The 81,400-nt window shown below is 69.5% G+C and carries 61 protein-coding genes and 6 pseudogenes; 31 read left to right on the forward strand and 36 right to left on the reverse strand.

The genetic code is table 11. The annotated features are described in order from the left end of the window. Positions 1-71: 71 nt before the first annotated feature. Together ACFV20_RS30345 and ACFV20_RS30350 are read right to left on the reverse strand one after the other, a co-directional pair. A complete protein-coding gene (locus ACFV20_RS30345; protein ID WP_385662490.1) occupies positions 72-512 on the reverse strand; it encodes an ATP-binding protein in 441 nt (146 codons plus the stop codon). A gap of 130 nt (positions 513-642) precedes the next feature. Continuing rightward, positions 643-1,134, reverse strand: a complete 492-nt coding sequence (locus ACFV20_RS30350; RefSeq protein ID WP_385662334.1) for a DUF2975 domain-containing protein — start codon at positions 1,132-1,134, stop codon at positions 643-645. Positions 1,135-1,244: 110 nt separating this feature from the next. Between ACFV20_RS30350 and ACFV20_RS30355 the strand changes: the two are divergent. Further along, positions 1,245-1,955 (forward strand): annotated as a pseudogene (locus ACFV20_RS30355) (IS5 family transposase). A gap of 511 nt (positions 1,956-2,466) precedes the next feature. Here ACFV20_RS30355 and ACFV20_RS30360 read toward each other — a convergent pair. Together ACFV20_RS30360 and ACFV20_RS30365 are read right to left on the reverse strand one after the other, a co-directional pair. Continuing rightward, positions 2,467-3,027 carry a transposase gene (locus ACFV20_RS30360; RefSeq protein WP_385662336.1) on the reverse strand — a complete coding sequence of 187 codons (561 nt, stop codon included), beginning with the start codon at positions 3,025-3,027 and terminating at the stop codon, positions 2,467-2,469. 37 nt (positions 3,028-3,064) lie between these two features. After that, the gene (locus ACFV20_RS30365) at positions 3,065-4,876 is read right to left on the reverse strand and encodes a S8 family serine peptidase (protein WP_385662339.1); all 1,812 of its coding nucleotides are present in this window, start codon (positions 4,874-4,876) and stop codon (positions 3,065-3,067) included. A 634-nt stretch (positions 4,877-5,510) separates the two neighbouring features. Here ACFV20_RS30365 and ACFV20_RS30370 point away from each other — a divergent pair. After that, a complete protein-coding gene (locus ACFV20_RS30370) occupies positions 5,511-6,938 on the forward strand; it encodes a serine/threonine-protein kinase (RefSeq protein WP_385662342.1) in 1,428 nt (475 codons plus the stop codon). A 225-nt stretch (positions 6,939-7,163) separates the two neighbouring features. Here the strand turns inward: ACFV20_RS30370 and ACFV20_RS30375 are convergent, their stop codons facing one another. Next, positions 7,164-7,832 carry a response regulator gene (locus ACFV20_RS30375; RefSeq protein ID WP_385662345.1) on the reverse strand — a complete coding sequence of 223 codons (669 nt, stop codon included), beginning with the start codon at positions 7,830-7,832 and terminating at the stop codon, positions 7,164-7,166. Next, entirely contained in the window at positions 7,829-9,754 is a 1,926-nt protein-coding gene (locus ACFV20_RS30380) for a sensor histidine kinase (protein ID WP_385662349.1), read from the reverse strand. Before ACFV20_RS30380 ends, ACFV20_RS30375 begins: the two co-directional genes overlap by 4 nt. A 218-nt stretch (positions 9,755-9,972) precedes the next feature. Here ACFV20_RS30380 and ACFV20_RS30385 point away from each other — a divergent pair, with 218 nt between their 5' ends. After that, positions 9,973-10,671, forward strand: coding sequence for a hypothetical protein (locus ACFV20_RS30385; RefSeq protein WP_385662352.1), 699 nt, complete (start codon positions 9,973-9,975; stop codon positions 10,669-10,671). 81 nt (positions 10,672-10,752) lie between these two features. On the opposite strand, the pseudogene ACFV20_RS30390 reads toward ACFV20_RS30385, so the two are convergent. Beyond that, a pseudogene (locus tag ACFV20_RS30390) lies at positions 10,753-11,939 on the reverse strand (spermidine/putrescine ABC transporter substrate-binding protein). Between the two features lie 405 nt (positions 11,940-12,344). Here ACFV20_RS30390 and ACFV20_RS30395 point away from each other — a divergent pair. Continuing rightward, a complete protein-coding gene (locus ACFV20_RS30395) occupies positions 12,345-14,621 on the forward strand; it encodes a catalase (RefSeq protein ID WP_385662354.1) in 2,277 nt (758 codons plus the stop codon). 188 nt (positions 14,622-14,809) lie between these two features. Here the strand turns inward: ACFV20_RS30395 and ACFV20_RS30400 are convergent, their stop codons facing one another. The 3 genes from ACFV20_RS30400 to ACFV20_RS30410 all read right to left on the reverse strand — a co-directional run bounded on the left by ACFV20_RS30400 (position 14,810) and on the right by ACFV20_RS30410 (position 17,315). Further along, positions 14,810-15,250: a hypothetical protein gene (locus ACFV20_RS30400; RefSeq protein ID WP_385662356.1), complete on the reverse strand. Its 441-nt coding sequence runs from the start codon at positions 15,248-15,250 to the stop codon at positions 14,810-14,812. Positions 15,251-15,459: 209 nt separating this feature from the next. Beyond that, positions 15,460-16,029: a DUF6328 family protein gene (locus ACFV20_RS30405; protein ID WP_385662359.1), complete on the reverse strand. Its 570-nt coding sequence runs from the start codon at positions 16,027-16,029 to the stop codon at positions 15,460-15,462. Positions 16,030-16,220: 191 nt separating this feature from the next. Further along, positions 16,221-17,315, reverse strand: a complete 1,095-nt coding sequence (locus ACFV20_RS30410; RefSeq protein WP_385662362.1) for a DUF2332 domain-containing protein — start codon at positions 17,313-17,315, stop codon at positions 16,221-16,223. 176 nt (positions 17,316-17,491) lie between these two features. Between ACFV20_RS30410 and ACFV20_RS30415 the strand changes: the two genes are divergently transcribed. After that, entirely contained in the window at positions 17,492-17,815 is a 324-nt protein-coding gene (locus tag ACFV20_RS30415) for a hypothetical protein (protein WP_385662365.1), read from the forward strand. Positions 17,816-17,822: 7 nt separating this feature from the next. Here the strand turns inward: ACFV20_RS30415 and ACFV20_RS30420 are convergent, their stop codons facing one another. Genes ACFV20_RS30420 through ACFV20_RS30430 form a run of 3 tightly spaced genes read right to left on the reverse strand, consistent with a single transcriptional unit; the run spans position 17,823 to position 23,058 of the window. Beyond that, entirely contained in the window at positions 17,823-21,173 is a 3,351-nt protein-coding gene (locus tag ACFV20_RS30420) for a CHAT domain-containing protein (protein ID WP_385662367.1), read from the reverse strand. Next, positions 21,170-22,699 (reverse strand): CATRA conflict system CASPASE/TPR repeat-associated protein, encoded by a 1,530-nt coding sequence (locus tag ACFV20_RS30425; RefSeq protein WP_385662370.1) that lies wholly within the window; start codon positions 22,697-22,699, stop codon positions 21,170-21,172. The genes ACFV20_RS30420 and ACFV20_RS30425 overlap by 4 nt, the downstream gene beginning before the upstream one ends. Beyond that, on the reverse strand, positions 22,699-23,058 hold the full coding sequence (locus tag ACFV20_RS30430) for a CATRA system-associated protein (RefSeq protein WP_385662373.1): 360 nt from the start codon (positions 23,056-23,058) through the stop codon (positions 22,699-22,701). Before ACFV20_RS30430 ends, ACFV20_RS30425 begins: the two co-directional genes overlap by 1 nt. Before the next feature lie 558 nt (positions 23,059-23,616). On the opposite strand from ACFV20_RS30430, the gene ACFV20_RS30435 reads away from it, so the two are divergent. The 3 genes from ACFV20_RS30435 to ACFV20_RS30445 all read left to right on the forward strand — a co-directional run bounded on the left by ACFV20_RS30435 (position 23,617) and on the right by ACFV20_RS30445 (position 26,986). Further along, entirely contained in the window at positions 23,617-24,816 is a 1,200-nt protein-coding gene (locus tag ACFV20_RS30435; RefSeq protein WP_385662376.1) for a S8 family serine peptidase, read from the forward strand. Positions 24,817-25,332: 516 nt separating this feature from the next. Then, complete coding sequence (locus ACFV20_RS30440) at positions 25,333-25,845, forward strand: hypothetical protein (RefSeq protein WP_385662379.1); 513 nt, start codon at positions 25,333-25,335, stop codon at positions 25,843-25,845. 67 nt (positions 25,846-25,912) lie between these two features. Further along, complete coding sequence (locus tag ACFV20_RS30445; protein ID WP_385662381.1) at positions 25,913-26,986, forward strand: protein kinase family protein; 1,074 nt, start codon at positions 25,913-25,915, stop codon at positions 26,984-26,986. A 188-nt stretch (positions 26,987-27,174) separates the two neighbouring features. Here the strand turns inward: ACFV20_RS30445 and ACFV20_RS30450 are convergent, their stop codons facing one another. Continuing rightward, positions 27,175-30,474: a family 78 glycoside hydrolase catalytic domain gene (locus ACFV20_RS30450; RefSeq protein ID WP_385662384.1), complete on the reverse strand. Its 3,300-nt coding sequence runs from the start codon at positions 30,472-30,474 to the stop codon at positions 27,175-27,177. Positions 30,475-30,724: 250 nt separating this feature from the next. On the opposite strand from ACFV20_RS30450, the gene ACFV20_RS30455 reads away from it, so the two are divergent. The 3 genes from ACFV20_RS30455 (at position 30,725) to ACFV20_RS30465 (ending at position 34,141) form a co-directional block, all read left to right on the forward strand. After that, positions 30,725-31,750, forward strand: a complete 1,026-nt coding sequence (locus tag ACFV20_RS30455; protein ID WP_385662387.1) for an RNA polymerase subunit sigma-70 — start codon at positions 30,725-30,727, stop codon at positions 31,748-31,750. A 128-nt stretch (positions 31,751-31,878) separates the two neighbouring features. Further along, entirely contained in the window at positions 31,879-33,189 is a 1,311-nt protein-coding gene (locus tag ACFV20_RS30460; RefSeq protein WP_385662389.1) for a phytase, read from the forward strand. Between the two features lie 145 nt (positions 33,190-33,334). Then, the gene (locus tag ACFV20_RS30465; protein WP_385662392.1) at positions 33,335-34,141 is read left to right on the forward strand and encodes a hypothetical protein; all 807 of its coding nucleotides are present in this window, start codon (positions 33,335-33,337) and stop codon (positions 34,139-34,141) included. A 136-nt stretch (positions 34,142-34,277) separates the two neighbouring features. Here ACFV20_RS30465 and ACFV20_RS30470 read toward each other — a convergent pair whose 3' ends face one another. Next, positions 34,278-35,156: an alpha/beta fold hydrolase gene (locus tag ACFV20_RS30470; RefSeq protein WP_385662395.1), complete on the reverse strand. Its 879-nt coding sequence runs from the start codon at positions 35,154-35,156 to the stop codon at positions 34,278-34,280. A gap of 4 nt (positions 35,157-35,160) precedes the next feature. Further along, the gene (locus ACFV20_RS30475) at positions 35,161-35,778 is read right to left on the reverse strand and encodes a dihydrofolate reductase family protein (RefSeq protein ID WP_385662397.1); all 618 of its coding nucleotides are present in this window, start codon (positions 35,776-35,778) and stop codon (positions 35,161-35,163) included. A gap of 88 nt (positions 35,779-35,866) precedes the next feature. Between ACFV20_RS30475 and ACFV20_RS30480 the strand changes: the two genes are divergently transcribed. Beyond that, complete coding sequence (locus tag ACFV20_RS30480) at positions 35,867-36,451, forward strand: DinB family protein (protein ID WP_385662493.1); 585 nt, start codon at positions 35,867-35,869, stop codon at positions 36,449-36,451. 190 nt (positions 36,452-36,641) lie between these two features. Continuing rightward, positions 36,642-37,163 (forward strand): hypothetical protein, encoded by a 522-nt coding sequence (locus tag ACFV20_RS30485; protein WP_385662400.1) that lies wholly within the window; start codon positions 36,642-36,644, stop codon positions 37,161-37,163. A gap of 86 nt (positions 37,164-37,249) precedes the next feature. Here ACFV20_RS30485 and ACFV20_RS30490 read toward each other — a convergent pair whose 3' ends face one another. The 3 genes from ACFV20_RS30490 to ACFV20_RS30500 form a co-directional block, all read right to left on the reverse strand. Next, entirely contained in the window at positions 37,250-38,728 is a 1,479-nt protein-coding gene (locus ACFV20_RS30490) for an ATP-binding protein (RefSeq protein ID WP_385662403.1), read from the reverse strand. After that, entirely contained in the window at positions 38,725-39,501 is a 777-nt protein-coding gene (locus ACFV20_RS30495) for a response regulator transcription factor (RefSeq protein ID WP_385662496.1), read from the reverse strand. The genes ACFV20_RS30490 and ACFV20_RS30495 overlap by 4 nt, the downstream gene beginning before the upstream one ends. Before the next feature lie 178 nt (positions 39,502-39,679). Next, entirely contained in the window at positions 39,680-40,093 is a 414-nt protein-coding gene (locus ACFV20_RS30500) for a PepSY domain-containing protein (protein ID WP_385662405.1), read from the reverse strand. A gap of 262 nt (positions 40,094-40,355) precedes the next feature. On the opposite strand from ACFV20_RS30500, the gene ACFV20_RS30505 reads away from it, so the two are divergent. After that, a complete protein-coding gene (locus ACFV20_RS30505) occupies positions 40,356-41,189 on the forward strand; it encodes an SAM-dependent methyltransferase (RefSeq protein ID WP_385662407.1) in 834 nt (277 codons plus the stop codon). Between the two features lie 265 nt (positions 41,190-41,454). Here ACFV20_RS30505 and ACFV20_RS30510 read toward each other — a convergent pair whose 3' ends face one another. Together ACFV20_RS30510 and ACFV20_RS30515 are read right to left on the reverse strand one after the other, a co-directional pair. Next, positions 41,455-42,573 (reverse strand): fatty acid desaturase family protein, encoded by a 1,119-nt coding sequence (locus ACFV20_RS30510; RefSeq protein WP_385662410.1) that lies wholly within the window; start codon positions 42,571-42,573, stop codon positions 41,455-41,457. Between the two features lie 7 nt (positions 42,574-42,580). Beyond that, positions 42,581-43,591, reverse strand: coding sequence for a ferredoxin reductase (locus ACFV20_RS30515; RefSeq protein ID WP_385662499.1), 1,011 nt, complete (start codon positions 43,589-43,591; stop codon positions 42,581-42,583). Positions 43,592-43,723: 132 nt separating this feature from the next. Here ACFV20_RS30515 and ACFV20_RS30520 point away from each other — a divergent pair, with 132 nt between their 5' ends. Continuing rightward, positions 43,724-44,863 carry a helix-turn-helix domain-containing protein gene (locus tag ACFV20_RS30520; protein ID WP_385662413.1) on the forward strand — a complete coding sequence of 380 codons (1,140 nt, stop codon included), beginning with the start codon at positions 43,724-43,726 and terminating at the stop codon, positions 44,861-44,863. A gap of 196 nt (positions 44,864-45,059) precedes the next feature. On the opposite strand, the gene ACFV20_RS30525 is transcribed toward ACFV20_RS30520, so the two are convergent. After that, positions 45,060-45,671 (reverse strand): dihydrofolate reductase family protein, encoded by a 612-nt coding sequence (locus tag ACFV20_RS30525; RefSeq protein WP_385662416.1) that lies wholly within the window; start codon positions 45,669-45,671, stop codon positions 45,060-45,062. 298 nt (positions 45,672-45,969) lie between these two features. On the opposite strand from ACFV20_RS30525, the gene ACFV20_RS30530 reads away from it, so the two are divergent. Both ACFV20_RS30530 and ACFV20_RS30535 read left to right on the forward strand, forming a co-directional pair. Next, positions 45,970-46,356, forward strand: a complete 387-nt coding sequence (locus ACFV20_RS30530; protein ID WP_385662419.1) for a gas vesicle structural protein GvpA — start codon at positions 45,970-45,972, stop codon at positions 46,354-46,356. A gap of 292 nt (positions 46,357-46,648) precedes the next feature. Continuing rightward, a complete protein-coding gene (locus ACFV20_RS30535; RefSeq protein WP_385662502.1) occupies positions 46,649-47,257 on the forward strand; it encodes an SUKH-4 family immunity protein in 609 nt (202 codons plus the stop codon). Positions 47,258-47,417: 160 nt separating this feature from the next. Here ACFV20_RS30535 and ACFV20_RS30540 read toward each other — a convergent pair whose 3' ends face one another. Next, positions 47,418-47,765 (reverse strand): hypothetical protein, encoded by a 348-nt coding sequence (locus ACFV20_RS30540; protein WP_385662421.1) that lies wholly within the window; start codon positions 47,763-47,765, stop codon positions 47,418-47,420. A gap of 377 nt (positions 47,766-48,142) precedes the next feature. On the opposite strand from ACFV20_RS30540, the gene ACFV20_RS30545 reads away from it, so the two are divergent. The 4 genes from ACFV20_RS30545 (at position 48,143) to ACFV20_RS30560 (ending at position 55,664) form a co-directional block, all read left to right on the forward strand. Next, entirely contained in the window at positions 48,143-52,414 is a 4,272-nt protein-coding gene (locus ACFV20_RS30545; protein ID WP_385662424.1) for a trypsin-like peptidase domain-containing protein, read from the forward strand. Between the two features lie 210 nt (positions 52,415-52,624). Then, complete coding sequence (locus ACFV20_RS30550; RefSeq protein WP_385662427.1) at positions 52,625-53,410, forward strand: alpha/beta fold hydrolase; 786 nt, start codon at positions 52,625-52,627, stop codon at positions 53,408-53,410. Positions 53,411-53,904: 494 nt separating this feature from the next. After that, the gene (locus tag ACFV20_RS30555; protein ID WP_385662430.1) at positions 53,905-55,284 is read left to right on the forward strand and encodes a pre-toxin TG domain-containing protein; all 1,380 of its coding nucleotides are present in this window, start codon (positions 53,905-53,907) and stop codon (positions 55,282-55,284) included. Next, entirely contained in the window at positions 55,281-55,664 is a 384-nt protein-coding gene (locus ACFV20_RS30560) for a hypothetical protein (protein WP_385662433.1), read from the forward strand. Before ACFV20_RS30555 ends, ACFV20_RS30560 begins: the two co-directional genes overlap by 4 nt. A 280-nt stretch (positions 55,665-55,944) precedes the next feature. Here the strand turns inward: ACFV20_RS30560 and ACFV20_RS30565 are convergent, their stop codons facing one another. The 6 genes from ACFV20_RS30565 to ACFV20_RS30590 all read right to left on the reverse strand — a co-directional run bounded on the left by ACFV20_RS30565 (position 55,945) and on the right by ACFV20_RS30590 (position 62,711). Further along, positions 55,945-57,279, reverse strand: coding sequence for a glycoside hydrolase family 68 protein (locus ACFV20_RS30565; protein WP_385662436.1), 1,335 nt, complete (start codon positions 57,277-57,279; stop codon positions 55,945-55,947). A gap of 185 nt (positions 57,280-57,464) precedes the next feature. Beyond that, positions 57,465-58,478 (reverse strand): LacI family DNA-binding transcriptional regulator, encoded by a 1,014-nt coding sequence (locus tag ACFV20_RS30570; protein WP_385662439.1) that lies wholly within the window; start codon positions 58,476-58,478, stop codon positions 57,465-57,467. A gap of 121 nt (positions 58,479-58,599) precedes the next feature. After that, positions 58,600-59,628, reverse strand: a complete 1,029-nt coding sequence (locus ACFV20_RS30575; protein WP_385662442.1) for a LacI family DNA-binding transcriptional regulator — start codon at positions 59,626-59,628, stop codon at positions 58,600-58,602. A gap of 76 nt (positions 59,629-59,704) precedes the next feature. Next, positions 59,705-60,541, reverse strand: coding sequence for an ATP-binding cassette domain-containing protein (locus ACFV20_RS30580; protein WP_385662445.1), 837 nt, complete (start codon positions 60,539-60,541; stop codon positions 59,705-59,707). Next, positions 60,538-61,551, reverse strand: a complete 1,014-nt coding sequence (locus tag ACFV20_RS30585; protein ID WP_385662448.1) for an ABC transporter permease — start codon at positions 61,549-61,551, stop codon at positions 60,538-60,540. Before ACFV20_RS30585 ends, ACFV20_RS30580 begins: the two co-directional genes overlap by 4 nt. A gap of 143 nt (positions 61,552-61,694) precedes the next feature. Then, on the reverse strand, positions 61,695-62,711 hold the full coding sequence (locus ACFV20_RS30590) for a sugar ABC transporter substrate-binding protein (RefSeq protein WP_385662451.1): 1,017 nt from the start codon (positions 62,709-62,711) through the stop codon (positions 61,695-61,697). 249 nt (positions 62,712-62,960) lie between these two features. Here ACFV20_RS30590 and ACFV20_RS30595 point away from each other — a divergent pair, with 249 nt between their 5' ends. From ACFV20_RS30595 to ACFV20_RS30605, 3 genes are all read left to right on the forward strand, one after another. Then, complete coding sequence (locus tag ACFV20_RS30595; RefSeq protein WP_385662454.1) at positions 62,961-63,947, forward strand: carbohydrate kinase; 987 nt, start codon at positions 62,961-62,963, stop codon at positions 63,945-63,947. A 25-nt stretch (positions 63,948-63,972) separates the two neighbouring features. After that, positions 63,973-64,275: a putative quinol monooxygenase gene (locus ACFV20_RS30600; protein WP_385662457.1), complete on the forward strand. Its 303-nt coding sequence runs from the start codon at positions 63,973-63,975 to the stop codon at positions 64,273-64,275. A gap of 99 nt (positions 64,276-64,374) precedes the next feature. Next, positions 64,375-66,546: a hypothetical protein gene (locus ACFV20_RS30605; protein WP_385662460.1), complete on the forward strand. Its 2,172-nt coding sequence runs from the start codon at positions 64,375-64,377 to the stop codon at positions 66,544-66,546. A gap of 145 nt (positions 66,547-66,691) precedes the next feature. On the opposite strand, the gene ACFV20_RS30610 is transcribed toward ACFV20_RS30605, so the two are convergent. After that, positions 66,692-69,235, reverse strand: coding sequence for a GH32 C-terminal domain-containing protein (locus tag ACFV20_RS30610; RefSeq protein ID WP_385662463.1), 2,544 nt, complete (start codon positions 69,233-69,235; stop codon positions 66,692-66,694). 658 nt (positions 69,236-69,893) lie between these two features. Here ACFV20_RS30610 and ACFV20_RS30615 point away from each other — a divergent pair. The 3 genes and pseudogenes from ACFV20_RS30615 (at position 69,894) to ACFV20_RS30625 (ending at position 73,050) form a co-directional block, all read left to right on the forward strand. Next, positions 69,894-70,474 (forward strand): annotated as a pseudogene (locus ACFV20_RS30615) (hypothetical protein). A gap of 609 nt (positions 70,475-71,083) precedes the next feature. After that, on the forward strand, positions 71,084-71,995 hold the full coding sequence (locus ACFV20_RS30620; RefSeq protein ID WP_385662465.1) for a hypothetical protein: 912 nt from the start codon (positions 71,084-71,086) through the stop codon (positions 71,993-71,995). A 398-nt stretch (positions 71,996-72,393) separates the two neighbouring features. Next, positions 72,394-73,050 (forward strand): SMI1/KNR4 family protein, encoded by a 657-nt coding sequence (locus ACFV20_RS30625; protein WP_385662468.1) that lies wholly within the window; start codon positions 72,394-72,396, stop codon positions 73,048-73,050. 488 nt (positions 73,051-73,538) lie between these two features. Here the strand turns inward: ACFV20_RS30625 and ACFV20_RS30630 are convergent, their stop codons facing one another. Together ACFV20_RS30630 and ACFV20_RS30635 are read right to left on the reverse strand one after the other, a co-directional pair. Continuing rightward, positions 73,539-74,585 (reverse strand): hypothetical protein, encoded by a 1,047-nt coding sequence (locus tag ACFV20_RS30630; RefSeq protein WP_385662470.1) that lies wholly within the window; start codon positions 74,583-74,585, stop codon positions 73,539-73,541. A 48-nt stretch (positions 74,586-74,633) separates the two neighbouring features. Further along, a pseudogene (locus ACFV20_RS30635) lies at positions 74,634-75,024 on the reverse strand (transposase); the annotation flags it as partial. A gap of 148 nt (positions 75,025-75,172) precedes the next feature. Here ACFV20_RS30635 and ACFV20_RS30640 point away from each other — a divergent pair. Both ACFV20_RS30640 and ACFV20_RS30645 read left to right on the forward strand, forming a co-directional pair. After that, positions 75,173-75,555 (forward strand): annotated as a pseudogene (locus ACFV20_RS30640) (transposase); the annotation flags it as partial. Positions 75,556-75,845: 290 nt separating this feature from the next. Further along, the gene (locus tag ACFV20_RS30645) at positions 75,846-76,484 is read left to right on the forward strand and encodes an HAD family hydrolase (protein WP_385662472.1); all 639 of its coding nucleotides are present in this window, start codon (positions 75,846-75,848) and stop codon (positions 76,482-76,484) included. A 51-nt stretch (positions 76,485-76,535) separates the two neighbouring features. Here the strand turns inward: ACFV20_RS30645 and ACFV20_RS30650 are convergent. After that, a pseudogene (locus tag ACFV20_RS30650) lies at positions 76,536-76,709 on the reverse strand (ATP-binding protein); the annotation flags it as partial. A 77-nt stretch (positions 76,710-76,786) separates the two neighbouring features. On the opposite strand from ACFV20_RS30650, the gene ACFV20_RS30655 reads away from it, so the two are divergent. Then, positions 76,787-77,239: a hypothetical protein gene (locus ACFV20_RS30655; protein ID WP_385662475.1), complete on the forward strand. Its 453-nt coding sequence runs from the start codon at positions 76,787-76,789 to the stop codon at positions 77,237-77,239. A 69-nt stretch (positions 77,240-77,308) separates the two neighbouring features. Further along, on the forward strand, positions 77,309-77,620 hold the full coding sequence (locus tag ACFV20_RS30660) for a hypothetical protein (protein WP_385662478.1): 312 nt from the start codon (positions 77,309-77,311) through the stop codon (positions 77,618-77,620). Between the two features lie 79 nt (positions 77,621-77,699). Here the strand turns inward: ACFV20_RS30660 and ACFV20_RS30665 are convergent, their stop codons facing one another. The 3 genes from ACFV20_RS30665 to ACFV20_RS30675 form a co-directional block, all read right to left on the reverse strand. Next, positions 77,700-78,686 carry a Dyp-type peroxidase gene (locus ACFV20_RS30665; RefSeq protein WP_385662481.1) on the reverse strand — a complete coding sequence of 329 codons (987 nt, stop codon included), beginning with the start codon at positions 78,684-78,686 and terminating at the stop codon, positions 77,700-77,702. A gap of 157 nt (positions 78,687-78,843) precedes the next feature. After that, positions 78,844-79,401: a hypothetical protein gene (locus ACFV20_RS30670; RefSeq protein ID WP_385662484.1), complete on the reverse strand. Its 558-nt coding sequence runs from the start codon at positions 79,399-79,401 to the stop codon at positions 78,844-78,846. Further along, a partial coding sequence (locus ACFV20_RS30675) for a polymorphic toxin type 43 domain-containing protein (RefSeq protein ID WP_385662487.1) occupies positions 79,398-81,400 on the reverse strand: 2,003 nt, incomplete at its 5' end. The genes ACFV20_RS30675 and ACFV20_RS30670, both read right to left, overlap by 4 nt.

Consider the following 81,400-nt stretch of genomic DNA (forward strand, 5'->3'; position numbering starts at 1 on the left):
CCCCGCGGCGGCGCCGGGCGGGCGGGGGCGCCGGGCCCGGTGGGTCGGGCCCGGACTGTTTCGCGGCGGTCCTAGAGCATCTGGCGGCCGGCCGCCGACCCGCCGGGGTCGTCGGCGAGCATGACGTCGGCGGTCACGCGCTTCCCGACTGGCTCACGGTGGATGGCGAAGCCGACGCAGACCGCGGCCACGATCTCGAGGCCGTGCTGCCCGATCCGCCCCGGATCGGGCGCGAGGATCGTCGGCAGCTCGGTGCCGCTGTCCCACACGCTGATCCGCACGGCCCCGCCCACCAGCTCCAGGGTCAGCAGGCAGGGCCCGGGAGCGTACTTGCGGGCGTTGGTGACCAGCTCGCTGACGACGAGCTGCGCCATGCCCATGGCCCGGCCGGACACCGGCAGTCCGTGCTCGGACTGCACCCGGGTGAGGAACGTCCGGGCCAGATCCCGGGCTTCGGCGATCCCGGTGTCGTCGTCGAACGCCGCCGAGGCGGGGGCGACGCCGGTGGGCACCGGATGGCGGTCGTTGCCTTCCACTTCCGGGCCCGTGAGGTCCGCCGGGTTCTTCGAGTATTCGTACGACACGGAGCACGCTTACCCGCGAAGTCTCAGGTCATGCCAAGGGGTCCGACGGTGATCGACATCAGATCACCTCGTCCAGCTCGGCCTGCATCTGCGAGGCCTCGACATCGCGTGCGACGGCCTGGGCGAGCAGCATGCGCAGGACGAGCACGATGAGCGCGACCCCCAGGACGGCCAGGCCGATCCCGCCCATGATGAGGGTGACGCCCGGGTCGGCGCGCTGGCCCGGCGCGTTGAGGATCGTGACCCCGAACCAGACCAGCGCCGCCAGCACGATGGCGCCGATCACGACGTCCACGTACCGGAAGGCGGCGCGGGAGAACACCGTCCTGCGCCGCACCATCGTCACCAGGCGCCATACGCAGACCAGTGCGGCCTGGGCCGAGGCCAGGCCCAGGATCGTGATCACGCGCAGTGAGGTCAGCGGGAGTGACCCGTCCTCGGGATCGTTCCCGCTGACCAGCGCCCACACCATCGACGCCTGTACGAGCACGGTGCCGACGAGCAGCACCACGAGCACGGCGCGCAACGCGCACAGTGTCAGCTTCCCCATGTCTCATCCCTCAATCGACTTACGATGGGAAACTATCGAATGTCGATAGATGGCGCAAGGTGTGTGAGGTGAGGGCGACGGCTGCTGCTAGGCCGTTTCGTTCAGATCATCTGATCGCTGGTCTGGTTGTGCCGTTGACTCACGCGCAGTGGGCGCGGATCGAGCCGTTACTTCCGGACCGGACGCCGAAGCGGGGTGGGCGGTGGCGGGATCACCGTGAGGTGATCGACGCGATCGCCCACAAGTTCCAGACCGGGACGCAGTGGATGCACCTCCCGGAGAAGTACGGCAACTGCCGGGGCCCGCGAAAAGGGGCCCCGGCAGGGGAGCCGGCCGACCACGCCATCGGTCGGTCCCGCGGAGGGCTGACCACCAAGATCCACCTCGCGGCCGACGGCCGCTACCGCCCCCTGGCCTTCGTCCTGACCGGCGGACAGGCCAACGACGCGCCTGCCTTCACCGAGGTCATGGCACGCCTGCGCGTCCCTCGCCGCCGGGGCAGGCCCCGCACCCGGCCGGACGGGGTCCTGGCGGACAAGGCCTACTCGTCCCGCGTGATCCGCGGGCACCTGCGCGGCCGTGGCATCCGGGCGGTCATCCCGATCAGGGCGGACCAGAACATCCACCGGCTGAGGCGCGGCAGCCGGGGCGGGCGCCCACCTGCCTTCGACCGCGAGGCTTACCAGCAGCGCAACACCGTCGAGCGGTGCATCAACCGCCTCAAGCAGTAGCGCGGTATCGCCACCCGCTACGAGAAGACCGCCGCCATCTACCTGGCCGGCCTCCACGTCGCAGCTATCTTCCTCCGGTCAGCCCGCTGATCCGAATGAAACGGCCTAGTGGCCTGCCAGGCCCAAGGGCTTGGGGTTCGTAGGCAATGTCCATGGCGATGGGGTGGTCCGGCTTAAGCCGAGGTTCTCGGACGATAGGGGCGTCCTGAGGTGACGCAGCCCGATAAGGGCGTGGTTTCTTGATCTCGAAATGAAGAAGAAGCACCATCGAGATATGAGCCTCGTTCACCTGGTCCTGACCAAGCACTGGACTCGCGGTTGCTACTACGCAGAGGAGGTCCATGGCACATCAGAAACGGAAGAGCGTGACCGTTTCCTGTTCAACCGGCAAACGGGCATCTCATATAGGAACGTGCCGTGGTCTGGCCCTCGCCAAATGGACCCCTACGACCGATCTTGGCACGAGGTCGGGGACTGTCCCTGGGGCACCACCGTCTACAAAGGCGAGGGAAGTCCGCAGCCGACAACACCACATCTTGTTCTGAACGACATGATTGGAACTCGCCACTGCTACGCAACAAAGAGGAACAAGGACGGAAGCCTACACTGCTTCGCCGACAGCAAGGACTACAAGAATGCTCCCGAAGACACTTCTTCGGATCCACGAGTCGGATCCCGGCACGATCTGAAAGATTGCCCTTGGCCAGAGGATGAGGTAAGGGGGATGAATCTCTTCTACCGCATGTTCGTGACAAAAGGATGAGCTTATCTCGCGGAATTCCCGGACTGGCCATCGGCGGTCATCCTCGCGTCTCTTTGCGACCAGTAGGGCGACCCGTTGGTGAGGGAGCCTGCTAGCACGGACGAGGGTGGAGTCCACCGAGACCACCCAGTTCAGGTCGGCCTCCTCGTCGGCCTGGGCCGTCAGCGCCGAGAACACGCGCTCCCACGTGCCGTCCGCCGCCCACATCCGCAGCCGGTTGAAGACACCGCGCCCCTTGCCGTACTTCTCCGGGAGGTGCATCCACTGCGTCCCGGTCTGGAACTGGTAGGCGATCGCGTCGATCACCTCACGGTGATCCCGCCACCGCCCACCCCGCTTCGGCGTCCGGTCCGGAAGTAACGGCTCGATCCGCGCCCACTGCGCGTCAGTCAACGGCACAACCAGACCAGCGATCAGATGATCTGAACGAAACGGCCTAGAAGGTGAGGTTCCAGGCGTCGATCCGCCCGGTGTCCTGCGTCGCGATGTCGCGGACGCGGAGCTTCCACGTCCCGGACGCGGTCTCGGACGAGGCGTCGACCGTGTACGTCTTCACCACGTCGTCCGCACTGTCGCCGTCGGCGAAGTCCTCCAGGGGGTAGACCGATCCGTCGGGCGCGACGAGCGACAGCACCAGGTCGCCGCGGTAGGTGTGCTTGACGTCCACGCCGACCTTCAGTGCGGCCGGGGCGTTGCCCGTCACGCCGGTCACGGAGATCGGCGACTCCACCGTGGCGTTGTCGGAGACGGTGACGTCGGCGGTGTTCTCGAAGTACCGCCCGGGCTGCGGCGGGGTGCCGCCGATCGCCTTCAGCGCGTCGACCTGGCCCTCCCCGAAGAAGGCGTTCTTCGCGGTGGTGCCGGTGCAGCGGCTGTCGGACGGGCAGGCGATGTCCGTGGCCTGCGTGCCCAGCCGCGCGCGGAGTTCAGCGGGGGTGGCGGCCGGATCCGCGCTCTTCAGCAGCGCTGCGACGCCCGCCACGTGCGGCGAAGCCATCGACGTGCCGTTCACGTTCCCGTACTTGCCGCCGGGCAGCGTGGAGTAGACGCCGTAGGCTCCGTCGCCGCCCGGGGCCGCCACGTCGATGACGTCCCGGCCGAAGTTGGAGTACGACGCCTTGATGTTCCCGTTGCCCATCGCCGCGACGGTCACGACGCCGGGCAGCTCCGTCGGGATGTCGACGCAGGCGTTGGTGATCGTGCGGTTGACCGGGGTGGAGTCGTTCGGGCTGGAGTTGTCGGTGCGCTTGTTCGCCAGGTCGTAGTCGGAGTTGCCGGCTGCCGCGACCTGGAGGGAGCCCTTGCCCTCCGCGTACTCCTGCGCCCGGCGCACACCCTCGATGATGGCCGCCTGGTCGGGGTCGTCGGGGCAGTTGAACATCCACGGGTCGGTGTAATAGCTGTTGTTGGTGACGTCGAAGCCGTGATCACCGGCCCACATGAACCCGCAGACGGTGTTCTCGGCGAAGAACATGCTGGTGCTCGGTTCGGCGATGCGCACGGAGGCGATCTTCACCCCCGGCGCGACACCGACCACTCCCTTGCCGTTCTTCGCGGCGGCGATGGTGCCCGCCACATGCGTGCCGTGGCTGCCGACGTCACGCCAGGCACCGGCCCGGGTGTCGGCCTTGCCGTAGGCGCAGGAGACGGAGTCTGCGGCGTCGAAGTTGGGGGCGATGTCCTGGTGCCGGTCGTCCACGCCGGTGTCGAGCACACCCACGGTGACGGACGCCGAACCGGTGCTGACGGCCCAGGCCTTGTCGGCGTTGATCCTGGTCATGTCCCACCGCGCGGTCTCGGTGAGGGTCGTGGACGACTGCGAAGGCGCGGTCGGCAGGGTGGGGGAGTAGGCGTCCGCGGGGACGTCCGAGGTACGGGTGGCCCCCACCTTCTGCACGCCCGTGACGGAGCGCATCGCGGTGGCGAAGCCGGCCGACGAGGAGTGAGCGACCACCACGCCGATCGCGTCGTAGTACGCGAACACCGAACCGCCGTTGGCAGCCACGGCGCTGCGTACGGCGGTGGTGTCTCCGGGGGCGGTGACGACGAGGTAGGAGCGGGTGCCGGCCGCCCATCCGGCGGCGCTCCCGGCGAGGGGTACGGAACGAGCCGCGGCCGGTCCCGGCGGAAGGCCGGTGTCCGTGTCGGCCGCACCGGCGGGGCCGGCGAGCGCGAGAGCCGCTCCGGCGGCGGCGAGGGACAGCAGCGAGCGTCTGAGACGGTGCTGGGCTATGCGGGGGGTTGTCACAGCGTCCTCCGAAGGTCCGGGGGCAGTGGGTGGCGCCGACCGGACCGTGGGCTGAAATGGGTCGACGCAAGATTTCAGATGAGTGCATGACAAGGGAAGGGTCTGTGGGGCATTGATCGCCGCGAGCGCACAAGTAGGTGACCCGCCTCCGGATTCGCCCGTCATGGCCGGAGGGGTGGGGGTGTGGTGCGGATCACCACGCGTGCCAGCGAGGAGGGGAACAACCGCGATTGGTTGTCCGTTGATTGGTTGTCCGTTGAACGACACGTGGGTGCGGATGGGACAGTGTCCCCGGGCCTCACCATCCGCCCACAGGGACGATCGTTCGGCTGAAGCCCTGTGGAGCCTTTCGCCGAGAGGCGACCGCCATCCGCACCCACCTCAAGACCGCCCCGACCGTGATCCCCCCGTCCGGTCGGGGCTTTCCCTTCCCGGACGAACCGCCCCGCGGCCTCGGCGACCCCCACCGCACCACGGCAACGGACGTCCGGCGCTGGTCCCGGTGATCACACGGGCATGGCGCTCCATTCGCACCGCTGCCTGTGCAAGCGGCGGCTGAGCGGGTACCTGCGTTCGGCGGCCCGTCGACGACGGGCGTCCGAGCGGTGCGAGCGTGTGCGGAGTGGGGAGATCGATGGGATTGCGCGAGGTGCGGGGAATCCGGGCCCTTCGGGGCTGCGCCCGGATTCTGGCGGGCCGCTACCGTCTGGATGCGCTGATCGGTTCCGGTGGTGCGGCCGACGTGTACCGCGGATTCGACCTGCGGCTGCGACGGCCGGTCGCCGTGAAGCTCTTCCGCGCCGGCACCGGCTTCGACACCGAAGAGGCGTTCCGCAGTGAGGCCGTGATCCTGGCCCGACTCCAACACCCGGGACTGGTCACCGCCTTCGACGCCGGACGCCACGACGGCGAGGCCTTCCTGGTCATGCAGCTGATCGACGGTCGCACCCTGAAAGCCCGCATCGCGGAAGGCCCCTTGTCGTGCGAGGAAGCCGCCGCACTCGGCGCGGCACTGGCGCAGGCGCTGGCCCACGCCCATGAGGAAGGCATCGTCCATCGGGACGTCAAACCGTCCAACATCATCCTGGACTCCGCCGACCACCCCCACTTGACGGACTTCGGCATCTCCCGGCTTCTGGACGCGACCACCCACACCTCCACGGACGCCCTGACCGGCACGGCCGCCTACCTGTCACCGGAACAGGTGCTGGGGAGGCCGGTCGGCACGCCCGCCGACATCTACGCCCTCGGCCTGGTCCTCCTCGAAACCCTCACCGGCCGGCTCGAGTACGACGGCGGCCCCCTGGAGGCAGCCCTGGCGCGCCTGCACCGCCCGCCCACCCTCCCGGACTCCCTGCCCGACACCTTGGCCACGCTCCTACGGGACATGACCAGCCTGGAGGAACAGGTCCGCCCCACGGCACACGCCTGCGCCCAGGCCCTGACGCGCCTGGCCGCAACGAGCCCGGCAAGCTCCACCGACGCCGACGTCAGGCCCGCGCTCAGCGTCGTCCCCCGCACAGCCGTCACGCCCCGCACCGACCACACGCACCGGGCTGCGCCGCCCGCCGGGAAAGAGCCCGGCCGTCCGGTCGCCGCGCCAGGACACCGTGAGGGGATACGGCGATCCGCCTCCTCACGTGTCCGGGTCCGAACGCGCGGAGCAGCGGCCGCACTGGCCGCGGTTCTGGCCTCCGGCCTGGTGGTCACCGACGGTTTCTCCCCCAAGGACGCGAAGGACGAGGCGGCCCCCTCCGCCCCGGATGCGGCCGCACCCTCCACGGCCGCAAACTCCGCCGACCACGAGAACACCACGGTGTTGCGCCCCTCGCGCAGCGGTTCCGTCTCCGACGAGCCGTCGAGTGCTTCCGGCCCCACCAAGGCGGTTCATCCCCCTTCCGACGGTTCGAAGGACGGCAACAAGCCCGCTACGGACGGCCCTTCCGAGCGGACCGCAGCCCAGGCAGCCGCGAAAGCCAAGACCCGGCCCCACAAGCAGCCGGCAGGCCACGCACGCAAGAAGCAGAAGGGAAAGACAGCGGCACTTCCCAAGAGGCGCTGACCACACCCCCACCTACCCGTTGCGAGTTCGCCGACCGGATCCAGGCATTGCTGGACGGGATGGTTCGTACTCGCTGCTCCGCGCCTGACCGGCTCATGAGCGGATACCGCCTAGGGCCGACCGCGGCCACGAACCCTCGGCCACCCCCGGCGCCCTACCCTCGCCTGTTGACGCTTTACTCGTGCTGAAAAGGGCCCGAGCCTCCGGCAACCGCCTCACCTGCCTTCACGAGGTGGGCCGAGGATCCCCCAGCCCCGCATCCCGGGCCAACGCAGCCGCCTCCGTGCGGGACCTGGCGTGGAGTTTCGCCAGGACGTCGCTGACCCGGTTGCGGATCGTCTTCTCGGAGAGCTGCAGGCGGCGGGCGATGGACGCGTTGTCCAGGCCGCGGGAGATCAGGTCGAGCGTCTCGCGTTCGCGGTCGGTGAGGTGAGGAAAGGGCACGACCGACCTCGCGGCGGGCGACGCGGCGAAGTGGGACAGGACGCGCTGGGCGATCCGGGGCCCGAAGACCGCTTCACCGCGGGCGACACCGAGTACGGCCCGGTGGACGTCGGTGCCGTCTGCTTCCTTGAGCAGGTAACCCCGAGCACCGACGCGCAGGGCCGCGAAGACCGAGTCGTCGTCCTCGTCCATGGTCAGGATGAGGACGGCGATGTCCGGGTGGGCCGTCGTGATGCGGGCGGTCGCCTCCAGACCGCTGACCCGTGGCATCCGCAGATCCATGAGGACCACCGCAGGCCGCAACCGCCCGGCGGCAGCGATGGCTTCCGCCCCGTCGCACGCTTCACCGACAACCGCGACATCGGCGAGATCCGCCAGGACGGTGGCCATCCCGGCCCGGAAGACCGGATGGTCGTCGACGACGAGGACGGCGACAGGGACGCCGCTCACCGTTGCTCACCCACCGGGAGACCCGCCCGCACCACAGTGCCGCCGCCGGGCGCGGCCGTCACCTCCAGCCGGCCCCCGATCTCGGCCGCGCGTTCCCGCATGCTGCGCAACCCGACACCCGCCCGGTGCCGAGGCGGAATGCCGCGTCCGTTGTCGCGGATCGACAAGATCAAAACGGTGTCCTCCATACGGGCGGTCAGTTCGAGACGACTGGCCGCGCTGTGCCGGACGGCATTGGCGACGGCTTCCCCGGCGATGGCATACGCCGCGACCTCGACAGCGGCCGGCAGACTGTCGCAGGCGCCGTCGACGCGGCAGCTGCACACCGGGGTGTCGTACCCGGCGAGCAGCTCCCGCAGCGCACCGGTGAGCCCCAGCTGGTCGAGGACTGCGGGCCGGAGCCCGTGGACCACGGTGCGCAGATCGGCGACGGTGGCACGCAGCCTGTCCCGAAGCGTCCTGACGTACCCGGCGAGTTCGGGGTCGTCGATGCGCCGGGCGAGGGTGTCGAGCTGATGGGCGGTGCCGGCCAAGGAGGGGCCGAGCCCGTCGTGCAGGTCGGCGCGCAGCCGTCGGCGTTCCTCCTCGCGCACCGCCAGGATGCGTGCCCGGCTGCGAGCGATGTCCTCGACGAGAGCGGCGGCGTAGGCGAGAGTTCCCGCGCGGTCCGCGACCTCTTCCACCGCGGCCTGCTCCTTCGCCCTCCACGGTTCGTCGACGCTGCGCCGCCCCACACGCAGCACGCCGAGTTCACGGCCAAGGGCCCGGCAGGGGAAGACCCGCCAGCCCGCGCCCGCGGCCGGCCTGCCGGAGGCCGCCGCCACGGCCGGGCTGTCGAAGGCGACGTAGGGCAGACGGAGTGCGTGCCGCAGCGCGTCGACGAGGTGCTGCAGGGCTTCCGCCGGTTCCCCCGCCGGAGCGACACGGCGTCCCACCTGTACGACCACGGCGTACGGATCGTGACGATGCCCGAACAGCGTCCGGTCCACGGCTGCCTGCACGACGCCGCGCCCGTTGGCCGCGAGCAGCGCGGTGAAAGCCATCAGACACGTCCCCGCCAGTGACCCGGGAGCGATCAGGCCCGCGCCGGCGACGACCGCCGCGTAGACCCCCAGGACGAATGCGCTGAGGACGATGAAGACGACGGCGCGGCCGAGGACGACCTCCACGTTGAACAACCTGTGCCGCAGCACGGCGACCGCGACGCTCGCGGGCGGGCCGAGCAATCCCACCAGCATGACGAGATCACCGATCAGAGCCGGCTGCTCGGCGTCGTCCAGGAGGAAGGAGAGGAAAGAGACCGCCATCAACAGGCCGCCCAGCAAAAGCCATTGCAGACGAGCCCGTTCCACACCGCCGGCAGCACGCGTACGCAGGACGAGGAACACGGCAGCTGCGCAGGAACCGCCGATCATGGTGGTCGCGGCGCACACGAACATCACCGTGTGCAGCCACTCCCAGCCGGTGACTCCCAGAGGATTCCGGACATCCGGCACAGGGTCGGTGCCGCTGGGCCGCAGCATCGCGGCCAGTGTGCCGAGAGAGGCGACCGCGACGACGGCCCAGGCGCACACCCGGCGGGGCACTGTCTGCACGCGGCCGTACGGGAAGAGCAGGGGTACCAGGGGCGTGGCGAACCAGTAGCCGACGAAGCCCCAGCAGCCGATCCAGGCCCCCGCCTCCCACCCGGGCAGGGGATGCGCCGCGACGAGACGGCTGTAGCCGGCGTAGTAGGCCAGCAGATGGTAGGGCCCGATCATCGCGGGCAGCAGCATGAGCCAGCACACGGGATTGCGTGGGCGACTCCCGGCGATGACGGCGCCGACCAGCGGCCACACCGTGCCGAGCACGAGGTCGGACCAGTACAGGGGCGTCACGTCGATGCGTTCCGCCAACCAGTGGTGCACCGGCACCGTCGCCACGCAGCCTGCCGTGCCCAGACAAGCGATGCCGTACGCGGTGCCACGTAATGCCCGATCCCCCCGACTCACCCCCACATGTTCCCGTAAAGCGGACCTTTCCGGATGCGATCCCGGGAAAACCGTCCCGGTCGGGCAGGACCCGGGTCCCTGGGCGGCGGGACACGTCAGCCACGACATTCGGATCGGAAACGGACGGCAGCCACAGGGAGTTGATGCACATGGCGACCATGGACCCGGCGCGTCAGGGGGAGACGGGGCGAGAGGACCGCGATGGAAAGGCACGGGCGATGTGGCCCTTGTGCGGGGTCGCGGCAGGCGTGTCCGGGGGAGTCGCCACACTCCTGGCGGATGTCCGCACCGGCACGGACGGGCGGGAACCGGTCGATGCGTCGATACTGGCGGATCTGAACCGTTCCGTGGCCCATCTCGGCCTGATCGCGGGCTTTCTGACCGTGGTCCTGCTGCTCGTGCTCGCGGCGGCGTGGCGGCGCCAGGTCGAACCGCGGGTCCCCGGGAGCACCGCCGCCTACCTGGTCAGCGGGGCTCTGACGGCCTCCGCTGCGGGACTGACGTACGGCTACGGGTGGAAGGGTGCGCTGGCCATCTATCTGCCGGGCGGTATGAACGAGCAGTCCTTCCGCGAGGACGGACTCTTCGTCTACTTCATGCTCAACGACTTCGGCGGGTTCATCGGCTGGCTCGGTGTCGTGGTCGCGGCGGGGGCAGTGGCCTGGATGGCGCTGCGTGAGCGCACGATCTCTCGCTGGATCGGCTGGTTCAGCATCCTGCCCGTGCTGGCGGTCACCCTGTTCGCGGGTCTTACCGGCCTTCCGGGCTTCCAGGGCGTCGTCGGCCCGGCCTGGATGTTCGTCGCGTTCCTCGGACTTGCGTGGGGGCGCAGCACGATCGTCCGCTGAGGAGGCAGTCGCAGCGCGTGACCGGAGTCCTGGTTCGGCCGCGCACTGCGACACCCTCGTCATCCGTTCAGGCTGCGGCCCTCACAACCCCGCGATCCGATTCCACCGCCTGCCGAACTCCACTCGCTCCTCCGAGCCGATGTCCCGTGCGATGGCGAGCCGGCCGCGCATCTTCCTGTCGGGGAAGATCAACGGGTTCTCGGCGAGGGCGGCGCTCTCCTCGTCCCCCGCGGAGGCCAGGACGTCCTGGGCGGCGGGGACCGGACAGACGTAGTTGACCCAGGCGGCCAGCTCGGCGGCGACTTCGGGATCGTAGTAGTAGTCGACGAGCCGCTCCGCATTCGCCTTGTGACGGGCGAGGTCGGGAATCATCAGCGACTCCGCCCACAGCTCGGCGCCCTCCTCCGGGACGAGAACTCGATGTCCGGGTCGTCGGCCTGGAGCTGGATCACGTCCCCCGAGTACGCCTGGCAGGCCAGGACGTCACCACTGGACAGATCCTTGATGTAGTCGTTGCCCGTGAAGCGCCGGATCTGCCCCCTCCGCACCTGCTTCTCGACCTGGTCGCAGACGGTGTGGAAGTCGTCGGCCGCCCACCGGGTGATGTCGACGCCGTTGCCCTGCATCAGCAGTGCGAACGCCTCGTCCAGACCGGACAGCAGCGTGACCCGGCCCTTCAGGTCGCTCGCCCACAAGTCCGACACCTGCCGGATCTCCCGTCCGACCCGGCGCCGGTTGTACGCGATGCCGGTGATGCCGGACTGCCACGGCACCGTGCGTCTGCGGCCCGGGTCGAACGCGGGCGACCGCAACTGCGGATCGAGGTACCGGGTGACGTTCGGCTGCCGGGCCCGGTCCATCTCCTGCACCCAGCCGAGCCGCACGAACCGCGCGCACATCCAGTCGCTGACGACGATCAGATCGCGGCCGGTGGACTGATGGTTCATCAGAGCCGGGCTGATCTTGCCGAAGAACTCGTCGTTGTCGTTGATCTCCTCCACGTACTCGACCGAGATCCCCGTGCGCTCCTCGAAGGCGTCCAGGGTGGGCCGCCGCGAAGGCCGCTCGTCATCGGTGTCGATGTACAGCGGCCAGTTCGCCCACCTCAGCCACCGGTCGGTGGAGGACAGATCCGGGGCGGCTCGGTCGCCCGGACGTACATACGCGGCCGGTACACCGCACCCGGCGAGTCCGCCGAGCACTGCGCCGGAGCCCAGCGCCCGCAGCAGCGTACGGCGGGAGAGCGGAGGGATCGTCTTCAAGGGCATGGAGGCAGCATGCCGAGTCAGCCACGCCCGGACAATTGACACCGCGTCGAGAGGCCGGGCACGACCACCGGACACCTTGTCGATCACATGACCACCGGCCACCTTGTCCATCACACGACCGCCGGACACCTTGTCCATCACATGACCACCGGCCACCTTGTCGATCGACGGACTCGCCCCCGTCCGGCCACCCGCGCCGGTCCCACCCCACACGCCATCGCCTTCACCCCCCTGCCAGCGACCGGAGGCGCAGGGCTCCGCGTCGTGAGAGCTTGGCAGCAGCCGTGCCCGGCAACATGACCAAGGATTCGTCCGGCACAGCCGGGTACCCGGCGCCGCAACTCGGGACATCCGATCCCCGTGGCCGTGCCGGCCATGGCCGGCTGAAGCAGAGGAACGATAGCGATGAGCCAGCCCAACCCCATCAAGCGGGCGGCGGACAAGGTCACCGAAGCCATCCAGGGCGCGGGCGAGGGACCGGAGGAGGGGATTCCCGGCAAACCGGGCCCTCAGTCCCCGAGCGTCGCGGAACCGACGGAGCCGCGCGAGCCCCTGCCGCCGAAACCGGACCAGAGCGGGCCCGACACCATGTCGCCCACCGGGCAGGCGACCGGCGCGGCCCAGGCACGGGTAGCCCAGTCGGGCGCCTACCTCACGGACGCCCAGGGCACCCGGCTGTACGACACCGACCACTCGCTGAAGGCGGGCCCGCGCGGGCCGGTGCTGTTGCAGGACCACCACCTGCGCGAGAAGGTCATGCACTTCGACCACGAGCGCATCCCGGAGCGGGTCGTGCACGCCCGGGGCGCGGCGGCGCACGGCGTCTTCAAGAGCTACGGCACCGCGACCGCCGTATCGAAGGCGGCGTTCCTGGCCCCGGGCGCGGAGACGCCGGTGTTCGTACGCTTCTCCACGGTTCTGGGATCCCGTGGCTCCGCCGACACGGTGCGGGACACGCGCGGGTTCGCGACCAAGTTCTACACCGAGGAGGGCGTCTTCGACCTCGTCGGCAACAACATCCCGGTCTTCTTCATCCAGGACGCGATCAAGTTCCCGGACGTCATCCACGCCGGCAAGCCGCACCCGGACCGGGAGATCCCGCAGGCCCAGAGCGCGCACGACACCTTCTGGGACTTCGTCACCCTGCATACCGAGGCCACCCACCACACCCTGTGGAACATGTCCGACCGGGGCATCCCGCGTTCGTACCGCATGATGGAGGGCTTCGGCGTCCACACGTTCCGTCTGGTGGCCGCCGACGGAACCACGACGCTGGTCAAGTTCCACTGGAAGCCCAAGCTCGGCGTGCACTCACTGGTGTGGGAGGAAGCGCAGATCGCGGGCGGTGTCGACCCCGACTTCCACCGCCGCGACCTGGCCGACGCCATCGAGGCGGGCGCGTACCCGGAGTGGGAGCTGGGCATCCAGACCTTCCCCGACACCCCGGACCAGACCTTCGAGGGCATCGACCTGCTCGACGCGACCAACCTCGTTCCCGAGGAGCTGGCCCCCGTGCAGCCGATCGGGCTGCTGACCCTGAACCGCAACCCGTCGAACTACTTCGCCGAAACGGAGCAGGTGGCCTTCCACGTCGGTCACCTCGTGCCCGGCATCGACATCACCGACGACCCGCTGCTCGCCGGACGGCTGTTCTCCTACCTGGACACCCAGCTCACACGCCTGGCCGGTCCGAACTTCGCGCAGATCCCCATCAACCGGCCGCACTCGCCGGTCAACGACATGCTGCGGGACGGCTACCACCAGGACGCCGTGCACCGGGGCGTCGCACCGTACCGGCCCAACTCCCTCGACGGCGGCTGCCCGTTCCTCGCCGGGGCGGACACCGGTGCGTACATCGAGACCCCGGTACGGGTGCCGGAGGCGACGAAGGTCCGGGAAGCCCCCGAGTCGTTCTCCGACCACTTCAGCCAGCCGCGCCGGTTCTGGCTCAGCATGAGCCCGGTGGAGCGCGAGCACATCATCGGTGCCTACACCTTCGAGTTGGGCAAGTGCTACGAGCAGGCCGTCAAGGAGCGCGCGCTGCAGGTGCTGGCCAACATCGACGCCGAGTTGTGCGCCGGTGTGGCCGAGGGCATCGGCCTGCCCGCGCCCGCGCCGACCGTCCCGCCGACCGAGGTCGAACCGAGCCCCGCGTTGTCGCAGGTCGGTCAGTCCTGGCCCACCGACGGCCGCCTCATCGGCATCGTCACCGGCCCTGGCGGGGACCTGGACGGTGTGCGCGCGGTGCGTGAGGCGGTCCTCGGCGCGGGCATGGTGCCGCTGGTCATCGCGCCCAACGGCGGCAAGCTCGGTACCGGGGACGACGCCGTGACCGTTCAGCGGACGTTCGCGACGGCGCGGTCCATCGAGTTCGACGCGCTGCTGCTGGCCGGCACACCCTCGGCGGGCGGCGACGCCTACGGTTCCCGCGACGCCAAGGCCCTGCCCACCGGCCCGCGCGGTGCCGTCGATCCGCGGGTGAGCCTGCTGCTGTCGGAGGCGTTCCGTCACGGCAAGGCGATCGGCGCCTGGTCGGGCGGCGACACCGCTCTGGAGGCCCTCGGCATCCCGGCGGACGCCCCGGGCGTGGTGGTCGGCCGGGAGGGCACCGCCGTGCTGGAGCAGATGCAGGAGCTGATGGCCGAACACCGCGTGTGGGATCGGTTCACGACGACCGTCTGACAGTCCGCCGACGGCGCCGTACGGATCGACGGCACGATGACACGTCGCGGAGGGTGCCTCACCTCGGCGACCCCGTTCGGCGGCTGAACGGCTCTCCGGGACGGCACCCGCAAGCCTCCCCCGTCAACCGGCGCACCGGCCCACGCGGTTCGCCGGTTGACGGGGCTCGCGGGGTGCAGGTCGTCCGGTCAGGTGCAGTTGCCGTTGTCCGAGTTGTAGTAGATGTCGATCGAGCCGCTCCAGGTCAGGCACTGGCCGTCGTCGGGGACGTCCTTGTAGACCGGGCCCGCGTAACTGCCGTACGTGCCGGAGTCCTTGGCCTCGCCGCTGCTGTAGGGCCAGGTGTCCAGGGTGACCTCCATGAAGACGCGGAGGCCCGGGGCGGTGCGCACGGTGACCGCGCAGACCTTGCCGGCGGCGCTGTTGTAGGTCACGAACGTGGTCGCCGGCACGGCGGACTGCGAGGAGCGGATCGGTGTGGCCCTGATGACGTCGTATCCGGCGCCACAGGCGCCGTTGTAGTGGGTGGGCGTGGCGGCCGAGGCGGGTGCGGTCGCGGCGAGTGTTCCGCCCAGGGCGAGGACGGTGAGAGCGGCGGCGGTGACTGCCTTGCGGCGGGTCGACTTCATGATGTTCCCCCGGTTGTGGTCTGCGTCAGCGTGGGAACGGCGATCGTCGCCGTCCACGCAGGATGAGACCCGGGCCGCCCACCGATGGTTGTGGGACGCTCCGTCACTGTTCTGTCACCGGTGTCACCGGTGTCACGGAGGAGAGGGGAGGCTGTCCGTCGCCCGTCAGCGGACGGCCCTCCACGAAGCTCGGCTGATGGCTGACCGGATCACGCCTCGCGGGCGCGGGAGCGCCGGTCGGCACGGCGGCGAAGGTAGAGCGGCAGCGCGTACCAGCACAGGCCGAACCACAGCATCACCCCGGCGACCAGCATCTCGGCGAGCACGCCGGGAACCACGAAGCGGAGGATCAGCAGGAGCGTGCAGCCGATGGTCAGGGCGAGGAGGACCATGCCGCACATCATCAGGCGGCCGGCGATCTCCACCACGTCGTCCTTCATGCGCTGACCGGACAGGAAACGGTGGATGGAGACCGGTGCTATGAGCGATCCGGTGGCCGCCGCACCGAGGACCACGGTGGCGACGTAGATGCCGCGGTCCAAGGCTTCCAGCTCCCTGAAAAGCGGCGTGAAGGCGACACTGAGCAGAAAGCCGAAAAGAATCTGCACACCGGTCTGGGTGACTCGTGTCTCCTGCAGTATCTCGTTCCACCGTCTGTTGACCCGCTCATGCGGTGTCTCGGCCGCTTCCTTCTCCGGCTTCGCATGCGGACTGTCGTGCCGGTGGCAGCACGTGCTGTTCTCACCTTCGGGCTCAACGGATCGCTCGGTCACGGCCATGTCATCCTCCCCATTCCAGAGACACCGTTTGCCCCGCCGGGGAGGGATCCATGCGGGTGGAGAGGGGAAGAGGCGCTCGTCGGCCTCGTGCCGGCAGGCGGCGCATGGAGGACGTGCTCAAGAGCTGAGCGGCTTCATGCCGAACCGGTGTCGGCAGAGCGGGCCTACCACCCAAGTCGGGAACGAGCCCGTCACTCCACCAGCCACGACAGCAGCCGCCCCCGCGACCAGCAGCGTCCGACGGCCTCCACATGCCGCGCCGACCGGTCGAACACGGCGACGCCGATGATGCTGTGGCCGGAAGCGGGGCGATCACCAAGTGTCGGGATCGTCGGCGCAACCCCGACCCCCTCTGCCGACACCCACGCCACCGGCCGGTCGGCCGCCACTTCCCCGAGGCGCTCGACCAAGCGACGACGGCCCTCGGCAGGGAAGTGGGACAGGGCCCACGTCGTCGTGATGACGGGCAAGGCGTCGGCGGGGACACGGGCGACGGCGTCGGCCAGAACCTCGACGGGGGTGCCACGCAGCAGCAGAGGAGGAGCCTCCGCCGCCAACGCCAGCTCCGCGTCGAGGTGCGCTGCCCGCGCCGGCTGATCCGGCCACACACAGGCACGCAGCCACCGGCGGTCGGCCGCGTCGGTGACGTCCACCGGGTCGGCGTCGACGCTGATCCGGGCCGCGACCCGGGGCATCACGCGCGACGGAACAGTCCGGTGTCCCACAATCGAGGCCTTCATCTGCACGGGAGACGACGGGTCGCCCACCGATCGCCCGTCGCTGTAGGCGATGCCGACCCGGTCGACATGGAGATTGAGCCCAGCAGAACGACCGACATCGATCAAGCCGACCGCACCCGCCCCCACCCGGTGTGCGGCCTCGGCGACGGCCGGATACAGCACGGTGTGGCGTCCGCTCTCGTCAGGTCGCATCCTGCGCCGTACGACGATGGCCACGACATCGTCGGTCATGCGCAGCAGCGTGTCGATCGCCGCGTCGGCGGCAGCGTCACGATCCGCGGCGGCATAGGCTCCGGCAAGCGTGGGGGCACGACCGGCCAGAGCGAGGTCGTGCAACGCGGCGAGGACCATCGCGGGGTGCCGCTTCCGCGCCGGCACCGCCCCGAGGGCACGCAGCACCTCACCGGACTCACTCAGAGCGACAGCGACACGCTCGTACAGAGGCGACGCCCCGGCCGCGTCGACCTGCCCGAAGCGCCGGTACACCTGGGCGAGCCTGCGGCCCCCGTCCGCGGATGCAGCACTTCCTGCAGTCGGCTTCGGCATCCGCACGATCCTACTGAGAACGCACCGGCTGCGCCCACATGACGATGCCATCGCGCTGTCGCACCCTGGCCCGTCAGCCCCGAGCAACCGTCCGGCCGAGCCCTCCGCTCAGCTCAGGCTCGAGACGAGCGCGAGGCTGCCGCACCGAGGGGACCCGGGTGGGCAGAATCGTCCGCGTGAATGCACACGAGCCACCGGAGACAACCCCCGTTGGGCACTACGTCGTCATCGGCGGAAGGAGGTGGCGGGCAACCGACCCGTCCATCCCCGAGGAGATCGCCGCGCGTCTCCGGCATCACCTCATGTCGGCTCGTCGGGCGGTGCGCTCAGCGACGGCCGCGGGTGACGCAACCGCCGAAAAGGCAGCGCGTGCACGTGTGCAGCAGGCGAAGGTCGCGCTGGGCGAACGCGGCACCCCCTGGTGGGACCAGCCCGAGGACGAGCGCCGACGACGCTGGGAACAGGGGCTTGCGCGTCTCGATGCCGACGCACAGAGCTGAGGCGGTGTCAGGGACCGACGTGCACGTACGGCGCCCAGAGCACGGGGGCGTCCGGCCGTGCGCTACGAAGCAGGACAAGCGCCTCGTGTGCGGCGGTCGCGGGTGAGCCTCCCGAGGTCAGGACCTCGTAGACCCGGTCCGTCGCCTGGGGTGCGCGAGTGTCGCTCACCGGCCAGAGCGTAGCGATCACATGACGGAACCCGGCGGTCTGCAGGGCGCCGGCGACATGGGCCGCCTCGTCGGCGAGGTCAGGGTCTCCGAGGGCGGTCTCACAGGCCGAAAGGACCGCCAACTCGGCACTCTCGCAGCGCAGTCCGGCGATATCGGCGGTGGTCAACGGGGCGCTGTCCGGCTCCTCGGCGTCCCAGCAGTAGAGCGCGGACCCGCCCTTGCTCGGCGGACGCTGCTCGGCGTGACCCGCGAAGTGGAACCACGAGCAGGCGGAGAGCTGGGCGAGTATCCCTCGGCGGGTCGCCCGGGGGCCGGCGAGGGACACCGCCGGAGTCACATGCCGTGTCAGCCGGGACACTTCTTCTTCGGCGTGCGGCAGCGGCCTCTCCCCGCCTGCGAGATGGGGCACGGAGGCGAGCAGCAGGCGGGGCAACTGTCCCGTAGCCGGCCTGGCGCGGGCGGCGAGCAGGGCACGGATCGTGGGGGTGTACGAGGAGACACAGTGGTCGGCTACACAGGTCCCGTCCGGCAGCAGTGCCGCGTGCAGCGGGAGGAAGGAGAGCTGTCCGGTGAGACACCACCAGATCCGGACCCCAGGGACGCCGCCCTGTGAACCCCACGAACCCTGGGAACCCCGCGAACCCTGGGAACCCCGCGGCCCGGCCTGGCCGTCCCGCCCACTCCGCCTGTTCCCTCCGTCCCCTGCGTCCCCTCCGTCCCCTCCGTCCCCTCCGCCCTGCCCGTCCGGGAACCGCGGCTCCACCCTTCGCAGCCGCTCCACAACGGGCCAGGCAACCTGGCGTCCCAGCCACCTCAGGACGTCGAGAAACACGGGATGCGCCTCGGGTGGATCGTCCTCGAGCATGTCCTGGGCCCGCCCCAGCAGCCTCGCCTGCCGGTTCACGGCCGCGCGGGTCACGCCGGGGAGCTCAACGACTTCCAGGTCGCCCTCGGAGGTGATGATCAGCGCGTCCCCCCGAGCCTCCGCGATGTTCACGACGATCACCGGCCCTTGTCCGCCGGCGGCCGCGAGTTGCTCCCAGGAGGGAGGACGGAGGAAGTCGGCGAACCCTTCGATCTGCCGGATCTCGTCCACCAACGCGTCCCACCGCCGGTTCAGCCGCTGCCGGTCGTCCGCGTCGAGAGCCGCCGCGGCAGCACCCCCAAGAGCGGCCAGGTAGCTACCCGCAGGACCGGACCCCGTCCGGCCCGGCCCGCCACCGGGGACGCCGCCGCCGCTATCCAAGTGCTCCCGCACCGAGCTGAGTTCGAGCATCTTCGCGCGGACCTTCTCACGAAGCGGCGCCGGGACATCACGGACGAGCAGCGCCGGATCCGCCCGCTCGTCGTGCGACTGCCGCATCAGCACGCCCCGGCCTTCCTCCAGCAGTTCGACCGCGAGGTACTTCTCGCCGAGGTCGAGGGCCGTCGCCGCGGCCTCGCGGGCCAGTTGGAACACGGACGTCGCGAGCACATGCGCTCGGTCGTCCCGTTGCAGGCCGTGCCAGGCGGCGATCGGCAGCAGCTCCAACGCCGTGCGGTAGCCGGACAGCGCCCTTCGCGCGTCGCCCAGCAGCGCGTGGCAGCGCGCGTAACCGTACGCTGAGGGAAGCCGGTGCCCCGCGGGCAGGAGCGTGCTGGTCATCGCCCGCTCGTACAGAGGCGCGGCCTGTTTCAGGAACTTGAGGTCCTTGGTTGCCTCCCACCGGGTGAACCATGTCACGGCACGCGCTGCCAGGTACGTGCCCAGGTCGGGACTGTTCTCAGGCAGGTGTGCAAGGGCGCGACGGTAGGCCCGGTCGCTGCGCGACAGCTCACGCTGGTCCTTCGTGGCCTCGTACCTCAGCCGGTGGAGTTCTCCGGCCAGGCCGTGCCTCCGGGCCCGCAGTGCCGTCCTGTCGGGCCGGCCGGGCCGGACGGAGCGCAGGGCCTCGAACGCCTGGTCGAGGTAGTCGGGCCGTTCGGTGAGCCGGGCCAGCGTGGCGAGTGTGGCGGCCAGCAGGAACCTCGACTCCATGGCCTCCGCTGCTCGTCCGGGTTCGACGGCGTCGATCGCGGCGCGCAGTGTGTCGGCGGCCTCCGTGCCGTAGCGCTCCTCCTCGGTGCGTACGTACAGGTCGTTGAGCGAGACCGCGAGGCTTCCCAGCGCGGCCTCGTACATGGTCGGCTGGTGGTCCCTGGCCAGGGCGACGGCCTTGCGCTCCAGTTCGACCGAGCGCCGCAGGTCCGCCAGGGCGTCGGTGGCGGAGTACCGGCTGTGCAGTGCCCGGGCCACGGCAGTGAGCAGGGCGATCGCCTGGAAGGGCTCTGTGTCCTCCGTGAGCCCGCCGACCCCGGTGCGCACGGCCTCGTCGAGGTACTTCAGGTCGGCCGTGCGGTCCGCGAGGTCACCGAGGAAGTCGACGAGGGTGGCGAGGTAGGCGATGCGGTGGGGTTCACCTGGCGGCGGGCTCAGCGCCGCCTCCCGCAGGCAGCGTTCCGCCTCCTCGACAAGGGCGGGCCGCGCGGACCAGTCCTCGATCAGGCGCAGCGCCTGGGCCAGGGCGACCCGGTACAGCGTGTGCCGGGGGCGTACGGGCGGGCTGGTCGCGGCGACCGCGAGACGCAGCAGGGCCACTGCGCCGTGCACGAGATCCACGGGGCTGCCCTGGTTCGATGGTTCTGCGGTGCCGGCAGCTTCCGGGGGCTGCGGACTTCCGGGCGGATCGGTGGGGTCAGGGGACGTCCGGGCGACGCCCAGCGCGGCGTTCGCGTCGGCCAGGAGGCCCAAGGCGTGGCCGGCCCAGGCCTCGGGACCGCCTTCGACGAGCCCGGTGGGTGAACGCCCACCGCCCTCCAGGAGGGGCAGACCGGCCAGGACCTCCTCGGGCACGGCACCGGGATGGTCGTCCGCGAGGAGCAGGAAGTAGGCGACGGCCGTGCCCTGTTCGGCGAGCGCGTCCTCCCGTCCGAGGTACTCTCCGCGGAACCAGTGAACGCAGGCGACCAGGTGCGCGGACGGCAGGTCGAGCGCCCAGCCCGGCTCCTCGGGGAGGGAACGCACGAGGCCCGCGGCGACCTCCGCGGCGAAGGTGAGCGTGTCGTCGGCCAGCAGAGGCGCGTCGGGCCGCGGCTGCTGCGTGTAGTCGTCGAGACGCTCCCGCAGCACACGCCGCGCGGCCTCGCGGGAATCCGCCTCGTCGATCATCCACGCCTCCCCCGATACGCGGCGACAGCCCTCTGCGCCGCCGTCGCGAGCACCGCCGCACCGGCCGCCGACCAGACCGGAGCCGGCTGGTGATACAGCGTCAGGTGCACGAGCCCGGCGACCAGCCAGCCGAACGCCGCGCAGGCCGCCGACAGGCCGACCCGGTCCACGGCCCGGCCGAGCCCGTCCGGTGTCTCCGCGGCACCCCAGCGCAGGGCGGTACCCGGCAGGGCCAGGGCGAGCCCCGCCAGCAGCAGGATCAGCGGGGGCTGGAGCGATCCCGGCAGCGGGAGCTCGTATTCCAGCCCTTGGATCGCGGCCAGCGCCATCAACAGGCTGCCGAGGAACGACGTCTGCAACTGCGTGAGTTGTTCGCGCCGCCGTTGCAGCCGTTCCCGCACCAGGTCACCGGTGATCCTGGCGGTCTCGTCGGCTCGTTGGTGTGTCACTTCCAGATAGGCGGCGGTGTCGTCCAGGTGCTCGGACAGCGCCGTCGCGGTCCGGCGGTCGTGGGCGAGGAATCCAACCGGCTGCCCGTCGATCGAGCCCGCCAGGGCGGCGGTCATGTTCGACTCCGCGATCTGCACGGTACGCCGCATGGCCCTGACCCGCCCCAGCGAGGCGATCAGACCGGCCGAGTGCCCCTGCAGCCGGGCCAGTTCGACGGAGGCGTCGAGCAGCCTCGCCGTGGCCACGCGGCCCGTGACCACCTGCGGATACAACTCCGTGAGCCTCTCGACCTGGGCGTCCACGGCCACCTGTGCGCGCTGCGAGGCCTCCTGAGACCGTGCGTGCACCCCGGCCTCATAGCGCAGCTTGCCCGCGTGCAGCAGATAGCGCGTCAACGGCACCAGCGCCGACGTGCCGTCGACCCATGACCAGCAGTCGAACGCCACTTCCCGGCTCTCGGGTGCCAGGGCGAGCAACCGGCGGTCGCCGCCGGCTTCGGTCGCCCCGCCCGGGAGTACCTCGCACAGCGCGAAACCGGCTGTCGTCCGCACCCAGCTCTCGGGCGGGAGCGGCTGGACGGCAGCGCCCGCCGTCATGCCCAGGTCCTGTCGCAACTCCAGCAGTGCGTCCGTCAGCGAGGCGTCCGGCAGGGGAGAGGCGGGATGCAACACACGGTGCACGCGTACGGTGCCGAGCAGGCCCGGCACCGAGGGAGCCGCCGGCGGCGCGGGCACGGCGTCGTCCCACAGGCGCTCCAACTCGGCCCAAGACCACCCGGGGCCCGGGTCCAGGACCACGGCGACGCCGGTGACGTCGTGCACCGAGTACAGCAGTGCCTGGAACTGACCGGACCGTCCGGGGTCTTCGACCGCCGCTCTCAGCCGCAGGGTGCCGGCCCAGGCCGGTTCAGCGGGGAAGTCCGTTCCGATGCCCGGCAGCGCGGGGACGCCCATGCCCAGCCGGGTGACACAACCGTCCCACACGGCCCGCAGGAAGCTGCCGGCCTGCTGCGGGCGGGCGCGGGAGCAGAACTCCGTGGCCGCGAACACGTGGATCACCAGCGAGGCGCGGGCCATCAGAGAGGGGCGCCCTGGCCGGGATCGGGTTGCGGAGGGGACACGTCAGGATCGGACGGTGGCGGGGAGGTGGATGCCGCTCGCTCATCGTGGATCAACCGGTTGACCCGTTCCTCCAGGACCGGCGGCGGCCCCGTCGACTCGGGCTCGGCCGCGCGCCGTGCCCTCCAGTGCGAGCAGTGGTCCTCCAGATTCCGGGCCGCACCCAGGACGGCGTCGGCGTCCGAGTCCCGCATCGCCTCCTCCAGCCGGGTCACGACCGCCTCGACGCGTCCCCACCGCGTGGCGGGAAGCCGCGCGTCACGCAGCAGGGCCAGGGCGGTGGACGCTTCCCGCAGAGCCACGTCGAGTCCGGTCATACAGGCATCTTTCCCCACCCGCTCCGGGTGAATGCCGGTGCTACCCGTGAGCGATCACCGGCGACACCGCGCCCCCCGGTGGTCGGCCGGGTGGGACGCAACGAGCGAGCGACCAAGGCCATTTCGGGGACGCGTTGTTGAGACAGGTAAGAGATGCCACCGGGAACCTCGCGCGGAAGTGTCCGACGGGGGTGACTAATCGGTCTGGTTCATGCCGCGGGGCGAGTTCGGCAGCAAATTTCGGATTCTACGAACTGCGGGCCCGAAATCGCTTGCTGTGGAACTGGCCCTGTCTACCCAGATTGTCCGAAGCCACCGCCCCTCCAGGCGCATGGTCACACATCCTCGACACAACGTCCGTATGCGCGCATGGCATGTGATGAGTGAAGGCGCCGGGGAGGGTGGCTGATTCGTACGCTGCTGACCTGCTGAGACAGCTCGGATTGGCGTGAAGCTCTTGATCTGCGCACATCAATGAGTCAGGTTCGAGGCGGGCCGAACGCAGTTTCGGTCCGAACCCCCCACACCCCCCACGAAAGTGACGAGGAGAACCCTCAGATGTCAGCTCGCGCATTCACACGCAGAATGCAGGTCCTCACCGCCACGGCCGTCGTCGCGACCCTGACGACCTTCGGGACGGCGCACGCACAGATCGCTCCCGAACCCGCCCCCGCGGAAGGCACCGTGTACGGACTCGGCGCCAAGGGAGCCGTACCGGGCACCTTCATCGTCACGCTGGACGGCAAGGTGAACAAGAGCGCGCTCGCCAAGGAGTACGGCGGCAAGCTCCAGCGCACGTACAGCGCCGCCCTCGACGGCTTCTCCGCCGGCGGCCTGTCGTCGGCCGAGGCCAAGCGTCTCGCGGCCGACCCGTCGGTCGCCAAGGTGGTGCAGGTCAAGAAGTTCAGCATCAACGCCACGCAGGACAACCCGCCCTCCTGGGGCCTCGACCGCCTGGACCAGGCCGACACCGCCGGCGACAGCAAGTACACCTACCCTGACGGCGCGGGTGAGGGCGTGACCGCCTACGTCGTCGACACCGGCGTACGCACCTCGCACAAGGACTTCGGCGGACGAGCCACATCCGGCTTCGACGCCGTCGACAACGACAACGACGCCACGGACGGCAACGGCCATGGCACCCACGTCGCGGGCACCATCGCGGGCACGGCCCACGGGGTCGCCAAGAAGGCGAAGATCGTCGCCGTGCGCGTGCTCGACGACAACGGCTCCGGCACCACCGAGCAGGTCGTCGCAGGCATCGACTGGGTCACCAAGAACCACAAGGGCCCGTCCGTCGCGAACATGAGCCTGGGAGGCGGCGCCGACGAGGCCCTCGACGAAGCCGTGCGCAAGGCCGTCGCGTCCGGCGTCACCTTCGCCGTGGCCGCGGGCAACGAATCCGCGGATGCCGGGCAGGGCTCCCCGTCCCGCGTCAAGGAAGCGATCACCGTCGCGTCCTCGACCAAGGACGACAAGCAGTCCGACTTCTCCAACTTCGGCGCGGTCGTTGACGTGTACGCCCCCGGCTCCGACATCACCTCCGCGTGGAACGACAGCGATGAAGGCACCAAGACCATCTCGGGCACGTCCATGGCCACGCCGCACGTGGTCGGCGCCGCGGCCGTCTACCTGGCGGGCCACAAGGACGCCACACCGGAACAGGTCGCCAAGGCCCTCACCGACGGCGCATCCGCCGACAAGATCACCAACCCGTCGCAGGGCACCGCGAACAAGCTGCTGAAGATAGTCGAGTAGTTGTCCTCGACCGGTGCTCGCCGTGCTGTCCTCAGACGGCACGGCGGGCGCCGGTGCCGTCGTGCGCGGCAGAAGGGGAGCCCCAGGAGCAAGCGGGGCGTGTCGCCCCGCCGGAACCCAGGCGGTCAGAAAACGCCGAATCCGAACCATAGGTCGCAACGGGCCGCCCCGGTAAGGGAGTCCCGCCATTCTCACAGCATGGCCCCGAACGAAGGTGAAGCGAGTCCGTCGGAGTCCCACGGAGATGCGAGATCCACTGCGGGTACGCCCGCCGCTACCGTCCAGGCTGCCGGGACAGGCGATGGCAGCAGCGCACCCCAGCACGTGACTCCGCCGGAGCCACCGGGGACAGAACCCGTCGCAGCACGGGATTCGGCCCCACAGCGGGACTCCGCACCATCTGGGGACACGGACCCGGACACGGACCCGGACCCGGACCCGGATGCCGTCGAGGGCTCCGGTACCGGCCCGACTCGCCTCACGGCGCTGGATCTCGGACGATTCACGGTCGGCGCCGTGACGGTGGTGGCGGCACTGGCCGGGCTGATCCTCGGCATTCGGGCCGAACTGTACGCAGGCAGGGAGGATCAGCGAGCGGCCGCAGAGGCCGCCCGGACCAAGGAGGACCGGGAGAAGGCGTACGCGAACCTCGTCGACTTCTACCGGATGGGCTCGGAGGTGATCGTCGTGAACGGAAGCTCCCGTGTCATGGCGATGCGGCTCACGCTCCCGAGGAACAAGGTGACATGGGACTTGGACCTCCTGCAGCCCTGCAAGCAGATCGCCGTCCCCAACAAGGCGCTCCTCGACTCCATGACCGTGGCCGAGCCGTCGGTGCGTCTGGTGGAGGGGGATCTGGCCCGGCTGAGGCTGGAATTCATGGACCCGATGCGCAAGGCCTGGATCCGTAACAGCGGCGGGCCCCTGGCGCGCATGGACGCGTGGTCCCCGTCCGGGCGGCCCAACCTGGTGAGTTCGGAGGCCTGGAACATCTCGGCGCAGGACGCACCCCAGTGCGACGGATCCTGACCCGCCCACGTACCAGTCGGCCGTAGAGTCGTCAGCGGTGAGTTGGGATACCAGGCTGGAGCCCCCGATGAATGCGACCGTGTCCGGGCATGCCGCGCGAGTGTCCGCTCACGCGGCCGTGGGCGCACGGTTGTCCACGTGGAGCGACCGCCGGCTTGAGGATGCGGTATCCGCGGCCCCCGGTCTCGGCTCCGGTATCGGGGGCAGGGCGGCGGAGTTGGAAGTCGAGGGGACACGGGTGTTCATCAAGCGTGTCCCGCTGACGGACATCGAGCTGCAGTCACAGCACGTGCGCTCGACCGCGAACATCTTCGATCTGCCCCTCTTCTACCAGTACGGGGTGGGTTCGGCGGGTTTCGGTGCCTGGCGTGAGCTGGCCGCGCACATGATGACGACAGAGTGGGCACTGAAGAACGAGTACGCGGGTTTCCCGCTGCTGTACCACTGGCGGGTCTTGCCTGACAGCCCCCCGGCCGGCTTCATCGACGGCCTCGGTGGCATCGAGGGGGCCGTGGCACATTGGGAGGGCTCGACGGCGGTGCGCCATCGGCTGGAGGCCGTGGGAAAGTCCTCCTTCAGCCTGGTGCTCTTCCTGGAGCACGTGCCGCACACGCTCGCCCAGTGGCTCGCCGACACCCGTGAGGCGACCCAGGCACAGCCGGGAAACGAGGCCCTTTATCGGTGGGTCGAAAATGCGCTACTGCGGGGAACGGAGTTCATGAGCGCGCGCGGACTCGTTCATTTCGACACGCACTTCGCGAACCTGCTCACCGATGGACGGCAGGTCTATTTCGCGGACTTCGGGCTCGCGATGAGCCGCCAGTTCGAACTCTCGGCGCGGGAGCGCGCATTCCTCGCTGCTCACCTCGTGTACGACCGCTCCTACGCACCGAACCACCTGCTTCGCCACCACCTGCCCGACGGCATGCGGGGCGGCATCGAACACGGAGCCTTTCTGCGTGCGTGGGTCGACGGCCACCGACCCGTCGACATCCCGTGCGACATCGCCGCGATCATCGACCGTCACGCTCCGCACGCCGTCATCCTGGACGACTTTCTTCACCGCCTGCGCACGCAGAGCAAGCGCACTCCCTTCCCCGCGGCCGAGATCAAGCGGGCTCTCGCCGGCGTATCGACGTGAGCAGAGTGAGAGCCCGGTGGGACATCACTCCATGGTTTCTCCCCGGTCCGCCTGCGCCCGGGCCTCTCCCCGTTCGCCGCGGTCCAGAGCAGTGACTCGGTGAGGCGTCGGTCCACGGTGCCCTCGAAGAGCAAGGCCGTGAACCAACCAACTGGCCAGGAACCCGCCTTCCGGCGCGAAGACGAGCACTACGACGATCCGCTCCGGTGGGATCCGGGCCTGGCGACGAAGTCGTACGTCCCCGAGCCGACCTGGAACACGGCGGCCCCGTCCTCCATGCGCAGGAAGCGGACCCCCGTCGCGCGGTCCGCCGGCCGGCCGCCTTCGGTCACCGATCGGCGGGTACCGGCCGGCACATGAACCTCAGCGACGGTGTTGACCGGCACCGTCACCTTCAGGCGGAAGGTGTCGTCACGGTGAGTCCAGCGGGATGACAACAGGCCGTGGACGGTGTGGAGGCTTCCGGATCCGTTGGTCAGGTTGCCGCCGGGCACGGGAGCGATCCGCGAGCGCTTGTAGCCGGGTTCGATCGCGGAGAGGCCGCCGATGTTCTGGAACATCCAGTCACCTACGGCGCCGTACGCGTAGTGGTTGAAGGAGTTCATGTCGACGGGGCCGAATTCCCCGTCGGGCGTGATCGAGTTCCAGCGTTCCCACATGGTGGTGCCGCCCTTTTCGATCTCGTAGCCCCAGGACGGGTAGTCCTTGTGCAGGAGCATCCGGTAGGCCAGGTCATCGCGTCCGATCCGGCTCAGCGCGGGCAGCAGCAGTGGTGTGCCGATGAAGCCGGTGCGCAGGTGGTAGTCGGTCAGGGCCAGCTTGGACACGAACTTCTCGCCGACCTTGCCGACGAGTGCCGGGTCCGGGACGAGATCCATGCCCAGGGCCATGGCGTATCCGGTCTGGGAGTTGCCCTTCACGGTTCCGTCGGACGAGACATACGCCTGAGTGAAGGCTTGGCGGATGTCGGCGGAGAGCTCGCGGTAGTCGGACGCCGCCGAGTCGTCGCCCAGGGCGTCGGCGGTCTCCGCCATCATGCGGGCGTTCTCGGCGAAGTAGGCGGTGCCCAGGATGCCCTGTTCGGTGGGGTCGTCCAGATGCAGCCAGTCACCGGTGAAGAACGTGGTGCGGCCGGGCTCCAGGAGATCCGCTCCGGCGCTCTCGCGCACGAACTGGAAGAACTTGCGCATGGCCGGGTAGTTGTCGCGCAGGATGCGGGTGTCGCCGTAGGAGCGCCACACGTGGTACGGGACGGTGATCATGACGTCGGACCAGCCGACGCCGCTCTCGGCGAACTGGCCCCGGGGCGTCGGCACCACCGCCGGCAGATCACCGTCGGGATACTGGGAGTTGCGGACGTCCGCCATCCAGTGGGACAGGAACGCGCGGGTGTCGACGAGGTAGTTGGCGGTCGGGGCGAACAGGCTGATGTCACCCGTCCAGCCCAGGCGTTCGTCGCGGGCCGGGGTGTCGGTGGGGATGGACAGGAAGTTGCCGCGCTGACTCCAGGAGATGTTGCTGACCAACTGGTCGAGCATGCCGTCCGAGGTCTTCAGCGTGCCGGTGGACGGCAGGTCGGAACCCCAGACGACGCCTCGCACGTCATCGAGCGCGGGAGGCGAGTCCACTCCGGTGATCTCGATGTAGCGGAACCCGTGCTGGGTGAAGGCAGGTTGGTAGGTGACCGCTCCGGAGTCGGCGAAGACATAGCGGTCGGTGACCTTGGCGCTGCGGAAGTTGTCGGTGTAGAGGGTGCCGTCCTTGTTGAGGACCTCGGCGTATCGGATCTTCGCGGTCCGGCCGGGGGAGCCGGTGAGGGTCAGCCGGGACACGCCGACCATGTTCTGGCCGAGGTCGTACACGTAGGTCCCGGAGCTGGGCTCGGTCATGTGCCGGGCCCTGAGAACCTGGGTCTCGCGCACCGGCTCGTCGCTCTGCGGGACGAGCAGCGCGGTGGGTGAGTCCACCGGCACGGCCGCTTCCCAGCCGGCGTCGTCGAATCCGGCGCGGCTCCAGTCCGTCGGCTCCAGACGGGCGTCGTACGTCTCACCGTCCTGCAAGTCGGCCTTCGCATAAGGCCCTTCGGCCGCCTTCCAGGAACCGTCCGTGGCGATCCACTGCACCGAGCCGTCGGTGTAGGCGATGCGGATCTTCGCCACGAGCGCCGGAGCATCGCCGTACTGGCGGCTCCAGCCGATCCCCACCTTGCCTGCCCACCAGCCGTTCGCCAGGGACGCGCCGATCGCGTTGCCGCCGCTGTCGAGCAATCCCGTGACGTCGTAGGTCTGGGACTGGATGCGCTGGTGGTAGTCGGTCCACCCCGGGGCCAGTACCTGGTCGCCGACCGCTTTGCCGTTGATCTCCAGCGCGTAGACGCCGAGCGCGGAGGCGTAGACCCGTGCGGAGGCCACCTTCTTGCCGGGCTCGGTGGCGAAACCCTTGCGGAGCAGTGGCAGCGGCCGCACATCAGGGCCGTACAGGGCGTCCGTGGTGCCGGAGACCGAGAGGGCCGAGTCGGCTGTGTCCCCGCCGGAGAAGGGGTTCCGGCCGGAGGCGAAGTCGGTGTCGAGCAGCGTGCTGACGTCGGCCCCGGTCGCGACGACGTCGTAGACGGTTCCCCGCTCGCCGCAGCAGGCGTGGGTCCGGAAACCGATGTAGCCCCTCGTGAACGTGGAATCGGTGTAGGTGCTGACGAGCTTGCCGTCGAGTGTCGTCCGGATCGTGGCACCCGCCATGTCGTAGCGCACGGTGTGCCGCTCGCCGAGGAGGGATGCGTTGGTGAAGCCGTGGGGTGCGAGGTCCACCTCCTTGACCACGCTGTAGGTGCCCTTGACCTGCTTGTGCAGCCTCAGCGTCGGGCTCGCGCCGGTGGCGTTGAGCTGGAACATGTATCCGTTGGCCGTATCGGGAGCGCGCAGGAACATGCCGAAGGCGGCGCTTTCGAGCTTGAACCGGACGGTCGCGGCGTAGTCGGACCACCGGTCCAGTTCACTCGGAGCGTCGGCACGCGCGATCCACTGAGCGCCGTCCCAGTCGCCGGCGTCCAGGAGACCGGTCTCGAAGTACGAGTCCGTGCTCCAGCGGCTCACGATGCCCTTGTCGTCCCAGACGCGGACACGCCAGTGGTAGCGCGTCGCCGATTCGAGGTCCGGGCCGCCGTACTCGACGGCCACCTGCCGGCCGGACCTCACCTTGCCGGACGACCACACGTCGGCGGCCCCGGGTCTGCGCCCTACCTGGATCTCGTAGGCCTGTTGTGTCGTCGCCCGCCGGGCTGACACCGACTGCCAGCCGAAGACCGGGGTTTCACCGCCGATGCCGACGGGGTTCGTCCGGCTGTTGGTGCTCAGGGCCCGTACGACGAGAGGCACAGCCGTGGCGGACGACGCCGGTGACAGGGGAGTGGGCAGTACGGCCACGCCACCGAGTACCGCGAGCACGACGAGGCCCGTGAGGAGGCCGGGCAGGGCTGGTCGCCTGAGGAGCATGACTTCTCCGGTCTGCTGAATCGTTTCAATCGAGCAGGTCGCGGGGACAGTAGCCGTGTGGCGTGGAACACGTCAATACGTGCGGCGGCCTGGTCTGCCGTTGCTGTCGCGGCGATCGAGGGGGAGCCGGCAGCCCCCACCCATGATGAGGAAACGGCGCTCTGCCGCGCCGACCAGTCCGGGTGATGAGTTTTTCCGGCCGCAGGCGTCACACCTATGACGGCACGCGACGCGGCGGAAGGATGACGAGATGAGTACGGACACGCGGCTGGAGGAACCGGGTGTGAACGGTCTGGGCGAGGTCGACGAGCAGGCGTTCTCGAAGCTGGCGGAGCGGCACCGGCGAGAGCTCCACGTGCACTGCTACCGGATGCTCGGGTCGTTCGAGGACGCCGAGGACACCGTGCAGGAGACGTTCCTGCGCGCCTGGCGACGGCGGGAGACCTTCGAGGGGCGGTCGACGTTCCGGGCCTGGCTCTACCGGATCGCCACCAACGCCTGCCTGGATCTGCTCGCCAGGGCCCGCCCCGAACCTGCCACCGGCGGCGAGGTGCTGTGGCTGCAGCCCTATCCGGACCGGCTGCTCGACGAGCTGCCCGCGGACGACGCGGACGAGCCCGAGACCGTCGCCGTCGCGCGAGAGACGATCGAGCTGGCGTACGTCGTAGCGGTCCAGCACCTCGCGCCGCGCCCGCGTGCCGTGCTGATCCTGCGGGACGTGCTCGGCTGGCCGGCGAAAGACGTGGCGGAGTGCCTGGGCGACTCCGTCAACTCCGTGAACAGCGCACTGCAGCGAGCCCGCGCCGGCATGCGGGAGCACCTGCCGGCCGAGCGGCAGGACTGGAGCGGCGGCGATCAGGACACCGGGACGCGCGAGCTGGTGCGGCGCTACACCGAGGCCAGCGTGGCCACGGACATCGGCCGGATCACCGCACTGCTGCGCGAGGACGTCCGCTGCTCGATGCCGCCCACTCCGGGCCTGTACATCGGCCGCGACGCGGTGGTGAACGACTGGGTCACGAGCGGCTTCGAAGGCATGAAGGGCCTGCGCGCCGTCCTCACCTCCGTGAACCGGCAGCCCGCCCTCGCCTTCTACCTCTGGCGGGAGCAGGAGGGCGCGTACCTGCCGCTGACGATCGACGTCCTGCGCGTCACCGGCGGGCTGATCACGGAGATCATCACGTTCCACGAGGACCGGTTCGAGGGGCTGGGACTCCCGGAGCGCCTGCCGGCGAACGGCACGGAGCAGCCCCGAGGGGCACGTCAAGGAAGGTGACGCGTCCTTCGCACCAACCTGCGGTGTCCACGTGTACAGATCGCGTCCTCCTTCGCGCAAGGTTGGCTCCGCATCATTGGCATGTCCTCAACATCGCCGAGATGTCACCCTGGGAAGTGCCTGTGAGAATGCGACGCACCCCGATCCCGACCGCCGCCGTCACCCTGGCCACCGCCCTGCTCGCCCTCCTGACCCCTGCCCGGGCGGGGGCCGATGCCGAGAGCATGCCGACGGTCACGCCGGTCGCTGAGACCCCCGCCCTCCACGACGACGCGGCGGGCGGCAACTCCGACGCGGACGATCCGGCGATCTGGCGCAACACGGCCGACCCGAGCCGCAGCCTCGTGATCGCGACGGCCAAGGAGGGCGGTCTGCGTGTGTACGACCTGGGCGCCCGCTTGGTGCAGTCACTGCCCGCACCGCGCCCGCCCGCGGACGATGACGCCCCGGGCCGGTACAACAACGTCGATCTCGTCACCGGTGTGCGCACCTCCACCGGACGGGCCGACATCGCCGTGGTCAGTGACCGGGGCAACGACCGGCTGCGGATCTACCGCATCGACCCGTCGAAGCCCGGCGGCCCGCTGACCGACGTCACCGACCCCGCCGTCGCCCCGGTCTTCTCCGCCGACCAGGCCGAGATCAACGAGCAACGCACCGCCTACGGCCTCGCCACCTGGCAGGACAGGTCCACCGGGCGCTCCTACGCCCTGGTCAGCCGGCGGGAGCGGACCCGTCTCGCCCTGATCGAGCTGAAGCCGACGGCGAGCGGCACGGTCACGTACCAGCGCGTCCGCACCCTCGACCTGCCCGCGTCCTTCCGTCTCCCGAACGGCACCGCCTGGTCCCCCTGCGCGGAGCCCGGCGAACTCCCGCAGGTCGAGGGCATGGTGGTGGATCCGGCCACCGGTACGCTCTACGCCGGTCAGGAGGATGTCGGCATCTGGCGGATGCGCGCCGACCTCACCACCAGGCCGGTCCTGGTGGACAAGGTCCGCGAGTACGGCGTCCCGGGCGTCTACGACGAGGCGACCGAGGAGTGCACGGCAGGCACCGACCCCGGCTACGGAGGCGCGCGGCTGTCCGCGGACGTCGAAGGCCTGACGCTGCTTCAGGAAAAGGACGGCGACGGCTACCTCTTCGCCTCCAGCCAGGGCGACGACACCTTCGCCCTGTACGACCGTGAGGTGAGCGAGGACAACGAGTACGAGGGCGGATTCCGCGTCGGCGCGGCCTCGGCGAGCCTCGACGGGGCGCAGGAGTGCGACGGCGCCGCCGTACTGAACGCCCCGCTCGGCAGCCGCTTCCCGAACGGTCTGCTGGTCGTGCAGGACGGTCACGAGACCCCTGACGTCCCCGACGGCGAGGGCGGCACACGCACCGCGACCGGCTTCAAGTTCGTCGACCTGGGCGACGTGGTGAAGGCTGTCGACCTGTAGCCGGTGAGGCCCCGGACCGGCCGCCACCGACCGGGGCCTCAGACGCCTCACTTCCTTTCGTACTTGTGTGCGTGACTCCGTAAGATCTGGGTGCGAGGCGGTGCCGCAGTGGCCGAGTGCTCGCCCAAGAACCTCGGAGACTCCCATGCACCGTCCTCTCGTCCTCGCCGCTGCCGCTGTGCTGCTGTGCGCCGGCTGCTCCACCGCCGACGCCGGAAACCGTGACAAGGCCGCGGGCGCGTCACCGTCTGCGTCGTCCGCCGATGCCCGCTCTGCCGTGCGAGCAGCCGTGGCGGCTCTCCGCGAGGGCAGCGCCGAGTTCCGCCAGGAGGTCGAACTGAAGGGTGAGGGCCAGGTGTACAGCCTCACCGTCGCCGGAGGCTTCGACTTCGCCGGCGACAAAGGGCACTTGGCGGTCGACTTCCCCGGCGGCGCCATCGAGCACAGCGACCAGGTCTTCGCGGACGGCAAGATCTACATCAGCGGCGCAGAGGACATCGGCAAGGATGCCTGGGGAGTCATGCCCCGCGACAAGGCGGAGGCCCACTACCTGCTGCGCGCCCCGCTCAACGACCCCGAGCACGTCGTGGAGCAGATCGCCGCGATGCGCGAGATCACGCGGGCGAGCGAGGAGAACGTCCAGGGCGTGCGGGCCGTGCGCTACCGCGGCATCCTCGACCACCGCACCGTGACCCTGCGCATGGCCCACGACGTGCGCACGCGGATGAATCAGGTCCGCGACGCCCTGGGCAGTGACCTCCCGGTCTTCGCCGACGTGTGGGTCGACGGCCGCGGACGGCTGGTGCAGCTTCGCATGAGCGTGAACCTGTCCGGTGCGCAGTCGACGCTGACCATGACCCTCTCGGACATCGGCGAGCCGGTCCGGGTGACGGTTCCACGCGCCGCGGACACGGTCCCCGTCGCCGAGGTCGGCGGCATCCTCAACGGCTGAGCCGGAGCCATGTACATCCCACTGTTTCCGGTCGTCACCGAGTCCTCGTCCCGGTGTCCTGCTGTGCACGTGACCACCGGTTGTGCACGTGACCACCGGGAAGAAGTCCCGCTGCGGTGCGTAGGCGTCGCACGTGTCAGGCGTCGGTCCCCGCCGCAGCGGCCACCTCTCCCTGTCCGAGCGTGAGCATCGCCTCGCTGACCACCTCGGCCGCAGCATCGGGGATCGCAGTTGCGGCCTCCTCGAGGACGAGCAGTCGTGCCCCGGGGATCTCGCGTGCGATCGCCTCGCCGTTGCCGACAGGGAAGAACCGGTTGCGACGGCCGTGGACGACGAGCGTGGGGACGGCGATCTCGGGCAGGCGCTCACGCCAGCGCGGTGCGCAGTCGAGCCTGGAGAACACCATGCCCATCTGGTTGGCCATCTGGACGGGGGATGCCGTGCTGGGCGTGCGGTCCCACATGCGCGCGGCGACCGCGCGCGCGGCGACGGGATCGTCAGCGAGGATCTCCGCGCCGACGGCGGCGAATTCCGCAACCGCCTCGCGGTCGGCCCAGTCGGGCATGGGACGCGCGAACAGCCGGCTCATCGTCGCCCGGTCATGGTCGGGGAGGTCGTCGTCCGGCGGGCCGGGGGCGACCGGCCGGGTGCCGACGAGGGTGAGCGCCGAGAACGCACCCGGGTGGTCGAGCGCGGCCACCTGGGCGACCATCCCGCCGACCCCGATGCCCGCGAGGTGCGCGGGTCCGTCGCCGAGTGCGTCGGCGAGGGCCGCGGCGTCCGCGGCGAGGTCGCGCAGTGTGTAGGCGGGCGCCTCCGGGTCCGTCGTCGTCGACGCTCCGCTGTCACGCAGGTCGTAGCGCACCACACGCCGCCCGCCGGCCGCGAGGCGCTCGCACAGTGCGTCGGGCCAGGAGAGCATGGTCGTGCTGCCCGCGAGCAGGACCAGTGGCGCGCCGTCGTCACCGAACGACTCGATGCCCAGAACGATTCCGTTGACCTCGACTGTGGTCATCGGCTCACCGGCAGACGTCGTAGGTGAGGTGCGTGGCGGTCGACGTCACGACCACGTCGCGCTGCACCAGCGTGCGTGGCGTGCCACCGGTGAACAAGGGGGTCCCGGCGCCCAGCACGACGGGCGCGAGGTGCAGCGACAGCACGTCGACCAGTCCGGCCCCCAGAGCCGAGCCGACCGTGGCGCCGCCGCCCATGAGGATCACGTCCAGGTCCTTGCCGCCGGCCGACGACGCCGCCAGGGCCCGCTCGCGCGCGGCGGCCACGGCGTCGGCCAGTCCGGTGGTGACGAACGTCCAGTCGAGGTCGGTCAGCCGCACCGACTGCGGCGGCGTGCTGGTCACCACGACGAATGCGGGCTTGCCGACCTCACCGGCGCCGTAGCCGGACGTGTCGTCCCAGCCTTGCGGCCCGTCGACCACGTCGAAGAGGCGACGGCCGAGGACGACGGCCCCCGAGCGGTCGGTCGCCTTACGCAGGATCCGCCGGTCGTCGGGGTCGTCGGAGAACGCCCAGGTGTGCAGGGCCTCGCCGCCCCTGCCCAAACCGTTGTCCGGGCCGGGATCGGGGCCGGTGACGAAGCCGTCCAGAGAGACCGAGATGTCAGCGATGATTCGAGTCATGCCAGGGTGGACCGGTCCCGCGGCCGGAACTCATCGATGGCTGCCCCGCGCGAGCGGGAGCATCCCGCCCGTGGCAGGCTCCTACCCCATGATCGACGAATGCGCGAAAGAGCACCTGCACGGGAGACTGCGGCGGGACCGCGAGGCGCTGCTGTGGAAGCTCGACGGCTTGTCCGCATACGACGCCCGCCGACCGTTGACAGTGACCGGCACCAACCTCCTCGGCCTGGTCAAGCACGTGGCGACGGTCGAGGCGAGGTACTTCGGCGAGGTCTTCTCCCGCCCCTCCCCGGAACCGCTGCCCCGGTGGCAGGACTACGACGGCAGCGACCTGTGGGCCACCGAGGACGAGACCCGCGAAGAGATCATCGCCTTCTACCGGCGCACGTCGGAACACTCGGACGCGACGATCAACGAGCTTCCCCTCGATGCCCCCGGCCACGTGCCGTGGTGGCCGGAGCCGCGTCCCAACACGAACCTGTTCGCCATCATGCTCCATGTCCTCGGCGAGTCCGTCCGGCATGCCGGGCACGCCGACATCCTGCGCGAGGGCCTCGACGGCCGGACCGGGGTGCGCGCCGAACACGAGCGGCAGATCGACGAGGAAGCCCGGGCGGCCCACTGGGCGAGGATCGAGCAGGCCGCCAGGTCGGCCGCAGCCTCCGGCTCCTGAGGAACGGGCCGGGCAGGAGTTGTACACGCTGACCGGCGGCTGTCCCTCCCGGCCTGCCGCCCGTCACGAAGCGGTTCTGGACGCTCCCCGACCGGGCCGCATCCGATCGACCGCGGCGCAGACCATCAGCCGGTGGGTTCGCTGGTCGGGGTGGGGCATGTACCGGGCTGAGCGCGGGCAGTGCTGAACCATGGCAATGGATGGTGGCGTTGCGGCCGGCGTGCAGGTGTGCTCTCTCAAGGTCGATACACCCCAACTGATCTCGCCGGGGACCACCTACAAGATCGTCCGGTTCCCGTTCGGCACGGCGGAGTCGACGGACCAATTCGAGATGCACCAGGCCGTCCAGCCGGACGGCCATGTGGTGAGTGACTGGTCGACAGACGACCGTAGCGGCCTGATCTGGCCGTCCAAGGCCGGATGGGGTCAGCTGCACGCGATGATCCAATGGGAGTCGGCCAGCGGTACGGCCGGCTACACCGAACTGCGTGACCAGTACGTGCGTGACCCGCTGGGCCTCACCCCTCAGCCCAACGACACCACGGCGACCGAGCACCGCACGCCGACGCCCGGCGGCCAGTACTACGTCAAGAACCATGGCATCTTCGTCGCCCCGGGCACCCCCCTTGCGCTCCGTGTGACGCACAACGACGCCAATCCGCGTCTGCTGACCCTCGCCGAGTTCAAACTCGTCATCCATGATGTCGCTTAGGACCAGACCGGCAGAGGGCGAGCCACGTATCGGTCAGCCAGTGAGCTGACCGGCCATGCCGGTGGACGCGGCCGGGGCCTGGCCCGTCAGCGGTGTGCGTGTTCCGGGGTGCCGTTGGGCTTGGGCGGGGAGGACGGGTGAGGGCCCCGGGGTTGTGCAGGGAGGCCGGCGGGGGCTCGGGTGGGGGGAGTGGCGGCATGCGTCCGGCGAAGCAGGACGGTGGCGTCGAGGCCTCCGCTCGGGGCGGCCTCGAGGGTGATGCGGCCGCCACTGGCGCGGGTGAGCTGTTCGACGATGGGCAGGCCGAGGCCGGTGCCGTCATGGTGGGAGTCGGAGGCGCGCCAGAACCGGTCGAAGGCGCGTCGGCGTTCGGTCTCGCTCATGCCGGGGCCTTGGTCGGTGACATGCAGCTCGACGCCCTGCGGTGCGGGGCGGGTGGCAAGGGTGATGGTGGTGTCGGGCGGGGAGACGCGCAGAGCGTTGGCGAGCAGGTTGTCGATGATCTGTTCCAGGGCGCCGGGGACGGCCCGGACGAGTCCGGCCGGGCGCCCGGCCGTGGTGATGCGGACGCGGTGTTCGGCGGCGAACGGTGCCCAGGTGGCGGCCCGGTCGGCGATGACGGCGTCGAGGTCGGCGGGTTCAGGGGTGGTCGCGCTGGCCTCGAGGCGGGCCAGAGAAAGCAGTCCCTGGATCATGCGGGCAAGGCGTTCGGTTTCGCCGATGGCTTCGTCCAGGCTGGGGTGGACGGCCGGGTCGAGGTGGGGTTCGAAGTTCTCCAGCCGGATCCGCAACGCGGTCAGGGGGGTTTTCAGCTGGTGGGAGGCTTCGGCGGCGAAGGCGCGCTGAGAGGCGAGGAGATGCTGCAGGCGGGTGGCGGTGTGGGTGAAGGACGTGGCCAGGCGGCGCAGTTCGGGCGGGCCGACGTCAGTAGCGGGTGGACTGGCGAGGGTGCCGTCGGCGAGCTGGGTGGTGGCGTGTTCCAACGCGTGGACGGGGCGGATGATCCAGCGGGCAAGAGCGAGGGCGATCAGTGCGGCGGCTGCCAGCACGCCCAGGCCGGTCAGGGCCAGGGTGAGCCAGATGTCGCGGACCCGGCCGTCCAGGACGTCGGTGGGGTAACCGAGCCGCAGCGCACCGCGAATGGTCTCGCCGGAGGAGCCGGGGACCGTGACGTAGCGGGTCTGGACGCCGCTGTCCGCGTCGGGTGCGGTGCCGACGGTGGTCCGATTGCGCAGGGCGGTGGCGATGTCCGGCTGCGCGGACAGATCGGTACCGGCGGGGATGGTGGCGGCGGAGTCGGTCAGGACAGCGCCGGTGCTGTCCACGACGATGACCCGCGCTCCGGTCCGCTCCGCGTATTCGCCGGCCAGCTCGGGCAGTTCGTCGGTGTCGTTCTCCTCGATGCGTTCCTCGGCGAGTTCTGCGAGCATTCCGGCGTCGCGCTCGATGCCGTTGGTCAGGCGCGACGTTTCGGCCCTGGCGAACAGGAGGCCGAAGGGAATCTCCAGGCCGAGCAGGACCAGCAGCACGAGACCGAGATAGCTGCCCAGCAGACGCCTGGTCATGTCCGGGCCTCCTGGCGCGGGCTGCCGGGCGGCGCGGCAGCGGCCGGGGGACTGAGGCGGAAGCCGACCCGGCGGATGGTCTCGATCCAGGCGGGATCGCCGAGCTTGCGGCGCAGAGCGGCCACGTGCACGTCCAGCGTCTTGGTGGGGCCGAAGAAGTGCGGGTCCCATACCTGGTCGACGATCTGCTGGCGCGAGCAGACCGCCCCCGGATCCAGAGCGAGGTAGGCCAGCAGGTCGAATTCCTTCGGGGCCAGGACGACGGGAGCGTCGCGGAGGTGGACCTGCCGGGTGCGGCGGTCGATGACCAGCGGCCCCACCACCTGCGGGGCGTCCGAAGGCGCGGGTCCCCGGACACTGTCCGACCGACCGGGCCGGGCCTCCTCGACCGCGTCGCCGGGGGCGCCGGCACGCGGTGCCCGAGGGCGGACGCGACGGGTGACCGCGCGGATACGGGCGACCAGTTCCCGGACACCGAACGGCTTGGCCATGTAGTCGTCCGCACCCAGTTCGAGACCCAGAACCCGGTCGATCTCCTCACCCCGCGCGGTGATCATGATGATGGGTACGTCCGAGCGCCCACGCAGGGCCCGGCAGACATCGATACCGTCCATGTCCGGCAGACCGAGATCGAGCAGCACCATCTCCGGCTCGGGCGCGGCCAACGCCGCCGAACCGGTGCGCGCCCGCTCCACGGCGTATCCGTAGCGGGCCAGGCCCTCGGCCAACGGGCCGGCGATCCGTTCGTCGTCCTCAACGAGCAGCACCTGCATGGTGTCCGGCTCACACCCCCACTGCTCCACGGTCACGACCACACCAACCCGTCCCGGTCTTCCGGACAGCACCTGATACGCGTACGGGGACGCGCCCGCTCAATGACGAACACCGAACTCACCGGCCGCGGGCAACCCATCCGCCGCGCCGCCCCCGGACCCTGAGGTTCTGCCGACGTCAGCCCTCGTCCCCGGCCTCGTCCTTGGTCTTGACGACCTTGTAGGTTTTCGGGTCCAGATAGACCTCCACCTCACTGCCGTCAGCCTTCTTGATCTCGACCGCGTACGTGCCCGGGTTCTCCGCGTCCTTCTCGGACTTGACCACCGTGCCGGGGAAGGCGGCCAGAGCGGCGGCCTCCGCCTTCTGCTTGGCCGCACCGCTCAGCGGGGTCTCCACCGCGTCACCGCCCTCGTCACCCTCGGCCTGCGCGCCGCCCTCCGCGGCCCCGGCGTCGCCGGCCGACTGACCGGCCGCCGCGCTGTCGGAGGACGAGGCTGAATCGCCGGAGTCCGAGCCACCGCAGGCGACCAGCCCGACCAGCAGGGCAGCGGTGGACACAGCGGCGGCCAGGGCGCGCTTGGAAGCGTTCATGTCGAAGAACTCCAGGGAGAGTCGGGGACGTCGTACAGCCGGACAGCGGCGGAAAACCGCAGTTCCAAACCGTTTCGGGAACGTCAACGACCCTAGGAACAGGCACGCAAGCAGGAGGCCAGGGAGCGGCCAGGAAACCGGTAAGAAACGACCAACCTTCCAGGACGACGCGCTACTCGATCACGTCCCCCGACGGCAACCTTCCGCCGCCCGCCGGCTGCAGACCCAAAACGAGAGTGCGCAGGCGAGGTTGTCGGGAAGAATGGCCGCCATGACGTCCGAAGGCTCCTCCATCGACCCGGCAAAGCCCAGCATCGCCCGCGTCTACGATTATCTGCTGGGCGGCAAGGACAACTATGCCGTGGACCGCGAGATCGGCGACGTGTTCAAGCGTGACCTGCCCGGTTCGGTGGCCATCGCCTACGCCAACCGCGCGGCCCTGACCCGGGCGGTCGGACAGATCGCGAAGACCACCGGCATTCGGCAGTTCATCGACCTGGGCAGCGGCCTGCCCACCGCGGACAACGTCCACCAGGTCGCGCAACGGCACGCTCCCGAATCCCGTGTCGTCTACGTCGACACCGATGACCAAGTGCTGGTCCACGGCCGCGCGTTGCTGGAGGACAACGACCGGACCCGTGTCATCGGGGTCGACGTACGCGATCCCGAAGGCATCCGCTCTCACCCGGCCACGCGCGAAATCATCGACTTCGAACGCCCCGTCGCCGTCATCCTCAGCGCCATCCTTCACCACGTCAACGACGAGGAGGACCCGGCCGGCATCGTCCGCCACTGGCGGGACCACGTCCCCTCCGGAAGCTACTTCTTCATCAGCCACTTCCGCTCCGGCGACAATCCGGAGACCGAGGAGGCCGAGAAGGTCCTTCAGCGGACGTTCGGCCGCGGCCGGTGGCGCACGGACGCGGAAATCGCCGCCCTGCTGGACGGCCTGGAGATCCTCGACCCCGGGATCGTCCCCGCCCCCTTGTGGCGTCCTGACGAAACCGACAACCCCTGGAGCGGCGGCGAAGGACGGGAGCTCACGGTCTGGGAACACCTCATCGTCGCCGGACTGGCCCGAAAAGGCCACAGGTGATTTCCGGACGGCAGGCGCCGGGCCCAGCGCACGTGACGTCCTCGCCACCGTCGTTCCTGCCCGGCTGACAGCGCACGCACCGCTCCCGCACGGCGGCGACCACTTCACGGATCGCCGCTCCTCGCTGCCATCCCGCCCCGCACACTGCAGGCGGCCGACCTTCCGCTCGCCGGACAGCCAGGGAGCACCGGAAGGGCACCGCTGCCTCCGGCGAACCCGACGGTACCGCCGGGTACGACCGAAAGTTCTGAGCGGTGCCGGAAGATCAGGCCGCGACGAGCTCCCGCTCGCGCTCCGGAGTGTTGACCTTGGACCGCTTGTTCGGCAGCGAGAGCCGGACGACCTTGCGCCACGCGGAGAACACCTGCTTGGGCAGCGGGCCGGTGACGTACTCCAGCTCGTATTTCTCGAACAGTGCGCGCACCTTCACCGCCACCTCGGCGTACCGGTTGCTCGGCAGGTCCGGGAAGAGGTGGTGCTCGATCTGGTGGGAGAGGTTACCGGTCATGAAGTGCATGGCCTTGCTGCCGCTGATGTTCGCCGAGCCCATCATCTGGCGCAGGTACCACTGGCCGCGCGTCTCGCCGTCGATCGACCGGCGCTCGAAGACCTGTACGCCCTCGGGGAAGTGCCCGCACATGATCACCGAGTGGGACCAGATGTTGCGGACCAGGTTGGCCGTGAAGGTGGCGGCGAGTGTGGTGAGGAAGGAGGGGCCCGACAGCAGCGGGTGGATCACGTAGTCCTTGAGCACCTGCTTGCGGATCTTTCGGCCCACGGCCCTGGCCCGCGCGCGGAACTCCGGGTCCTTGCGGCGCTGCTTGCTCAGGTTCTTGCCCAGTTCCAGGTCGTACGCCGCGATGCCGTACTCGAAGAAACAGGCGTTGATGAAGTTCCACAGCGGCTGGCCGAGGTGGACCGGGTGCCACCTCTGGTCCTCGTCGACGCGCATGATGCCGTAGCCGAGGTCGTTGTCCTTGCCGAGCACGTTCGTGTACGTGTGGTGCAGCTCGTTGTGCGAGTGCTTCCACTGGTCGGCCGGCGAGACGTGGTCCCAGTCCCAGGTGGTGGAGTGGATCTTCGGGTCCCGCATCCAGTCCCACTGGCCGTGCAGGACGTTGTGGCCGATCTCCATGTTGTCCATGATCTTCGCCACGGACAGCCCAGCGGTGCCGATCAGCCACGCGGGCGGGAAGAGCGAGAACAGCAGCACCCCCCTGCTGACCAGCTCGAGCTTGCGCTGTGCGGCGATGACCTTACGGATGTAGGCCGCGTCCTTCTCGCCACGGCTGGCGATCACCTCGTCGCGGATCGCGTCCAGCTCGCGACCGAGCTCCTCGATCTGCTCCGCGGTCAGGTGGGCGGTGGGGTCGATGGCGGTCAAGCTGTTCCTACCGTTCGATGTCGCAGGGGCCCGCGGCGGCGGACACACAGGTCTGGATGAGGACACCCGGCTCGGCCTCGGTGATCTCGCCGGTGCGCAGGTCGCGGACGGCGCCGGCCTTGAGCGGTGTGACGCAGCCGAAGCAGATGCCCATGCGGCACCCGGAGGGCATGAGCACGCCGGCCTCCTCGCCGACGTCCAGCAACGGCGTGGCGCCGTCCGCGTCGACACGCTTGCCGGTGGTGCTGAACGTGACCTCGCCACCGTCACCGGCGACGAGGACGCCGGGGCGGAAGCGTTCGGTGTGCAGACGCTCCTGTACGCCGTGCTCGCACCAGTGCTTTTCGGCGGCGTCGAGCAGGCCCGCGGGCCCGCACGCCCACGTCTCGCGCTCGGACCAGTCGGGCACGAGTTCGTCGAGGCGGGCGATGTCGAGCGTGCCGTCGGTGTCGGTGTGCACCTCGGTGAGCCGCAGCTTCCCGGCCGCGACCATCTCGTGCAGTTCGTCGCGGAAGATCACGTCGCGCGGCCGTGGCGCGCAGTGGACCATGACGACGTCGTCGAACTCGGTGTCGCGCAGCATGCCCATCACGGGCGTGATGCCGCTGCCGGCCGTCAGGTAGAGCACCTTGGCGGGCTTGGCCTGCGGCAGCACGAAGTCGCCGGTCGCCTGGTCGAGCTGGATCAGCGTGCCCGGTTGCGCCCTGCGGACCAGGTGATTGCTGACCTTGCCGTCCTCGATCGCCTTCACGGTGATCGTGAAGCGGCCGTCAGAGCGATTCGCCGGTGAAGTGAGCGAGTAGGCACGCCACAGGCGCACCCCGTCGACGTCGACGCCGATCCGCACGTACTGGCCGGCGGTGTGGCCGCGCCAGCCCCGCCCCGGTCTGATCACGACGGTCGCGGCGTCAGGCGTCTCGGGGTGCACGGCCTCGATGCGCCCCCGCAGGTCAGCGCCCGCACGCAGCGGACTGACCAGGTCGAGGTAGTCCGACGGCAGCAGCGGCGTCGTGACCATCTCCAGTAGCTTCCACGCCCTGCTGCGGAGGGCAGTACTCGTCATGGCTCCAGCTTGCTGCGTCTCAGGGCGTAAAGTCCTGACCGTAGGACGTGAAAGTGGTCGGTGGAATTGTTCGCAGGGAATAAAAACATGAGCCATGCAATCCAGAGGGCCAGCGAGCTGGCCCTGGACGAGACGACGGTCACCGCACTACGGGCCACGCTGAAGACCACCGCCGACGAGATCGTCCAGGCGATCATCGACGAGGTGCCTTCCTACACCAACGCCCTGTCCGGCCACATGGGCGCCACCATCCGCCGGGCCGTACGCACCGCCCTGGAGCACTACCTGGACCTCGCGAGCGGGAACGCCACCGGCGGCGACGGCGGTGACGCGGCCTACGAGCTCGGCCGCGGCGAGGTCCGGGACGGCCGTTCGATGGACGCCCTGCTCAGCGCCTACCGCGTCGGTGCCCGCGTGGCCTGGCGATGTCTGGCGGCGGGTGCCGTACCCGCAGGCCTTCCCGCCGCCGACGTCGCCAAGTTCGCCGAGCTGACCTTCGCCTACATCGACGAGCTCTCCGCCGCGAGCGCCGCGGGCCACGCCGACGAACTGGCCGCCCGGGGCAGGGATCACGAACGCCACCTGGAGCACCTGGCCCGCGACCTGCTCGCCGGTGCGAGCCCGGACGTCCTGCTGGCCTCCGCCCAGCGGGCCGGATGGCAGCCTCCGGCTACGCTGACCGCGGTCCTGCTGCCCGCCGCCCAGGCCCGGCCTGCCCGCCGCACGCTGGACCCGGGCACCCTCGTACTCGACGATCTGGCGGACGCCACCGGTGTGCTGCTCGTCCCCGATGCCGACCGACCACATCTCCTACGGCAGCTCACCGACCGGACCGCCGTGGTCGGCCCGCCCCGGCCGTGGACGCGTGCCTGCGCCTCGTACGCACGAGCCGCCCGCGCACGCTCCCTCTCCCCGGACATCCGCGACACCGAGGACCACCTGCCGGAGCTGGTGCTGAGCGCCGACCCGGACGCGTACGCAGACCTGCGCGCCCGAGCCCTCGCACCGTTGCAGACCCTGCCCGACGCGACCGCACGGCGACTGGAGGAGACGCTGCGGGAGTGGCTGCTGCACCAGGGCAGGCGGGACGAGGTGGCGGCGGCGCTGTTCGTCCATCCCCAGACCGTCCGGTACCGCATGTCGCAGCTGCGGGAACTGTTCCCGGATCTCGCATCCCCCCACCGCGTCCTGGAACTGACACTGGCGGTCGGTCTCCCGGCCGGCTGAGGCATACGTGGACCGCCCACGAGCGCGTTCGCGCCCACGTTGGCGTCCGGGTCCGCGACCGCGACCGCGAGCGGTACGGGGATCGCGTCCCGATCTCGGTGCCATCACCTGTCTCACACTGTCCGGCGAAGCGCGGTACGGATACGACTGCCGCTCGTGGGCATCACATGTGGTGGCTGGGCCCGGTCTGCGGCACTCACTGTTGCGCAGGGGAGGCGAGTGGGGGGTGGTCGAGCACGCGGGGCTTGTACTCGACCAGCTGGATGCGGCCGTCGAAGGTGCGGTGGTCGGTCATCTCGAGGGCGACGTCCGGGTAGCCGTCGTAAATGCGTTCCGCACCGGTGGCTCCGGTGATCACCGGGAACATCACGACCCGGAAGCGGTCGACGAGTCCGGCTCGTAGCAGGGACCGGCACAGGCTGAGGCTGCCGATGGTGCTCAGAAGGCCCGGTCCGCTCGCTTTCATGGCACGGACCGCTTCGACGGCGTCGTCGCGGACGAGGGTGGAGTTGGCCCACGTCAGTGGCTCCTCGAGTGAGGAGGAGAACACCACCTTGGAGGCCTGTGTGAGCTCGTTGACGGACGCCTCTTCTTCGGGCCGGAAGTCGTCTTGGCCTTCGGGGACCTCGCCTGCGGCGAAGCCGGACATCAGACGGTAGGTGTTCGCTCCCATCAGGTAGGTGACCTCGGGCTGCTGGCCGAGCCACGCGAGGTACTCAGGGCCCTCCAAGCCCCAGAATCCGGGCCATCCCTCACCTGATGCGTAGCCGTCGAGGGAGGTGATGAAGTCGATGAGCAGTTCCGGCATGGCGGTGTCCTTTCCGGGGGTGTCAGGAGCTTGGACCGGCCGGGTGCCGCAAACTCATCGAGGTTCGGGGTTCTGGCCGCCGGCCCTCGTGCCTCCTGGCTTGGCGCCGAGCGCGCCCTGGAGCAACTCGGCCTGTGATCGCCCTCAGTTGCGCATCCGCCCTGTCCCCGACCTCGATCTTCGTACGCGTGTTTGATGTGGCGGATAGGGGTCAAGCGCATGCCAGGCCTGCCTCCCGAAGGGGCAGGTCCAGCAGCTTCATGCGGGGAAACGACACGGGTGACGAGGGGTGAACGCGATGACCGTCGCGACGCAGCAGGGTGGTGGGGGCGGTTCCAGCGGCCTCTACGACGTTCTTGAGCTCATCCTCGACCGTGGGCTGGTGATCGACGCGTTCGTACGCGTCTCACTCGTAGGCATCGAGATCCTCAAGATCGATATCCGGATCGTGGTGGCCAGCGTGGACACGTACCTGCGCTTCGCCGAGGCGTGCAACCGTCTCGATCTGGAGGCGGGACCGCGCAAGCCGGCCGGGCTCACCGAGCTCGCGGGGAAGATCACCGAGTCCGGTGCCCGCGGCAAGACCAAGGGTGTCCTGTCCGGTGCTGCGGAGACTGTCGCCGACGCGTTCCAGCAGGCCCGGGACGAAGGCCGCAAACGTCAGGCAGGACGCGGCCGTTCATAGAGCCGTACAGAAAACAGCGGCGACCACGCCGGGGCATGCACCGTGACGCGGCCATGATTGCACCGTCCCCGCCTTCGGCCTTCGGCCTTGGTCTTCGGTCTTCGGCCTTGGTTCTTCGGTCTTCGTCTCGGCTGGTCGGCGCACCTTCTCAGGATGGGCGTCGCGGCAGTGGGACTGCTCGCGGCGGCCTCCTGGGGGAGTCGACCAGTTGACACTTCCGCCGTTAACGTGTCGGTCCACCGAGAGTCCCACGGTGTCCCTGCCCGCCGCCGAGTTCGGAGTTTTCCAGGCTGTGCTTTTCGATGTCACCCGCAGCGAACTCGTCGGCATCTTCGGCGAGGACCGGATCGCGACCCTGCCCGCCACCGCCTTCCCGCCTGCCGCCGCGGGCACCGCGGGCGCCCGCCTCCTGCAGACCGTCGGCGCCCCCACCGGGACACTCCTGCTGCGCCGACCAGACGAGGACGACGGCGTGCTGCCCCTTGTGCGGCAGGTCGTGCACATCGAGGACTTCGAAGACGCCGCGGAGGGCGCGGGCGCCTGGCCTGTCGTCGGCTGGCTGCTCAATGCGCACCTCGCTCTCGATCCCGTATCGGGCACCGTGCACGCCTTCGACCCCGATGAGGAAACCGTGCGGGAACTCCACACGGACGTCTCGTCACTGATCCAGGTAGCCCTCCGCTTCCAGCGCCTGCTGGAGGAGTTCGCGTTCAGCGGTGACGAGGAGGCCGACTTCGAGCGCCTGGACGGCGAGGTCGATCGCATCCGTGAGGAGATCGGCAGCATGGATCCCGTCCCCTTCGAGGACGAGGAGAGCGTCTGGTCGGTGGTGGGCGACGAGATCGCCATGGGCCAGCGCTTCAAAGGCAGCAGCCTGGCGGCCCGTTCCCTGTCCGGGTGACCGCTGACCGACGCCGCCCAAGCACAGCGCGGTCTGCCGCGGAACACAGGCCGGCGCCCCACGACGAGCCTCACAAGCCTGACCGACCAGCTTCCAGCTCCGCCTGACCCCGGCTGGCGGGCGCATCGTGTATGAGGCGCTGAACTCTTCCCGCGTCGGCTCAGACGCCCATGGAAGCCATCTCGATGGGTGAGCGATAGTTGGCGGCGGCGGTGACCACGCAGGCGCGATACGTCCGGTTGTCCTTGACCGCGAGAAAGTAGTCGCGCAGGTTCTTCCAGTAATTGACCAGGTAGCCGAGTCCGGGGACGAAGCCGGGCGGCCGCGGCACGAGAGCGAACGCTTGGCTGCACCGGAGGATCTCTCCGGTGGCGGTCGACAGGACGTCGGCCACGTCCGCGTTCATGTTCCAGCCGGCCGCGAGTGTGGGGCTCCATATCGCACCGGCCACTTCTCGCAGTTTCTCCTGCTCCTCGGGCGTCGGGTCGCTCAGAGCGCCTCGTGTCACCGCCGGCGATTCCCGGGCCGGCATACCGCCGTGCGCTACCGCGGGAGGTGCTGCCATGGCCGCTGCGATGGCGACCGCCGACAACATGACCACGGCTGCTGAACCTCTGCGCGTGCTCTTGCCCGTCTTCACCATGGTGTCCTCTCAGTCGAGTGATGCCCCCAGTGCGAGGGCGGTCCGAAGGTCGCATGAGCGAACCGCAGGGGTCAACGGCGGCAATTCGCCACGAAGCACGGCACCTGGCGTGAAGCATCAATCGCCGGGCGGGGGAGTGTGGGAACCCCCGGTCGTTGCCGGGCGCCCTTGAGGCGAGTGCCGTAGGGGGCGGACGATGCTTCTCCACGGTGCCTGTGCGCCACGGGGTGAGGGAGAGACGTATGGCCGTCGGACGGGGGAAGGATGTCCTGGAGGCATCGCAGGTGCGGATCCACTCGGCCGCCGGCGGGATCGTGGGGGCGGGATTCCTCATCGCTGCCGACCTGGTGTGCACCTGCGCCCATGTCGTGGCCCGGGCCGTCCGGGTGCCGAATGACGTGGAGCGAGCGCCCGACCGGCCGGTGGACCTCGACTTCCCACTGCTGGACGGCCGTCCCCGGGCCCGGGCGACCGTGGTGTCCTGGCGGCACGGCGGGGCGGACGTCGCGTTGCTGCGCCTGGACGCACCCGTGGCGGGGGCCCGCCCGGCGTCGCTCGTGGACGGCACCGGCGTGTGGGGGCACACCTTCCGGGTGCAGGGCTATCCGGTCGGCGCCGACCACGGCAAGTGGGCCTCGGGCACCCTGCGGGCCGGACAGGGCCTGGGCTGGACCCAGATGGAGGCGCACGAGCCGGGGCCGGTGATCGCCGAGGGGTTCAGCGGAGCCCCGGTCTGGGACGACGCCCAGGACGGCGTCGTCGGCATGACGGTCGCGGCGGACCGGGGCGACCGGACCGCGTATCTGCTGCCCTCGGCCGACCTGGTCGACGAGCGGACCGTGCCGCCGCGCTGCCCGTATCGCGGGCTCGCGCCCTTCACGGAGGACGACGCGGAGTTCTTCCACGGCCGGGACGAGGACACCGCCCGGGTGCGCGCCGCCGTGCGCGGACGGCCGATGACGCTGGTGGCGGGGCCGTCGGGGTGCGGCAAGTCCTCCCTCGTACGGGCAGGTGTGCTGCCCGGGTTACGGGACGACGGCATGAGCGTGTCCGAGCTGCGGCCGGTGCCGGGGGTACGGGCGTCCGCGGTCGTCGCCCGGGCGCTGACCGGCGTCCTGGAGCCGCGGCTGGGCGAGGTCGACCGGCTCGTCAAGGCCGAGGAGCTGGCCGGACTGCTGGAAACAGGCCCCGACGTGCCCACCGAGCTGCGCGCAAGGGTCCTCGCCCACGCGGGAAGCGCCGGGCACGTCCTCTTCGTCGACCAGCTGGAGGAATACGCGAGCGCGGAACCGCAAGCCGCGCGTGACCTCCTGGGTGTGCTCGCCGCGCTGGCGGGCCGACAGGACGGTGCGGTGCTGCGGGTGGTCGCCACCGCGCGGCCCGACTCCCTCGACACGCTGGTGACGACCGGGACCTCCGACCTGCTCAGCGACGCCGTGCAGTTCCTCGCCCCGCTGGCCGACGAGGACCTTCGGCGTGCGGTGACGGCACCTGTCGATGCCGTACCGGGGCTCTGGTTCGAACCCGGTCTGCCGGAGCGGATCGTCGCCGACGCCGGCGCGGAGCCCGGGCGCATGCCGCTGGTCCAGTTCGCCCTGACCGAGCTGTGGCAGCGCCGCACCCGGTCGATGCTCACCCACTCCGCCTACGACGAACTCGGCGGTGTGGCGGGCGCTCTCGTCACCTACGCGGACCGCGCCCTGGCCGAGCTGACCGGAGCCCGCCAGGAGCGCGCGCGGCGCCTGTTCGTGCAACTGGCCCGGCCGGCGGACGGCGACACCTTCACCCGCAGGCCTGTCCGCACGAGCGACCTGGCGCCCGAACTCCTCGTCCTGGCACGGGAGCTGGCACCCGGCAAACTGGTCGTCCTCTCCCGCCCACCCGGAGGTGCCGAGCGCGACGAGATCGTGGACCTCGCGCACGAGGCGCTCACCAGGCTCTGGCCACGCCTGAGGGAATGGCTCGTCGCGTCCCGGGACTTCCGCCGCTGGCAGGAACAGCTCCGGGCCGACCTGCACCGGTGGCAGACCCAGAACCGGGAGCCCGCCCGGCTGCTCAGCGGATCCGACCTTGCGGAGGCCACCCGCGCACTGACCGAGCACCCCGAGGACATCTCCGCAGGCGAGCGCGCCTACATCCTGCTCAGCCGCCGCCACGCCCGGCGGGGCACGCGCCTGCGGCAGAGCGCCGTCGCGGCCCTGGCCGTCCTCACGGTCCTCGCCATCGTCCTGTCGATCTCCACCTGGCACAGCCTCAGGACCGCCGAGCAGCAACTGCGTACTCAGGCAGCCGGCCTTCTCGCCCGGCTCTCCCAGGACCGCCCGGCCACCGACCCCACCACCGCGCTGCAACTCGCCCTGGCCGGATGGAGGACCGAACAGACCCCGCAGACCCGGCAGGCGCTGCTGCAGCAGTACGCGCGAGGGCAGTACCTGGTGGGCAGCCATCCATCGGTGTGGCGGGGACGGGTCACCGGCATGGACGCCACCCCGGACGGCCGTGTCCTGGTCGTGCAGTCGAAGCCCGGGGGCGGCGACCGGCCGACGATGACCGTGGTCACCGGGGCACTGCACGGCAAGCCGAGGGCACGGGGACAGCTGACCGGTGTCCCGGAGGGGAAGCTGCTGACCGCCCTGAGCCCCGACGGCCGCCACTTCGCCGCAACAGCCGGTGAGGAGGTGCGGCTGTGGCGGCTGAGCGACCCCGGGCATCCCCTCACCCTGGAGCCCGCCGACCACGAACTGCCCGAGGACGCCGGTGGCGCACTGGATTTCAGCAGCGACGGCACACGGCTGCTGCGCACGACGGACGACCACGGCATCCCGTGCGCCAACGGCGAACGGCGCTGCGTCCCCGCCTTCATCGAAGCCTGGCACGTCCCCTCCGGGGCCCGCATCCCCCTGCCGGACGGCCTGCTTCCCGAGACCGGCCTGAACGAGGCCGCGTTCACCTCCGATGCGCGGACCCTCGCGACGGTCAGCTACACCCACGACGAGCTGCGCCAGCGCATCGAGGTCCGCGACCTCACCACCGGCCGCCTCCGGCATGCCTCCACCACCTCGGACCTGGGTGGCGCTCTGCTGCGCGACGGCGGTGAACTCCTGATCAGAACGCAGATCGGGAAACCGTACGCGCAGCGACTCGGCAGGGCACCCGGCCCCAGGACCGCACTGCCGGGTGACGTCGGCACGGCGGACGCGACGGCGCGCTACGGTGTCGCCCTCGGGGCGGACAACGACGAGGCCGGTTACACCGAGGTGACGCTGACCGACCTGCGCACCGGCCGGTCCTACCGCACGCGCGTGCCCACCGGGGGCGAGGGCACCGCCTACAGCGGCGTCGCGGCTTTCCCGCGCACCGGGGGCGGGCTGACCGTCCTCGTGCCCGTCGGCACGGCCTTGCTGGCCGTGCGCGCACAACCGGCCGGCAGCGCGCGGTTCTCGGAGGACGCGGGGAAGTACAGCCTCTCGCCCGACGGGCGCTACATCGCCCTGGCCACCGACCGGCGCCTGGAGGTCCTCGACGCCTCCCGCACCCGCCACCGGGCGGTGTCGTTGCCGCCTCCTCCCGAGGGCGTGGACTGGATGCCTCTGTGGACGGCCGACTCGCAGCGGATCGTGGTGTGGGGTCGGCAGGGCAACCTGCAGGGGTCCTATCCCGTGCGGGACCTCGGCGACGGTGTACCGCTCGACGACGTCCTGCCGAAGGCGAAGGCACTGGACCGGGTCATGGCCACGCAGGGCGGCGAGGTGGACGCGGTCACCGCCCTGCAGGGCGGTGAGATCGCTCTGCTGACGGTGGAGGGCAGACTCGTCCGCGTCGACGCGGCGGACGGCACCGTGCTCACGCGGCCCTTCCTGGCCCACCCGGCACCCAACTGGAGCGGCGGCGGCTTCGACAGGCAGATCTTCGCGCGCGGCCAGATCGTGGGCCGCCCGGGCCACCCCGGGCAGGTCGCCGCGATCACCCGGACGGGCACCCTGACCGGCGAGATCCTGCTGTGGGACGTCACCGTTCCCCGGCGTATCACCACACTGCCCGGCCGGGCCGTCAGCGTGCCGTTCAGCACCTCCTACGTCACAGGACCGCTCGCCTTCGACGCGGACGGCTCACGCCTTGCCGTGCAGAACACCGACGGACAGGTCCGCACCTGGGACGTCGACCGCCGCAGGACCCTGCACGGCGGCGCGCCCGCCACGGGCAACGACGCCCTGATCGGGTTCGGCCCGGGGCACAGCGTCGTGACGTCCGTGTTCAGCAAGGACGTGGTCCGGATCCACGACCTGACCGGCGACGACGCCTCCGGAATGCTGCCGGTCGCCGACGGCGACTGGGTGACCGGCTCCGTGCGCGACCATCGCCTCACCGTCGACACCGGCACCCTGCGCCAGACGTTCGACCTGCGCCCCGACGAGCAGTTCCGCACGCTGTGCGCCGCCGCCGCGCGTGACTACACCGACGCCGAGAAAGAGCTGCTGCCCGAGGGGACGCCGGCGGAACCGCCGTGCGACTGAACGCCGCGGCCGGGGCGCTCTGCCGTAGGCAGGGTCACATCCCGTCTCGACATCACCTACAAGACCCTCTCCCTGCCCGGCGACCCCGACCAGACCCTCTTCGTCTACGCCGGCAAGACCGGCGACCTCGAAGAACGCGGGCCTGGTGGGGTCGGCCTAGCATGGGGCTGAAGGGCCGGCCGTGTACCGGGAGCCTGGAGGCGATGTGGCATGAGCGTGGACTGGCAGCTCAGGCAGTCAGGACCGGCCGACGGTCGCGACACCGTGCTGTTGCTGCCCGGCGGCATGTGCAGCGCGGGCTCCTACGCGGAGGTGATGGCGCAGCCCGGCCTGGCAAGGCTGCGGCTCGTCGCCGCGACGCTGCCCGGCCAGGCGGGCGCACCTCCGCCGGACGAGTACAGCGTCGAGCGGTACGCCGAACTCACCGCCGCCCTCGCCACCGAGGTCGGCGCCGATGTCGTCGTCGGGTTCAGCATGGGTGCCGTCGTCGCGCTGGAGATGGTGGTCTCCGGGGTGTTCACCGGGCCGACGGTGCTGCTCGCCGTCAGCATGTCGCCGGCGGACGAACCGGCCTTCTTCCGCGCCCTGGTGCGGGCCGGCGATGCGCTCGGCGGCGTGCCGGCCGCGGTGCTCGCCAAGGGCGCGGCGGCGATGGTCGGTAAAGTCGACCTGCCCGCCGAGCGCCGGGATGAACTGCGGGCCGACTTCGCGAGGAACGTACCGCGCCACCAGCAGCCGGCTCTGCGCGCGTACCTGCGGTGGCTGCACCGGCACGAACAGCGGGCCGAGCGGCTGTGCGCGGCGGGTGTCCCGACCTGGGTCGTGCACGCGGAAAAGGGGGACGGCGGGCTCACCGCGCAGGAGCGGCGCGTGCTCGAAGCGTGCCCGCACATCCGGGTGGTGACGATCGCGGGCGCGGTGTTCTTCCTTCCCAACGAGATCCCCGAGCGCGTGGCCGACCTCATCGCAGAGGCGGCCGCCCACGTACGGCGCTGACCCCGGCGCTGTGTTCCTCCGAGCCTGACCAACTGGCTCAGCCTGGAGGGACCTTGACGTAAGACGGCCTCCGGCACCCCTGCCGGCCATGCCGGGCCAGGGCCTTGAACTCGACCGCCGGAGGGTGCCCTCCCTTTCGTCCCAGGTGTTCAGCCTCGGGAGCGACCTCGCCCATATCGTGCCGGAAGCGCGCCGGCGGCACGCGCAACGTCGGCGGCGCCGGCCTGCCCGGACCGCGTCGGCCTGTCCGGCGTCCTCGGCACCCGCCCGTGAGCCACACACCCTGGCCCGTCCGCTACACGAGCATCAATCTCAATTCTCCCTCAAATCACTACCCGCAAGTAACAACTGAGTCGCTATGTGTGCTTACATCTCCTTCACACGACACGCGGGGGAAACGCAGCATGTGTCCGAGGTGGGGGAATCCTCGGTGCCGGGCCCGTCCCTGTTGCCCTCCTCGCGGTGTCACAGACGACCGACCAACACGGGGAGCAATGAAGCACCGCCTCACCCTCAAGCTGGCCGCCCTGACCACGGCCCTCTCGGTTCTGCTGACCGGCGGAGCGACCGCCGCCTCGGCGGCGACCACGGCATCGGCGAAGAAGCCGATGACCACGTGCGACAACACGCCCCTGGACAAGCGGCTGACGTGTCTCGCGAAACTCGGCCGCGTCTCCATCTACGGGATACCGGTACTGCTGATCGTGGCCCACGGCACGCACGCCGCCACGAACGAACACCGGGACGACGCCTTCTTGAAGGCCGACGTCGAAAAGCACATCAACCAGTACGTGGACCTCCTCTCGGCCAAGGCGCGCCTCACCTCGAGCGACAACCTGTCGCCCCAGACCAAAGCAGAGATCAAGAAGCTGGAGGACCAGGCTGAGAAGAAACTGCGCGAGATCACCCTGGAACTCGGACACGGCATCGAGACGGCCGTTGCCCTCGGCCGCGCCGTCTACTACGGCATCATCGCGATCAACGCCATCGCCGACTTCATCACGGACCCGGAACTGAACAAGGCCCTTGACGACATCATCAAGGGGTTCAATCAGATGAACTCCGGTCTCGACAAGATGAACTCCGCTGTCGCAGACGTCAACAAGGCCCTTGACCAGATGAACAAGGGTATCGACAAAGCCAATGCCGGCATGCAGAAGGCGAACGAGGGGATCGCCGAGGCCAACCGGGGGATGGCGGAGCTCAACAAAGCGGTTCCGCAGATCGCCAAGGCAGCCCAGAAACTCCGGGAACTCCCCACGATCGGCAAGATCGACTTCTCCGAGGCTCTCAAGGACTTCGGCAAGGGCGGCAGCTCTCCGCTCGAAGACGCGGCGCAGAAGGCCATGACCTCCGCCCTGCTGGACTTGCTGCCGGGTATCGGCGACGGCAAGGGCATCATCGAGGCGATCACCGGTGAAGGCACCGTCACCGGCGAAAAGCTGAGCCCGACCGAACGGCTGCTCGGCTCGGTGATCTTGCTGCGCTGGATGAAGGCGGGCAAGGGCGCGATCAAGGCCGAGGAGCTCAGGGAGGCCATGAAGGCCGAGAAGGCCACGGGCAAGATCGACGGCTGGCTGTCGCGCCAGGCTTACGACAAGGTTCCCCCGTCGCTCAAGGAATTCGAGCAGGTCAACAGCAAGGGCGTCGGCTACCGCTGGAACGACGGCAAGGGCAACGGGGTCCGAATCGACCAGGGGAATGCGAACAACTCGCAGGTCTATCAGCAGGTCGACCATGTCGTCATCAACTCGGGCGGCAAGGTCATCGGCCGCGACGGCAAGCCCATCAGCGGCTCCATCAAGGACAATGCGCGGGCAGCCCACATTCCCCTGGACGAATGGCTGAAGTGGAAGGCCTGGAACAAGCCGTGACAGCACGACATGACATCACGCTCCCCGACATGCGCGCGGAGATCATCGCATCCGTCCGTGCTCTGGCGGATCCGGCGTATCAGCAGCGTGTATGGGTCGACCGAGAGTACCCGTCGGCGGACTACTACGACGACCTCACGCTTACCGTCAACATCCTCTACGACGACACCACGGTGCTCGCGGACCCGCGGGCCGCGCTCGGCAGGACCCTGGCCAGCGATGCGGAGGTCGAGGCCATGAGCAAACTGGCCGGCGAACTGACCCGTGCTCTGGACGAGGTCGGCCGTGACCAGCCGGACGAACGGTTCCTGGCCTCCCCTGCCTGGCCCTCCGTGGTGGACGCCGCGTCAGCCGCTCTGGAGGTGCTGACGGCCGGGTAGGTGAGCAAGCCACGCCGGGCCGCACGCGCGGCGGGCGGCCGCGCCCACCGCCGGTAGTGCCACCACCTGTCGGTGACGCGGGTGAACGTCACCGCGTTCTCGCTCAGGCGGCATGCCTGTCCATCGGTGGCGACGCCACGGTCCGACCGGGACCGTGGCAGCGGGCAACCGCCCGCGCTCACAGCCCCTTCCGGCCTCGTCCGGGCGGACGGTTCGGCGCCGACCGCGGGCAGGGGGCGGCCGATTGCATCAGCCGCCCCCTCGACCCGCTCAGGCTGGTCTACGGAATGTAGCCGTAGTCCAGTTGACCGGTCAGTCTCGTCCTGTCGTCCTTCAGGGACAGCACAAGCGTGCGTGCGAGGGTGCCGCCGAAGCGGGTCCCGCCGTCAGCCGTCGGCACGGTGTCGATGAAGCTCTCCACCAGCCCGTTGGGCATCACGTAGTGCGAGTACTGCTGCGTCGGGGCGTCCTCGGGGTTGCCCAGCACCAGCGCACTGCCGTTGAGCGGCCGGTAGCCACCGCGCAGCCCCGGGCCGACGAACCCGTAGAGGCCGTCCCAGCCGCTCAGCCCCGGCGCGAACGTGAACTTGTGGCTGATCGTGAACAGGTAGTACCTGCCGCCGCGGATGACCAGATGCGGCCGTTCGGTCTGCTGGTTCACGCAGTTGGCCGACAGCAGCGGGGGCTGGAGCTTCCAGTTCTCCATGCGGTCGCCATCGGCCGTGGCCAGCCCGATGTTGCCCGTGTAGTACTTCGCGTCGGCCGGCACCTCGTGGCCGGCCGGCACGTCACCTATGTCACGGTCGGTGCACCGGTACGTGCCCGCCGTACCGCCCGTGTTGCCCTCGAACAGCAGGTGGACCCTGCGATCCCGCGGATCGCGGAAGACGAACGGGTCGCGGAAGGCGTAGATGATCGGGCCTTGTTGCGACTGTTCGAGGGTCTGATACAGCTTGCCGTCGGCCTGGGCGATGATGCGGTGGTCCTGGAAGCCGGAGAACCATACGCGGTTCTTGTCCGCGTGGATCCTGCCGGTCGCCTGCGCCAGACGCTGCAGCGCGTCGCTGGGGTCGACCCCGCCGTTGTCGCGCCCGGAGGCGGTGTAGAAGGACTGCACCTTGTCGCCGATGAGCGCCGTCGAGCCGGCCCATTCACGTGAGCCGAACGAGGTGCCGGGCCGGAACAGGTCGCCGCCGTACTTCCAGCTCTTGGCGTCACGCGAGTAGAAGTAGCCGATCTTCGCGTACCAGTGCCGGTCGCCGAACGGCACCGAGCGCGGCGCCGTCAGCGAGAAGATGACGTGCCAGCCCTTGTAGGTGGCGGTCCGGGTGTCGAGCTTGGTGAGCGGCCAGGTGTCCCACACCCACACCTTGTCGGTCATCACCGGGAAGTCGGGTGACACGCGAGGGGCGGTGTTGGTCTTGTCCTGCCGCAGTTTCAGGGCGTCCGCGCGGGACCAGACGGCTGTGTAGTCGTCGTCGGCAGTGTACTGCCGTGCGCCCGTCCGGGACGTGTCATGGGGGGAGGCGGAGGCGGGAGTGATGACACCGCTCAACGTCGCGAGGGCTGCCAGACCCGTCGCCAGCCGGAGCAGCACTCGTCTTGCTCTGTACATACGTCACCCTTGGGGGGAGGAGGGAACGAATGGAAGCTGTGGAGCCGGTTCCATGACTGACGGTACCTCAGTTGTAGGCAAATCCAGTGAACTTGTGAGGTGAAGATTCACGTACGAGCAGCGGTCGGAGTCGCGTGGTGGAAGTAAATGGAACCGATCCAACGACGTCTTCGGCGCAACGCCGATCAGGTTCCCGCGGCGGCCGTCGTACGCCGGGGAACGAGCTCCAGTTCCAGCATCTTCTCGATCGAGCCGCCAAGAGGCCGGCCGATGTGCTCCAGCAGCAGGCGCGCGGCGATCCCGCCACTGGTGCGCAGGGGCTGGCGTACCGTGGTCAGCCCTACGTAGGCCGCCACGTCGAGGTCGTCGAAGCCGACCACGGACAGTTCCTGAGGAACCCTCACGCCCGCCGAGTTCGCCGCTTCGATCACCCCCAGCGCCTGAGTGTCGGAACTGGTGACGATCGCGCTCGGGGGCACCGGAAGGGCCAGCAACTCGTCGGTGAGGCGGTGCGCCACCGCGCGGCCGTGGGGTCCGACCCGTACGTACGGCTCCTCCAGCGCGAGTCCGTAGGCCTGCAGCGCCAGCTCGCAGCCCTCGCGACGCCGGGCGCTCGCGTGGAAACGGAAACGGCCGTCGGCGACCTCGCCCATGAACGCGATCCGGCGATGGCCGAGTTGCAGCAGGTGACGCGTCGCCAGCATGCCGCCGCGCACGTCGTCGATCACCACACGGGGAAGGTCCGGGTGCTCGCAGTCCAGCAGCACCGTGGGCAGACCTGCCCGTGCCAGCTGCTCCACGTCGTCGTCGGTGGGAGCGAGCGAGATCGCCAGCAGCCCGTCGAAGCGGTCGCCGCCCGCCGCCGCCCGGTAGCGCTGATCACGCTGATCCGGTGTGGCCACGTCGAGCAGGGTGAGGTCGTGGTCGCTGCCCTGCAGCACGTGTGAGATGCCGCGCAGCCGCTCGACGACCGATGGCTCGGTGGCGAAGGGCGCGATGACGGCGATGCTCTGGGTGCGTCCCGTGGACAGGGCCCGAGCGCGCCGGTTGGGCCGGTAGTCCAGATCCCGGATCACGCGCAGCACGCGCTCGCGGGTGTCCTCGCTGACGTTCCGGCTGTTGTTCAGGACGCGCGACACCGTGCCGACCCCCACGCCGGCCCGGGCCGCGACATCGCCGATGGTCGCCCGTTCTCCCACGGCCGTACAGTACCCGAACTCGCAGATCAGCCTCCTGCCACGCACATCCTCGGTCGCTGGTGCCGGCCGGGCCCGTCAACTGCCCGCTCCTTCGGGCGTCCACCGCTCGCGCGGGGGACCGTCAGAGATCTGCGTCCGGGATGCGTTGCTCTCCCGACCCACGGACGACCAGCCGGGTGGGCACGGTGATGGTGCGGGCCCGGGAGCGGTCGCCGTCGAGCCGGGCCAAGGCGGTGGTGGCGGCGCTGCGGCCGATCTCCTCCGGGTCCTGGGCGACGACGGTGAGGGCCGGCTCCAGCGCCTCGGCGAGGGAGACGTCGTCGAAGGCCACGACGGCCACGTGCTTGCGTTTGCTGCGGGCGAGTTCGGCGACGATGCCGAGCGCCATGATGTTGTTCCCGGCGAACAGGGCCGTGGGGGGATCGGGCCGTTCCAGGAGTCGCGCCGTCACGGCCTCCGCCCCCTGCTGATCGTGCGCGCTGACGACCAGCGAGCGGTCGTAGGGGATGTCGGCTTCCTGCAGGGCGGCCCGGTATCCGGCGAGGCGTTCGCGGCGGGTGTACAGCTTGACCGGCAGGTCGCCGACGAACCCGATACGGCGGTGCCCGTGGGCGATCAGGTGCGCGACACCCTCCTGAGCCCCCGCGCGGTTGGAGCTGACGACGCTGTCCGTGGACAGGCCGACCCCCGGGCGGTCGAGGAAGACGACCGGCAACCCCGCGGTGCGGTGCGCCTTGAGGTCGGAGTGGTCGGCGCCGACGGACGGCACGACGACCAGGACGCTGACACGCCGCGCGAGGAACTGGGCCGTCAAGGCACGTTCGCGCTCGGGGTCGTCGGCGGACGAGCCCATGAGCAGCGTCAGTCCGCGGCCCCGGACGGTGTCCTCGATCCCGCGGGCCACGGCCCCGAAGAAGGGGTTCGCCAGGTCGGGGACGACCAGCCCGACGGTCGTGTCCGGACCGCCGACGCGGATGTTGCGGGCCATGAGGTTCGGCTGGAAACCCAACTCGGCGACCGCGGCCAGTACCTGCTCCCGCGTCCGGGCCGAGACGGGCCCGTCCTCGTTGAGGACTCGGGATACCGTCTTGGCGCTGACACCCACTTCTCTGGCGACATCGGCCAAGGTGGGTCTGCGGCTTGCTGCCATGGAGTAACCGTCTCCTGGATGCTCCCCGGTTCCGGGCCGCGGCCTCGGCCGGAACATGCGGGAGCGGGTTGCGCTGTCAGGTGGCCTGGACTCCGGCGGCCTTCGCGGCCTCGGAATCCGCTACGACAGTATCTCCGGCCTCGTCGACGGTGAGGGCACCCGTCATGATGGCCACCACCTCCGCCATGGAGTAGTCGGACGGCTTGATCACGGCAGCACGCCGGCCCAGCCGGTGGACGTGGATCCGGTCGGCGATCTCGAAGACGTGCGGCATGTTGTGGCTGATCAGAACCACCGGCATGCCCTTGTCGCGGACACGGCGGATCAGGTCGAGGACCTGACCGGACTCCTTGACGCCGAGGGCGGCGGTGGGTTCGTCCATGACGACGACGCTGCGGGCCCAGGCGACCGCGCGGGCCACCGCGACGGCCTGCCGCTGTCCGCCGGAGAGTGTCTCGACGGCCTGGGTCAGCGAGCGCAGGCCGATCTTCAAATCCGCCATGTGCTCGGCGGCCTCCTGGCGCATGCGCTTCTTGTCGAGCATGCGGAAGGCACTGCCGAGGACGCCCGGGCGGCGCAGCTCGCGGCCGAGGAACATGTTCGAGGCGATGTCCATGGACGCCGCCACGGCGAGGTCCTGGTACACCGTCTCGATGCCGTGGGCGCGTGCGCTCTGCGGGCCGGAGAACTGGATCGGCTCGCCGTTCAGGCGTATCTCGCCCTCGTCCGGCACCACCGCTCCGGTGAGCGCCTTGATGAGGCTGGTCTTGCCGGCGCCGTTGTCGCCGATCACGGCGAGGACCTCGCCGGGCAGCAGGTCGAAATCGGCGCCGTCGATGGCGGTGACCTGGCCGTAGCGCTTGACCAGACCGCGAGCCTGAAGGACCGGAGTGGGGGAGGGGGTGGTGGTCATCGGGCCTTCTTCCGGGAGATCTGGTCGACGGTCACCGCGAGGATCACCAGGACGCCGGTGATCAGGGTCTGGTAGATCGAGGCGACGCCCATCAGCTGGAGACCGTTGCGGAAGATGCCGACGATGAGGACGCCGATGAACGTGCCCAGGACCGAGCCGCGTCCGCCGAAGAGGCTGGTGCCGCCGAGGACCACGGCGGTGATGCTGTCGAGGTTGTCGGTCTGCCCGGCCTGCGGATCGCCCACTCCGGTGCGGGAGATGAGCAGCAGGGCGGCGACGCCGTAGAGGAGACCGGCCACGGTGTAGATGCCGATGGTCAGCCGGGAGGTGCGGATGCCGTTCAGCCGGGCCGCTTCCGGGCTGTTGCCCAGCGCGTAGACGTGCCGGCCCCAGCCGGTGCTGCTCAGCGCGTAGGCGAGGAGGAGGAACAGGGCGATGGTGACCAGCGAGCCGTAGGTGATGTCGGTCCTGCCGAGCGGGAAGGTCTGCCCGAGAGCCGTCAGCGGGCCGGGCAGGTTGCTGACCGTCTGCTCCTCGGAGTAGATGTGCGTCAGGGCGAACGCCACGTTGAGCATGCCGAGCGTGACGATGAACGGCGGCAGCGGGATCTTCTGCACGAGCGCACCGTTCAGCATGCCGAAGCCGCCGCAGACGACCAGGCCCAGCGCGATCGCGGCGAGCGGTGGCAGGGAGCCCTCGGCGGCCATCTTCGCGATCACGATGCTGCCGAACGCCATCACCGCTCCGCAGGACAGGTCGATGCCCGCGGTGAGGATGATGAGCGTCTGGCCGATGGCCAGGGTGCCGACGACCATGACCTGCTGGACGATCAGCGAGAAGTTCCCGCCGGTGAGGAACTGGTCGGTGGAGACGGAGAAGAAGACACAGGCCAACAGCAGGGCGATCAGGGGGCCGGTGGTCGGCTGGGTGAGCAGCCTGCGGGCTCTGGTCGGCGCTGTGAGCTCGGCGTACGGCGTGGACGTGGAGGGTGGCGTGGACGTGGCAGTCATGCGAGGTCCTTGTCGGAAGACAGAAGTCCTGATCCGTCCCTTCAGGGCGGCAGGAGGACGAGGAGGCGGCCGTCCCGGACCGGGGAGGAGGGACCGGCCGCCCCGCCGAGGGGTGGCGAACGGTGGCGGCGGGGGCCGGCGGCTCAGCCCCAGCAGTTGTCCAGGCCGTAGGCGGTGTCCTTGGAAGCGGCCCCGTCCTGTGCCTTGTCGGTGATCAGCGTGACGCCGGTGTCGGTGTAGCCCGACGCCTTCTTGCCGTCCTTGGCGTACGTCACGACGGCCTTGACGCCCTCGGCGGCCATCTTCAGCGGGTACTGCTGCGAGGTCGCGGCGATCTTTCCGTCCTTGACGGCCTTGGTGCCGGTGCAACCGCCGTCGACGGAGACGATCAGGACGTCCTTCTCCCGGCCCTTGGCCTTGAGCGCGGTGTACGCGCCCAGCGCGGCGGGCTCGTTGATGGTGTAGACGACGTTGATGCCGGGTTCCTTCTGGAGACAGTTCTCCATCGCCGTCTGGCCCTTCGACTGGTCGCCGCCGGTGTCCTGGGCGCAGGCGACGTCCTTGTCCGTGGCGCCGAAGCCCTTGAGGAAACCGTTGTGCCGCTGGACGCCGACGGACACGCCCGGCGCCAGGTCCAGGGCGGCTATCTTCGCGGTCTTGCCCTTCATCGCGGCCTTGGCGTACTCGCCGATCAGCTCACCGGCCTTGAGGTTGTCGGTGGCGAACAGGGCGTCCACCGCGCTCTGCGGCTCGGTCGGGGTGTCCAGGGCGATGACCAGGACGCCCTTGGCCTTGGCCTTCTCGATGGCGGGCACGATGGCCTTGGAGTCGCTCGGAGTGATCAGGATGCCCTTCACTCCGGCGGCGACCATGTTCTCGATCGCGGTGACCTGCCCGGCGTTGTCACCGTCGAACTTGCCGGCGGCGGTCATGAGTTTGACGCCTTCGGCCTTCGCGGACTTCTCCGCGCCCTCCTTCATCTTGACGAAGAACGGATTGGTGTCGGTCTTGGTGATCAGGCCGACCTTGACGTCGCCCGAGCCGGTGCTCGCGCTGCCCGATCCCGATCCGGATCCACAGGCGGTCAGGGTCAGGGCCGCGATGCCCGTGCACGCGGCGGCTCTGAGGAGGGAGGAGGACGGACGAGAGGTGCGTGACATGAACGACTCCAGCGCGATGTCGGGCGGGTGGGCGGCAGCGAGGCCTGCCGTCCCGCGATGTCAACGTTGACTGATGTCATCGTTGACACTGCTTGGCGAGGATGATGGACTCCGCTCACCGGCAACGTCAATGCCTTGCACCCGTCACAAATCGGCAACGCCCCTCGGCGGCCGCCCGCCCGAAGCCGTTCACCGGCGTGCCCGGGTCGTGCCCGTTTCCGCTCAGCGGACCCCAGAGAAGAGCAGCCCATGAGCCCACGCCAGATCACCGTCCTCGGCGAATGCGTCGCCGACGCGTTCACCGAGCCCGCCCCCGCCCCGAACGAACTCGCCCTGCGCGTCCTGCCGGGCGGCGGGCCAGCCAACACGGCGGTGGCCCTGGCGCGCCTCGGCACCCCTGCCCGCTTCCTCGCGCGGCTGTCCGGCGACGTGTTCGGCCGCCTCTTCCGGGCCCACCTCGCGGCATCCGGCGTGGACCTCTCGCACGCCGTCGAGGCCGCAGAGCCCAGCACGCTCGCCGTCGCCGAACTGGACGACCAGGGCCGGGCCGCGTTCTCCTTCCACGCCCAGGCCACCGCCGACTGGCAGTGGACGAGCGCGGAACTGGGCCGGGTGGACCTGGCCGACACCGCCTGCGTGCACACCGGTTCGCTCGCCCTGGTCCGGAAACCGGGAGCCGCGGTGGTGGAAGCCTTCCTGGCAGCGGCCGCCCCCCGGGCCACCATCAGCATCGACCCCAACGTCCGCCCGCTCCTGGTGCACCCCGACGTCTACCGCGCCCGGCTCGCGCACTGGTGCGGCCTCGCGGACGTACTGCGGCTGAGCGAGGACGACCTGGAACTCCTCCTGCCCGGAACCCCGCTCGAGCAGGCGTGCGACACCTGGCACGCCGCGGGGACACGGCTCGTGGTGATCACGCGCGGCGCAGTAGGAGCCCTGGTCTCACTCGACGGTGAGCGCGTGCAGGTGCCGGCGGTGGCGACGCCGGTCGTCGACACGGTCGGTGCCGGGGACTCCTTCACGGCAGGTCTGCTGCACCACCTCGGCACCCACGGCCTCCTCGGCGGCAGGCTGACGGACCTGAGCCTCGCCGACGTCGAGGCGGCCTGCCTGTTCGCCGTGAGGGTGGCAGCACTGACCTGCTCGGTCGCCGGCCCCAACCCGCCCTGGCAGGACCAGTTGCCGCAGCCCACGCCGGAAACCACCGCGGTCCGGCACCTCGACTCCACCCACTGAACCCCACCGACAAGGACAAGAACCCATGACGAAAACCCTGCTCGCCGAATTCACCGCCCGAGAGGGAGCGGAGGACGAGGTCACCCGCCTGATCCAGGAGTACGCCCTGAAGGTGCGGGAGGAGGAGGGCAACCTCGCGTTCGACGTCTACACCAAGGCCGCCAGCCCCCGCGCCTACTGGATCTTCGAGGTCTACCGGGACGAAGACGCCTTCCAGGCGCACCTGAACGCCCCGTACGGCGGCCCGTTCAACGCCGCGCTCACACCGCTGATCGAAGAGGACGCCTCCGTACTGACGTTCCTCGATCCGCTGGCCGCGCGTCCCTGACGGGCGTCGGCCGAGGCTGCTCACGGCAGGCCCCGGGGGGAGGGCGTCGCGCGGAAAACTCCGGTGCGCCGCCTCGCGCACCTCTGCGATCATCCCCGAATGGCGCACACTTTCGAATCGCTGGTCCTCCGGCACACCCATCGCCTGCCCTCCCCCAAGGGCTCCGCAGGGGAAGGCGCCACCGCCGCCCGGCAGTTCGACGCGGCGCTGACCTCCGTGGGCTTCAAGCTCTCCGCCGAGCTGCTGGAGCACCTGTCGGGGCTGTCCGAGGCGGCGGTCGTGCACACCGCCCGGCGAACGCTGGCCACCGTGCGCGAGATGGTGGGCGACCATGTCCGGCACAACTCCTACTTCATCAACTTCCCGGCGAACGTGCCGGACACCGAAGAGTTCTGGATGCGGTGCGTGGCGAAGGCGCTCGCCGACGACACCTCGCGCGAGAACGTGCTCACGCAGCTGACACACGGCGTCCTGAACCTGCTCAGCCTCCCCACGTACGGCCGCTACCAGCACACCTACCAGGAGATGCTCGCGGCACAGGACGAACTCATCGCCTCGGCTGGCGACCGGGTGACCGTCCTGCACCTCGGACGGGACCTGGACGCCGAGATCACGGACCTCTACCTGGCCCTGGCGGGCAGCACGACACCCCTGGGCGAGGAGCACCTGCGCGACCTCCGGACCCTCGCCGGGCGATGCGCCCTGGGCCCCCAGCCGGAGTCGATCCCTGTCCGGGAGAACAGGGCGGTCGTCAACGAGGCCCGCCTCGCCGTCGGCGCCGACCTCCTGCTGAACACCGTCACCGACGTGCTGCGCCTGGCCTGCGCCCTGTCGGGCGGCGACGTGACGCTCCAGGAACCGACCCGCTTCCGATCGCTGCCCCGGCCGGTGCGCCGAGGGCTGCTCGCGGGCCTCGACGCGGTCGTCGCGGCGAACCCGGCGAAACTCGCCGACGTGCACGCGCACCGGGAGCCCTTCAAGCGCCTCGGTGAGCGTCTCCACCCGCACGAGTACCCCCGCTGGCCGCACGCCGCCGACGTGTTCGCCGTGGCGCGGGGCGAGAAGGAGGCCCGCTCCTTCGACAGCCGCGTCGCGCAGCTGCTCGACGCCCGCGACACCACCGGTGCGGTGAAGCTGCTGACGTCCGCGCCCGGCAAGCTGTTCCGCACCCTGGACCGCCTGCTGCGCGTCGCCACCGGCCAGGAGGAGCGGGACGCGGTGGTCGCCGCCGCGGTCGAGGTCGCTCCCGAGGTCTCCGGCCGGGTCGTTCTCTCGGTCCGTGAGCACTTCCACAATCGGGAGCGGGAGACCGGCGAACCCCGCATCTTCGTCAACCGCCGGGGCCGCGCCTGGGTGGCCCCCGACGCCCGGCGCCCCGTGCCGGCCGCGGACCGCGATCGTCTGATCGCCGCCCTCGACGCGGAGATCCGCCGCCGGCTCCCCGCACCGGGCCGGCTGCTGCTCGACCCCGACGTCCTCGACGTGGCACTCCCGCTCAGCGGCCGGGCGACCGCGGCCGGGTTCGGTGTCCTGCCACGGGGCTCGCTCTCGCGGGTCGACGGCGAACTGCTGCGTTTCTTCGTGTACTGGAAGCAGACCGAGTTCCGCACCGACTACGACCTGTCGGCCCTGCTTCTGCGCGGCGACTACAGCACCGACTCCTGGCTCTCCTACACGGCCCTCACTGCCGTCGGCGGCAAGCACTCGGGCGATGTCACCGAAGCTCCCGACGGAGCCTCGGAGTTCATCGACCTGTCCCTGGGCCGGGTGCGCGGCACGTACATCGTTCCGCAGGTCGACATCTACGCGGGCGAGAGCTTCGAGGACGTCGAGGAGTCCTTCTTCGGGTTCATGCTGCGCGACGGTGCGCAGAAGGGCCGGCCGTTCGAGCCGCGCACGGTGCGGATGAAATCGGAGCTGCGTGGGGTCGGCCGGGTGGCACTGCCCCTGGTCTTCCGGCGCGGGGACGACGGCACGTGGAGCGCGAAGTGGCTGCACCTGTATCTGAGGGGCATCACGGAGGCCAACCGGGTCGAGGAGAACCAGGTGTCGGTGTCCAAGGCGGTGCGTGCCCTCATGGAGCGGGAGCAGCTGACGACGAGGTACCTGGTCGATCTGATGTCCCGCGACAACACCGCCGTGGACCTGTGGGACGGCGAGCCGGTCCCTCAGGAGCCCGTGACGTACATCGGTCTCGAACGGCCCGAGGGTCTGCACCCGGACTCCCGGATCATCACCCTCGAAAATCTGCGCGACCTGATCCCGTCCTGAGTGCTAGCGTTGCCGACGGCGAGGCCATGAGGGGACTTCCTTCTCATTCACTCCACATGACGCAAGTTCCTTCGCTTTCCTCGCCCTCTGCTTCACCGGGAGGCGCCCGCGCGGCGCCTCCCGGTTTTCGTGCACGACCAGCTCGTCACTGCCAGATGGACTTCATCCGCCACGCGCGGAGGACGTCGAGGGTCGCGGTGCCTCCCTCGGCGAACACCTGGACGCCGGTGCTGGAGGGGGCGGGGAAGATCTGGTCGGTGATCACGGCCTCGCCGTCGCCGCCGAAGACCTCCACGGACGACCAGTCGACGAGGATCCGCAGCCGCACCTTGCCGTTCTCGGCCTTCAGCGGAGCCGTCTGCACACCCGGGAACGCGCCGCTGAAGTCCCCGGCGCCGGATCGGCTGCGGTCGACGTACAGCTTCTGTGTGACGGCGTCGTAGCCGACGACGGTCTCCTCGCCGCCCGCACCCGTGCGCACCTTCAGGCCGAAGCGCTTGGCGTCCTTGAGGGAGAAGGCCGCCTCGATGTCGAGCGCCTTGCCCTGGGCCCCGAGGCCGGTCAGGGACTTCGACGTGCTGGTGACGGTGACGCCGGACGCCCTCGCCGGGCCGGTCTGCCGGAGGGACGCGAGACTGCCCACCGGCTTGCTGGTCAGCCGGATCCGGCCGTCGACGGTACGCAGGGCCATCTCCCTCGGGACGCTCTGCACGCCGCGCCACGGGGAGGTGGGGACGGACTGACCGTAGTCCCAGTTGTTCATCCAGCCGATCATGTACCGCTTGCCGTCCGGCGCGTCCTCCCAGGACACGGCCGCGTAGTAGTCCTTGCCGTAGTCGGCCCAGCCGGCCCGCTCCAGGACGGACTCGGCGGGCTTGTCCGCCATGGTGAACCGGTCGGCCAGTACGTGGCCCCAGCCGCCGGTGTTCGTGTCGACGATCCGGATCTGCGCCTTCTTGCCGGCGTACGGGCGCATGTCGAAGGACGCCCAGTCCAGGGCCTCGCTGTCGGTGCCGGTCACGCTGCGGACGACCTTGCCGTCGACGATCAGGTTGACGGACGTCTCCTGGGAGGCGCGCTGGACCGCGGTGTCGGACATGACGATGTGGTCGGCGTTGACATGCCCCCAGCCGCCGGTGTTGTCGTCGACGATCCTGATCCGGGCCTTCTTTCCTGCGAGGTCGCCGACGTCCCAGGAGGTCCAGTCGAGCGCCTCGGAGTCCTTCCCCGTGGCGCTGCGCACCACCCTGCCGTCCACGAGGAGCTCGACGGAGGTCGGGTTGGCCGCGTCTGCCGGGTGGTTGCCGCCGCCGACGAGGAAGTTGATGTGCTTCTTGTCGACGGTGAACTCGGGCGAGGTGAGGGTGCCGGTGGTGGAGTCAGCGCTGCGGAAGGTGTTGACCAGGCCGCTGCCCAGGTATCCGGAGACCTGTTGCTGGCCGGGGAGGGTGCCGGTGGCCGGTGCCGTACCGAAGGCGTCGCCGGTGGCCGTCCAGTCGCCGTAGCCGCCCTCGAAGTCGGCGAGGACCGTGCCCTCGGGCGCGGTGCCGTCCAGGACGGTACCGGCCTTGTGCGGATGCCGCCCGCCACCGATCTTGAAGTTCAGGTACGGGCTGGTCACGGTGAACTCGGGGGAGATGAGGGTGCCGGTGGTGCCGTCACCACCGTGGAAGCTGTTGGCGAGACCCTTGCCGTCGAAGCCCGAGACGGCCTGCTGGCCGTCCAGCGTCCCGGTTGCCGGACCTCGGCCGAACGCGGTCCCGCTCACCGCCCAGTCCCCGAAACCGTCGCCTTCGAAGTCCTGCACGACATCACCCGTGGGCGGTGTGTAGGCGCCCTTGTCGTCAGGGATGAACGTCGTGCCGTCGAAGTCCCCGACGAAGTACTGGGCGGCCGAACCACCCGCGATGCCACCGGGATTGAGGTTGACCACCAGGACCCACTTGACCTTCTCCGGGTCCCCGTCGACCGCGAGAGGGAACAGATCAGGACACTCCCACACGCCACCCGTCGCACCGGCCGGCCCGAACTCGCTCTGCAGTTCCCAGTCCTTGAGGTTCTTGGACGAATAGAACCGCACCTTGTGCTCGGCGGACAGCGACACCGTCATCAGCCAGCTCCTGGTCGGCGCGTACCACTGCACCTTGGGGTCGCGGAAGTTGTCGGAGCCGATGTCGATCACGGGATTGCCCTGGTATTTGGTCCAGGTGCGGCCCCGGTCGGTACTGTAGGCGAGCGACTGGGCCTGTCTGCCGCCGTTCTTGTAGGCGCTGGTGTAGATCGCCACCATGGGCGGGTTCTCCTTGGTGCCGAACCCGGTGGTGTTGTTCCGGTCGACGACCGCGCCGCCGGAGAAGACCATCTCCTTGTCGTCGTGCGACAGGGCGAGCGGCAACTCCTCCCAGTGCACGAGGTCCTTGCTCACCGCGTGCCCCCAGGACATGTCGCCCCAGGAGTTACCGTTCGGGTTGTACTGGTAGAACAGGTGGTACTCGCCCTTGTAATACACCAGGCCGTTGGGGTCGTTCATCCAGTTCTTCTGCGGTGTGAAGTGGAACTGGGGCCTGTAGGTCTCGGTGTACGTCTGTGCGACGCCCTGCGGGGTGAGCGGGGCCGCCGACAGAACGAAGGCGCTCACCACCGTCGCCACCCGCATGCGGGCCTGCCGGGAAACGCGTGTACGGCTCATAGCGGCTCCTTGTCCCACGGTCGTCGACGCAGCGGCCGGGGAGAATCCCAGCGCGACGACCGAGAAGTGCACCCCGGCCCGACGAAGGCTGCCCCGTCGTCGCCCGAGGATGTCATCGTTGACTTGTGTCATCGATGACAGCGGCTGCCCGATTATGAGACGCAGTCAGGTGGCCGCGTCAACGGTCGGGAGAGGAATTGATCCGGCGCGCTCGGTGCTCCCTGCGGCCTTCGCGTCTCGATCCTCTCCGGGAGAATGCGAAGGGGCTCGTCGCCAGGACCCGGCTCGGGCGAGCGAATCTGGGCCACCGGGTCCCGCGCGGGCCGCTGACACGGACCTTCCAGGACATCCTCTCGTTGATCGACGCCGGGCGCTGCGTCCACCCGCTGCAACCGGCCGCCGGGGATCGTCTTCATCGCTGACGGCGATCACGCTGGTGGTGCGTTTGGTGGCGGCGTTGCCGCCGACGACTTCGGCGCATCCGTTCATCAGGGCGGGGCGGCTCACCAGCGCCTCCGAAGGCGTCATCCTCTCCATCGCCGAGGCCCTGCAACTCACCCAGGCCGAGACCCAGTACCTGCGCGACCTGCTGCGCCCCCAGCCCCGCCGGTCCGCGCAAGCCGCACCGCCCCAGCCGGTGCGGCCGGAACTGCTGCGCATGCTGAACGGACTGCACGACCAGCCCGCCTTCGTCCTCGGCCGCCGCAACGAGGTCCTGGCCTCCAACGAACTCCTCGACGCGCTGTTCACCCCGTTCAACCACCGCCGCCCGGCGAGCGCAACCCGCTGCGCTGGATGCTCCTCGACCCAGCCGCCCGCTCCCTCTACCTCGACCGGGCACAGGTCACCTCCGAGGTCGTCGGCGTGCTACGCGCCGAGGCCGGCCGCAACCCCAACGACCCGCAGATCGCCGCAGTAGTCGCCGAACTGAACTCGCTATCACCCGAGTTCCGTACCTGGTGGGCCGAGCGGACCGTCGTCGAACGCACCTGGGGCACCAAACGATTCAACCACCCCGTCGTCGGCCGCCTCGACATCACCTACGAGGCACTCTCCCTGCCCGGCGACCCCGACCAGATCCTCTTCGTCCACGCCGGGAAGACCGACGACGACCTCGAAAAGCTACGCATCCTCGCCAGCTGGTACGCCCAGTCCACCCGCCCTTCCGCCACCGCCGACAAGGACACCACCCAGCCCCAGCCCGACAAGGCGGCCGGCCAGGACTCCCCCCACGCGTAGTTTCGCCGCGGCGTCCCACCGGGATCGGCGGGTCGTGCCGTCGTCGAGGCCGGGTCGGTGAGGTGGTGGCGGGGGAGTTCGTGTGGCAGGTTGCGGGACGCATCCGCGGTCAGTTGTGCGTGAACTGGCCCGCCACGGGCTGTCTGGTGGTGAACTGGCTGTACCGGGCAATGGCCGTCCTGGCCCTCTCGGGCAGGGGCGTGGTGTGGCTTGCACGGGCCTTGGCCTTTTGCGGAGCAGGGGACCGGCTTCTGCACGTTGGGACCGGGGCACGGCGGCATCGGCGGCAGGGCCGGCCGCTCCCCTGAGCGGTGTGGGTGCGGCCGTCGCGCCACTCATGAGTGGCGACAAGTCGCGCGGGTGTGGCCTTGTTCAAGCGGTGTCACCCCGTACCCGCACCCTCGCCCCGGCGAGGGGGGCAATTGGTGTTGGCTGAAACAGCAACTCACGCCACCTGAAACACAGTTGTCGCCTGCCCTAGCGGTTGGCAGACTCGCCTCACCGACGGATGCAAGCGGACGCGTGTGCGAAACGCGTGGGTGGTTGTGCGTGCGCGGAGCATCTCGTCGGCGGACCGGGCGTACGCCCATCTCACCAGGGGGAGCATCCATGAACTTCAGTCTGCCCAGTCGCGTCCTGGGCCGTGCCGTCACCACCCTTGCGCTGGCGCTGACCATGGCCACCGCTACCACCGGTCTGCTTTCGGGTATCGAGGCGCAGGCTCTGCCGGTCACCGAGGGCTCCTTCAACTTCAGCGGTGACGAGGGCGATTACATCAGCGGTGGCAAGTCCTACGCCTACACGACGGCGTCCCAGGACCGCATGAACGTCTCCGGTAGCAGTGACCATCGGGTGGTGAGCGTCTCCGTCCGCGCGGCGAACGGTGACTGGTGGTCCCTGGACCTGGCGGCGCCTTCCGGCACGAGCCTGACGACGGGGACCTACACGGGAGCCACCCGCTATCCGTTTCACAGCGGGAGCGAACCGGGCCTGTCGCTCGACGGCAACGGCCGCGGCTGCAACCAGCTCACGGGCACCTTCACGATCTCCGCGCTCGAGTTCGGCCCTCAGGGCTATGTGAAGAAACTCGACGCCACGTTCGTGCAGCACTGCGAGCACAGCCTCCCGGCCGCGCGCGGCGAGGTCCACATCGAGAACCCTGCCCCGCCGGCCGAACTCGGTCTCGGTCTCGACGTCGCCGTGGCCGGCACCGCGAGCTCCCTCAACGGCAAGGCCACCTTCCACGGCACGGTGAGCTGCAACAAGCCGGTGCGGGTGAGCGTGGGGGGCGACGTCACGCAGGTGAAGAAGCGGGACCTCATCCGTGGTTCCTTCTCCGCGTCGGTCTCCTGCACCCCGGGCGCCCCGGTCGCCTGGACCGCTACGGCCGTGCCCACCGGATCGGTGCCCTTCCAGAAGGGGGACGTCGAGGTGGAGGGCCGGGCGACGGCGACGGACCCGGACTACGAGCAGCCGGTGACGGTCGGCGAGACGGTTGCGGTTCGCCTCAGCAGGGTGTGACCCGCACGTCCTGACACCCGCCCACAGCCACACCGCCCGGCCCAAACCCTCTCGAAGAGGGTTCGGGCCGGGCGTCTTGGGCGGCACACGGATCACGGGCGGGGCGATGCCGGTTCGGCCCCGCCTGTCGGTCCTTGCACCTGCTGGGGTCCTTGCACCTGCTCCGGTACGTGCTGCGCGGCGTCGCCGGCGAGATACCCGGGCAGCGAAGGGTGCCGGCGGTTCCGAGGCCCGGCCGCACGAAGAGCAGAACGAACGCTCCAGCCTGGGCGAATGCCCTCGCGGCGTCCGGCGCGGAGCGGGTAGTGGGCCAGTCCACACCGTTAACGCCACTCCCTCGGATGTGTCTCTGCCGGATCGATCGATAGGGTGCCTGAGACGAGAGAAGAGATCCCTCCATGGACGCCCGGATATCCCGTATCCGCTCCAAGCTGGCGAAGATGCCGTACCAGGCGCAACGAAGCCACTCCGTGTGCGGAGAGGGCCACCAGTTCCGTCTTGGTCCGCGCATCGGTTCTTCAGAAGCGGACGCCTTCGAGGCGGAGCACCACATTCTCTTGCCTGCGGCATACAGAGCGTTCCTTATCGAACTCGGGGGCAGGGGTGCTGGCCCCTTCTACGGCCTTCTTCCGCTGGAGAAGTGCAGGCTGTTCACGATGAACCGGAAGCCGGCGGACGGCAGTCCGAGGGGATTCAGGCATGTGGACCACCCGTACGCGCTGCAGGGTGACTTGTTCCTTCACATCATCGAGATGGGTTGTAGCGATCTGTGCCTCATCGGAGTGACCGGTCCCCTTACCGGCCGTGTGGTCATCGGCAACGCGGACGGTTTCTGGCCTCCGAACGTCTCCTCGGCACCGGACTTCCTCAGTTGGTACGAGCGTTGGCTCAACCACATGCGGGACGGCAAGGACAACGCCGCGCTGGGGCTGTCCTCCCCGGCGATCGCGGGGAGCGCCAGGTGGGGCCCCGCGCCATGGAGGCACCTCAGGGCCTTCGCCGAAGGGGCCCTCGAACCGCCGGCCCGGCCGTCGGAGACTCCTGAACGACCTTGATCAAACGATGGGGTCACGGGGTGAGTCCCGAAGCCGTCGACCGGCGGCTCGGTTCCCGTGCAGAGCCACTGGGTCACATGAGCGCGGCCGGTGCCCGGTCCGCCGAAGCGGGTGACAAGGGCACCGGCCCGCCACAGACCGCCGTGATCGGCGAACCGCGCTTCCACGGCTGCAGGCTGCTGCCGGTAGGGCCATCGGGGGCCTGTCGGTGTCGCCTCGTCCTACACTCGCCCCACCGCCGCTGATCCCGCCCCGGCAACACCCGAACACATCGGCAACGAACTCCGCCAACTCGTCCCGGAGCCACTCCACTTGCCCGGACCTCGCCCCGAGAAGCCGCTCACTATCAGCCAAGATCACTCAACGTGACGAAGCACTACCAGGGCCCGTCGTTTGGATCATCTGGTGGTTGGCCAGGTTGCTGACTGGAGACTCGATCGCGGTACCGCTAGGGGGGTGTGCGTCGGCGCGGAGGACTTCCGTCGGGCTCACGGGAGCAGTTCGATGTGCGGATGGTGCGGGGATGCCGGGCAGACATGGAGTTGGAGGTCGTAGCCGCCGATGATGTCGATGGAGGTGAAATTGCCGTCCTGGGCTCCCAGGGGAGGCGGGGCCGGGTTGGTCGGTTCCTCCTTGGCGATCCAGGTCCCGCTGCCGCCGTCCCATTCCGAGGAGGCGATGGTGAGTAGCGGGACCTGCTCGGTGCCGCACGCGGGGCAGGGGCGGGGCTTGGGGTCGGTGCGGGGCCAGCTGCTCCAGCCGCCGGTCTTCCAGCCAGGGGCGGTGGAGAGGTTGTTCAGGTAGAGCTCGCCCGGGTCGTCCGCGTACGTGTTGTACCGCGCAGGATCGATCGTCTCCCAGCGGTTCATGTCGTCCAGCTGTTCCCAGAGCTCCTTGCTCAGCTCCCCGGGGTGGGGGAATTCGGTGACCTGCTCCGGTGAGAACAGGCACGGCTCCGGGAGGTAGCAGTCCCGCTGGATGATGGGAGGTTCGGGCGGTGCGTCGAGAACGTCGGTGACGGTGGCGGAGGAGCGCCAGAACAGGGCTGTCCGGGGGTGGGCCATCTCGTGGTCGAAGGGGCACCAGAGGACCTGCAGGAGGTCCGCGTCGGGCGGGCACGGGAAGGGGACGTCGCGGGCGTAGAGCTGGGCGACGGGCAGGAGGGGGATGGGGGCATCGAACCACGGGCGGCCCAGGTTGATCCGCTCCCAGGTCGCCAGTTCCTCGGGGGTCCACTGAGGTGCCTGGGGGTCGAGGCGTAACCGCTCGGCCGCTACGGCGCGGTCGTGGCGGAGGAGCTGGACGTCGTCCGGTGAGTAGAGCACCGGCGTCGCGTGTCTGTCGTGCGGTTCGTCGCAGTGCGGCCACGGCTCGCCGGCGGGCCACAGGAGCGGGCCGCCCACGGAGCTGTCGCGCACGGTCGGCGCCCCCGGCCGCGGGTGCAGCCGGGTCGCCGTCCGCGCCAGAGGAGCCAGTTCAGGAAAGAGCGCGGTGATGTCGAACGGCCGCGGTGGGGTGGTGAAGGTGGCGTTCATAACGGTGATGCTGCCAGCAGCGTCTGACAATGGGCGTACCGATCTACGTCAGCTGACACCATGCAGCCTCCCTCTGTCAGCAGACGGACGGAGGAAAAGGCCGGCAGTATGGAGTCCGGCCAGGTAGATGGTCGCGGTCTTCTCGTAGAGCGTGGCGATGCCGCGCCACTGCCTCGGGGTTGATGCACCGTTCGACGGCGGTGCGCTGCTTGTAGGTCTCGCGGTCGAAGGCCGGTGGTCTGCCGCCCCGGCTGCCGCGTCGCAGCCGGTGGCCATGCTGATCAGCCGGGACCGGGATCACCGCCCGGATGCCGCGCCTGCGCGGGTGGTCGCGGATCGCGGGGGACGAGTAGGCGTTGTCTGCCAGGACCACGTCCGGCCAGGGTCGCGGCCGTCCGCCTCGTCGGGGAACACGCAAACGGGCCATGACGTAAGTGAAGGCAGGTACGTCCCTGGCCTGCCCGGCGTGCGATCGAGCCGGGCGAGAACCTGGTGGCCGGCTGGATGAAGGAGACCTGGCCCGAGGTGGAAGGACCGTGGCGGCGCTCGACGCCTGGCTCATCTTGGAGGACGAAGCCGGATTCTCGATGACGCCGCCCACCACCCGGCACCTGGTCCCGCCGCAGCCACAACCCCGCGGTCCGCGTGCGGGGCCGCTGGGCGCTGCCGCCTCTCGGCGGCCGCCCTGGCTTGCTGCAAGGCCGGCGAACGATCGCGCCTGCTCCACCGGCCCTGCCCGGACGCCCGGCCCGACGGGCGCAAGAGCTTCTCCTGGAAGGACTACCGCGATCTGATCCGTGCCGCGCACCAGCAACTTGGCGGCCCGACGTGCTGGTCTGGGACAACCTGAGCACCCACCTCACCGCCCGGGATGCGCCGCTACATCGCTCAACAGGACTGGCTCACCGTCTACCAACTCCCGCCCTACGCACCCGACCCCAACCCGGTCGAGGGCCTCTGGTCGCACCTGTGACGCACCACCACGGCGCAGGGCGACCGCCTTGTGGCTTCGATCACTTCTTGCGACAGCGTTTGTTGACGAGTTTGGACGGCAGCGTCTGGTCGACGGCTTCGCGGATCGTCACGAGTTTTGCAGTCACCTGCTGATTGAGGCGAGTCGGGTTGGCGGGTTGCGACAGGGCTGTCACAAGCTTCGGAGATCACTTGACCTCGCCGGGAGAGGCGACAGTGTCTCTGTCGATCACATGAGCGGGCGGTCTGTGCTCGCTGGTCAGGCCAGGATGAAGAGGGGGAGTTCGCGTGACTGCGACCTGCATCATTCTCGACATCGGGGGCGTGCTGGAGATCACGCCGGAAACTGGATGGGTGCAACGGTGGGAAGAGCGGCTGAAACTGCCACTGGGCACTGTCCATGAACGGATGCACGACGTGTGGCGGGCCGGGAGCGTCGGGAGCATCAGCGAGCGCGAGGTGCGCGAACAGGTGGCGGTCCGATTAGGACTCGACGCCCCCCAGGTTGAAGCCTTCATGGCTGATCTCTGGGCGGAATACCTGGGGACGCCGAACGAGGAGTTCATCGACTATGTGCGAGGGCTGAGCGGAAGCTGCAGGCTGGGCATCCTGAGCAACAGCTTCGTCGGCGCCCGGGAGCGGGAGACGACGCTGTATCACTTCGACGAACTGGTGGAGCAGATCGTCTACTCGCACGAGATCGGCATCGAGAAGCCCGACCTGCGTGCCTTCGAGGCCGCATGCGCCAGCTTAGACGTGCGGCCGGAAAACTGCCTGTTCATCGACGATGTCGCAGTCAACGTTGAGGCCGCCCAGACGGCGGGCATGCAGGCGCATCTGTTCGAAGACAACGCCCGAACCGTCACGCGCATCGCAGCTCATCTGGATGCCGGGCCCTTGGCCCCAGGGCGGGTCCCGCTCGGATGATGTCGGCCTGGCCGGTCTTCGCGGTTGCCGGCCAGGCGTTGAAACGGTTGATCAGCCCGCTTCTGCGTGTTGGGCTCGGGCTCGGGTGCTGGCGAGGCGGTAGGAGTCGGTGCCCGTTTCGATGATGGTGCCGTTGAAGGTGAGGCGGTCGACGATGGCGGCGCAGAGACGAGGATCGGTGAACGTCCTGGTCCAGCCGCCGAAGGACTCGTTGGAGGCGATGGCGCCTCATCGACCGCAACGACCACCAGCCGCCGAGGCCACGCTGCCACCGCGTTCAACTACGCCCCCTCACGCATATCTTGTCCAGCACTCTAATCACCCACCAGGCCTCCAGCCACGATGCGGCTGCCGCCTGCGGCCGGATAGGATCCCGGCACCACGGCCCCGACTGCCCCATCCCACCGCTGACGGTGGCCTACTACGGAAACCTCTTCCGCATCCCGAGTAAACGCCTGGGCGCACAGGACGACACCCCGCTCGTCGACGACACCGACCCCTTCACCGAACAGGAAGAGGCCTTCGTCCTCGACACCCTCGCCCAGTACACCTCGCCCGACCTCGACCCCGAACAACTCGAGACCGAAACACTCGGCCTGGGCATCCCCTACATCCCCCGCCCCGTCGCCCAAGCCGTGGTCGCCGTCGACCACAAGATCGGTCCTGGCACGGGACGGCGCCTGCTGCGCTTCGCCCGCCAGGTCTACCGCTACCTCCGCCACGACATCGGTGAGCGCATCCGCGCCGATCTCTGAACCGAACTGCACCGCCCCGGCCCCCGCCTGGTCATCGCGCACTCCCTGGGCAGCGTCATCGCCTTCGACATGCTCACCCGCGACGACACCGGCCCCGGCCCCGACAGCCTGACCACCCTCGTCACCTGCGGCTCCCCCCTCGCATGGCCCACCATCCGCCACTCCTTGGGCCAGGACGCCGTCCTCCCACTACCCGACGGCATCAAATGGTTGAACCTGCACGCCGCCGGTGACATCGTCGCCCAGAGCAGACTGGCCGCCGTCGCCCCGGCCGCCCGCGACGAACCCGTGAGCAACGGCATCAGCAATCCCCACTCTGCCCTCCGCTACGTCGAGAAACAGCCGCTCGCCGACCTCATCGTCAAAACCGGCGCTTTGTGAGCCCGGGCCACCCGCAGTAGCCCACCATGCACAGTGGCGAAACCTCGCGGTGCCCAGGCATCGATGATCCAGGCCGCAATCACTTCTGTGTCAGCGCGCGGAGCCAGGCGTCTCCGGGCGGCGGGACGAAGAAGTAGCCGCCTCCCGTGGTGAGGGTGTACTTGGCCATGGCCTCGCCCTGGAGCCTGCGCTGCACCGCCTCGAAGCCCTTCTCCAGATCGCTCTGGAAGCAGGAAAAGATCAACCCCTGGTCATCCGGCCCTCGGTTGTAGTTGTAGCTGCGCCGGACCATCGGGGGAGGAGTGCGCGGGTTGGGCGCAGCTCTGCGCACGTGTGCGTCGAGCGGGGTAATCTTGCCGTGGGGGTCAGTGGCGAAGGCGGCCCTCTCAGTGCTGGGTGTGCCGTCCAGCCATCGGCCGTTCCTACGGCGGCCGGTGATGCGCTCTTGCTCGTGGGCCGAGTCGCGGTCCCAGAAGCCGGTGGCGAGCCGGATGACCCGGATTACCTGATAGCTGCCGCCTACAGCCCAGGATGGTTCGCCCTGACCGACGCGAACGGTCGCGCGTTCGGTGATCTCGGCCGTAGTAGCGGGGTTTCCATGCCCTTCGGTGAAGTGGAACGGGTTACGGGACAGTCCTCGTCCGTCCTCGGTGCGGTTCTCGGGACGGGTGCCGTCCGCGTGCCAGCGCAGCTGCTGCTGTGGCAGTGCGCGAAGTGCCTGTTCCGCGGCCTGTCGTACGGCGCGGGCTGAGGATCCTGTGATCTGGAGCAAGAGGTCGCCATGTGTCTGGGCAGGGTCCAGCACGTCACCCGCAAACGATGGCATTCTTCTCAGGTTCCGTGGCCTGTCTGACCGAGACGGCAAAGCGCCTTCACCGAGCGCCAGCCAGGCAGCGATTTTCCCGCCATCGATCGCAGCGACAGCATGATACGCGGCGCTCAGCGTCTCACCGCATCGCTTGCTGCCTGAGGTTAAGTCGATGGCGATAACCGTGGCATACGGCAAGGGGGCCGTCCCTCGCAGGTGGGCCGGGACATCCTGCTGATCGGAAGAGCTGTTGCTCATGGTTACAGCGCCCACAGCAGCGAGTCCACCGGCTCCCAGACTGGTCAAGGCGGAGGCACGCAGGACCGCTCGCCGATCCCAGCGTCCTGTCATCTTCCGTTCCCCCTCTCCGTGGTGCATACGGGCACTCGAACGGCAGTCGGGATGAACTGTAGCCTCACTCTTCAGCTGCTCTTGCTAGACGCCTTGCGGCATGCCTAGTCCGTTGATTTACCCACGCGGTCATTGACACCTCGCGAAGCAATTCGAGGTGCTCTCGCGAGAGATCCCTATTCGACAACCAGCTAAGTGCTCGTTCTATCCAGTGGTCGCTCCTGCTGCGCAACGCCATCGACAGCACGCCTTCGATGGGAAGCAAGTCCTGAAGAATGCTGGGTGACACGCCGAATCGTTCAGCAGTGATGTTCAACTCTGCGCGAATTGACTTCTCGTCTGAGTCCAACATCGTCACCCAAGAGGAGGGTAGGTTCTTCTCCGAAGATTCGACCGCACCTTCGAGTCTCCCAAGCGTCCACACCCCCCTTCGATCAAGTCCCAGCCAGATACCCGTCGCACTGATCCGTACTAGCGGAAGCCATACAATGGTTCCTGCTTGATCCGGGTACTGGGAGGTGATCCAGGAGCTCTCAGGTACAGCAGAGAGCTCCGCGGCCAGATCAGTCTTCGTCACTGCGCCTGCCTTGAGGGCGATCCTGCAGAGATTCCACGTCGTCACCAGTACATGCTAGACGTGTGACTCACGGAAATGCCCTGTTGATCCATGAAGTCTTGGAAGGCCTTCCTTACCGAGTCGTTCCAATTCATCCCATAGTGCCCGGACCACTGATTGGTCTGCAATTCACCATTCGGCCCTCGGCGTAGCCGACCTCCCACCATCGTGGATTTGTTAGCATCGACCGCGCTCCCGAGGAAATCATGACCTCCAACTCCCTGATTGGCTCCGGTGGCGAAACGTCCCGTGGTGGGATCGAAGATGAAGTCCCTTTCACCGTTCGGGCTGAAGTTCTTGATCGCGCGAACGGATTTGACGCGGTCGCTGGCCTCAAGTACCCCCTTAACTGGTCCGCTTCCGTGAATGAAACAACTGGAATTGTGAACCAGAACAGGGGTTCCGCTGGTCAAGACATAGTACGTGTGAAGGTCTTCGACGGTGAGGTTGTGCACCGGGACGGACTGTGTGCGGTGGCGTACGGAAGCGATCTGAACCCAGGTACCTGAGCTGGTCTGCAGCCACTGGCCGGGTTCGAGGTCGCCGGCGTCCAACCACTGGTGTCGGTCCGGGACCCAGAAGGGGTGACCGACGGTTGCAGTGATCTTTCCGGATGCAGTCTGGGAAGGTCCGTCGGCGTCGAGGGTGATGTCAACAAGTTGTTTGTCACCGTTGCCGCTGATCAGAGTGGTGACTGCACGTGGACCGCTTTCACCTGTCTCTGGGTCGGTGGCGATGACGGTGTCACCGATGTGAATGTCCTTGATGGGCTTGCGGGTGCCGTCGGCCATAAGGACGGGGGAGTCGCCGGTGAAGCTGTTGGGGACCATGCAGCGGCCCAGCTTGGAGCCGAAGCCCGCACCGAGCATGCCGCCGAGGCAGCCGGCTGCGGCGGCGACTCCGACTTGGCCCCAGTTGACTTTGCGGCCGGACAGGCGCTGGGTGAGCCAGTCGAGTCCGCCGTCGACGACGCCGCCGATGATGCAGCCGGCGATGAGGGGGTTGTTGCCGGTGGGGTCGGTGTAGGTGGTGGGGGAGGACAGGGCGTACTGGTAGAGGTTGGTGCCGCCGGCGTGGCCGATGGGGTCTTGGGAGATGAAGCGGCCGGTCTGGGGGTCGTAGTAGCGGTTGCGGTAGTAGAGCAGGCCGGTGCCGTCGTCTTCGCGGCCGGTGAAGGTATAGGGGTTGGAAGCCGTGGTACCGGGGCCGGTGGCGGTGGGGGTGCCGTTCGGGTCGTAGGCGTAGGTGGTGGCGATGGTGCCGTCGGTGTTGGCCAGGCCTACGACGGTGCCGAGCGCGTCGGTGAGGTAGACCTGGGTCTTGCCGCCTTCGGTACGCGTGAGGAACTCGTCCAGGCCCGAGGTGGCCACGCTGGCTGTCGTTGTCCCGGAGGCGTTCTGTTCGACCAGGGGGTTGGTGCCGTCGGTCAGATACCGGCTGGTGGCGGTGCCGTTGGTCTTGGAGATGCGTCCGCCGAGCGGGTCGTAGCCGAACGATGACGCGGTGCCTGCCTTGACCAGGCCGGTCAACTCCCCGCGGGCGTTCCAGGTGTAGGTGCGCAGACCGTCGTTCTTGAGCTGGCCGACATCGTCGTAGGTGAAGGTGCGGCCGCCATAGGTGGTGATGCGGTTGTCCTCGCCGAACTGGGTGCCGCTCTCCGCGGCGGGCAGGGCCACCTTGGTCAGGGAGCCGGTCAGGCCGGTCTGCAGGCCGCGGACGTCCCGGGCATACGTCAGGTCGCCGACCGTTTTGGTGCCTTGTGCGTAGGCGATGGACTTGATGACGCCGGTGGTGTCGTAGCCGGTGGTGCGGGTGATGCCGCCGGGCAGGGAGGCGGTCTTCTCCCGGCCCACGTCGTCCAGACCGAAGGTGACGTCCTGGGTGCCGGTCTTGACCGACTTGAGGATGCTGGACTTGTCGTAGCCGTAGGTGGTGCTGGTTCCGGCTGCGGTCATCAGTTTGCGGCGGTCGGCGTTGTCGTAGTCGTAGGTGACCTTGCCGGTGG

It is taken from the genome of Streptomyces sp. NPDC059696, assembly GCF_042733745.1.
Taxonomy (GTDB): domain Bacteria; phylum Actinomycetota; class Actinomycetes; order Streptomycetales; family Streptomycetaceae; genus Streptomyces.

Excerpts from the sequence above, each read along its gene's own strand:
- ACFV20_RS30400 (WP_385662356.1), bottom strand. The coding sequence starts at position 15,250 with ATGAAGTCGACCCGCCGCAAGGCAGTCACCGCCGCCGCTCTCACCGTC.
- ACFV20_RS30495 (WP_385662496.1), bottom strand. The coding sequence starts at position 39,501 with ATGCAGGTGCTGCTCGTTGAGGACGACGAACGGATCGCCGGCCCGTTG.
- ACFV20_RS30600 (WP_385662457.1), top strand. The coding sequence starts at position 63,973 with ATGACGAAAACCCTGCTCGCCGAATTCACCGCCCGAGAGGGAGCGGAG.
- ACFV20_RS30485 (WP_385662400.1), top strand. The coding sequence starts at position 36,642 with ATGGCAATGGATGGTGGCGTTGCGGCCGGCGTGCAGGTGTGCTCTCTC.
- ACFV20_RS30490 (WP_385662403.1), bottom strand. The coding sequence starts at position 38,728 with ATGACCAGGCGTCTGCTGGGCAGCTATCTCGGTCTCGTGCTGCTGGTC.
- ACFV20_RS30405 (WP_385662359.1), bottom strand. The coding sequence starts at position 16,029 with ATGGCCGTGACCGAGCGATCCGTTGAGCCCGAAGGTGAGAACAGCACG.
- ACFV20_RS30500 (WP_385662405.1), bottom strand. The coding sequence starts at position 40,093 with ATGAACGCTTCCAAGCGCGCCCTGGCCGCCGCTGTGTCCACCGCTGCC.
- ACFV20_RS30565 (WP_385662436.1), bottom strand. The coding sequence starts at position 57,279 with ATGTACAGAGCAAGACGAGTGCTGCTCCGGCTGGCGACGGGTCTGGCA.
- ACFV20_RS30475 (WP_385662397.1), bottom strand. The coding sequence starts at position 35,778 with ATGACTCGAATCATCGCTGACATCTCGGTCTCTCTGGACGGCTTCGTC.
- ACFV20_RS30465 (WP_385662392.1), top strand. The coding sequence starts at position 33,335 with ATGCACCGTCCTCTCGTCCTCGCCGCTGCCGCTGTGCTGCTGTGCGCC.
- ACFV20_RS30550 (WP_385662427.1), top strand. The coding sequence starts at position 52,625 with ATGAGCGTGGACTGGCAGCTCAGGCAGTCAGGACCGGCCGACGGTCGC.
- ACFV20_RS30525 (WP_385662416.1), bottom strand. The coding sequence starts at position 45,671 with ATGCCGGAACTGCTCATCGACTTCATCACCTCCCTCGACGGCTACGCA.
- ACFV20_RS30530 (WP_385662419.1), top strand. The coding sequence starts at position 45,970 with ATGACCGTCGCGACGCAGCAGGGTGGTGGGGGCGGTTCCAGCGGCCTC.
- ACFV20_RS30350 (WP_385662334.1), bottom strand. The coding sequence starts at position 1,134 with ATGGGGAAGCTGACACTGTGCGCGTTGCGCGCCGTGCTCGTGGTGCTG.
- ACFV20_RS30625 (WP_385662468.1), top strand. The coding sequence starts at position 72,394 with ATGGACGCCCGGATATCCCGTATCCGCTCCAAGCTGGCGAAGATGCCG.
- ACFV20_RS30410 (WP_385662362.1), bottom strand. The coding sequence starts at position 17,315 with ATGCCGAAGCCGACTGCAGGAAGTGCTGCATCCGCGGACGGGGGCCGC.
- ACFV20_RS30660 (WP_385662478.1), top strand. The coding sequence starts at position 77,309 with ATGCTCACCCGCGACGACACCGGCCCCGGCCCCGACAGCCTGACCACC.
- ACFV20_RS30450 (WP_385662384.1), bottom strand. The coding sequence starts at position 30,474 with ATGCTCCTCAGGCGACCAGCCCTGCCCGGCCTCCTCACGGGCCTCGTC.
- ACFV20_RS30455 (WP_385662387.1), top strand. The coding sequence starts at position 30,725 with ATGAGTACGGACACGCGGCTGGAGGAACCGGGTGTGAACGGTCTGGGC.
- ACFV20_RS30460 (WP_385662389.1), top strand. The coding sequence starts at position 31,879 with ATGCGACGCACCCCGATCCCGACCGCCGCCGTCACCCTGGCCACCGCC.
- ACFV20_RS30425 (WP_385662370.1), bottom strand. The coding sequence starts at position 22,699 with ATGGCCCGCGCCTCGCTGGTGATCCACGTGTTCGCGGCCACGGAGTTC.
- ACFV20_RS30395 (WP_385662354.1), top strand. The coding sequence starts at position 12,345 with ATGAGCCAGCCCAACCCCATCAAGCGGGCGGCGGACAAGGTCACCGAA.
- ACFV20_RS30430 (WP_385662373.1), bottom strand. The coding sequence starts at position 23,058 with ATGACCGGACTCGACGTGGCTCTGCGGGAAGCGTCCACCGCCCTGGCC.
- ACFV20_RS30575 (WP_385662442.1), bottom strand. The coding sequence starts at position 59,628 with ATGGCAGCAAGCCGCAGACCCACCTTGGCCGATGTCGCCAGAGAAGTG.
- ACFV20_RS30480 (WP_385662493.1), top strand. The coding sequence starts at position 35,867 with ATGATCGACGAATGCGCGAAAGAGCACCTGCACGGGAGACTGCGGCGG.
- ACFV20_RS30605 (WP_385662460.1), top strand. The coding sequence starts at position 64,375 with ATGGCGCACACTTTCGAATCGCTGGTCCTCCGGCACACCCATCGCCTG.
- ACFV20_RS30585 (WP_385662448.1), bottom strand. The coding sequence starts at position 61,551 with ATGACTGCCACGTCCACGCCACCCTCCACGTCCACGCCGTACGCCGAG.
- ACFV20_RS30555 (WP_385662430.1), top strand. The coding sequence starts at position 53,905 with ATGAAGCACCGCCTCACCCTCAAGCTGGCCGCCCTGACCACGGCCCTC.
- ACFV20_RS30470 (WP_385662395.1), bottom strand. The coding sequence starts at position 35,156 with ATGACCACAGTCGAGGTCAACGGAATCGTTCTGGGCATCGAGTCGTTC.
- ACFV20_RS30610 (WP_385662463.1), bottom strand. The coding sequence starts at position 69,235 with ATGAGCCGTACACGCGTTTCCCGGCAGGCCCGCATGCGGGTGGCGACG.
- ACFV20_RS30665 (WP_385662481.1), bottom strand. The coding sequence starts at position 78,686 with ATGAGCAACAGCTCTTCCGATCAGCAGGATGTCCCGGCCCACCTGCGA.
- ACFV20_RS30385 (WP_385662352.1), top strand. The coding sequence starts at position 9,973 with ATGGCGACCATGGACCCGGCGCGTCAGGGGGAGACGGGGCGAGAGGAC.
- ACFV20_RS30545 (WP_385662424.1), top strand. The coding sequence starts at position 48,143 with ATGGCCGTCGGACGGGGGAAGGATGTCCTGGAGGCATCGCAGGTGCGG.
- ACFV20_RS30580 (WP_385662445.1), bottom strand. The coding sequence starts at position 60,541 with ATGACCACCACCCCCTCCCCCACTCCGGTCCTTCAGGCTCGCGGTCTG.
- ACFV20_RS30630 (WP_385662470.1), bottom strand. The coding sequence starts at position 74,585 with ATGAACGCCACCTTCACCACCCCACCGCGGCCGTTCGACATCACCGCG.
- ACFV20_RS30505 (WP_385662407.1), top strand. The coding sequence starts at position 40,356 with ATGGCCGCCATGACGTCCGAAGGCTCCTCCATCGACCCGGCAAAGCCC.
- ACFV20_RS30620 (WP_385662465.1), top strand. The coding sequence starts at position 71,084 with ATGAACTTCAGTCTGCCCAGTCGCGTCCTGGGCCGTGCCGTCACCACC.
- ACFV20_RS30435 (WP_385662376.1), top strand. The coding sequence starts at position 23,617 with ATGTCAGCTCGCGCATTCACACGCAGAATGCAGGTCCTCACCGCCACG.
- ACFV20_RS30515 (WP_385662499.1), bottom strand. The coding sequence starts at position 43,591 with ATGGTCACGACGCCGCTGCTGCCGTCGGACTACCTCGACCTGGTCAGT.
- ACFV20_RS30520 (WP_385662413.1), top strand. The coding sequence starts at position 43,724 with ATGAGCCATGCAATCCAGAGGGCCAGCGAGCTGGCCCTGGACGAGACG.
- ACFV20_RS30590 (WP_385662451.1), bottom strand. The coding sequence starts at position 62,711 with ATGTCACGCACCTCTCGTCCGTCCTCCTCCCTCCTCAGAGCCGCCGCG.
- ACFV20_RS30420 (WP_385662367.1), bottom strand. The coding sequence starts at position 21,173 with ATGATCGACGAGGCGGATTCCCGCGAGGCCGCGCGGCGTGTGCTGCGG.
- ACFV20_RS30445 (WP_385662381.1), top strand. The coding sequence starts at position 25,913 with ATGAATGCGACCGTGTCCGGGCATGCCGCGCGAGTGTCCGCTCACGCG.
- ACFV20_RS30595 (WP_385662454.1), top strand. The coding sequence starts at position 62,961 with ATGAGCCCACGCCAGATCACCGTCCTCGGCGAATGCGTCGCCGACGCG.
- ACFV20_RS30370 (WP_385662342.1), top strand. The coding sequence starts at position 5,511 with ATGGGATTGCGCGAGGTGCGGGGAATCCGGGCCCTTCGGGGCTGCGCC.